The sequence below is a fragment of the Mesorhizobium sp. WSM4904 genome, assembly GCF_029674545.1.
Taxonomy (GTDB): Bacteria; Pseudomonadota; Alphaproteobacteria; order Rhizobiales; family Rhizobiaceae; genus Mesorhizobium.
On record NZ_CP121354.1, the window covers coordinates 1,635,019 to 1,746,611 of the forward strand.

The window sequence follows — 111,593 nt, forward strand, 5'->3', positions numbered from 1 at the left end:
CGCGATCCGTTCGCGCATGGATTCGTCGTCAAATAATCGCACCCCGGCCGAGGCGTCAGGCCGCTTTGCCGCCCGTCGAAACCTGATCGCGAAACCAGTCGGCAAATGTGATCTCGGCCGCCGAGGGCTGCGCCGACATGGTGAGATAGTAGCCTTTGTCCTCGTCGGTCGCGATGTCGGAGACGACAACGAGATCGCCGCGCCGCAATTCCTCGCGAAAGACTTCGATCGGGCAGAGGGCGACGCCGTGGCCGGCGATGACGGCCGTCGCCAGTATGTTGAAATCAGCAAAGACGGGCCCGTTGCCGACATCGGCACCGGCCATGCCGGCCTGCGAGAACCAATCGCGCCAGCCCTGCCGAGTTTCGTCATGCAAAAGGTCCGCCGCGGCAATGTCCGCCGGCGCTCCGAGCTGGCCTTTGCGAGCCAGGTAGTGCGGGCTGCAGGCGGGTTTGCTGATGCGGGAAAAGAGCTTGAGGCTGGTGGCCCTCGGAGACGGATCCGCGCCGAGAGTGATCAGGACGTCGTTGTCGTCATCGAGCCGATCCTCGGCCTTCGCATAGGCGACGCGGATCGCAATCTCGGGGTGACGGGCAGTAAAGTCCGACAGGCGCGGGACCAGCCAACGGCTGGCAATGGAAGGGATACAGCCCACCGATAGCGACGCTGCGACGGCGTTCCTGCGGATACGCCGGCAGGCGATCGCCAGATCGGAGAGCGCCGCGCTCGCCGACGCCTGCAAGGCCAGCCCTGCGTCGGTCAAGCGCACCTTGCGGGCATCGCGATGAAACAGCGCCACGCCGAGCCATTCCTCCAAGCGCCTTATCTGGTGGCTGATGGCAGGGTGGGTGACGTGAAGCTCCTCACCGGCGGCGGAAAAGCTGAGGTGGCGGGCGGTCGCTTCAAAAGCCCGGATTGCATTCAGCGGCAGGTAATCCATCTGTAAGAATCTCTAACAGGTAGCGCTAAAATCCATCATTTGAAGCGCGGCCCATATTGCGCCATTGATCCTGCCGCAGCTTGAACTTCTATCCGAGATGGTCAGAGAAGTCGATCAATCCTGCCGATCAGGAAGCGGCAACGCTTCCAGCCCACTGCGATTGGAAAGGCTCCCATGTTTATCCGACAACTGGCAGATGTAGAAAAAACTGACTTCTTCGTTGACTGGGGCAACGGCACCAGCCACCGGTTGCTGACGCAGCATGACGGCATGGGGTTCACGGTCTGCCACACCGTCGTGCGCGCAGGCAGTGAATCGCGCCTGCAGTACCGGCGTCACCTGGAGGCCTGCTACTGCATCTCGGGCAGCGGCGAGGTCGAGGACATGGCCGGCAGCGTCCATCGCATCGAGCCGGGCACGATCTATGTGCTTGATGCCCACGACGACCATTTCCTGCGCGCCGACAGCACCGGCGACATGGTTCTGGTCAGCGTCTTCAATCCGCCGCTCAACGGAACGGAGAGGCATGTCCTCAACGGAGACGGAGGCTCTGCTTACTGAGCGCAGAACCATGGTCTGCCGGTCAAGCATTGCCCCGCAGAGCCGGAAGACAAGAGGCCCTATTGTGGCCGGCGAAGGGCTGCGCCTGGCGATGCAGGAATTGAAGCTCGCCTGTTCGCCGAACGACGTCGAGGTGTTGACCGGCCCCATCTCCCGAATGCCGCCATTCCCTGAAGTCGTGTCCGCGCTCGGGCTACTGAAAGCGCAAGGATTCAAGCTCTGCATCATTTCCAACACCGATGACGACATCATCGCCGGCAATGTCGCGCAGCTCGGCGGCCACATCGACCGCGTCATTACCGCGCAGCAGGCCGGCGCCTACAAGCCGGCCCGGCAGATCTTCGATTTCGCCCACGATGCGCTCGGTGTCGGCGCGGCGATATCGTGCATATCTGCGCCAGCCCGCATCTCGATCTCGCTGCCGCCCGCGATCTCGGATTCCGATGCATCTGGATCGACAGGGGGACCGGCCGCAAACCGCTGCCCGACTACGCCCCGAACGCGGTTTTTCCGACGCTCGACCGCGTGCCGCCTTTTCTCGCGTCGACCATCTGAACTGAGGAGGCCGGCGGTGTCGCCTCGCTGTCGCATGACTGTCACACCTCGCGGAATCCTGACCCAGCGGAAGGGGCGGGATCGCTAAACCGACCGCGTTTGTCGACGCAAGGAATCGTCTCATCAACTTATTTTGACGGAGATTTCTTCGAAACGGCGCGCATGATACGGCTGAATCGTCAAAGACATTGCGTTGTGCCAATGATAGGGTCCGCGATAGTCCAGGGGCCGGGTGCGAAAAAACGGGCAATCGGGCGGCGTGCTTCCAAACCACGCCCGGCGATTGAAAAATCACGTTGCAATCCGGGCTCGAAACTTTACGACTAGGGGAAATACGAAAAGGGGTGCGACCGGGACACGGGCGACATTCCAGGGGAGCCGCATAAATATGCAGTACTTCGTCCAGCAGCTTATCAATGGGCTGACGCTGGGATCTATCTATGGGCTGATCGCGATCGGCTACACGATGGTCTACGGCATCATCGGCATGATCAATTTCGCCCATGGCGACATCTTCATGGTCGGCGCCTTCACGGCCCTCATCGTCTTCCTCATCCTCGGCGCGATGTTCTATTCCGTGCCTGTGGTGGTGGCGCTTCTGATCATGATGATCGTCGGCATGCTGCTCACCAGCCTCTACAACTGGACGATCGAGAAGGTGGCCTACCGGCCGCTGCGCGGATCGTTCCGGCTGGCGCCGCTGATCACTGCCATCGGCATGTCGATCGCGCTGTCCAACTTCGTGCAGGTCACGCAGGGTCCGCGCAACAAGCCGATCCCGCCGCTGGTCAGCCAGGTCTACACGGTCGACGGCATCAGCGTCTCGCTGAAGCAGATCATCATCGTTCTGGTGACGGCGGTGCTGCTGGTCATCTTCTGGTATCTCGTCAACAGGACGGCGCTGGGGCGGGCGCAGCGCGCCTGCGAGCAGGACCGCAAGATGGCGGCGCTGCTTGGCGTCGACGTCGACCGCACTATCTCCATCACCTTCATCATGGGCGCGGCGCTTGCCGCGGTCGCGGGCACGCTGTTCCTGATGTATTACGGCGTCGTGGTGTTTTCCGACGGCTTCGTGCCGGGCGTGAAGGCTTTTACCGCGGCGGTGCTCGGCGGCATCGGCTCGCTGCCGGGCGCGGTGCTCGGCGGGCTTTTGATCGGCTTCATCGAGAGCATGTGGTCGGCCTATTTCTCGATCGACTACAAGGACGTCGCAGCCTTCTCGATCCTGGCGATCGTGCTCATCTTCCTGCCCTCCGGCATCCTGGGCCGGCCTGAAGTCGAAAAGGTCTGATCCTCATGGCCGTTACCGTATCTCCGGAGCGCGACGTCGTCGTCCCTCCCATCCAACGCGCATTCCGCGAAGCGCTCTATGCCGGCGCGATTGCGCTCGGCTTGTTCGTGCTGTTCATCGGTCTCAGGACCGATCAGAACATCAACAACGAACTGATCCTGGTGCAGCGCTGGGGCCTGCTTGCCCTGGTGGTCGTCGCCGTTGCTGTCGGCCGCTTCCTCTATGTCGCCTATGCGGCTCCGGCGATCGAGCGGTCCAAGGCCGAAAAGGGCAAGGCGCCAGCGGTGGCCGCGGCGGAACCGGGTTTTGTGCGGCGCAACTTCAACAGGATCGGCGCCACGGTGCTGATCGCCTATCCAATCGTGATGGTCATGGCGTTCGGCTTTCAGGGCTCGCTGAAATGGGTCGATAATTTCGGCATCCAGATCCTGATCTATGTGATGCTGGCCTGGGGCCTCAACATCGTCGTCGGGCTGGCCGGCCTGCTCGATCTCGGTTACGTCGCCTTCTATGCCGTCGGCGCCTATGCCTATGCGCTGCTAGGCACGCATTTCGGCCTGTCGTTCTGGATCCTGCTGCCGGCCGCCGGCTGCATGGCCGCCTTCTGGGGCGTGATGCTCGGCTTCCCGGTGCTGCGACTGCGCGGCGACTATCTGGCGATCGTCACGCTCGCCTTCGGCGAGATCATCCGCCTGGTGCTCATCAACTGGCGCGAGGTGACCAACGGCTCGGCCGGCATCTCCGGCATCCCGAAGGTGTCCTTCTTCGGGCTCATGTCGTTCAACGTCTCGGACCCGAACTACATCGCCAAGGTGCTGCACATCACCCAGTCGGGCGCCTACTACAAGATATTCCTCTACTACCTGATCCTGGCGCTCTGCTTCCTAACCGCCTTCGTCACCATTAGGCTGCGCCGCCTGCCGGTCGGGCGCGCCTGGGAAGCGCTGCGCGAGGATGAGATCGCCTGCCGCTCGCTCGGCATCAACACCACCACCACCAAGCTGACGGCATTCGCCACCGGCGCCATGTTCGGCGGCTTCGCCGGCTCGTTCTTCGCCGCCCGGCAAGGCTTCGTCAGCCCCGAATCCTTCGTCTTCCTGGAATCGGCAATCGTCCTCGCCATAGTCGTGCTCGGCGGTATGGGCTCGCTGGGCGGCATCGCCGTGGCGGCTCTGGTGATGATCGGCGGCACCGAAATCCTGCGCGAGCTCGATTTCCTCAAGCGTGTGTTCGGTCCCGACTTCACGCCGGAACTCTACCGCATGCTTCTATTCGGCATGGCCATGGTCATCGTCATGCTGTGGAAGCCGCGCGGCTTCGTCGGCAGTCGTGAGCCGACCGCCTTCCTCAAGCAGCGGAGAGCCGTCTCAGGCTCCTTCACCAAGGAGGGCCACGGCTGATGAACGCGCAAGCTTCCCAGAGCGATTTCATCCTGCAGGTCGAACACCTGTCGATGAAGTTCGGCGGCCTTGTCGCCATCGGCGACCTGTCCTTCCAGGCCAGGCGCGGCGAGATCACCGCGCTGATCGGGCCGAACGGCGCCGGCAAGACGACGGTGTTCAACTGCATCACCGGCTTCTACAAACCCACCGAGGGCATGATCACGCTGAACAAACGTGACGGCTCGACCTATCTGCTCGAGCGCCTGCCCAACCACGAGATTCCGGCGCGTGCCAATGTCGCACGAACCTTCCAGAACATCCGCCTGTTCTCGGGCATGACGCTGCTCGAAAACCTTTTGGTCGCCCAGCACAACAAGCTGATGAAGGCCTCGGGCTACACCTTGCTCGGCCTGTTCGGCGTCCCGAGCTATCGCCAGGCCTCGGCCGAATCGATCGATCTCGCAAGGCACTGGCTGGAGAAGGCCGACCTCGTCGACCGCGCCGACGATCCGGCCGGCGACCTGCCCTATGGCGCGCAGCGGCGGCTGGAGATCGCGCGCGCCATGTGCACCGGCCCTGAGCTTCTGTGCCTCGACGAGCCGGCCGCCGGCCTCAATCCGAAGGAATCGGCCTCGCTCAATGAGCTCCTGATGGACATCAAGGACAACACCGGCACCTCGATCCTGCTCATCGAGCACGACATGTCGGTGGTCATGCAGATCTCCGACCATGTCGTGGTGCTCGAATATGGCCGCAAGATCTCCGACGGCAACCCGCAGTCGGTGCGCACCGATCCGCGCGTCATTGCTGCCTATCTCGGCGTCGACGACGAGGAAGTGCAAGAAGTGCTTACCGAGGTCGGCGACGAGGATGTGATCGAACAGCTCGATACCGGCCCCGACTCCGCGCATGGCCCGGGCAATTCCTCTTCGATGATGGCCGGGCCGGTTTCCGATACCGTCGAACACGGGGACGAAGGCGAGCGAGTCACGGTGTCGAAGGGCGCGTCGAAAGCGGCTCAAGTCGACGCGCGCTCCGCGTCGGTCGCCAGCAAGCCTGTCGCTCCAGCGTCGGCAAAGCGCACCGCGGCAGCCAAACCGGCCGCGAAGCGGAGCGCTGCGAAAGCAGCGCCGAAGAAAACTGCCGCCAAGGCTCCGGCCGCGAAAGCCGACAGCGCATCGAAAGACCAGAAATCAGCGGCCAAGCCCGCGGCGGGCAAGCGTGGAGGGCGTAAATAATGGCCGGCACAACGCTGCTCGATATCAAGGGCGTGCAGACTTATTACGGCAACATCCGGGCGCTGAACGGCGTCGACGTCAGCGTCAACCAGGGCGAGATCGTGGCGCTGATCGGCGCCAATGGCGCCGGCAAGTCGACGCTGATGATGACCATTTTCGGCGCGCCACGCGCTCGCGCCGGCACCATCACCTTTGCCGGCACCAACATCACCCAGATGCCGACGCACGAGATTGCCAGGCTGCGCATCGCCCAGTCGCCGGAGGGACGCCGCATCTTCCCGCGCATGACGGTGATGGAAAACCTGCAGATGGGCGCCAGCATCGATAACCTTAAGCATTTCGACGAGGATGCCGAGAAGGTGTTCGTACTGTTCCCGCGGCTCAAGGAGCGCATCAACCAGCGCGGCGGTACGCTGTCGGGCGGCGAGCAGCAGATGCTGTCGATCGGACGCGCGCTGATGGGGAGGCCGAAGCTGCTTCTGCTGGACGAGCCGTCGCTTGGGCTCGCGCCGCTGATCGTCAAGCAGATCTTCGATGCCATTCGCGAGCTCAACAGGTCACAGGGGTTGACCGTGTTCCTGGTCGAGCAGAACGCCTTCGGCGCGCTCAAGCTCGCCAATCGCGGCTACGTCATGGTCAACGGCAATGTGACGATGAGCGGCACCGGCAAGGAGCTGCTCGCCAATCCGGAAGTGCGCGCCGCCTATCTCGAAGGCGGGCATCACTAAGAGAGGTCTTCATCATCATGGGTATTCTCTACGAAGAAGCCTCGATCTGGCATTTTCTGTTCGTCACCTGGCTGCTCGGCGGCGGGGCGGCTTGGATGACCGGCAAAGCCGTGGCCCAGACCTGGGGCACCCACGTCCGCCTGTTCCTATACATGCTTGGCCTCGGCATCGGGGTAAGGTTCATCCATCATGCGCTGTTCGACGGCACGATGTTCTCGCTGCACTATTATATCGTCGATACCATCGTGCTGATGGTGTTGGGCTTCCTCGGCTATCAATACACGCGTACCAACCAGATGGTCACACAATATAACTGGCTCTACGAAAGAGCTTCCTTATTGAGCTGGAAGCCGAAGGGTTGAGGTTCATGATTAACGTCGTTCAGGGGAATGAATCGACGTGACAAGTGCCTGAAAATCGGCATTCTATGCTTTCTGCGATAAGGGTGGGCATCGCATGAAAGTATCATCCACGCCCACTCCGTAAATGGGAGCGTTTCAATGAAAAAATCACTCTTGTCCGCCGTGGCGCTGACCGCGTTCATCGCGTTCAGCGGCAGCGCGTGGGCCGACATCCTGATCGGCGTCGCCGGTCCGATCACCGGTCCGAACGCCGCCTTCGGCGCGCAGCTGCAGAAGGGCGCGGAACAGGCGGTCGCCGACATCAACGCGGCGGGCGGCATCAATGGCCAACAGCTCAAGCTCGAGATCGGCGACGACGTCTCCGACCCCAAGCAGGGCATTTCGGTCGCCAACAAGTTCGTCGCTGACGGCGTCAAGTTCGTCGACGGCCACTTCAACTCGGGCGTGACCATTCCCGCGTCGGAAGTCTATGCCGAGAACGGCATCCTCGTCATGACGCCGGCCGCGACCAATCCGAAGCTCACCGAGCGCGGCCTGTGGAACACCTTCCGTACCTGCGGTCGTGACGACCAGCAGGGCAAGGTGGCCGGCGACTACATCGCCAAGAACTTCAAGGACGCCAAGATCGCCATCATCCACGACAAGACGCCTTACGGCCAGGGCCTCGCGGACGAGACCAAGAAGAACCTGAACGCCGGCGGCATCAAGGAAGTGATGTATGAAGGCGTGAACGTCGGCGACAAGGACTTCTCGGCCCTGATCGCCAAGATGAAGGAAAACGGCGTCACCCTGATCTACTGGGGCGGCCTGCATACCGAAGCCGGCCTGATCATCCGCCAGTCGGCCGACCAGGGCCTGAAGGCGCCGCTGTTCTCGGGCGACGGCATCGTCTCCAACGAGCTGGCCTCGATCGCCGGCGACGCCGTTGCCGGTACGCTCAACACCTTCGCTCCGGATCCGCGCAAGAATCCGGCCGCCAAGGAAGTGGTGGAGAAGTTCCGCGCCGCCGGCTTCGAGCCGGAAGCCTACACGCTCTACTCCTATGCCGCGATCCAGATCATCTCTCAGGCCATCGCCAAGGTCGGCTCGGCCGACGACGCGCAGAAGGTTGCCGACGTGATCAAGTCCGGCGGTCCGTGGAAGACGGCGATCGGCGAGATCGGCTACGACTCCAAGGGCGACATCACCCGTCCGGACTATGTCATCTACGAATGGAAGAAGGGCGAGGACGGCAAGTACAGCTACTTCGAGAAATAAGCCGGCAAATAGCAGCCGACTTTTCGAGATGCCCGGCGCTCTGCGCCGGGCATTTTTTATTGGCGGCTGCGTTCTCACCGCCCGGCCGAGCCGACCCTCTGAGCGCGCCCGCAAATCGTTCGTCGAACCGCAGGACGGGAGATAAGCGGCGGTTTGGCGCAAACGAACGATTTAAATCGTTTTAGGTGTCGCGCGATTTTGTTTGCGCTGCAGCATTTTCACGCTAATCATTGCTGCCTTCATCTCACCTTCCGCTGCTGGAGCCCAGTCCTTGGCAATCACGAAGATCCTCGTCGCCAACCGGTCCGAAATCGCCATCCGCGTCTTTCGCGCGGCTAACGAGCTCGGCCTCAAAACCGTGGCGATCTGGGCGGAAGAGGACAAATATTCGCTGCACCGCTTCAAGGCCGACGAGAGCTATCAGGTCGGGCGCGGACCGCATCTCAACAAGGACATGGGGCCGATCGAAAGCTATCTTTCGATCGACGAGGTGATCCGCGTCGCCAAGCTGTCGGGCGCCGATGCCATCCATCCAGGCTACGGCCTTTTGTCGGAGAGCCCGGAATTCGCCGAGGCCTGCGCCGCCGCCGGCATCACCTTCATCGGACCGAAGCCGGAGACGATGCGCCGGCTCGGCAACAAGGTCGCCGCGCGCAACCTGGCGATCGAGGTCGACGTGCCGGTGGTGCCCGCCACCGATCCGCTGCCCGACGACATGGAAGCGGTGAAGAAGCTCGCCGCGGGAATCGGCTATCCGGTGATGCTGAAGGCCTCGTGGGGCGGCGGCGGCCGCGGCATGCGCGCCATCCGCGCGGAAGCCGACCTTGCGCGCGAGGTTATGGAGGGCAAGCGCGAGGCCAAGGCCGCCTTCGGCAAGGACGAGGTCTATCTCGAGAAACTGATCGAGCGCGCCCGCCATGTCGAGGTGCAGGTGCTTGGCGACACACACGGCAATGCCGTGCATCTGTTCGAGCGCGACTGCTCGATCCAGCGCCGCAACCAGAAGGTCGTCGAGCGCGCGCCGGCTCCCTACCTCAGCGACCAGTTGCGCCAGGAGCTCTGCGGCTACGCGTTGAAGATCGCGCGCGAGACGAACTACATCGGCGCCGGCACGGTCGAGTTCCTGCAGGACGCCGACACCGGCAAATTCTACTTCATCGAAGTCAACCCGCGCATCCAGGTCGAGCACACGGTCACCGAAATGGTGACCGGCATCGACATCGTGAAGGCGCAGATCCACATCCTCGACGGCTTCGCCATCGGCACGCCGGAATCCGGCGTCCCGGCGCAGAAGGACATCAGGCTCAACGGCCACGCGCTGCAGTGCCGCATCACCACAGAGGACCCAGAGCAGAATTTCATTCCGGACTATGGCCGCATCACCGCCTATCGCGGCGCCACCGGCTTCGGCATCCGCCTCGACGGCGGCACCGCCTATTCCGGCGCGGTCATCACTCGTTTCTACGACCCGCTGCTCGAAAAGGTGACGGCATGGGCTCCCACGCCGGCCGAGACGATCGCGCGCATGAACCGGGCGCTGCGTGAATTCCGCATCCGCGGCGTGGCGACCAACCTCACTTTCCTCGAAGCGATCATCAATCACCCGAGCTTCGCCGACAATTCCTACACCACCAAGTTCATCGACACGACGCCGGAGCTGTTCCAGCAGGTGAAGCGGCAAGACCGTGCCACCAAGCTGCTCAACTACCTCGCCGACGTCAGCGTCAACGGCCATCCGGAGACGCGCGGCCGGCCGATGCCCAAGGCCGATGCGGCGGCACCGGTCGTGCCCTATCTCAACGGCAAGGTGCCGGATGGCAGCAAGCAGCGGTTCGATGCGCTCGGGCCTGAGAAGTTCGCGGCCTGGATGCGCGAGCAGAACCAGGTACTGGTCACGGACACGACGATGCGCGACGGCCACCAGTCGCTGCTCGCCACCCGCATGCGCACCTATGACATCGCCGGCATCGCCGGCACCTATGCGCGGGCGCTGCCGCAGCTGCTGTCGCTGGAATGCTGGGGCGGCGCGACCTTCGACGTTGCCATGCGCTTCCTCACCGAGGATCCGTGGGAGCGGCTGTCACGGGTGCGCGAAGCAGCCCCCAACCTTCTGCTGCAGATGCTTTTGCGCGGCGCCAACGGTGTCGGCTACACCAACTATCCCGACAATGTCGTGCAGCACTTCGTCAAACAGGCGGCTGCCGGCGGCGTCGACCTGTTCCGCGTCTTCGACTGCCTGAACTGGGTGGAGAACATGCGCGTCGCCATGGACGCGGTGGGCGCCGAGGGCAGGCTGATCGAAGCCGCGATGTGCTATACCGGCGACATCCTCGATCCGGCGCGCGCAAAGTATGACCTCAAATACTATGTCGGGTTGGCGAAGGAACTGGAAGCGGCCGGCGCGCATATCATCGCCGTCAAGGACATGGCCGGTCTCTTGAAGCCGTCGGCGGCGCGGGTGCTGTTCAAGGCGCTGCGCGAGGAGACCGACCTGCCGATCCATTTCCACACGCATGACACGTCCGGCCTGTCGGCGGCGACGGTGCTGGCGGCGGTCGAAACCGGCGTCGACGCCATCGACGCGGCGATGGATTCCTTGTCCGGCAACACCTCGCAGCCCTGCCTCGGCTCGATCGTCGAGGCGCTCAAGGGCACCGAGCGCGACCCCGGCCTCGATCCGCAGTGGATCCGCCACATCTCCTTCTACTGGGAAGCGGTGCGCAACCAGTATGCCGCCTTCGAAAGCGACCTCAAGGGGCCGGCCTCGGAAGTCTACCTGCACGAAATGCCGGGCGGCCAGTTCACCAACCTCAAGGAGCAGGCGCGCTCTCTTGGACTGGAAACGCGCTGGCACGAAGTGGCGCAGGCCTATCACGATGTCAACCTGATGTTCGGCGACATCGTCAAGGTGACGCCGTCGTCGAAAGTGGTCGGCGACATGGCGCTGATGATGGTGAGCCAGGACCTCACCGTCGCCGATGTCGAGAACCCGGCCAAGGACATCGCCTTCCCAGACTCGGTCGTGTCGATGCTGCGCGGCGATCTCGGCCAGTCGCCCGGCGGCTGGCCGCAGGCGCTGCAGAAGAAGGCGCTGAAGGGCGAGAAGCCGATCACGGTCAGGCCGGGCTCGCTGCTCAAGCCGGCTAACCTCAAGGCCAGCCGCAAGGAAATCGAGGAAAAGCTCGAGCGCAAGCTCAACGAGTTCGAGTTCGCCTCCTGGCTGATGTATCCGAAGGTCTTCACCGACTTTGCCGCCGCGCAGGAAACCTATGGCCCGGTGAGCGTGCTGCCGACGCCGACCTATTTCTACGGCATGAAGTCGGAAGACGAGATCTTCGTCGACATCGAGAAGGGCAAGACCTTGGTGGTGCGCTGCCAGGCATTCGGCGACGTCGACGAAAAGGGCATGGTCACCGTGTTCTTCGAGCTCAACGGCCAGCCGCGCCGCGTCAAGGTGCCCGACCGCGCGCATGGCGCCTCGGCCGCCAAGGCGCGGCGCAAGGCGGAGCCGGGCAACGAGGCGCATATCGGCGCGCCGATGCCCGGGGTGGTGTCGGCGCTTGCCGTTGCCGCCGGGCAGGCCGTCAAGGCGGGCGACGTGCTCTTGTCGATCGAGGCGATGAAGATGGAGACGGCGCTGCACGCCGAGCGCGACGGCGTGGTCGCCGAGGTGCTGGTCAAGGCGGGCGACCAGATCGATGCCAAGGATCTGCTGATCGCCTTCGGATAGGTGTGTTGATATTCAGGTGAGACCGGCGTGCAAACGCCGTCTTCCTGCGCTTCCGGTGCTACGCGTTGGCTCGTCGCCATTTGCCGGGATCGAGCGTCCTCGGCTGGCAGCAACCCTTCATGCCGCAGCGATAATGTCTTGACCCGCCGCGCCTGCTCGGGCATCGAACCCGCTCCAATTTTGCCGGGGCGGGAATCGCCGTGGCGCAAAAAAACGCGGAGAGAAAAATGGCCGACGAGATCACCGAGACCAGCCAGACTGTAGCCGCCGGCCAGCTGCGTGCCATCATCGAGCGCATCGAGCGGCTCGAGGAAGAGAAGAAGACGATTTCAGACGACATCAAGGACGTCTATGCCGAGGCCAAGGGCACCGGCTTCGACACCAAGGCGATCCGCACCATCATCAGGCTGCGCAAGAAGGACCAGGCCGAGCGCCAGGAGGAGGAGTCCATCCTGGATCTCTACAAGGCCGCTCTCGGCATGGTCTGAGGTTCATGGCCGGGAGCCGGCCATGAGTGAGTTCGACTTCGGCGGCCATCGCGCTTCGGAGTTCCGCCATCGCGGCTTCTGGGCGCTGTTCGCCGAACGGCACCCCGAGGAAAGGGCCAGGATGGCGCGGCGGGGGCCTTGGTTCTGGCAACGCGGGATGCCGGAGTTCGCCCTGGTGCTTTCCATGTATGTCGCGCCCAGCGAGAACGTGGTCGGCGTCTTCTTCGGCCGCAACGAGAAGCTCGGCGCAACGGAGGTCTGGACACGGCTGAAGCCGTTCCAGCCGGCGATCGAGGCGAGGCTGAAGCTCAGGCCGGAGCAGAGCGCGCAGAATCTCGGCATCAATTCGCAGTGGCGGGTCAACTGTTTCGCCGAGGACAACTGGCCGGCCATGGCCGACTGGCTGGTGACGGAATGCTCGCGATTCGAGCAGGCTATCGTCGCGGTTCTTGGCGAAGCCCGGTCGTAGAGCCACCGCTTCGCCGAGGCTCAACCCGCTCGTGACTGGTTGCGGCCGATTTCTTCGAGATGCTGCTGCAGCGCCATGCGGTCGAGCGAGCTAATCGGCAGGTTTACGAACAGGCCGATGCGGTTGCTCATCATGCGGAAGGCATCGGCAAAGGCCAGATGCTGCTCGGCGTCCTTTCCGGCGGCCTTGGCCGGATCCGGCACCGCCCAAAGCGCCGTCATCGGATGGCCGGGCCAGACCGGACAGCTTTCGTTCGCCGCGCTGTCGCAGACGGTGAAGATGAAGTTCATCTCCGGCGCGCCCGGCCTCGAAAACTCGTCCCAGCTCTTCGAGCGGGCGAAGGACGTATCGTAGTTCAGGCTCTCCAGCAGCTGAAGCGTGTATGGGTTGATGGTGCCGCTGGGGTTCGCGCCGGCCGAATAGGCCTTGAAACGGCCGGCTCCGAGCCGGTTGAGAATGGCCTCGCCCATGATCGAGCGGGCCGAGTTGGCGTTGCAGAGAAAAAGAACGTTGTAGACTTGACCGCTCATTTCGAACCTCTCTGTGTTGCGTGTGCAAATGACAGAACACGATGTGGGTCACGGCTTCGTGATGATACGTGTTTTGGCAGTCAGTTTCTGTTTCGTCTGCGCCGGATATTGCGACATGCGGGTTCGAAACTTTCGTGTGGTTCCATGAGGCTCTATTGATGGGCAAGCCTGAGCTCGAAGGCGCCGCGCCGGCGAAGACCGACCGCGAGGCGGCGGGCTTCCTGCGCATGCGCTGGCAAGGTCAAGCACCGCTCGACCGGCTGTTCTGGCGCGACATGCTGCTTGCCGGCACGGCGATCAACATCGCCTCGTCGGGGGCGGCGCTCGTCCTGCTCGGGCTGAAGCTGCCGCTCTGGCTGGTTCTAACAGTGCATTTCCTCCCCGTTCCCTGCAACATATTCCTCAGCCTTGCCGTCTGGCGGACGGCGGAACGGACCGGCGGGTTCAAGGCCCAACTGATGATGCTGGGCTCGGCGCTCTGGCTGATCGCGACTGTCGTCGTGTAAGTAGGGATGAAAAAAGGCGGCCGAAGCCGCCCTTTTGGAGTGCTGGTCAGGCGCCGGTCAGGCCGACGGCTCGAAGCGCAGCGCCACGCCGTTGATGCAGTAGCGCAAGCCGGTCGGCGGCGGGCCGTCCTCGAAGACGTGGCCGAGATGGCTGCCGCAGCGCGAACAGTGGCATTCGGTGCGGACCATGCCGTAGCTGCGGTCGACGGTCGTCTCGATCGAACCCGGGACGGGGTCGTTGAAGCTCGGCCAGCCGGTTCCGCTCTCGAACTTCAGCTTGGATTCGAACAGCGGCTGGTCGCAGCCGACGCAGAAGAAAGTGCCGGCGCGCTTCTCGTAAAGCAGAGCGCAGCTGCCGGGGCGCTCGGTGCCGTGGTTGCGCATGACGGCGTACTGCTCCGGCGTCAGCCGGGCGCGCCACTCGGCGTCGGTGCGGGTGACGGGATAGGCGTGGGTGTCCATGGAATCTCCTCGGCCTTGGCGGCTCGTTGTTGGTTGGCAGCCTGTATTCGCACGAACATAGGCATTTGTTACAGGCGCTGCCAGCGGCAGTAGGCTAGTGCTTGCGCGACAACTGCTTCGTAGCGGCCTCGAGCCCGGCGAGCGTGAGCGGGAACATGCGGCCGCCGAAGATGTCGCTGATCATGGCGATGGAATGGGTGTAGCGCCAGTTCTTCTCGGCTTCCGGGTTCAGCCAGACGGCATTCGGCCATTGCTGCAAAAGTCGCGCGAGCCAAACGCCGCCTGCTTCCGGGTTCCAGTGCTCGACGGAGCCGCCGGGATGAGCGATTTCGTACGGGCTCATCGAGGCGTCGCCGACGACGATCACCTTGTAGTCCGGCCCGTATTTGTGGAGCAGGTCGAAGGTCGGGATCGTCTCGGCGAGCCGCCGTCGATTGTCCTTCCAGACGCGCTCGTAAAGGCAGTTGTGGAAGTAGAAATATTCGAGCTGGCGAAATTCTGCGCGGGCGGCCGAGAACAATTCCTCGACGCTTTTGATGTGATCGTCCATCGAGCCGCCGACGTCGAAGAACATCAATAGCTTCACCGCGTTGCGGCGCTCGGGTCGCGTCTTGACGTCGAGATAGCCATGCTCGGCGGTGGCATGAATCGTGCCGGGCAGATCGAACTCTTCCTCGGCGCCCTCGCGCACCCAACGACGCAGGCGCTTCAGCGCCACCTTGATGTTGCGGGTGCCGAGCTCGACCGCGTCATCGAAGTTCTTGAACTCGCGTTTGTCCCATACCTTCACCGCGCGGCGATGCCGGCTTTCGTGCTGCCCGATGCGCACGCCTTCCGGGTTGTAGCCATAGGCGCCGAAGGGCGAGGTGCCGCCGGTGCCGATCCATTTCGATCCGCCTTGATGCCGGCCCTTCTGCTCCTCCAGCCGCTGCTTCAGCGTCTCCATCAGCTTGTCGAAGCCGCCCAGCGCCTCGACCAGTTTTTTCTCCTCGTCGGTCAGATGCTTTTCCGTCAAACGGCGCAGCCACTCTTCTGGAATGTTGGCGACATCGACGGCATCCGGTCCGGCAAGCGCCTCGACGCCCTTGAAGACATGCGCGAAGACCTGGTCGAAGCGGTCGATGTGGCGCTCGTCCTTCACCAGGGCCGAGCGTGCAAGGTAGTAGAAACCCTCGACGTCATAGTCGACCAATCCCGCTTCCAGCCCTTCCAGCAGCGACAGATATTCCCTGAGCGAAACGGGAACCCGCGCAGCCTTCAGTTCGAGGAAGAAGGGAATGAACATTTGCCCTTATAGCAGATCGTATTCGACGAAGCCCGTGCGGCGCGCGACATGGTCGTAGAGCCGGCGCGCGGTGGCGTTGGTCTCGTGCGTCATCCAGTAGACGTTCCTCACGCCGATCTTGCCGGCCTCCTGTCGCACGGCTTCGATCAAGGCGGCGCCGATGCCCTTGCCGCGCACTTCGGGGTCGGCGAACAGGTCCTGCAGATAGCAGTTGTTGACCTCAGACCAGCAGGAGCGGTGATAGAGATAGTGCGTCAGGCCCACGGCCTTACTGTCGAGCGTGGCGATGAAACCCTTCGGCTCGAACTCGCCTGGCGTGAAGAGGCGTTTCCAAGTGACGTCGTAAACGGCGTCCGGCAACTTGGTCTCATAAAAGGTGAGGTATGCGGTCCACAGGCGGCGCCAGTCGGCGTGATCGGACTGGGCGAGCGGGCGGACGGTGATCTCGGACATTTCATTCTCCTCCAATGCTTTGCGTCCGAAGCTGCGTTGGCGACCGCTTGCCGGCAACGGTCCACAGCCGGAGAAAGCGCTATTGCTGCCGTCCTATCCCTGCCGCCTGGCCATGAAGGCCAGGCGCTCGAACAGATGCACGTCCTGCTCGTTCTTCAGCAGCGCGCCATGCAGTTTCGGCAGCGCGTTCTTGGGGTCGGCGCGCAGATCTTCCGGCGCGATGTCGTCGGCGACCAGCAGACGGATCCAGTCGAGCGCCTCGGAGGTCGACGGCTTCTTCTTCAGCCCCGGCACCTCGCGGATCTCGTAGAACTGGGTGAGCGCGGCCCGCACAAGGTTCTGCTTGATGCCGGGATAATGAACGTCGACGATCCGGTGCAGCGTCTCGATGTCGGGGAAGCGGATATAATGGAAGAAGCAGCGGCGCAGGAAGGCGTCCGGCAATTCCTTCTCGTTGTTCGAGGTGATGATGACGATCGGTCGAAATTCGGCACGGATGGTCTCGCCGGTCTCGTAGACGAAGAACTCCATCCGATCGAGCTCCTGCAGCAGATCGTTGGGGAACTCGATGTCGGCCTTGTCGATCTCGTCGATCAAAAGCACGACCTTCTTCTGCGCCGCGAAGGCGTCCCAGAGCTTGCCGCGCTTGATGTAGTTCCCGATGTCGCTGAAACGGTCGTCGCCGAGCTGGCTGTCGCGCAGCCGCGAGACGGCGTCATACTCATAAAGGCCCTGCTGCGCCCTGGTGGTCGACTTGACGTTCCATTCGATGAAATCGAGATCGAGCGCCGCCGCCACCTGGCGGGCGAGTTCCGTCTTGCCGGTACCCGGCTCGCCCTTGACCAGCAACGGTCGCTCCAGCGCGATCGCAGCGTTGACCGCCACCATCAGATCCTTGTCGGCGACATAGGCTGCGGTGCCTTCGAAGCGCATTTTTTCTCCTGATCGTTCGGCCGCGACCGTAAGGACGCCGCCCGGCCTGTGCAAGGCATAGCAACGCCGCAAGGTGCCTGACGCAAATTTTGCCGGCGTTCGGCCGGCTGTCCTTCTGGCGCTCGGCCAGCCGTCGGCCTATATTGGCGCCGGCGGTCTGCGCTTCCCGGCAGGAGAAACTTATCCCCGGGGCCTTATCGATCCTTAGGGAGCTGTCCCTGGGAAGACCCGTGGGTTTTCTCACACGGCGCCCACCTACTTTGTAGGCACCCGGGATCGACCTCTCCACCGGTTGTGTGGATCGTCACTCTCCCGATTTCGGCTACGCATGCGCACATTTCCAAGCGGCTGGTCTTTGATAGCGGGCATGGCGGCTTGGCGCATGCATTGTCTAATGTAGCGCTGGTCGACCCCCACTCCGTCTCGGCTTCGCCGAGCCACCTCTCCCCCGATCGACGGGGTAGAGGAAAGGCGCCAGGCTTTTTACCGTCAACGCTCTTCCAGCAACGCTCCCTTCCTTTCCCTCCGGAGGGGGGAAAGGTGGCGCTGCGAAGCAGCGACGGATTGGGGGAACCACGTGGCAATCAAGCCTCCAGCCCGATCAGTCACGCCAGTCACAGAAGATGTGCATAGTAGCCCGATCTCGGGAGACTTGCGCCTGCTCTCTGTTTTGACGCAATTCCGGTCGGAATAGCGCTGCGCACTTTCCTGGAATTACGCTAGAAAACGTCGTTCCTGCAACGCCGTCCAAGCTCGACCTTTTCTAGCGTCCGCCTATGACCTCATCCAAAGACCTGAAAAGACAGCTTCGCAAGGACGCGCTGGCGCGCCGCGATGCGCTCGATGAATTCTGGCGGGTGGAGATCGCGCTCGAAATGGCCGAGACCGCGAAGGCCGAGATCGCCGTCGAGCCGGGCCAAATCGTCTCCGGCTTCTGGCCGATGCGCTCCGAGGTCGACGTGCGGCCGCTGATGTTCGTGCTGCGCGAAAAGGGAGCCAGGCTCTGCCTGCCGGCGATCCTCGACAAGACCACGATCGTGTTCCGCGAGCTGGTGCACGGCGCGCCGATGGTCGAGATGGGCTTCGGCACGGTCGGGCCGCATGAGGAGGCCGAAGTGCTCGACCCCTCGCTGATGCTGGTGCCGCTTGCCGCCTTCGACGCGCGCGGCCACCGCGTCGGCTACGGCGCCGGCTATTACGACCGGGCGATCGCCAGGCTGGCCGACAAGGGGCTGACGCCCCGGCTGATCGGCATTGCCTTCGACTGCCAGGAAGTTGCGATGGTGCCGGAAGAGAACCACGACGTGATCATCCCGGAAATACTCACCGAGAGCGGGTTGCGCCGGTTCGCGCCTCGATTGTAGAAAAGCGTTTGAAAAACGCATGATCTTTTGCGGAAAGTCATGCAGCTTTTGCTTGTCGGACTTTCGGCGCAGGATCGTATGAGACTTCTCTTCCTCGGCGACATGGTCGGAAAAACTGGACGCACGGCGGTGTGGGAACAGCTGCCGGGCTTGATCTCCGACTTCAAGCTCGACTTCGTCATCGTCAATGGCGAGAACGCCGCCGGCGGTTTCGGCATCACCGAAGAGATATTTCGCGAGACGCTGGCGGCGGGCGCCGACGTCGTCACCACCGGCAACCATGTCTGGGACCAGCGCGACGCGCTGATCTTCGCGCCGCGCGAGGAGCGCTTCCTGCGCCCCTCCAATTTCCCCAAGGGCACGCCGGGACGCGGCTCGGGCGTCTATATCGCCAGGAACGGCGCGCGGGTGCTGGTCGCCAACATCATGGGGCGCGTCTTCATGCATCCCGAGCTCGACGATCCGTTCCAGGCCGGCGAGCGCGAGCTTTCCGCCTGTCCGCTTGGCGAGCAGGCGGATGCGGCGGTCATCGATTTCCACGCCGAGGCGACGTCGGAAAAGATGTGTTTCGCGCATTTCGTCGACGGCCGCGCCAGCCTGGTGGTCGGCACGCACACGCACCAGCCGACCGCCGATCACCAGATCCTCAATGGCGGTACCGCCTATATCTCGGATGCCGGCATGTGCGGCGACTACGATTCCTCGCTCGGCATGGACAAGGAAGAGCCGCTCAACCGCTTCCTTTCGAAAGTGCCGAAGGGCCGGTTCGAGGCGGCGAGCGGGCCGGCGACGCTCTGTGGCATCGGCGTCGAGATCTCCGATCGCACGGGTCTTGCCGAGAAGATCGCGCCGTTTCGTCGCGGTCCGCGGCTGGAGGAAACGGCGCCGTCCTTCTGGTCGTGACATTGATATGAGGACCTCAAGCACCTAACTCCCGCGGAACTCGCCGAAAACCTGCTTCAGATCGTAGAGGGGACGACCTCCATGCAGCTTGTCGAATTCCTGGCGCCGCACTTCGCCTTCGTTTCCGATCCAACCGCGTGGGTCGCGCTGCTGACGCTGGTGGTGCTGGAGGTGGTGCTCGGCATCGACAATCTGATCTTCATCTCGATCCTCACCAACAAGCTGCCGGAAGCGCAGCGCGCCCGCGCGCGCAGGCTGGGCATCTCGGCGGCGCTGGTGATGCGCCTCATCCTGCTCGCCACCATCTCGATCATCGTGCAACTGACGACGCCGGTGTTCACGGCGTTCGGGCACGGCTTTTCCTGGCGCGACCTGATCCTGATCGCCGGCGGCCTGTTCCTGGTCTGGAAGGCGACCAAGGAAATCCACCACACGGTCGACCCGCAGGATCATCAGGATACGATGGTTGGGGGTGCGCTGCAGATGAGCCTTGCCGGCGCGATCTTCCAGATCCTTTTGCTCGACCTCGTCTTCTCGATCGATTCCATCATCACCGCCGTCGGTATGACCGACGAGATCGCCATCATGTATATCGCGGTGATCGTGGCGGTGAGCGCGATGATGCTGGCGGCGACGCCGCTTGCCAATTTCATCGCCAGGAACCCCAGCATCGTCATGCTGGCACTGGGTTTCCTGTTGATGATCGGCATGACGCTGATCGCCGACGGCATGGGCTACCACGTGCCCAAGGGCTACATTTATGCCGCCATGGGATTTTCCGCCCTGGTCGAGGGCCTCAACATGCTGGCCCGGCACCGCAAGAAGCAGAGGTCGGGCAGCGGGCACTGATGCTGGCACACCTTCGTCATTCTAGGGCGGAGCGACGCGAAGCGGAGCGCAGACCCTAGAATCCATGCCGTTACCCACGCCGAATAATGCGGCGGAGCAGAATTGTGTTACGGCTGAAGGTCAGCTGTCGGATTTTTTGGCGTTTCATCTCGAGACGCGGCGAAACGTCGGCGTCACGGCATGGATGCTAGGGTCTGCGCGCGTCGCTTCGCTCCTTGCTCCGCCCTAGCATGACGAATTCATTTTAGGCCCTTGGGACGGCGGTCGCCGATCAGGCCGAACATCAGCCCCTGTTCCAGCCACGCCTTGGCGCCGGCCAGCACCAGCGAGAAGCCGCCGGTGGATTCGATCGCCTGCTGCACCTGCTGGTCGCCGGAGCCCGCGAAGCCGAAATTGCTAACTTCGAGAAAGGTCGTGTCGCCGGGCATCTGGGTGAAAGTCCAGACGACGGTGGTCGGCGGCTCGCTCCATTGCATGACGATCTTTTGGTTGGGAACGATCTCGCTGACCTCGACCTTGGTCGAAACGCCATACATGCGCCACTCCCATTGAACCGTCTTGCCCGCGTCCAGCCGGCCGCTGGAATGGGTGAACCAGAACTTCGTGGTGATCGTCGGATCGACAATCGCCGCGAAAACGTCGGCGACGGGCCGGCGGATCAGCATGCCGGCTTCGGCGATGGGGCTCTCTTTGAGTTCCATGGCGTTCTCCCAATTTCGCATCAGGGCAGGTTGATCTGCCAGGAAACGCCGAAGCGGTCGTTGAGCCAGGCGAAACGGCGGCTGAAGCCGTAATTGCCGGGCGGCATCAGGAATCCGCCGTCCTTGGCCAGCGCTTCGACGATGCGCTCCAGTTCCTCTTCGGAGGAACAGTCGACGAAGAACGAGACCGATGGCGTGAAGGTGAAGGCGTGATGCACCGGGCTATTGAAGATCATGACCTCCGTGCCGCCGATCGATGCGCGCGCCAGCTTGACGGTTCCCTCGGGCCCGTCCTCGCCTGGACCGTAGCGCGTGACGTCGACGACGCGGCTCTGCGGAATGGTCTCGCAATAGAAGGCCATGGCCTCCTCGGCCTTAGCTTCGAACATCAGGAATGGCGTTACCTTCATGGCAGTCCTCCCGTCGCTCAGTTCTTGCGGCTCAGATGTTGGTCTCGTTGGCCGGCTCGCCCTTCATCTCGGCGCGATAGTAGCCGTCGCGCAGGTTGATGCCGTATTCGAGATAGGCCTTCATGCACGCCAGCATCTGCGACCAGCCCTCGCAATTGAGGTAGGACTTCTTCAGGCCGACCTCGCCTTCGCGCCAGCCGGCTTCGGCGATGGTGACGAAGGTCCCGCCGTCATCCAATGGCTCGAAATTCATCTCGATGCGGGTCTTGTAGGCTGGCTTGCCTTCGGCGTCGGTCGCATCCCAGCGCAGCACGATGCGTTTGTCCTTGGTCACCTCGTCGACCTCGACCGGAACCGTCTTCCACCAGGTCACGGTGGTGCCGGCTACCAATGGGGCGGAGGCGCCGCCGATGGTGGTGAAATAGCCGCTGAGCTTCGTCGGATTGACGACCGCGTCGAAGACCTCGGCGACCGGTTTGCCGATTCGCCCGGAAATCCTGAATCCAAGAGACATATCCACAGCTCCTTCCTTGATCGCCCAAACGATATGTTATAGAAATATAACATGTCAAGCCAAACCGCAGACGACCATGTTTTCAAGGCCTTGGCGCATCCGCGCCGGCGCGAACTGCTGGACCGGTTGAAGGATCAGCCGCAGACCACCGGCGCGCTCTGCGAGGCTTTCCCGGACATGGACCGCTGCACGGTGATGATGCATCTCAAAGTGCTCGAAGAGGCCGATCTGGTCGTGGCGAAGCGCGAGGGGCGCGAACGCTGGAACCATCTCAACGCTTTGCCGATCAAGCAGATCCACGACCGCTGGATCAGCCAGTATGCCAGTCACGCCATCAGCATCCTCGACCGGCTCAAGTCGGACTTGGGGGGATGACACAGTCCTCACGCGACTGGCTTCATCGCCGGCTCAATGGCGCGGCTGGACGAATTGAGCCGATTTATCTATAAGCCGGCCATTCCGACAGAGAGCGCCGCGTGCCTTCGCAGGCATAGCTCAGACGTTCTGAAAATTTGAATTCGAGCATTTTGCCGATGCCGGGTGATCGCGCCCGGCCGAAAAATGCTCTAGCCGAACACGACAGGGGTGCCATGGCTGGCCATTCGCAATTTAAGAACATCATGCACCGCAAGGGCCGCCAGGACGCGGTGCGGTCGAAAATGTTTTCCAAGCTGGCGCGCGAAATCACCGTCGCGGCCAAGACCGGCACGCCGGACCCGGCGATGAACCCGCGGCTGCGCCTTGCGGTGCAGAACGCCAAGGCGGTCTCGATGCCGAAGGACAACATCCAGCGCGCCATCAACAAGGCCTCCGCCGGCGACGCCGAAAACTACGAAGCGGTGCGCTATGAGGGCTACGGCCCCGGCGGCGTGGCGCTGATCGTCGAAGTGCTGACCGACAATCGCAACCGCTCGGCGTCCAACGTGCGCGCCGCCTTCACCAAGGCCGGCGGAGCTCTCGGCGAAACCGGCTCGGTGTCCTTCATGTGGGACCGCATCGGCGAGATCTACTATCCGGCTTCGGCCGGCAGCGCCGACAAGGTCATGGAAGCGGCGATCGAGGCCGGCGCCGACGACGTCGAGTCCGACGAAGAAGGCCACACCATCTATTGCAGCTTCGAAAATCTCGGCGACGTGTCGAAGTCGCTGGAAGCCGCGCTCGGCGAGGCGGAATCGGTGAAGCCGATCTGGCGGCCGCAGAACAACGTCCCGGTCGACGAAGAGCGGGCGCAATCGCTGATGAAGCTGGTCGCCACCCTCGAGGACGATGACGACGTGCAGAGCGTCTACGCCAATTTCGAGGTCGACGACGAGACGATGGCCAAGCTCAGCGCGGCTTGAGTCGGCCACGCGATCCAATATGAGCGAGAAGCCGCTTCCGACCATCCGCATCACCTACTGCACGCAATGCCTGTGGCTGTTGCGTGCCGGCTGGATGGCGCAGGAATTGCTGTCGACCTTCGGCACGGATCTTGGCGAGGTGACGCTGGTGCCAGGCACCGGCGGCATCTTCACCATCACCTGCGACGATCAGCTTATCTGGGAACGCAAGCGCGACGGCGGCTTTCCGGATGCAGCAAAGCTGAAGCAACTGGTGCGAGACGTCATCGACCCGGACCGCGACCTCGGTCATGCGGACCGCAAAACGCACAAGAAGACAGACCCCGCCTGAGGCGGGGTCTTTGCATTGCGGAATACTGTCTTCAGATCAGCGCCAAAATGAAGCATGCCATCGCGACGATGGCAGTGACGGTGCGGACATGGTTCCACATCACCCATTGGCTCAGATGTTTCGCCCACACGGCGGCGCCGTTGGCGCTCTCCGGATCGACCGCAGCGAGCGCATCGTTGAGAGGCACGTTGAAGACCATGGTCACGATCGGGTTGCCGATAAGATAGATCACGGCGCCGGCAAGCAACCAGTACGAACCAGGCTGGCTCCAGCCCATAATGGCGGCGGCGATAAGCACCAGACAGATCAGGCCGGTGCCGAACAGCGCCGTCATGAAAGTCGGCGTGATCACCGTGACGTTGATCGAATTCATCGCCGCGATGCCGCTTGGCACGGGCAGCCGGGCAAGCGCCGCCATGACGAAATTCGAGAATGCGAAGAAGACGCCGCCGACAACGCCGGAGCCGATCGCGGCAATGAAGGTGAGGGTGGGAAGAAATTTCATCATGTCGGTTGCTCCAGATTTGTCGACGATAAAACATGAGTAACTCTCACATTTGCAAAACGTGATAAACCCTCATATCTTGCGAGTCAAGCCAGTTTCGAAAAACCGCCCCGGAGTGAGTCATGGATGACAAAGTCGCCGCGAAGACCGATCAGGATGCCATCGCTTCGCCGCGCCGGTCGCCGAGCCAGCAGCGCAGCCGCGAGCGGGTCGAGCGCATGCTTGCCGCCGCCTCGGCGCTGATCGCCGAGCAAGGCAGCGACGCCATGCGCATGGGTGAGGTGGCGGAAAGGGCAGGTGTCTCGATCGGCTCGCTCTACCAGTTCTTTCCGGACAAGCGGGCGATCGTCTGGGCGCTTGCCGAGCGCTACACCGCCGAAAGCCAGGCCTGCATTGCGGCGGCGCTGAAGGATGTCGGCGACGCCGAAGGGCTCGGCCAAGCGTTTTCGGAACTGGTCGACATCTACTACCGCCTGTTCCTGGCCGAGCCGGTGATGCGCGACATCTGGTCAGGCACGCAGGCCGACAAGGCGCTGCGCGAGCTCGAGCTCGCCGACAGCCGCGCCAATGCCGAATTTTTGGTGGCGGTGTTGAAGCGGCTCAGGCCCGATGCCGATCCGGTCGAGCTGGAGACGACCGCGTTCCTCGTCTGGCAAACGGGCGAAACCGCCATGCGGCTGGCGATCTCCGTCGATCGGGAAGAAGGCGACAGACTGGTCGCGGCCTACAAGCGCATGGCGCTGAGGGAACTGTTGGCTGAATAGGATCTTCCCACCCTCCCCCCGTGGGGAGGGTCGCTGCGAAACAGCGGGGAGGGGGCGGCGCCAGACCCCACCCGGACCTTCGGTCCGACCTCCCCACAGGGCCTAGAAGGGGAGGTAGGGGCAAGCGAATGCAACAAAAAACCCGCCTCGAGGCGGGTTTTTGATCTGCGACAAAGCGGAGATGAGCTTAGAGGCCGAAACCTTCGAAGCGCTTCTTGAACTTGGACAGGCGGCCGCCGCGGTCGAGCAGGGTCTGCTGGCCGCCGGTCCAGGCCGGATGCGTGGTCGGGTCGATGTCGAGGTTCATCGTGTCACCTTCCTTGCCCCAGGTCGAACGGGTCAGGTATTCGGTGCCATCGGTCATGACGACCTTGATGGTGTGGTAGTCGGGATGGATATCGGCCTTCATTGTCGTGTTTCCTGGCTGCTGGCGCTGGTGACGGGCCTATGGCCTGCGTCGATGCGCCCCCTTTCAAAACTCGAAGCCGCAGCTAATGAAAAGCCACGGCTTCTAAAACGGTCGGCGAGCCTATACATCAGCCGGAATTGAATCACAAGGCCGCGGCAAGCGCATATATTGAAGCGATGGCCGGCAAGCGGCCAGAGGAAACGCTCATGGCGGATATCGGTGTCAGTGGAGACGCGCGCAGGCGCTCGATCCGGCCGCTCAGAAGCCTTTTTCCCTACATCACCCGCTACCGGAAACTGGCGGTCGGCGCGATCATCTCGCTGATCGTGGCGGCGGCGACGACGCTGGCGCTGCCGATGGCCGTGCGGCGCATGATCGATCACGGCTTCCAGGCGGCCGGCTCCACCTTCATCGCCGAGTATTTCGCCGCGCTGGTTCTGATGGCGGCGCTGCTCGCGGCAGCCTCGGCCAGCCGCTACTATTTCGTCATCACGCTCGGCGAGCGCGTCGTCGCCGACATCCGCCGCGACGTCTTTTCGCATCTCACGACGCTCTCGCCGGCCTTTTTCGATCGCGCGCAGTCCGGCGAGATCGTGTCGCGGCTTGCCGCCGACACAACGCAGGTGAAATCGGCGGTCGGCGCCACCGCCTCTGTCGCGCTGCGCAACCTCATCCTCGGCCTTGGCGCCGTGGCGATGATGGTCTTCACCAGCCCAAAACTTTCCGGCCTCGTCATCGCCGCCATTCCGCTGATCGTGCTGCCGCTGGTCGCCTTCGGCCGCTCGGTGCGGCGCAAGTCGCGCCTGGCGCAGGATACGCTGGCCGAAGCCACCGCCTATGCCAGCGAGCAAATCGGCGCCGTGCGCACGCTGCAGGCCTTCACCAACGAGAAGCTGGTCACCGGGCGCTTCTCGGCCGCCGTGGAGGCTGCCTTCGAGGCGGCGCGCACCTCGGTCTTCGCGCGCTCCTTCCTAACCTTCTTCGCCATCTTCATGATCTTTTCCTCGGTGGTGGCGGTGCTCTGGTTCGGCTCGCGCGACGTGCTTGCCGGCACGATGTCGGCCGGCACGCTCGGCCAGTTCCTGCTCTATTCGGTGTTCGCCGCCGGCGCGCTCGGCGCGCTGTCGGAGGTTTGGAGCGAGCTGTCGCAGGCGGCGGGCGCCGCCGAGCGGTTGACCGAGATCCTGGCCGAGAAGCCCGCCATCCAGTCGCCCGTCGATCCGCTGCCGCTGCCGGCCAAGGCCAAGGGCGCGATCAGCTTCGACGAGGTCTCCTTCTCCTATCCGGCGCGGCCGGACCGGGCAGCGGTGCATGGCCTGAGCTTCCAAGTGAAGCCGGGCGAAACGGTTGCGATCGTCGGACCGTCGGGCGCGGGAAAAAGCACCGTCTTCTCGCTGATCCTGCGCTTCTACGATCCCGAAAGCGGCCGCATCGTCATCGACGGCGTCGACGTGCGCGAGGCCGATCCGGCAGCAATCCGCGAGCGCATCGCCATCGTGCCGCAGGACGTCACCATCTTCGCGGCAAGTGCTGGCGACAATATCGGCTTCGGCCGGCCGGGCGCCGGCGACGCCGAGATCGAAGCGGCTGCGAAGGCCGCCCTTGCCGACGAATTCATCGGCAAGCTCGAAAAGGGCTATGACAGCCAGGTCGGCGAGCGCGGCGTGACCTTGTCGGGCGGCCAGCGCCAGCGCATCGCGATCGCCCGCGCCATCCTGCGCGACGCGCCGATCCTCCTGCTCGACGAGGCGACCTCGGCGCTCGACGCCGAAAGCGAGACGCTGGTGCAGACGGCGCTCGAGCGGCTGATGCGCGGCCGCACCACCATCGTCATCGCCCATCGGCTGGCGACGGTGCTCAAGGCCGATCGGATCCTCGTCATGGAAGGCGGACGCATCGTCGAGGAAGGCACGCACCAAAGCCTCGTCGCCAAGGGTGGCACCTATGCGCGGCTCGCCAAGCTGCAGTTCGAGACCGGGGCCAGCGCCTTCCGGGGCGCGGCGGAATAAAAGAGCGTCAGCCGGCTCGCCAATCCGCCAGCAGCACAACGCTGCCAAACTGCGCGGCCTTGGCAACGTGGCGCTGGTCAGCGGTGACAAAAGTGCCGCCGCGTTCAAGTGCCATCGCGTGATAGATACTGTCAAAGAGAGTAGGATAACCGTTGCCGGGTGCGGCTGACGTCGCGATTTTTTCTGCTGTTGCCAAGTCCTGCGTGGTCGGTTCTTCGATCACCAGCCCCAGTTCCCGGAATTGATCGAAAAGCTGGCCAATCACGGTCAGCGGCAATTCGACATGCAAAGCGGCTGAAAGAGCCTCATACAACACCACCGACGGAGCGAGAAAGCCCTGTCCCTGCTCCAGCATATGATCCACCAAGCTGCGCGCCGCCTCGCTGTCGTCTTCTTGCTTAAAAAGCTTCACGAAAACCGAGGCATCGACGACGATCATTCCTTACTGCCCCGGAGAACATCGAGTGGGCGGCCATCCCATTTCATGCGCTGGGCGCGCAGAAAATCGGTGGTACTTTCGCTTTTCGGGCTGGAATTGCGCGGCAATTCATCCAGCATTCTTTTAAGACGGGTCACGGCAACTGCGCGCAATGCCTGATCGATTGCCTTTTCAACGAAGCGCGACCTTTCGCTTTTCGGCACTTCGTCTTCAAGCCGGCTCTTTATGTCCGCGGCGATGGAAAAGGTGGCGCGTTCTTTCGAAGCTGAAACTCCCACGGTCTACTCCTTGTTCATACGAAGATGTATGCTTTCGGAGTATGAAAATCAACTTCCGCTCTCGGCGTTAACCGTAGCGCCTACGCAGGTGCTCGGTGAAGTAGGCGGCGTTGAGCCGCTCGCCGGTGGCGCGCTCGAGCAGCTCCGGCGTCGACCAGCGCGAGCCATGCGACCAGATCCTGTCCCGCCGCCACTCGTTGATCGCGCTGAAGTCGCCTTTGGCGAGATCCTGGTCCGCGGACGGGTGCTGCCTGGTCAGGGTCGCCCATTGCTGCGCCGCCATCATGGCGCCAAGCGTGTAGGACGGGAAATAGCCGAAGGCTGCACCAGGCCAGTGGACGTCCTGCATCGGTCCGTCGGCCGGGTTGTCGATGGTCGACAGGCCGAGATAGTCGCGCATCTTGGCGTCCCATGCCTCGGGCAGGTCGACGGCTTCCAACCGGCCGGAAACAAGCTCCTGCTCGAGCTCGTAGCGCAGGATGACATGCAGCGGATAGGTGACCTCGTCGGCATCGACGCGGATCAGGCCGCGTTCGACATGGTGGACATGCGGCAGGATGTCGTCGAGGGACCAGGCTTCGCCGAGATGTTTTTCGACCACCGGCAAGGCCCAGCGCCAGAAGGCCGGGTTGCGGCCGATCTGCTTTTCGACGAACAGGCTCTGGCTCTCGTGCACGGCCATGCCGCGCGCCTTGCCGAGTGGCCAATGCGACCAGATCTTCGGCAGGTTCTGCTCGTAGAGGGCGTGGCCGGTCTCGTGCAGCACACCCATCAGCGCCGACAGGAAATCCGAGGTCTTGTAGCGGGTGGTGATGCGCACATCGGTCGGCACGCCGCCACAGAAGGGATGGTGCGACACCGACAGCGAGCCGTGGGTCAGGTCGAAGCCGACTGCGGCCATCATGGCAAGGCCGAGCTCGCGCTGCCGCTCGACGGCGTAGCTGCCGGAGAGCGGTTTTAGCGGATGCTTCGCCAGCCGCGCGTCCTGCACGGCCAGCGCATGCGGCAGGAAGTCCTTGAGGAAGGCCTTCAGCTCGGCAAACACCGGCGTGATGTCGGCGGCGCGATTGCCGGGGTCGTACTGCTCCATCAGCGCATCATAGGGGGCGAGGCCGAGCGCGTCGGCGCGCAGCGCCGCCTCCTCCCGCACCAGCGCCACCACCCCTTCCAGCGCCGGCAGAAAGCCCGCCCAGTCGTTCTTGGCGCGCAGGTCGCGCCAGAGCTGCTCGGAGCGCATGCGCGCCGTCGTCTGGCGCTCGACGAATTCGACCGGCAGGCAGGTGAGATTGGTGTATTGCCGGCGCAGTTCCCGGACTGCCGCCTGCTGCTCGTCGTTCAGCGGCTCGGCTTCGGCGGCGGCGATCCAGTCGCCGATCTCCGGCGCGGTCGCCTGGGCGTGCAGCATGCCGGCCAGCACCGACGTCGCCTCGGCGCGCTTCTCGCCGCCGCCGACCGCCATATGGGTCGCCTCGTCGGCGCCGAGGATGGCCAGCGCATGCTCCAGCGCTTCGAGCTTGTGGCCGAGTTGATCGAGTTTTTGGAAGGACATGATGGATTCCGGCTCAAATTGGCTGGCGCGAAAAGATACCAACGCATCGAGCTTGGCAACCCTGATCGGTCGGCGGCAGAGCCGCCGGTCTTGCCTCGGGACGGCGCTGCGTGATCAATGCCGGGAACAAACGACTGGAGAGGACAATGGCCGGCAATATACTGACCGGGCTGGTGGCGCTGATCCACTGCTATATCGTCTATCTGGAGATGATGCTGTGGGACACGCCACGCGGCCACAAGGCGTTCAAGCTGACGCCTGAATTCGCCAGCGCATCCAAGGTGCTCGCCGCCAATCAGGGGCTCTACAACGGCTTTCTCGCGGCGGGCCTGATCTGGGGGCTCTATCTCGGCGCCGACGGATTGCAGATCAAGATATTCTTCCTGCTTTGCGTCGCCATTGCCGGCCTCTACGGGGCGGCGACCGTCGGCCGGAAGATCCTGTTCATCCAGACGGTGCCGGCGGTGCTTGCCATCATGGCGCTTTGGCTCGGCCTCTGATCAACTAAGGACGTGAGCGAAAAGGGCGCCCTCGGGCTAGAGCGCGTCGCCCTGAAACGGATTCAGGCGACGCGCTTCAAATCTTGTTTTGATGCATGTCGTCCGCCCAAGACCGCTGCGCGCTTTTGGGCGGACATGCATTGCAGCATCTCTCCAAGAGATATGCGCAACGGCCCCAGGGCGCCGAAAGACGCGCGGGGCCGTTGCGACAAAGTTCCTGCAATGGACGGGTTCACCCGTTCGGATAATATCCGGCGTCTGCGCCGTTGCCGATGAGGAAGTTGCTGCCCGTGGCATTGCGCAGGCTCTGGCTCACATCATCGAGTTGTGCCACCAGCTGCTGGTACTCTGCCGCCGGTATCGAGCCATGTCCCTCGGCAGCCTCTCTTTGCGCGACCCGGCTGATGTGGACAGCCTGCCGGTGAAGGTCGCGGGCCTCGTCCGACTTGATCTTATCCGCCTGCCGCGCGGCCGTGATGCCTTGATCCACGCTCTGCGCCTGGTCGATCAGGCCTGCCGTGCGCGGGGTGTAGAAGCCGGCCGATGCGGCGTAGGCGCCGGCAAACGGAACGGCGACGAGAAGCGCGGCGAGCGCCGCGGTCCTGGGTATCTTGAAAGAGCGCATGGCTGCGTCTCCCTCTTGCTGGGGAAGGCAGCGCCGGAACGACCTGCCTTCCGACCCGGGCCGTCCGGTTCCGTCGCGTCGCGATGTGGGAGGCACCGCCGGCGGTCCCCGGCCCATGTAGATTACCTAGGCACGGCACCCCGCCAAGTGGAATTAAAAAACGGTAATGTTTCGCGGCCTTGTCACGCGTGCGTCGGGCCCTAAAACGCGGCTGCACGATCAAGCCGCACGCGCGGAAGGGCTTTCCGGCAACCGCTCAGCGTTCGGTGAGCTTCAGCTCGATACGGCGGTTCTTGCTGCGTGCCTCGTCCGTATCGGAGGGATCGAGCGGCTGGAATTCGCCGAAGCCGGCGGCGACCAGCCGGTTGGCCGGCACGCCGTTCTCGATCAGGAACTTCACCACCGAGGTCGCGCGCGCCGTCGAAAGCTCCCAGTTGTCGTGATAACGGCCGGTGCCGGACAGCGGCTTGTTGTCGGTATGGCCGTCGACGCGCAGCACCCAGCTGATCTCGGGCGGGATTTCCTTCTGCAGTTCGATGATGGCGTCGGCGAGCTTCTTCATCTCGACCTTGCCGGCATCGTTGATCACGTCGGAGCCGGTGGGAAACAGCACCTCCGACTGGAAGACGAAGCGGTCGCCGACGATGCGGATGTTCTCGCGGTCGGCGAGGATCTCGCGCAGCCGGCCGAAGAAATCGGAGCGGTAACGGTTGAGTTCCTGGACACGCTGCGCAAGCGCCACGTTCAGGCGGCGGCCGAGATCGGCGATCTTGGTGTTGGATTCGCGGTCGCGCTGCTCGGAGACGTTGAGTGCGTCCTCGAGCGCCGCGATCTGCTTGCGAAGTGCTGCGATCTGCTGGTTGAGGATCTCGACTTGGCTCAGCGCCTGCTGGCTGATCTGGCGCTGGTTGCTGAGCTCGCCGGACAATGCTTCCGCGCGCTTGTTAGCGGCGTCACCGGCACCGGCGCCTTGGTCCAGCAATTGCTGAAGCCGGCTCTTTTCGGCTTCCGCCGCCGACAGCGAGGCCTGCAGGTTGGCGAGCGTGTCTTCCTTGTCCTGGCTGTTCGAGCGCTCCAGCGCGAGCAGCTGCGTCAGCTCGTTGATCTGCGAGTTGAGGCGGTTGAGCACCGTGTCCTTGCCGGAAATCTCGCGACTGAGCAGGAACTGCGCCAGCACGAACACCGTGAGCAGGAACATGATCGCCAGCAGCAGCGTCGACAGCGCGTCGACGAAACCCGGCCAATAGTCGATGCGGCGATCGGCGCGCCGTCTTGCCAGCGCCACGTCAGTGGACCCCTTGCTTCTTCAGCGCGTCGGCGATCTTTTCCAGCGTGTTACGCATGGCCTTCTGCTCGTCGGACTGCGCCTCGACCCAGTCGCGCATGATCTGCTGCTCGGAGCGCATGTTCTTGACCAGGCCGGAAATGCCGTCGGCGAGGTTGGCCATGGCGGTGGCGACGCGCGGGTTGGAGCCGCCGCCGTTCTCCTGCAGGCTGCGCAGCCTTTCCGACAGCAGCCTGATTTCTTCCGACGGCTCGGCGCGGGCCTGATCGGAGACGACGATGTCGGACGACAGGTCGGTGACCGAGGACAGCCAGTTCTCGAGCTCGGTGTAGAAGCGGGTCTGGGCGCGGCCGGCCTGCAGGTCGAGGAAGCCGAGCACCAGCGAGCCGGAGAGGCCGAACAACGAGGACGAGAAGGCCGTGCCCATGCCCGCAAGCGGCGCCGACAAACCCTGCTTCAGCGCATCGAGAACGGCGGCGGCGTCGCCGCTGCCGGGATCGAGCGCTTCGATGGTTTCGCGGATCGAGGCAATCGTGTTGAGCAGGCCCCAGAAGGTGCCGAGCAGGCCGAGGAACACCAACAGGCCGACGAGATAGCGCGAGGTGTCGCGGCTTTCGTCGAGGCGGGTGGCGATGGAATCGAGCATCGTGCGCATCGAGCTCGTCGAGAAGGCGATCGTCGACGAACGGCCGATCATCGCTTTCATCGGCGCCAAAAGCACCGGCTCGGTGGTCTCGGAGCCGGCGCGGAAAGAATTGACCCAGCGCACTTCACGGAACAGCCGGCCGACCTGGACGAAGGCAAGCAGAATGCCGACGGCAAGCACGCCGATGATCAGGCCGTTGAGGCCGGGATTGCTGGAGAAGGCGGTCGAGATCTGGCGGGTGAGGATGGCGGCGATAAAGGCGACGATGATCAGGAAGATCACCATGGTGAGCAGGAAGACCTGCGGGCTCGATAGCTTGTGCGGATCGTAGACCAGGACATCCGAGCGCCTGCCGAAGGATCTGAGAAAAGCCATCCGTGCCCCGTTTCCGATGCCACCGCCGCGAATTTGCGCGACTCTAAACGGAATTGTGACCAAATTGAATGGCGCTTTGCAATATCGCCGTCGCCGCCTCGTTTTGGAGCAATTCCGGACGAAAGGCCACGGCGAACGCGCCGGACCTAACCGCTTCACGCTTTTCCTGGAATTGCTCTTGGTCTCAGAACCGGCTGATGACCAGGCAGTCGACCATGGCGGCCAGATGCAGCCCGGCGCCAGTGACGACGAAGCCGTGCCAGACGGCATTGTGGAAGCGCAGGCCCTTCCAGGCGAAGAAGACGACGCCCAGGGAATAGACGATGCCGCCGGCGACCAGCAGCACGATGGAGGCTGTCGGCAGCGTCGCGACCAGCGGCCCGGCGAGCACGACGCCGCTCCAGCCGATGGCGAGATAGAAGACGATCGCCAGCCGGTCGTAGCGGCCGGGCAGGAACATCTTGATCGCGATGCCCATCGCCGCCGCGGCCCAGACAACGACGATCATCGGAAGGACCAGCGACGAGGCTTTGAGCTGGGCGAGGAAGGGCGTGTAGGTGGCGGCGATCAAAAGATAGATCGCGGCGTGATCGAAGCGGCGCAATATCCATTTCGCCGGCCACGATATCGGCCACAGATTGTAGGCCAGCGATACCGAAAGCACGGTGAGCAGGGACACCACGTAGAAGATCGCGGCGACATATTCCCCAGGACCTGAGTGAAAGGCGGCTAAAGCCAGGAAGGCTGAGCCGGCGGCGATCGCCAGCACGATGCCGACGGCATGGACGATGCCGTCGGCGATCATCTCGGCGCGCGAGTAGTGCCAGCGGCCCACGAAGGGGATTTCGATCTGGGTTTGTGGCCGCGCGTCGTTCATGAATGATCCCGGAGCCCCTCATCTGGGCGATCGCGGATCAGTATTTCAACGTTCGGTGGCGGTTTTGCGACTACTGCGCCGCGCGTCGTTTCGACGCGCAAAGGACGCTGTAGCACCTGATTTCGAACGCAGGCGCTTCGCCGCGCAGCGCCTTTCGCCACCCGTCAACGGGACGGGAGCGGCTTCTTCACCGTCTTGAGCAGAGCGCGCTGGATGAGCTCGTTGCCGGCGACGATTCCGCCGGTGTCGAGCATGTCCTGTCCGCCGTCCATGTCGGAGACGAACCCGCCTGCCTCGCGCACCAGCAGCATGCCGGCGGCAATGTCCCAGGACGAGAGGCCGGTCTCCCAGAAGCCGTCCATGCGGCCGGCCGCGACATAGGCGAGGTCGAGCGCGGCCGAGCCGAGCCGGCGGACGCCGGAGACTTCGGCCATGACGTTGCGCAGCTCAATCAGGAAATTGCCGTGCTGGCCGCGCCCGAGATGCGGCACGCCGCAGCCGATCACGGCATCGGTGAGCTTGGCGCGCCCGGCGACGCGCAGCCGGCGGTCGTTCATGAAGGCGCCGCCGCCGCGCTCGGCGGTATAGAGCTCGTCCATCGCCGGATTGTAGACGACGCCGGCGACGATCTGGCCCTGGCGCTCCAGCGCGATCGACACCGAGAAAAGCGGGATGCCGTGCAGGAAATTGGTGGTGCCGTCGAGCGGGTCGACGATCCAGCGATGCTGGCCGTCCTCGCCTTCGACGGCGCCGCGCTCCTCCATCAGGAAGGCATAGCCCGGCCTTGCTTTGGACAGCTCGGCAAAGACGATCTCTTCCGCCTTGCGGTCGGCCTGGCTGACATAGTCGCCCGGTCCCTTCATCGAGACCTGCAGGTTCTGCACCTCGCCGAAATCACGCGACAGGGACCGGCCGGCCTTCATCGCGGCCTGGACCATGACATTGAGGAGAGCGGAACGCGCCATTCTTTATCTTCCTGTATTGACCGTTTTACTCTGCGCGGCGCACGTAAGTGATTTCGTTGGTGTCGACGATGATGCGCTCGCCGGCCGAGATGAAAGGCGGCACCAGCACGCGAACGCCGTTTTCCAGCACCGCCGGCTTGTAGGAGGAGGCAGCCGTCTGGCCCTTCACCACCGGGTCGGCTTCGGTGATGGTTAGCGTCACCTGGTCGGGTAGCGAGATGCCGATCGGCCGTTCCTCATAGAGCTGCACCGTCACCATCATTCCGTCCTGCAGGAAGGCGGCACGCTCGCCGACGAAATCCTTCGCCAGTTCGAGCTGCTCGTAGCTCTCGGTGTCCATGAACACCAGCGCGTCGCCCTGCTCGTAGAGGAAGGAGAAATCCTTCAGATCGAGCCGGATCTGCTCGACGGTCTCGGCCGAGCGGAAGCGCTCGTTGAGCTTGGTGCCGTTGATCAGGTTCTTCAGCTCGACCTGGTTGTAGGCGCCGCCCTTGCCCGGCTTGACGGTGTTGGTCTTGACCGCGACCCACAGGCCGCCATCGTGCTCGATGACATAGCCGGGACGGATTTCGCTGCCACTGATCTTGGCCATGATGAACTGATCCGGAATGAGATTTTTTCGCGCGGAGCGCGCTTTGGCGCCTCCAAGACCACAAATCGTCCGGAGAGGCAAGGGAGAGCGGAAAGCAGGGGCACGGAGCCGGCTGCGGCGATGAAGGCCTCAGGGGAGCCGGTTTGCCTTCTGCAGCGCCTGCTTGGTCTGATCGTCGTCGAGGCCTTGCAGGAAATCGTCCATCTCAGGGTCGATCAGCCCGGCGCGGCGGGCGACGATATACCAGGCGCCGGCCAGGATCAGATCCGGGTCGGTACCGATGCCGCCCATGTAGAGCTTGGCGAGGCGGTTCTGGGCTGCGACGTTGCCGCCCTCGGCCGCGCGCTTCATCCAGGCAAAGCCCGACTTCAGGTCGCGCTCGCCGCCGCGCCCCTGGATCATCCAGGCGGCGAGATCAAGTTGCGCGGTGTCGTAGTTCTGCCGGGCGGCCCGAGCCAAAAGGATGCGTGCCTTCGCGTCGTCGCGCGGTTTGCCGCCGGCGCCGTTGGCGTAGATTTGCGCCATCGCATATTCGGCGTCGGCAAGGCCGGTGCTGGCGGCGCGCTCATAATAGACGGCGGCCTTGGCGATGCCGGCATCGCCCGGATCCTGCTGGATGAGCAATTGCGCGAAGTTGAACTGCGCCAGGCGGTTGCCTGCTTCGGCGGCGGCCTGCATCAGCGCATAGGCTTCCTTGACGTCCTTCTTCACATAGCGGCCGTCGAGAAGCATCAGCGCATATTGGAACTGTGCCTCCGGCACGCCCTGCTCGGCGGCAAGCCCATACCATTTCGCGGCTTCGGCGTCGTTGAGCGGCACGCCCAGCCCGCGCGACAGGATTTCGGCGACCAGCGTCTGGGCGGCGGGGTCGCCGTTCTTGGCCCGGACCATGGCGAGGTTGTACGCGGTCTTGTAGAGCCCGCGCTGGAAGGCGCCGTAGGCGGCATCCGGCGGCTTGGCGCCGAAGCGATCGGGATTGACGCTGTCGGCCGACGGCGGTTGAAGCGTCGCCGGCTGCGGCAGCGGCGTTTCGATCGGCTTGCCAATATGGGTCGTATTCGGCGCGCTTGTATCGGGCACGCCTGTGTCAGGGGCGCCCGCATTGGGAGCACCTGCACTGGGAGCGCTTGTATTCGGCGCGCCCGTGTCCGGTTTGCTTGTCTGCGGCGTGCTCGTGTCCGGTCTGGGCTGCGGCACCGGCACGGTCTCGGCGCCTGCCGCCGCCTGGACCGTCAGCGCGGCAGCCAAAGCCGCGAAGGGAAGCCGGGACCAGCGCACGTCAATCCGCGAAGCGCGGCGCGGTTTCGTCGAGCAGCGCGTTGGCGGCGGCGACCGCCGCGCGCGGATCGAGCCCATCGGCAAAGACGGCGCTGGAGAGCGCCACGAACTCGGCCCCGGTGGCCGCTACCGTTTCCACCGAGGCGAGCTCGGACCCCGCCATCACGATGCAGGGGATCTGGATCATCTGCGCCCACCATTCGCCGAGCGAGAGGTTGCGCGGATGCGGCTCCGGCTTGTTGTCATAACCGAAACGGCCGAAGAACATGTAGTCGGGCCGCTCCTCGCCGAGCTCCAGCGCCTCGTCGCGGGTCTTGGCGCCGCCGGCGCCGACCATCATCTTGTCCGCCAACCGCTCGATCGTCTCGGCGAGCTCCCGGCGGTTTGTCTCGACATGGATGCCGTCGGCGTGAACGCGGCCGGCGATGCGGCTGTCGCCGGCGATGATGACGGCGATGCCGGCACCTTGCGCGACCGGCACGATCTTCTCGGCGAAGGCCTGGAAGGTGGCATCGTCCATGCCATTGTCGGGCAGGATCAGCGAGGCGATATCGCCGCCGTCGAAGGCCGCGCAGACGTGCTCGGCCGTCGCGAGCGGCGGCGCGATCAGCACGATACGGCAGCGGTTGGGCGGCGTTGCTTCATTCATCGGTCTTCGATCCCGGTTTTCGCCTATGCCGGGCGAAGATGGTTGCATTGCGGCATAGAACAAAGCGCCAGGCTTGAACAGGAGGCGCGCAAAGATAGCCGCCGAAATGCGTCAACGCGGCAAAGGCTCGCGCCAATTTTCGGGACCGGTGGACGGGCTGCCGACGATCTCGGCCCACTGCAGGCAGGACACCCACTGTTTCAGATGTAACCGAATTTCTCGGTCGCGAAATCACCCTGCAACGACGCTCTTCGACGATGTGCGTGTCATCGAACCAATTTGCAGGAGATGATCATGGAAACGACAATCCGTGAAAAGCGCGAAGCGATCGCGACGGAGCTTCCTTCCGCTGTCCCGCTGATGGCGCTTTCGACCGGCTTTTGGGCCTTCAAGACTCTGGCCGCCGCGCACGAGTTGGACCTTTTCAGCCGCCTTGCGGGCGGCGCCGGCATCACGGTCTCCGGACTGGCGGAAGCGCTCGGTCTCAACCCACGCCCGGCCGAGATGCTGTTGACCGGCTGCGCTGCACTCGGGCTTCTGGAGAAAACGGACGGCCGTTATCGCAATACGCCCTTGAGCGAAGCCTATCTCGTGCGCGGGAAGCCGTATTACTTCGGCGGCTTCGTGCAGATGGCCGACAAGCGGCTCTACGAGGGCTGGGGCAAACTTGCCGAAGCGCTGCGCACGAACCGACCAACCACGTGGGACCCGGCAGTGCAATCTTCGGCTTTCGAGGGCGAGGATCCGACGATGCTGGCGACCTTCTGGGAGGCGATGCATTCGCTTTCCACGATGACCGCGCGCAAGCTCGGCGAGGCCGTGGATCTCGGTCATTTTCGCCGCCTCCTGGACATTGGCGGAGGATCGGGCGCGTATGACATCGAGCTTTGCAAACAGTACCAGGCGCTGCGCGCAACCGTGTTCGACTTGCCGCATGTGGCCGCAATCGCGGCGGGAAAGATCGCCGAGGCCGGCTTGCCCGACCGCATCGAGACCGTAGGCGGCAGCTTCTTCGAGCAGCTTCCGAAGGATCACGACGTGCATCTCCTGTCGATGATCCTGCACGATTGGGACGAGGCGAAGAACCGCGCCTTGCTGCGCCGATCCTTCGAGGCTTTGCCGAGCGGCGGCGCAGTCGTCATCAGCGAGCTTCTCGTCAATGACGAAAAGACCGGGCCGGCTCCGGCCGCGCTCATGAGCCTCAACATGCTGATCGAGACGGAAGGGCGAAACTACACGCCGGCGGAATATTCGGCGTGGCTCGAGGAAGCCGGATTCCGGAACATCGAGACGGTCTGGTTCGACGCGCCCGCCGCGAACGGCGCCGTGATCGGCCGCAAGCCGTAAGGTGCAAATTTGACAGGCGCCCTGCAGCTCAAATGTAACACTTGGACGATGTGCGAGGTCGGACAAACCGACGAGAGACATGGAGGATGTGATGTTTCGAGTGTCAATTCGTCTTGCATTCTTGACCGCGCTGGCAGCCGACCTGTCACCGCTCACGGCCGTGGCCGACGATGCACAGGTCGAGCGCGGCAAGTATCTCGTCACAATGAGCGGGTGTAACGATTGTCATACGCCCGGGTACTTCCTTGGAAAGCCCGACATGTCGCGCTTTCTCGGCGGCTCGGATGTGGGCTTTGAGATTCCTGGTCTCGGGGTCTTTGTCGGCCCCAACATCACGCCCGATGAGGAAACCGGCATCGGCAGCTGGAAGGCGGAGGAGATCGTCGCCGCACTTCAAACCGGAGTACGCCCGGACGGCCGCAGACTGGCGCCGATCATGCCTTGGCATGCTTTTGCGCATTTGACGGAAAATGATGCCATGGCGATCAGAGCATTCCTTCAGAGCTTGAAGCCGGTCAAAAATAAGGTGCCTGGCCCGTTCGCGCCCGGGGAAAAAGTGTCGAGTTTCATGTTGCGGATCATGCCGCCAGGTGAGACCGCTGCTGGGGTGCCGAAGTAGATCCGGTCATATCAGACCGAAATTTGGTGCATAGGAGCTGAAACGGCAGATGTTCCTGCTGGTTCAGGCCCGGCGATGAGAGGTCGGCATCGCCTGTGGTGCGTCAAAGATCCAGCTTGTAGCCGATGTGGCTCGCCTTGAAGCCGAGCCGCTCGTAGAAGCGATGGGCGTCGAGCCGGCTCTTGTTGGTCGTCAGCTGGACGACCCTGCAGCCGCGTTCGCGGCATTTCTCGATCGCCCATTCCAGCAGGCGCTGCCCGAGCCTTTCGCCGCGTCGGTTCGCCGAGACGCGCACCGCCTCGATCTGGCCGCGCCAGGCGCCCTGCGACGACAACCCGGCGAGAAAGCTGATCTGCAGCGTGCCGACGACATCGGCGCCGTCCGTCATCACCGCGAGCAGCTGGTTCGGGTCGCTGTCGACCGCCGCGAAGGCGTCCAGATAGGCTTGCGCCAAGGGCATGCCGGTGTCCTCGCGGGCGCGGCCAAGCATGTCATCGGCAAGCAAGGCGACGATCGCCGGGAGATCGGCTTGCTGCGCGCGGCGGATCTGGACTTCGTTCATCGTCAAACCTCGTGCTGGGCCGGCGACCTTATGCATGGCTCGAGCTTCCCGCAAACCGGAAGGACTGGTTACGGACAGTTGATCGCGCCGATCGGCTGCCGCGGGGCGCATCGGCTATCGCGATCTCCCGCATTGTGGTCTATTGCGGTCTCCCGCCATCTTCCAGCCGCCCTCGTCTCCGGTCATCCCATGTCAGGCCTGCTCAGCGATCCCTGGTTCTATGCCGCCGCCATTCCGGCAGTCATCCTCGTCGGCCTGTCGAAGGGCGGCTTCGGCGGCGCCGTGGGTTTCGTCGGCGTGCCTTTGATGGCGTTGACCATGCCGCCGGTGCAGGCCGCGGCCATCCTATTGCCGATCCTTTGCCTGATGGACGCCGTCTCGGTATGGACATGGTGGGGCGTCTACGACCGCAAGATGCTGGTCGACATGATGCCGGGCGCCGTCATCGGCATCGGCGTCGGCTGGCTGACGGCGGCCCTGGTCACCGAGGAGATGGTGCGGCTGATCGTCGGCGCTGTCGCGCTGATCTTCGTCCTGCGCTGGCTCTATCTGCAGTTCCGCCACGGCGCCGGTCACGCGGCCGAGCCGAACCGGATCGCCGCGGCCTTCTGGGGCACCGTCGCCGGCTTCACCAGCTTCGTCGCTCATGTCGGCGGTCCGCCCTTCCAGGTCTATGCGCTGCCGATTCGGCTCGATCCGAAGGTGTTGTCGGGGACGGCGGCGATCTTCTTCGCCGCCACCAACGCGCTGAAGCTCATCCCTTATTTCGCGCTCGGCCAGTTCGACAGCACCAACCTCATCGCCTCTTTTGTGCTGATGCCGCTGGCGCCGCTCTCGACGGTCGCCGGTGCCTGGCTGGTGCGCCGCATGCGCCCCGAGGTGTTTTATCCGTTCACCTATGCGACGGTGGCCGTGGTGGCGGTCAAGCTGCTCTGGGACGGTATCGCCGGCCTGATGTGAGATGGACGGGGCGGCTGATCAGCCGCTCCGCCAAAGCCGTCTCAAGCGGCGCTCGGTACCAATTGGCGGCTGCCGCCAAGGGCGAGCGCCGCGCCGGCCGCTACCACCACCGCCATGCCGGCGAGGATGCCGATGTCGTGGAGCGTAGGCTTCAGCACCATGTCGGCGATGATCACCAGCATCACCGCATAGTCGAAACGCGCCCAGCTCATCATGCGCTGGCCGATGGCGAGAACCGCCGGCGTCACGCCTTCCCTGGCGACCATGGCGCCCATCCGCTCGCCGGTCGGCTTGAAGACCAGCATGCCGATCGAAAAGGTCGTGGCGTAGCCGGCAAGGCCGATGATGATCCACAGATCGGAAAAGCCGACCCAGAAGCCGCACATGACGAGGCCGAAGATCAAGGTGAGCATCGACATCGGCGCGAAGAAGCGGCCGCCGAGCTCGCCGCTGGCCCGCATCGCCTGCAGCTTGTCCTCGGTGTTGCCGGCGCGCTCGGCAAGCATGCCGAGCAGGAACAGGACGAAACCGCCGCCGACCCACAAAATGGCCGAGACGACGTGGAGGAATTTGACGATCGAGTACCAGTCCATGATGCGCTCCTGGATGTCTTTCTTGATTTGCGACGGCATCGGTTTTGCGCGGCCGTCGAGAGGAGCGCGGGTTTTGCGCGGGGCGTGTTTCGGAACGATGTCGCGAAAGACAGACATCTGTTTCATCCGGAACTTGGAGCGGCCGCGACATCATCCGGAAACATCGCTGGGGCATCGACGCCGAGACCGGCGCGGAATCGGCTGACGATCGATCCGGTTCAGCACCGCAACAGCCATTGGAGAGGATCAATGCAAGGGGTAGCCCGAAACTTCTTTACGCTCGCCATCATCTATTCGCTTTGCGGAATGGCGCTTGGCATCCACATGGCGATCAGCCAGGACCATGGCCAGATGCCGACCCATGCTCACACGATGGTGGCCGGCTGGCTGATGTCGGCAGTGTTCGCGTTCTTCTACCACCTGTTTCCGGCCGTCGCGCATAAGAGGCTCGCGGCGATCCATTTCTGGCTGACCGCGATCAGCGGCATCGGCCTGCTCGTCGGCCTTTACACCCTGCTTGCCGGCAATCCGGCGATCGAACCGCTGCTCGGCATATCCTCGCTCGCGTTCTACGCCGGCATGCTGCTGTTCGCCTTCATCGCGTTGCCCGCGATCTGGAGAAGCTGAGGGGCCTGGTCCCCGGGGCGTCCCGTTCCGGCACAGGAGCGTCCGTTCGGTCAAAAAATCCGTCCGGCGTTAAGGCTTCATTAAGCTTTACAGGCGTTTACTGAGACCATCCAGTTTTTCTGGATTCTTACCGAGTGGTTGGAGCCACTTTGTTTGACGCCTCCCTGTTAAACTCCTGAGAGCCGCCTTATCCGCGGCTCTTTTTTTGTCCGCCGGTGGCCGGCGGGGCGCGGTCCGGCGTTAACCGTTTGTTAAACATGCGCTTGCCTTCACGGACATCGAAGCGCATTTTCAAGCCTCAGTCGTTTAAGGGTGCAGGACGTATCGGCAAGGATGCCGAATCGGCTTGCGGCAGTGCAGGGGCGTATCGATGACCGAGCCTTCGAAGGGCAGCGCGAAAACCGTAAAGCTCGCGGAACGCCGGGTTTTCTCCCAATCCTTCAAGCCGCTTTACCAGGAGGGCATGGGCCTGGTCGAACAGGCGGCCGAATATCTCGACGGCAAGGGCAGGCTCGAAGCCAAGAAGCTGTCGCGCACGGCGGCAACGCTCTATGCGGCCGAATCGATGCGTCTCACCACAAGGCTGATGCAGGTCGCATCCTGGCTGCTTCTGCAGCGAGCGGCGAATTCGGGCGAGATGACCCGCGACCAGGTCGCCTCGGAGAAATCCAAGGTGCGGCTCGACACCGCTTCGGCGCATGACGAGGCGCTGGGCTGGAACGAGCTGCCCAAGGAATTCTTGGACCTGGTAAGCCGGTCGCTTCGTCTGCAGGCGCTGGTAAAGCGCATGGACGAGGAGATCTATGGCGGCGCCATGAACGACACGCCGGCCGCGGGCCGCCGCGCCAACCCCGTCTCCGATCAGATCAGTCTGCTCAACACGGCCTTCGCCCGCGGCTGACAAGGCAGTTCCGCGCCGACGAGCGCTTGGCACGATCGTTTCTGGTTTGTTCACAATTCGCTGGCATCGCCCTACGCCGAGGTTAGACTTGGCGCATGGGGGAAGCGATTCGCATCATCGGCATCGATCCGGGACTGAGGCGCACCGGCTGGGGCATCGTCGAAAGCCTCGGCAATTGCTTGCGCTTCGTCGCATCCGGCACCGTGCGCTCCGACGACAAGGCGCCGCTCGCGACAAGGCTCTGCCAGTTGCATGACGGGCTGGCCGAGGTGCTGCATCAGGCCATGCCGCACGAGGCCGCGGTCGAGCAGACCTTCGTCAACAAGGATGCGACGGCGACGCTGAAGCTCGGCCAGGCGCGCGGCATCGCCATGCTGGTGCCGGCGCGCGCCGGGCTGGTGGTCGCCGAATATGCCCCTAATGCGGTGAAGAAGGCGGTGATCGGCGTCGGCCACGGCGAAAAGAAGCAGATCCACATGATGGTCAAGGTGCTGATGCCGAAGGCCGTCTTCGAAACCGACGACGCAGCCGACGCGCTGGCCATAGCCATCTGCCATGCTCACCACCGCCAGAGCGCCGCCTATAGGATGGCGGCTCTCGCTGGATAGGGTGTTCTTGACTTGTTCTCGTCAGCGTAGTAAGTAATACCTAAGAGGTATTACCATGCGTGTGACCACCAAGGGACAAGTCACAATTCCGAAGCAGATCAGGGATCACCTGGGTATTGGCCCTGGCTCCGAAGTGGAATTCGTCGCCACGGACGACGGGGCCCGACTCGTCGCCGTCAATGAAAACCTGTCCGAGGAGGAAGCCTCCCGCAAATTCAGGGAGGTTCTCGATAGAATGGAAGGGACCCTGGATCTGGGCGGTATGACGACCGACGAATATATGGAATGGTTGAGGGGTCCGCGTGAAAATCTCGACGTTGGTTGACACCAATGTGCTGATCGATGTCTGGGGGCCAGGCGGACCCTCGACGGAATGGTCGGCCAAGGCCATCGCCTCCTGTCGGCGCGAGGGAGCGTTGGTGGTCAACACGATCGTCTGGTCCGAGCTTGCCCCGCTGATCACGACGGAGGCGCAGCTAAAAAGAGCGACCGACATGCTTGAGATCGACCGCGAGCCTGTATCGTGGGAAGCGGCTTTTGCGGCCGGTGTCGCGCATTTCCGTTACCGCCGCGCAGACGGTGTTCGGGAAAGGACGCTGCCCGACTTTTTCATTGGCGCTCATGCGGCTGTTGCCGGGCACCGTCTTTTGACACGCGCCCCCGCTCGTTACCGCAGCTATTTTCCTGACCTCGAAATCATCTCTCCGGAAACGCATCCATGAAAGCCAGGACATGATCGGCAAGCTGAAAGGCACGCTGGATGAGATCGACGAGGACTCCTGCCTCGTCGACGTTCATGGCGTCGGCTATGTCGCCCATTGCTCGGCGCGCACGCTGGCATCGCTACCGTCGCCCGGCGAGGCGGTGGCGCTGTTCATCGAGACCTATGTGCGCGAGGATATGATCCGGCTCTACGGCTTCCAGACCGCGCTGGAGCGCGAATGGTTCCGCCTGCTGATGAACAATGTGCAGGGCGTCGGCGCCAAGGTGGCGCTGGCGGTGCTGTCGACGCTGGCGCCGGCCGACCTCGCCAACGCGATCGCGCTGCGCGACATCGCCATGGTCTCGCGCGCGCCGGGCGTCGGCAAGAAGGTCGCCGAGCGCATCGTGACTGAGCTGAAGAACAAGGCGCCGGCCTATGCCGGCTCCGCCAACGGCACGATCGCTCTCAAGCAGGAGCTTGGCGAGGGCGTCGCGGCAGCGCCAATCACCGATGCGGTCTCGGCGCTGGTCAATCTCGGCTATTCGCGCGACATCGCTGCCAATGCCGTGGCCGCGGCGCTGAAGTCGGCCGGCGAGGGGGCGGACGCCTCGAAGCTGATCCGCTTCGGATTGAAGGAACTGGCGCGGTGAGGGAGCGCTTGTTCCGCCAGCGGCCATATGCAAGGAAGGCGGCATGAACCTTTCGCCCCGCCTCATTGCCCCGGACAAGCGCGGCGAGGATGCCGACCAGACCCTGCGGCCGCAGTCGCTCGACGAATTCGTCGGCCAGGCGGCGGTGCGCGCCAATCTCAAAGTCTTCGTCGATGCCGCCAAGAGCCGGGGCGAGGCGCTCGACCATGTGCTGTTCGTTGGCCCACCGGGGCTCGGCAAGACGACGCTGGCGCAGATCATGGCGCGCGAGCTCGGCGTCAATTTCCGCTCGACCTCGGGTCCGGTCATCGCCAAGGCCGGGGATCTCGCGGCGCTGCTCACCAATCTCGAGGAGCGCGACGTGCTCTTCATCGACGAGATCCATCGGCTCAACCCGGCGGTGGAGGAAATCCTCTATCCGGCGATGGAGGATTTCCAGCTCGACCTGATCATCGGCGAAGGGCCTGCCGCGCGCTCGGTCAAGATCGACCTCGCCCGCTTCACGCTGGTCGCCGCGACGACCCGGCTCGGCCTTTTGACCAACCCGCTGCGCGATCGTTTCGGCATCCCGGTCAGGCTCAATTTCTACACGGTCGAGGAACTCGAGCAGATCGTGCGCCGCGGTGCCCGGATCCTCTCGATGCCGCTCGGCGACGATGGCGCGCTGGAGATCGCGCGCCGCGCCCGCGGCACGCCGCGCATTGCCGGACGGCTCCTGCGCCGGGTGCGCGATTTCGCCTCCGTCGCCGGAAACGGCCATGTCGACAAACGCATCGCCGACGAGGCGCTGACCAGGCTCGAGGTCGACGGGCTCGGGCTCGACGCGCTCGATCGCCGGTATCTTTCGATGATCGCCCGCAACTTCGGCGGCGGGCCGGTCGGCATCGAGACGATCGCCGCCGGGCTCTCCGAGCCGCGCGACGCCATCGAGGACATCATCGAGCCCTATCTCATCCAGCAGGGCTTCATCCAGCGAACGCCGCGCGGCCGCGTGCTGACCGCCAATGCCTGGCGGCATCTCGGCCTCGAAGCACCCAGGGACCTCGCGCAGCAGCAGATCAGCCTGTTCCAGGAAGAGTAACGGAATTTTGTCCGGCCGCGACGCCCGAAGGGACTTGTCTGCGCGAAAACTGCTCGCCTCGGCCAAGCTGAAGGCGCAATCGCCGGCTCTAACGCCACTCCGGTTCAACGGAACGGGCACCGCCAATCGATGATCACCAGACGTGGCTTCCTGCGGCTTGTCGGCGGCTCGTTCGTGTCGATGGTGTCGCTCAGCGCCTATGCGGTCGGCATCGAGCCGATGCTGCTTACGCATGTGAAACGCTACGCCCTGACACCGCCGCACTGGCCGGCGGGGCTCAAGCTTCGCGTCGTGGCGTTGGCCGACATCCACGCCTGCCGACCCTGGATGACGCCGGAGCGGATCGCCGCGCTCGCGGCGGAGGCCAATGCGCTGCAGCCCGATCTCATCGTTCTGCTTGGCGACTATACGGCCGGAACCCGCCTGGTGACGGGGTGGGTTCGAGTTGCGGAATGGGCCGAGGCTCTGTCCGGGCTCGAGGCGCCACTCGGCGTGTTCTCAATCCTCGGCAATCATGACTGGTGGACGGATGTCCGGGCGCAACGCGCGGAGGCCGGTCCAACGCAGTCGCGCCAGGCGCTCGAACATGTCGGCATTCCCGTGCTGGAGAACGATGTCGTGCGGCTGGAGAAAGACGGGCAGGGCTTTTGGATCGCGGGGCTCGCCGATCAGCTTGCGCTGCTGCCGAACAAGGCCAAGGCCCGCCACAGCTTCCAAGGCTTCGACGATCTCGATGGCACCTTGGCCAAGGTGGGAAACAGCGAGCCGATCATACTGCTTGCGCACGAACCCGACATTTTCACCAAGGTGCCGTGGCGGGTTTCGCTGACGCTGTCGGGCCACACCCATGGCGGGCAGGTGCGGCTGTTCGGCTATTCGCCGGTCGTGCCCTCCGCCTATGGCAACCGCTTCGCCTACGGCCATGTCGTGGAAAACGATCGCAACCTAATCGTGTCGGGCGGGCTCGGCTTCAGCATCATGCCGGTCCGTTTCGGCGTGCGGCCGGAGATCCTGCAGATCGATTTGGGTTAGTGCCAGGTTTTCGCAATTCCGGGCGGAAAACCGCCGCGCATTTTTCCTGGAATTGCTCAGCGAAGCGACCTGATCGCGTCCATCACGTTGGGCTCGGCCTTGTCGCCGTCGAAGGCGTCGACGATGCCGAAGGCGCCGCCATAGCCCCATACCGACCAGGAAAAGCCATGCGCCTCGGCGCGCGCGATCATGTCCCTGACATAGGCGGCGCGATATTCGGCGGGCATCACATAGGCGTTGCCGTACTCCCGGCGGATCATGCCGAACTCGCCGAGCGTGATGTCTTGCGGCTTGACGCCGTTGGCTTTCGCCCAGTCCTCGACGATCTTGAAGGGCGCGTCCATCACGCCGATGAGCTTGTCGGGTGTGTCCATGCTGGCGACCTGCTCGTCGAGATAGGCAAGCATGCCGCTGCGGCGCGTCCATGGCGCCTCGGCTTTGATCCTGTCGCGGATCGTCTCCAGCGCCACGTCGAGCCGGGCGCGCGGCACCGCGGTCATCGGATAGGGCAGGCCGGTGACATAACGGATGAAGTCGCCGGCCCAGGTCGCGCCTTGATGCGTCAAAAGAAACGGGTCGTAGGAATGGAACGCCCAGATGATGTTGTCGTCGGGAATCGCCTTCGGATCGATCTTCGCCAGCGAAGCCGCGTTCGAGTAGCAGCCGCCGGTGAGGATGAGCGTCAGCCTGGTGGCGGAAGAGCGCGCGGCCGCGAACAATTTCTTCTGGCGGTCCGGCCACAGATTGGTGCCGTTATCGTCGCAATCGACGATCGGCTCGTTCATCGGTTCGAAGGCAAGCTGACTTGGGTCTTCTCCCGATAGCGTATGCGCCATCTTGCGCACGACCTCGACATAGGCGTCGAAGGTCGCGGGATCGTCCATCACCTCGCTCATGCCGATCTTGCGGTTGCCGCCGGCCGGGATGAGATGCAGGTCGACGATCACTTTCAGCCCGGCGCGGTTGATCATGCGCGCCGAATCCAGCACGCTGGCATAGAGGTCGTCGCGCAGCGAAAGCGTCTCGTCGGACAGGAAGGGCGAGGGGTCGACCGGCATGCGCAGGAAATCGAAACCGGCATCCTTCAGCGCCTTGAGGTCATCCGCTTTCAGGAACTTGCGCCATTCCGGATAGGGCAGGATGGCGCTCGGGTCGTTCCATTTCTCCTCGCCGGTCCAGGTCGTCCACTGGTCGAGGTTGAGGCCGCGCTTCATGGAAAACGTCGCCGCCTCGGCGGGCATCGCCAAGGTGACAAGCGCCAGCAGGACCGCCATCAAGGTCTTGATCATCGCGCCCAACAGTGCCATCCGGTTCCCGCGCCATGCGCGCCGCCCTGAGCCGCCAATCAGTCTGGGATGGGCGCGCGAACGAACAGGTGCCCGTTCGGGCCTGAAAAGGAAAGCGCGATGGACGATCATGGTGAATCGGCGGCGCTCAGCGCCGGCCTTTCAGGGGCGCTGACGGAGTCCGGCCATCGCCTGATGGCCCGGGTCTACTATGCCGACACCGACTTCTCCGGCGTCGTCTATCATGCGCGCTACCTCGAGTTCCTCGAACGGGGCCGTTCGGATTATCTCAGGCTTGCCGGCGTCCATCACACCGAGCTTTTGGATGGCAAGCATGGCGAACGCATCGTCTGGGTGGTGCGGCGCATGGAGATCGACTTCCGCTCGCCGGCCCGCATGGACGACATCCTCACCATCGATACGCGCACCGAGGACGTTTCCGGAGCCCGCATCTTCATGGCGCAGCAACTGAAGCGCGGCGGCGAGGTGCTGGTCGAGGCGAAGATCGAAGCGGCGATCATCGGCGAGAACGGCCGACCGCGCAGATTTCCGAAGGAATGGATCGCCGCCTTCATGCCGAAGGCGAGCGATTGACCTCGCCTCCGCGCCGGCTTCGCCTTGGGGCTTAGCCAGCCGCGTCCAGGCATGGCGCCGGCCGGTCAGGCGCGGCAATGCGCCGCGCTTCATATCCTAACCCATCCTTAACCATAACGGTTCATGAAGGAATTGGTGAAGTTTGGCGCAATTCGTGCGCCTTCCTTTCACCAATATTTGCCCTGAAAAGGCCGCGAAACGGTGCATTCGGGGCTTGTCCCGCAAGCTTCAAGCTTCGCGCGATCGGACCAAAGGGATGCCCATGGGCCAGCCGCCAGCGATGCCCGGAAAATTCTTAAGGACGTAGCCATGGAAAACATCGCACTCGCCGACCCGGGCGCGCATTTGTCGATATGGGCCCTGTTCATGCAGGCCAGTTGGGTGGTCAAGTTGGTCATGATCGGCTTGCTCTGCGCCTCGATCTGGACCTGGGCAATCATCATCGACAAGCTCGTCGCCTACAGCCGCATGCGGCTGGCGCTCAACCGCTTCGAACAGGTGTTCTGGTCGGGACAGTCGCTCGAAGAGCTCTATCGCACGCTCGCCGATCGCAAGACTACCGGCATGGGCGCGATCTTCGTCGCCGCCATGCGCGAATGGAAGAAGAGCTTCGAGAAGGGCGCGAAATCGCCGCTGGCGCTGCAGACCCGCATCGACAAGGCGATGGACCTGGCGCTGACCCGCGAAATGGAAAGGCTGGAGGGCCGGCTCGGCTTCCTCGCCACGACGGGCTCTGCTGCGCCCTTCATCGGCCTGTTCGGCACCGTCATCGGCATCATGACCTCGTTCCAGGCGATCGCAGCTTCGAAGAACACCAGCCTGTCGGTCGTGGCGCCCGGTATCGCCGAGGCGCTGCTGGCGACGGCCATTGGCCTGCTCGCAGCCATTCCCGCCGTCATCGCCTACAACAAGCTGTCATCGGATGCGAACAAGCTGGCGGTGCGCATGGAAGGGTTCTCGGACGAGTTCTCCGCCATACTCTCGCGCCAAATCGATGAAAAAGTCGCGCAGAAGGCCTGAGGAACGATCATGGGGATGTCTACTGCTAGCGCAGGTGGCATAGGGCGAGGCGGACGCGGCCACAGGCGGCGCGGACGCCATCATGGCCTGATGTCGGAAATCAACGTCACGCCGATGGTCGACGTGATGCTGGTGCTTTTGATCATCTTCATGGTCGCGGCGCCGCTGTTGACCGTCGGCGTTCCGATCGACCTGCCCGACACGCAGGCAAAGGCGCTGAATGTCGACACGCAGCCGATCACCGTGTCGATCAACGCGACCGGCCAGATCTACCTGCAGGAAACCGAGATCCCGATCGAGGAACTGGTGGCGAAGCTGCAGGCGATCTCGAAGACCGGCTACGACGAGCGCATCTTCATCCGCGGCGACAAGTCGACGGACTACGGCACCGCAATGAAGGTCATGGCCCGCATTTCGGCGGCCGGCTACAAGAACATCGGCCTGGTTTCGCTGCAGGAACAGGACCAATAGACACGAAGATGAGGACCGGCCTCACCACATCGGTCATCTTGCATGCCGTGGCGCTGGCCTTCGGGCTGTTCACGCTGTCCTCGCCGCCCGCCATGCCGGCCGCCGACGTGGAGTCGGTAGCGGTCGACATCGTGCCGATGGAAGCTGTCGCGCAGACGCTGCAGGGCGACAAGAAAGCGGTCATGCATGAGAAGCCGGCGCCGCTGCCGACCAAGCGCCCCGACATCGTCCCCGATGCCCAGAAGGTCGGCGAAAACACCGTCGACACCGAGAAACCGGTGACGGACGAGGCCAAGCCGAAGCCGGTCGAGAAGACGTCCGCACCGCCGCCGGCGCCGACGCCGACTGAGAAGCCGGCCGCCGAGGACGTGCCCAAGCCGCAGGAGAAGCCGAAGCCGGTGCCGGCGACCGAAGTGGCGCCGACGCCCGCGCCGAAGGAAGAGGTCAAGCCCGAGCCGGTCAAGCAGACGGATCCCAAGCCGGCACCGGCCAAGGAACCCACGCCTTCGCCGCCGAAGGACACGACCGCCGCCATCCAGAAGGAAGAGGTGAAGCCCGACGCCGTCGCCGAGGCGATCGCCAAGGAACAGCCGACCGAGGAGGCCAAGCTTCCGGATTCCGCCCCGGCGCCCGAGGCGCGGCCGAAGCCGCAGCCCGCTCCCGCCGAGAGCGCCAAGGCGCCGGAGCGCAAGGACGCGGAAAAGCCGGTCAAGGAGGCCTCCTCCAAACCGAAGTCGGATGAGAAGCAATTCAACGCCGACGAGATTTCCGCGCTGCTCGACAAGCAGAAGCCGTCCGGCGGCGGCGCCAAGCGCTCGACACAGCAGTCATCGCTCGGCGGCGAAAAGGACCAAGGGCAGAAGCTCTCCAAGTCGGAGCAGGGGGCCTTGGAATCTCAGCTCGGCGGCTGCTGGACATTGCCTGTCGGATTGGAAGGTTCGGAGAACTTCGTCGTCGTGGTCCGGTTCAATCTCGACACCAACGGCAAGCTCGACGGCCGGCCATCGGTCGAAAAGTCGAGCGGCAACCGGCAGTTCGACGAAAGCGCCGTTCGCGCGGTTCAAAAATGCGACGTGGCCGGCCTGCAGGTTCCCGCCGGCAAGCAGGACATCTGGAACGACATCCGGGTCACGTTCGATCCACGGGAGATGCTCGGCCTCTAGGCCTTGCGTCCGAACCATCAAGAAGAGAAGCGAGAAGACATGAGATCTTTCCTCAAGCCGCTCCTGACGATTGCAGCCATGGCGCTGGGCATGACGGCCGCCGCCACCTTGCCGGCCTGGGCCCTCGTCGAGCTCAACGTCAACAAGGGCAATGTCGAGCCGCTGCCGATCGCCATCACGGATTTCCAGTCCAACGATGCGCTGGGAGCCCAGATCACGGAAATCGTCACCGCCGACCTGAAGCGCTCCGGCCTGTTCGCGCCGATCGACAAGAGCGCCTTCATCGAGAAGATCTCTGGCCCGGACGCCACGCCGCGCTTCGACGACTGGAAGGTGATCAATGCGCAGGCGCTGGTCACCGGCAGCGTCGGCAAGGAGGCTGACGGCCGCATCCGTGCCCAATACCGGCTTTGGGACACTTTTGCCGGCCAGCAGATGGCCGGGGAACAGTTCTTCGCCAATGACGCCAACACTAGGCGGGTCGCCCATATCATCGCCGACGCAATCTATGAGCGGTTGACCGGCGAAAAGGGCTATTTCGACACGCGCGTCGTCTTCGTCGACGAATCCGGCGCCAAGAACGCGCGCAAGAAGCGTCTCGCCATCATGGACCAGGACGGCGCCAACGTGCGCTACCTGTCGGACGGCCGCTCCATCGTGCTGACGCCGCGCTTCTCGCCGAATCGGCAGGAAATCACCTACATGTCCTATGAGAGCGGGCAGCCGAAGGTCTATCTGCTGCAGATCGAGACCGGGCAGCGCGAGCTGGTCGGCAACTTCCCCGGCATGACGTTCGCGCCGCGCTTCTCGCCGGACGGCCAGAAGGTGATCATGAGCCTGCTGCGCGACGACGGCAACTCCAACATCTTCGCCATGGATCTGAGAAGCCGCACGACGACGCGGCTCACCAATTCGGTCGCCATCGACACCTCGCCGTCCTATTCGCCGGACGGCTCGCAGATCGTCTTCACCTCCGACCGTGGCGGCGGCAGCGGCCGGTCGCAGATCTACGTCATGGGCGCGGACGGCTCCAACCCGCACCGCATCTCGTTCGGCGACGGCGTCTATTCCACGCCGGTATGGTCGCCGCGCGGCGATCTCATCGCTTTCACCAAGCAGAGCGGCGGCGAGTTCCAGATCGGAGTCATGAAGACCGACGGTTCGGGTGAGCGCATCCTTTCCTCCGGCTTCCAGCAGGAAGGGCCGACCTGGGCGCCGAACGGCCGCGTGCTGATGTTCTTCCGTGACTCGGCCGGCGGGCCGAAGCTGGTCACGGTCGATCTCACCGGCCGCAACGAACAGCAGATCCCGACGTCGAACTTCGCCTCGGATCCGGCGTGGTCGCCGCTGCTGGAGTAGGGGAACTGAGGAATTGAGGAACTGAAGAACTGGGGAAATGGAGAAGCTGGAGCGTTACATCGAGCGCGCGAGGGACCTAGAGGTCTACAAGCGCGCCTACGCCGTTTCTCTTGAAGTGCATAGAGCGACGCTTGCGTTTCCGAAAATCGAACAGTACGCGCTAGCCGATCAATTGCGTCGGTCGAGCAAAGCGATCTGCGCGAATCTAGCTGAGGGATTTGCCAAGCAGAGTCACTCCAAGGCTGAATTTGCTCGCTTTGTTTCGATGGCGATTGGATCGTGCAGCGAAGTGGAGACGTGGATATCATACGCGTTCGACCTTCAATACATCACGCAGGTCCAGCTCGACTCGTGGCGGCAATCCTACGCCAAGGTGCACGGGATGCTTGTGAACCTCAGAGAGAAGCTGACCTAATTTCTTTTCGTCAGTTCCTCAGTTCTTCAGTTCCTCAATTCCCCGTTTTTTCATGTTTTGGCCAAATTTCCGCCTACGGTGCGCGCGCATCGTGGCGCCGCCAAAAAACGGCCGAGGACGGCGGCCGAAACCAAATATTAACCGTGTTTCTTGAATGCCGGTTAACCCAAACGTGGTTACTGGGTGATCAACGAAATCACTTGAATGCTAAGGAGAGGGCGGCATGGGCCGTATCGCAGCACTTACCAGAAATCCGGCTATGATCGCGTTGGTGGCGGCTCTCGCCATCACCGGTTGCGCCTCGAAGAAGACCCCGAACAGCGCGGCCGATCTCGGCCTGAACGGCGCCGGCGCCGCTACGCCAGGCTCCGCGCAGGACTTCACCGTCAATATCGGCGACCGCATCTTCTTCGACACCGACTCCTCATCGATCCGTGCCGACGCGCAGACGACGCTGTCGCGCCAGGCGCAGTGGCTCAATCAGTACAGGCAGTATGCCATCGTCATCGAAGGCCATGCCGACGAGCGCGGCACGCGCGAATACAATCTGGCGCTGGGCGCCCGCCGCGCCGCCGCGACCCGCGACTTCCTGGTCTCCAAGGGCGTTGCGGCCAACCGCCTGAAGACGATCTCCTACGGCAAGGAACGCCCGGTCGCCGTCTGCGACGATATCTCCTGCTGGTCGCAGAATCGCCGCGCCGTTACCACGCTCTCCGGCGCCGGTTCCTGAGGCTCAGTCGGGCGGCAAAAATACAACATCGCGGAACGAAAGGCGGCCTCAGCGCCGCCTTTTTCATATGCGACAGCCTGAAACAAAATTTGGCCGAAGTCTCGCGTCCTGCTATGAGCGCGAGGGCGCTTCCTCCCATCCCGATTTGGAAAGGCGCATCAGGCCAACAGATTTCACGGCGAGAGACATAATGCATTTCAGAACGGTCCTGAGCGGCACGCTTGCGCTGCTGCTTGTATCAAGCATTCCAGGCGTCGCCGCCCCGGCGCAATCCTCCGACAGCGGGTTCACCTTTCACCTGCCGACACTCGGCATCTTCGGCGACAAGAAAAAGCCCGAGCAAGCACAGATGGCGCAGCAGGACGGCGCCGGCATGACCGGCCTGGAAGATCAGCTGCGTCAGATGAACGGTAAGATCGAGGAGCTCAATTTCCAGATCCTGCAAATGCAGGAGCAGATGCGCAAGCAGCAGGAAGACAACGAGTTCCGCTTCCAGCAGCTCGAAGGCGGCTCTCAAGGCGCGAAGCCAACCGGCCAGAAGAAATCCGAGGCCGCACCCCAGGACGGCAACACCGGCAACGGCAACACGAATATGGGCGACGCCGGTACCGGCGACAGCGGCGTCGCCGAAGCCCCGGCGACGCAAGCTCCGGCCGATACGAGCGCGCAGGGCAGCAGCGGCAAGAGCGTCGGCGAGGTCATCGTCGAGTCGCAAACCGGCGACCCGGGCAAGGTGATCACCGGCGCGCCGCCGAAGACCTTCGGCACCATCACGGTCGACAAGAACGGCAATGTCGTCAACGCCGAATCCGACCCGCAGGCGGGCGCGCCCGCGCAGGCTCCGGCAGCCACGGCAAACGCGCCTTCCGCGGAAACCGGCACAAAGAGCGGCAAGGGCAAGTCCGGCGGCACGGTGATGGCGTCGCTGCCCTCGACCAACGATCCGGACGAGCTCTACCGCAACTCCTATCAGTTCATCCTGTCGGGCGACTATCCCACCGCCGAGCAGGGTTTCCGCGATCATATCTCCCGCTTCCCCAAGGATGCCAAGGCGGCGGATGCGCATTACTGGCTGGGCGAATCCCTGCTTGGCCAGCAGAAATACCGCGACGCGGCGGAGGTCTTCCTTGGCGCCAGCAAGGAGTATCCGAAGGCCAAGAAGGCGCCCGACATGCTGCTCAAGCTCGGCGTGTCGCTGGTCGGCCTCAAGCAGAACGACGTGGCCTGCGCCACCTTCAACGAGATCGGCAAACGCTATCCGGATGTTTCCGGCACGCTCAAGGAGCGCATCAAGCAGGAGAAGGCATTGGCGTCGTGCTAGCAGTTCTCCTGCACGTCCCAAACTCGGGACCGGTTCTGGGCGACATGCACTGATGCTCGATATCGAGCCTGACCTTTCGGACCGCCTTTTCTCAGACTTCGACTTTTCCAACGGCGCCGTTGCAGCCGTGTCCGGCGGCAGCGACTCGACCGCCCTTCTCCTTCTTCTCAAGCACCATCTCGAACGAACCCTGCCCGCGGCAAAGCTGCTGGCGGTGACGATCGATCATGCGTTGAGACCAAATTCGGCAGCGGAAGCGCAAGCCGTGGCCCGGCTCTGCGCCGAGCACGGGATCGCGCATCGCACACTCGTCTGGTCCGGCCGCAAGCCGTCGTCCGGCCTGCCCGCCGCCGCGCGCGAGGCGCGCTACCGACTGCTGGCGGAGGCGGCCCAAGCGGAAGGCATCCGCGTGGTGGTAACCGGCCACACCGCCGACGACCAGGCAGAGACCGTGCTGATGCGGCAAGTTCGCGATCGAGGGACGCACGACGACCGCGGCCTCGCCGGCATGGCGCCCGCCACGCTTTACGGCTGGCGCACATGGATCGCCCGCCCGCTGCTCGGCACGCGTCGCGCGGCATTGCGCGAGATGCTGAAGCGTCGCGGCGTCGGCTGGACCGAGGATCCGACCAATGTCGACCAGCGTTTCGAGCGGCCGCGCATGCGCGTCTCGCTTGCAGGCGGCGATGGCGAGGCGCGCTTTACGCAGGCGATCGCAAAGGCCGGGCAGGCAGCCGCCGAACGCGCGGAACTCGGCCGCCGCGCGGCCGTGCTGATCGGGACCTTTGCCAGCAGGCCGGCTTCAGGGCTCATCCGTCTCGACCGCGCTTTCGCCGATGGCGAAGACAGCGAAGCGGCCCGTTATGCGCTGCGCATCCTGCTCGCCACGGTCGGCGGCGTCTCGTTCCTCGCCGACGAGGCGCGCTGCCGGGCGCTTTTCGAGCGTCTGCGGTCCGGGATGCTTTGCGCCACATTGTCGCGGACGGTGGTCGATACGCGCCGGACCGGCATTTTCCTTCACCGTGAGGCGCGCAATCTGCCCACCACCATTCCTGCGGAAGACCAGATCCTCTGGGACGGCCGGCGCAGGATCACATTGAGCGACAGACCGGACGGGTTGGTGATCGCGCCCGTGGGGGCCGTCGCTGCCAGACGATCCGCCCCGGAAGGCGACGTTCCGGCAAGCCTGCTGCGCAGGGCGCTGGCCGCCGAACCCGCGCTCTGGCGCGACGGCGAACGCTTTGATTCCGCTGGCGGCGGTATCGCGCCGCCGCCGATGGCAATCCTCCCCATGGTGTCGCCTTTCGCCAGCTTCCTGCCGTCCTTCGATCTCAAGCCCGCCGCGGCGGTCGCCAAGCTCATCGGCGCGCCGCCGCTGCCGCCATTGCCTTTTCGCGGCCATGATCGCGACGGAGCATGGGCGAAAGCTTAACCGAGGCGTGCTGTTATGCTTGGCAAGGGGAGGCGCTCTCCCTATGTTAGGCCCAAGCTTCCTTCACCATCGTGGGTCCGCATGCGGACGCCAACAGGACAATAGATGAATCCGAATTATCGCAATCTCGCGCTCTGGGCGATCATAGCGGTCCTGCTCATCGCCCTGTTCAATCTTTTCCAGACGCCGCAGACGCGCGGCGCCTCCAGCGAGATTGCCTATTCGCAGTTCCTGCAGGATGTCTCGTCCGGCCGGGTCAAGAGCGTGACCATCGCCGGCGCCCGCATCTCGGGCAACTACACCGACAACGCCAACGGCTTCCAGACCTACTCGCCCGGCGATCCGTCGCTGGTCTCGAGGCTGCAGGACAAGAACGTCACCATCAATGCGCGGCCTGAAACCGACGGTTCCAACTCGCTGTTCGGCTACCTGATCTCGTGGCTGCCGATGATCCTGATCCTCGGCGTGTGGATTTTCTTCATGCGCCAGATGCAGTCCGGCTCCGGAAGAGCGATGGGCTTCGGCAAGTCGAAGGCGAAGCTTCTGACCGAGGCGCATGGCCGCGTCACCTTCCAGGACGTCGCTGGCGTCGACGAGGCGAAGGAGGATCTCGAGGAGATCGTCGAGTTCCTGCGCGATCCGCAGAAGTTCCAGCGGCTCGGCGGCAAGATCCCGCGCGGCGTGCTGCTGGTCGGCCCGCCCGGCACCGGCAAGACGCTGCTCGCCCGCTCGGTCGCCGGCGAAGCCAACGTGCCGTTCTTCACCATCTCCGGCTCGGATTTCGTCGAGATGTTCGTCGGCGTCGGCGCATCCCGTGTGCGCGACATGTTCGACCAGGCCAAGAAGAATGCGCCCTGCATCATCTTCATCGACGAAATCGACGCGGTCGGCCGCCATCGCGGCGCCGGCCTCGGCGGCGGCAATGACGAGCGCGAGCAGACGCTGAACCAGCTGCTGGTCGAGATGGACGGCTTCGAGTCCAACGAAAGCATCATCCTGATCGCCGCCACCAACCGGCCCGACGTGCTCGACCCGGCGTTGCTCAGGCCAGGCCGCTTCGACCGCCAGGTCGTGGTGCCGAACCCCGACATCGTCGGCCGCGAGAAGATCCTCAAGGTGCATGTGCGCAATGTTCCGCTGGCGCCCAACGTCGATCTCAAGGTCATCGCGCGCGGCACGCCGGGCTTCTCCGGCGCCGACCTGATGAACCTCGTCAACGAGTCCGCGCTGATGGCGGCACGCCGCAACAAGCGGCTCGTCACCATGGCCGAGTTCGAGGACGCCAAGGACAAGATCATGATGGGCGCCGAGCGCCGCTCGTCGGCGATGACACAGGCCGAGAAGGAGCTGACCGCCTATCACGAGGCCGGCCACGCCATCCTGGCGCTCAATGTGCCGACAGCCGATCCGCTGCACAAGGCGACCATCATCCCGCGCGGCCGCGCGCTGGGCATGGTCATGCAGCTGCCGGAAGGCGACCGCTACTCGATGAGCTACAAATACATGATCTCCAGGCTGGCGATCATGATGGGCGGCCGCGTCGCCGAGGAGTTCAAGTTCGGCAAGGAGAACATTACCTCCGGTGCCTCTTCCGACATCGAGCAGGCGACCAAGCTGGCGCGCGCCATGGTCACGCGCTGGGGCTTCTCCGACAAGCTCGGCCATGTCGCCTATGGCGACAACCAGGAAGAGGTCTTCCTCGGCCATTCGGTGGCGCGCCAGCAGAACATCTCGGAAGAGACGGCGCAGATCATCGACGCCGAGGTGCGCCGGCTGATCGACGACGCCTACTCCACCGCCAAGACCGTGCTCACCAAGAAGAAGAAGGACTGGATCGCGCTCGCCGAAGGACTGCTCGAATACGAGACGCTGACCGGCGACGAGATCAAGCAGCTGATCGCCGGCCACAAGCCCGCCCGCGACCTTGGCGACGACACCCCGCCCAGCCGCGGCTCGGCCGTGCCGAAGGCCGGCACCGGCGGCCGCCGCAAGAAAGGCCCAGAGCCCGAAGGCGGCATGGAGCCGCAGCCCTCAAGCTGAGGTGGTGCGAAAGACTGATCGAGAAACGCCGCGGCTTGGTTCGCGGCGTTTTTGTTTGGGAATTGGAGACAAGGCAAGGCTTCCCTCGTCCCGGCGCCCAGATATCGCCCGACAGCGGATCCTCGGACACCCCGAGGATGATGGCTCAACGTCTGCGGGAAAAACGGTGAACTGCTTTATCCGCCGTATTCGATTTTTATGATTCAGCTTTCAGCCGCGCATTGCACAGGCTGTAGTAGCCGCCGCCCTTCTGGATCCAGCGAAGGCCGTTCAACGTACCCGCCTCCTTGTTGTCGCGGTAACCCTGCAGGCAGGTCTTCATCCGGGCCTTCGCGGGCGTTTCCGTCTTGAACTCGGCGGCGAGGGTGGTCGGGAATGTCACGCCCGCTGGCGCTACAGTGGGGGCGACCGCCGCGCTGGTGTCCTTTTTCTGCTGCTCCGCGGTTTTGACCGAATCCGCGCTGACATTCTCCGCGGCGGACGTCGCGCATTTCTCCTTGCGGAAAGCGGCCCAGTCCATGCCGTTCAGAGTGCCGCCTTCCTTGGCTGCCCGATAGGTCTCGCCGCATTCCTTCATCGTCAGTGCGCTCGCAGGTGAGGCGCTCCAAGCGACCAGTGCCGTCACAGCCAACGCCGCCAATTTCAAACTGAACATTGAGACCCTCCTGATTGACAATAGGTTCGACGCCCTTTTGTATACTGTTTGTTCCCTATGTGTTCAACCAGAATTTTTACCAACTACGGACAAGCGCGGCGGTGGGCAGTGTGGGCGAATCGATGATGCCGACAATCCTGCGATATGCAGATGCGAGCGGGGCCGCGGGCGTCTTCGCGCCCAACAAAAAGCCCGCGCATCTTGCGATGCGCGGGCCTTTTCTCTTCGAATAATCTAGGCGATCAGCTCTTCAGCTTGGCGTTGCAGAGGCTGTAGAAGCCGCCGCCCTTCTGGATCCACTTCAGGCCGTTCAGCGTGTTGGCGTCCTTGTTGGCGTAGTATTGCTCGAGGCAGGTGTGCATGCGGCCCTTGGCCGGGGTCTCGGTGGCGAATTTCGGCGAGATGGCGGTCGGGAAGGTCACGCCCTTCGGCGCAGCGGCGGTCGGCTTCGCCGGCTCCTTGGTGAAGGTCGCCTCGGTCGGAGCGGGCACGGTATCGTCGTCGGCGGCGCCGGCGCCGCATTCGGCCTTGCGGAAGTCGTTCCACTTCATGCCGTTCAGCTTGTTGGCGGTCTTCGCTGCCTGATACTTGGTGCTGCATTCGGCCATGCTCAGGCCCTTGCCGCCGTCGGCTGCCGCCGCCGTCGAGCTCGCGGTCTTGGCAGGCTTCGTGTCGGTCGCCGCCGCAGTGGCGCCGGCCGTGCATTCGGTCTTGCGGAAGTCGTTCCACTTCATGCCGTTCAACGTGCCGGCGGCCTTCGCGGCCTGGTACTTGGCGCTGCATTCCTTGGCGGTCAGGCCCTTGGTCGAGCTGTCGGTGGCCGCGGCGGCGGTGTCCTTAGCCTTCTTGGCAGGCTTGGTCTCGGCCGCCTTGGTGTCGGTCGTCGCTTTCGCGTCGGTCGCAGCGGAAGCGTCGCTGCCGCACTGCGCCTTGCGGAACTGGTTCCAGGTCTGGCCGGCGAGCGTTCCGGCGTCCTTGGCCGCGTTGTACTTGGTGCTGCACTCGGCCATGGTCAGCGCGTTGGCCGGCGCCGCCACGAAAAAGGCTGCGACGGCGAGGCCCGTCAATGTTGCAAGTCTATGAATAAGCATGGCGTTTCTCCCTTGCTGCCGCCAGATGGTGTCCCTATACCAAATCAATAGCTCTCAACTTCAGACTGCGCCAGATGCTTCCAGCGCGGATGCCCTCACAAAGTGTGTTGCTCCCGATAAGGTGATGAATTGCTTGCGGCTGGTCGCGCAAACAAGGTTTTTCCAAGCCGCATCCGGCGGAAAAGCTCGCCTCGGCTGGTATATTGCCGCTACAGTGAGAGGTCGTGGTAGGCTGTCGAATCACTTGAACCGCCCGCGACAATCATTTTCTAAGGAATGGTAATATATAATCACGAAATGTGATGATCGGATGCGGCCCAATTGTGGCAATACGGGCGGCTGAAACCGACGGGGACATTGGCAGGCATGGCAGGGCAGTATTTCGGCACCGACGGCATCCGCGGACGCGCCAACAAGTTTCCGATGACGGCCGAGGTCGCCATGAGGGTCGGGATGGCCGCCGGGCTTTCGTTCCAGCGCGGCAATCATCGGCACCGCGTCGTGCTCGGCAAGGACACACGGCTTTCCGGCTACATGATCGAGAATGCGATGGTGTCGGGCCTGTGCGCCGCCGGCATGGACGTGTTCCTGCTCGGGCCCATTCCGACACCGGCGGTCGCCATGCTGGTGCGCTCGCTGCGCGCCGACATCGGCGTGATGATCTCGGCCTCGCACAACCCCTATTACGACAACGGCATCAAGCTGTTCGGCCCCGATGGCTACAAGCTCTCCGACGAGATCGAGGAGCGCATCGAAGGCATGCTCGACAAGGACATCGACCTGGCGCTTGCCGATTCCGACGGGCTGGGTCGCGCCAAGCGCGTCGATGGCGTGCATGACCGCTACATCGAATTCGCCAAGCGCACGCTGCCGCGCTCGATGTCGCTTTCCGGGCTTCGTATCGTCGTCGATTGCGCGAACGGCGCCTCCTACAAGGTGGCGCCGGAGGCGCTGTGGGAGCTCGGCGCCGAAGTGGTCGCCATCAATGTCGAGCCGAACGGCTTCAACATCAACAAGGAGTGCGGCTCGACCCATCCGGCCGGCCTGCAGAAGAAGGTGCACGAGGTGCGTGCCGACATCGGCATCGCGCTCGACGGCGACGCCGACCGCGTGGTCATAGTCGACGAGAACGGCGCCATCGTCGATGGCGACCAGATCATGGCGCTGATCGCCGAGTCCTGGCACCAGAGCGGGCGGCTGGCCGGCGGCGGCATCGTCTCGACCGTGATGTCCAATCTCGGCCTCGAACGGTTCCTCGGCGACATGAACCTGCAGCTGCACCGCACCAAGGTCGGCGACCGCTATGTCGTCGAGCATATGCGCGCGCACGGCCTCAATGTCGGCGGCGAGCAGTCCGGCCATATCGTGCTCTCCGATTTCTCGACCACCGGCGACGGTCTGGTTTCGGCGCTGCAGGTGCTGGCCTGCATCAAGCGGCAGAACCGGCCGGTCAGCGACCTGTCGAAGAAGTTCGAGCCGGTGCCGCAGCTTCTCAAGAACGTCCGCATCTCCGGCGGCAAACCGCTGGAGGAGGCACCGGTCAAGGCGGCCATCGAAGAGGCGCGCAACCGTCTCGGCAAGTCCGGCCGCCTCGTCATCCGGCCCTCCGGCACCGAGCCGCTCATCCGCGTCATGGCTGAAGGCGACGATCCGCAACTGGTCGAGACCGTCGTCAACGACATCGTCGGCATCATCTCGGAAACCCGCAGCGCTGCCTGACAGCCGCCGCGAACCGAGCCTGGCCGCGTCTCCAGCCCGCCTCCGGCGGGCTTTTTCGCGCCCCGCCCGCACAACGGCATTCCCTCTAAAATTGTATGGATTCGTGGTTAATCGGTACGGTTAAACGGCTTTTAACCTTTGCAATTCATTATCCACGCCGAGGTTCAACCTCGGGCGGTGTCGTCCCGAGGCTTCTTAGGGGTGACAGCATGTTGAATTCAGCAAGAATGGCATTTTTTGCCGCGCTGCTCGCGGGGGTAGCCGGACCGGCGCTCGCCGCCGATCTCGCGGAACCACCACCGGTCGAGGAGGCGCCGCCGCCAGTCGTCGAGGCTCAGCCGGTTGACGTCGGTGGCTGGTACATCCGCGGCGACATCGACTACCACAAGTCGACCTTGCGTGGCATCGACTACATTACATACGGCCCGCCGCCCGGCACCAACGATTTCGATTTCGGCAAGCTCAAGGGCGGCTTTTCGCTCGGCGGCGGCGTCGGCTACAAGGTCAACGATTACTTCCGTACCGATCTGACCGCCGACTACTGGTTCAAGTCGAACTTCAACGGCCAGACCTCGGACCTCACCACGACATCGACCGAGGTGTCGAGGATGAGCGCCCTGCTGCTGCTGGCCAATGCCTATGTCGATATCGGCACCTATCACGGCATCACGCCTTACGTCGGCGCCGGCATCGGCGGCGCGCACATCAAGTGGGACACGGTCCACGATCCGAACACCACCGAGACCAATCCGGGGTCGTCCAACTGGCGCTTCGCCTACGCGCTCATGGCCGGCGCCTCCTACTGCCTGACCGACAAGCTCATCCTCGACGCAGGCTACCGCTTCACCCATATCCAGGGCGGGCGCATGTTCGAGTTCGATGCGAGCAGCTCCGGGCCGGGGTTCGACCACGGCATCAACACGCATGAGGTGCGCGGAGGCCTGCGCTACCAGTTCGGCGGCAACAACGGCTGCGCCGCACCGGTGGTGGCCTACCAGCCGGAGCCGGAGCCGATCTACACCAAGTAATCGCTTCGAAGGTCCTGAAATTCGTCAACCGCCCGGCAAAATGCCGGGCGGTTTCGTTTTGTGCGCGGCTGGTTAAATCACATCGAAATCAATTCGGTAACCGCCTGTTATCCTTAACCGGCACTTAACCACTATGGTTAACAATACTCCTTGAAACGGCAGCTGTGCTCGCGTTCGCGACTGGCGCCAACTTCAGGAGCCGGGGACCATGACATCAAAATCGCGTATCGCACTGGCGCTCGCCGCAATCGTGCTGATGCCGGCGACACAGGCGGTGTCGGCCGACTACGACCCGCCGATCTATGTCGACCAGGCGCCGGACTATCAGCCGGTCGAGGTCGGCTCAGGCTGGTACCTGCGCGGCGATGTCGGCTACGCCTTCAGCCATCCTTACGACAACGAGGAAACTGCGGCGGGCTTCACATCCAAGAACAGCCTGTTCGATGGCAGCATTGGCATGGGCTACCATTTCAACGACTATCTGCGCGGCGATTTGAATTTCGGCATTCTGCCCTCCAACAGATTCGGCGACAACTTCGTCACCACTTGCGACGGCTCGATCACCACGACGATCTCGGACGTCAACACGGGCACCGTCGTCAATCAAACCACCGCCCCGGCTTCGGCGCCTTGCAGAGGCTCCAACCTGGCCAACAACAAAGCCTACAGCCTGATGGCGAACGGCTATGTCGATCTCGGCACATATGTCGGTCTGACGCCGTATATCGGCGCGGGCCTTGGTGTGGTCTATAGCAAATACAGCAGGGCGATCGGCAAGCGTGACTGCGTCGAGACGACATCGACCACGACCGCTGGCGGGTTCCAGACCGTCGATCAATTCAACTGCGACGATCCCGCCGGCTACGATGGCGCGGTGACTTCAAAGGCCAGCTACGATTTCGCCTATTCGCTCGCCGCCGGTTTGTCCTACCAGGTCACCAAGAATGTCTCCGTCGACCTCGGTTACGAGTATTTCGCGGTGCCCAGTGCGAAGTATGTCGCCTATGACGGCGGAGCCTTCAATATCCACAAGGGCGTCGACTATCAGAGCGTCAAACTCGGGCTGCGCTACGATCTCTGGTAAAACCGCGTCTTCTCATATGCGGACGGCGGATCCTGCGCTCCGCCGTTTTCGTTTTCGCCTTGTGATGAAAAACCTGACATATGTCCCGCCAGCGACAAAAACTTTGCTCTTGACGCCGGAAGGCTGAAAGCATATCGCCGTCCGTGGGCCACCCCTCCCCAACGAGGGGCCACTATCTGGAAGGATAGACCACAATGACGACGCTTACCAAGCCCGGACTCCGTCCGGCAAATCCCAATTTCTCCTCAGGTCCCTGCGCAAAACGCCCCGGCTGGTCGGCCGAGGCGCTGAAAGCCGCTGCGCTCGGACGTTCCCATCGCGCCAAGATCGGCAAGGCGAAGCTCGAACAGGCGATCGAGCTGACGCGCGAGATCCTCAAGGTTCCCGCCAACTATCGCATCGGCATCGTGCCGGCGTCCGATACCGGCGCGGTGGAGATGGCGCTGTGGTCGCTGCTCGGCGAGCAAGGCGTCGACATGGTCGCCTGGGAAAGTTTCGGTTCCGGCTGGGTGACCGATGTCGTCAAGCAGCTCAGGCTCGCCGACGTGCGCAAGTTCGAGGCCGGCTACGGTGTGTTGCCGGACCTGACGCAGATCGATTTCGACCGCGACGTGGTCTTCACCTGGAACGGCACGACTTCCGGCGTGCGCGTGCCGAACGGCGATTTCATTCCGGCCGCGCGCCGCGGCCTGACCATTTGCGACGCGACTTCGGCCGCCTTCGCCCAGAGGCTCGACTTCGAAAAACTCGATGTCGTGACCTTCTCCTGGCAGAAGGTGCTGGGCGGCGAGGGCGCGCACGGCATGCTGATCCTCAGCCCACGCGCCGTCGAGCGGCTGGAAACCTACAAGCCGGCCTGGCCGCTGCCGAAGATCTTCCGCCTGACCTCGGGCGGCAAGCTGATCGAGGGCATCTTCAAGGGCGAGACCATCAACACGCCGTCGATGCTGTGCGTCGAGGACTATCTCGATGCCCTTCAATGGGCGAAGTCGATCGGCGGCCTGGAAACGCTCATTGCCCGCGCCGACGCCAATGCCGCGGTGCTCGACCGGTTCGTGGACAAGTCATCGTGGCTCGGCCATCTGGCCGTCGATCCGGCGACGCGCTCGAACACCTCGGTCTGCCTCTCCTTCACCGACGTGCAAGTGGCGGGGCTCGACGCCGACGGTCAGGCGGCGTTCGCCAAGGGCATCGTCTCGGCGCTCGACAAGGAAGGTGTCGCCTATGACATCGGCTCCTATCGCGACGCGCCGCCCGGCTTGCGCATCTGGTGCGGCGCGACCGTCGAGACCTCCGATCTCGAAGCGCTGCTGCCATGGCTCGACTGGGCCTTTGCCTCGCAGAAGGCGTCGCTCAAAGCAGCGGCCTGAAATTCGTGGCGGCCTGTGGGCCGCCACCATTTCCCAACACGCTCAATTCCCTTCAAGGAGGCCGTTATGGCGCCCCGCGTTCTCGTATCGGATAAACTTTCAACGACCGCCGTGCAGATTTTCAAGGATCGCGGCATCGAGGTCGACTACTTGCCCGATCTCGGCAAGGACAAGGAAAAGCTGCTCGAAGTGATCGGCCAGTATGACGGCCTCGCCATCCGCTCGGCGACCAAGGTCACCGAGAAGCTGATCAATGCCGCCACCAGGCTGAAGGTCGTCGGCCGTGCCGGCATCGGCGTCGATAATGTCGACATCCCCGCGGCGAGCCGCAGGGGCATCATCGTGATGAACACGCCCTTCGGCAACTCGATCACCACGGCAGAGCACGCCGTGGCGATGATCTTCGCGCTGGCGCGCCAGATCCCGGAGGCCAACGCCTCGACCCATGCCGGCAAGTGGGAGAAGAACCGCTTCATGGGTATCGAGATCACCGGCAAGACGCTGGGCGTGATCGGCTGCGGCAATATCGGCTCGATCGTCGCGACGCGCGGTGTCGGCCTGAAGATGCATGTGATTGCCTTCGATCCGTTCCTGTCGGACAGCCGCGCCGAAGAGCTCGGTGTCGAGAAGGTCGAGCTCGACGATCTCTTCGCCCGCGCCGACTTCATCACCTTGCACACGCCGCTGACCGACAAGACGCGCAACATCATCGACGCGGCCGCGATCGCCAAGATGAAGGACGGCGTGCGCATCATCAATTGCGCGCGCGGCGGGCTGGTCGTCGAGGCCGACCTGGTCGCGGCGCTGAAGAGCGGCAAGGTTGCCGGCGCCGGCGTCGACGTCTTCGAGGTGGAGCCGGCCGAGCAGAACGCACTGTTCGGCCTGGAGAATGTCGTAGCCACCCCGCATCTCGGCGCCTCGACCACCGAGGCGCAGGAGAACGTCGCCCTTCAGGTCGCCGAGCAGATGTCCGACTACCTGATCAAGGGCGCCGTCTCCAATGCCATCAACATGCCCTCGATCACCGCCGAGGAAGCGCCGAGGCTGAAACCCTTCGTCAAGCTCGCCGAGGTGCTCGGCGCCTTTGTCGGCCAGGTCACCGAGGATCCGATCAAGGAGGTCGAGATCCTGTTCGACGGCTCGACCGCGACGATGAACACGCGAGCGCTGGTGAGTGCCGCTCTTGCCGGCCTGATCCGGCCGCAGGTCTCGGACGTCAACATGGTGTCGGCGCCGATCATGGTGAAGGAGCGCGGCATCATCGTTGCCGAGGTCAAGCGCGACAAATCGGGCGTCTTCGACGGCTATATCAAGCTCACCGTCACCACCGAGCACATGACGCGTTCGATCGCCGGCACCTGTTTCTCCGACCACAAGCCGCGCTTCATCCAGATCAAGGGCATCAACCTCGACGCCGAGGTCGGCCAGCACATGCTCTACACGACCAATGCGGACGCGCCCGGCATCATCGGCCTGCTCGGCACCGTCTGCGGCGAGAACGGCGTCAACATCGCCAACTTCCAGCTCGGCCGCAACCGGCCGGGCGGCGATGCGATCGCGCTGCTCTATCTCGACGCGCCTTTCCCGGAAAGCGTGCTGGACCAGCTGCGGGCGCACAAATCGATCGACTCGGCCAAGCGGCTGCACTTCGACGTCGGCAGCGATTGACAAGTCATCAAAAAAGGGCCCCGCATGCCGCGGCATAAGGGGCCCTACTCTTAAAGCGCGTCGCGCCGAAACGGATTCAGGCGGCGCGCTTTAAGCCCTTGTTTTGATGCATGTCGTTGTCCCAGAGCCGCGCACACTCCGGGCGACATGCATTAAGGCAACACCTGACCGGCAAGGGGAGCCGGGGTGCGTTCTCGCATCGCCATCGTCAATCACTGCCTTGCGTATCCAGCAGCGGCTGCCGCGATGCCTGCAGAATTGCCCTTCTGCCGCTGTATTCGGCGAGCGCGATGCCTCCGAGCACGAGCGCGAGTGCAAGTCCCTGATAGAGCTCGAACTGTTCGCCGACGATCAGCACCGAAAGCAGCGTGCCGAAGATCGGCACCAGATTGATGAACAGCCCAGCGCGATTGGCGCCGATCAGTTCATTGCCCCGGATGTAGAAGATCTGCGAGACGACGGACGCGCCGAGCGCGGTGTAGAACGCGACCGCCCATCCTCGCGCGTCCGGGACGATGACGCGGCCGGCCGCCACTTCCCAGACAAAGAAGGGCAACGAGGTCAAAAGCGCGGCGAACGACAAAGCCAGCATGAAGCCTTGCCAGCGAATGGCCGGCTTCAGACGCAGCCCCACCGAATAGAGGCTGTAGCAGAGCACCGCGACCAGCATGATCGCATCGCCGAAATTGAGATCGAGCTTCAGCAACTGGCTGAGATCGCCATGGCTAGCGGTGAGGGCGACGCCGACGATGGTCAGCGCCACGCCGACGATTTGCAGGCGCTGCACATGCAGGCGGAACAGCACGAAGTTGGCAAGGATGATGACGATCGGTATGGCGGCCTGCTCGATCGAGACATTGATGGCGGTCGTGTAGTTGAGCGCCGTGTAGAAGATGACGTTGAAGATCGTGAAGCCGCAGGCGCCGAGTCCGGCGAGCAGCAGCCAATGCCGGCGCAGCTCGGGCCAGTCCTCGCGAAACGCCCGCCAGCCGACGGGCAGCATGATCAGAACCGCCAACACCCAGCGCAGGAAAACCAATGTCATCGGCGACACATGGCCGACGGCAAGCTTGCCGGCCACGGAATTGCCGCCCCATAGCAGCATGGTGGAGAGAAGGAACAGATAGGCAGCTCGATGCATCGCTCAATCCGGCGCGGAGTCTGTTCGAAGATCAAAGCCGACCTATTGCGATGACCGCGGCAAGTAAATGCTGCGAAAGCCAGAATTTGTTGTGCCTGGACCAGGATGGCGATTTCTTTGAATCATCATCCTGGTCCCGCACTTGATTGCAGCATGATCTCTTTCGAAACCTGTTCCCACTTTTCGCTTACGCGGTCCTTCGGTTCGGGACCATGGGGTTTCGGCGGCAAAGAAAGGGTCGCATCGGCCTGAACATGAGTCTATAGAGGCCTGTCGTTTCAAGCCGCCAAGGCGGCATCTCAAGGGAAAAGAACATGGCCAATGTGGTGGTCGTCGGCTCGCAGTGGGGCGACGAAGGCAAGGGCAAGATCGTCGACTGGCTGTCGGAACGTGCCGACGTGGTCGTGCGCTTCCAGGGCGGCCACAATGCAGGTCATACGCTGGTCGTCGACGGCAAGGTCTACAAGCTGTCGCTCCTGCCGTCCGGCGTGGTCAGGCAAGGCAAGCTGTCGATCATCGGCAACGGCGTGGTCTTCGATCCGCATGCCTTCGTCGCGGAAGTGGCGAAGCTCAGGGAGCAGGGCGTGGACGTTACGCCGGAGCGCCTGAAAATAGCCGAAAACACCGCGCTTATCCTGTCGTTGCACCGGGAACTGGACGGATTCCGCGAAGACGCCGCCTCCAATTCCGGAACCAAGATTGGCACGACCCGCCGCGGCATCGGCCCCGCCTACGAGGACAAGGTAGGCCGGCGCGCGGTGCGGGTGATGGATTTGGCGGATTTGGAGACACTCCCCCTGAAGGTCGACCGGCTGCTCACGCACCACAATGCGCTGCGCCGAGGGCTCGGCCATGCCGAGGCGACGCATGAGGCGATCATGCAGGAGCTGACCTCTGTTGCCGGCGAGATCCTGCCTTACATGGACCGCGTCTGGAAAGTGCTCGACGACAAGCGGCGCGCGGGCGAGCGCATCCTGTTCGAGGGCGCGCAAGGCACGCTGCTCGACATCGACCACGGCACCTACCCTTTCGTGACCTCGTCCAACACGGTGGCGGGACAGGCGGCCGCAGGCTCCGGCACCGGCCCCGGCGCTATCGGCTATGTGCTCGGCATCACCAAGGCCTATACGACGCGTGTCGGCGAAGGTCCGTTCCCGACCGAACAGAAGAACGAGATCGGCGAGTTCCTCGGTACGCGCGGCCACGAGTTCGGCGTCGTCACCGGCCGCAAGCGCCGCTGCGGCTGGTTCGACGCCGTGCTGGTGCGCCAGGCCGTCGCCGTCAACGGCATCAAGGGCATCGCTCTCACCAAGCTCGACGTGCTCGACGGGCTGGACGAGATCAAGGTCTGCACCGGCTATCGCCTCGATGGCGAGCCGATCGACTACCTGCCGGCCAGCCAGGGCGCCCAGGCGCGCGTCGAGCCGGTCTATGAGACGCTCGAAGGCTGGAAGGGAACGACGGCCGGCGCCAGGAGCTGGAACGATCTGCCGGCGCAAGCGGTCAAATATGTCCGCTATATCGAAGAGCTGATCGGCGCCCCGGTTGCGCTGCTTTCCACCAGCCCGGAGCGGGACGACACGATACTTGTGACCGACCCGTTTCAAGACTAGTTTCACAGCCCTTCCCGGCGCTACGACTGATTTGCAGGCCGGGGAAAGAATGCAGGTCCGACTGACGCATGGCAGATTTCGTTGGTGTTCTGAAAAAGCAGCTTGAGAAGCACGGCGAGCCCTCGTCCGAGCTGCGCAAGCGGATTTACGAGAATGCGCGTGCGGCACTGGCGAAGAAGCTCGCCGACTATTCTCCGCCTTTGTCCGCCGAGGTCGTCAGCAAGCAGAAGCGCTCGCTGGAAGATGCCATTTCCAGTGTCGAGCGGGAGTACGCCAAGCCTGCTCCGGCGCCCAAGCCGGCTCCAGCAGAAGATCCGCTGGCGGAACTCGAACACATCTTCTCATCGATCGACCGCAACAAGAACCAAACGAGCCACGTCCGGCAACCGGCGGTGACGAAGCTCGAGCCTGCTAGGCCCGAGCCTGCCAAACCCGAGCCCTTCAAGCCGGCGCCGGCGCCCGTCAAGACGGAACCAAGCTGGCAGAGCGCCCCAAAGATGGAGCCAAGCTGGCAAGGCGCGACGAAGACCGAGCCCGCAGGCTGGCACAAAGTGCCTGCGGCACCGCCGCCAATGCCCTCGCCGCGCGAGGACGATGTCAACCTGCCCGGCATGGATGCCGCCGAGCCGGACGACGGCAGCGATGTCTTCGCCAATGACGAACAGCCGGCGGCGGACACGTTTCAGCGGCTGCGGCCGCCGCGCAAGCGCAGCTATGGCGGGTTGATCGCGACGGTCATTGCGCTTCTGGTGCTGGCCGGCGGCGGTTACGGGGTCTGGCTGAACAAGGATGCGTTCAGCACGATGCTCGGCCTGAAAGGCGGCGGCAGCAAGACGGTCTCGACCGAGCCTCTGGTCAAGCCTGCCCCGGCAAAGCCGGCGCCCGAGACGGCGGCCGCGCCTGCCGCCGGGGGCGCCAACGCAGCCGCTCCCAGCGAGCCGGCCGAAGCAAAGTTCACCCAGCGCCTGACCCCTGAGGGCAAGGAGACCGATCCCGGCCCGGCCGGCGGGCAGAGCACCATCGGCGAGGGCGAATCCGTCGCAGCGCTGACCACGCCGCCGCCGGCAGCGCCTGCGACGACGACCCCGCCTGCCGCCGCCGGCACGCCGCCGGCTGCGCAAACGCCGGGCGCGACCCCGCCTGCCGCCGGAGCGACGCCGCCGTCGCCTGCCGGCGCTGCCGCCAATCCGCCTGCGCCGGTTACCGGGACCCCGTCCGCGGCGATCACTCCGCCTGCGGCTGGCGCGACGCCACCCGCGTCGGGAACCACGCCCGCGCCGGCGACGGCCGAGGCGACCGTGCCGGTCGGCCAGAAGGCGATCTTCTATGAGGAGCGCACCAGCACGCAGCAAGGCACCGCCGAGCCCGGCAGCATCGTATGGTCGCTGGTGCAGGAATCGCCAGGCGGCGACCTGCCGCCCGAGCCGGCGATTCGCGCCGAGGCGACAATTCCCGGCAAGGACATCCAGCTGCGCATGACCATCCGGCGCAACACCGACCAGACCCTGCCGGCCAGCCATATCATCGAGATGATCTTCCTGACGCCGGAAGGGTTCGACGGCGGCGGCGTCGACAACATCCTGCGCATAGCCATGAAGAGCTCGGAACAGGATGCCGGCAGCCCGCTGATCGGCATCCCGGCCAAGATCGCCGACGGCTTCTTCCTCGTCGCGCTCAACGACACCAAGGCCGACGAGGACGCCAATTTGACACTGCTCAGGGGACAGGACTGGATCGACGTGCCGGTGGTCTACAAGACCGGACGGCGTGCGCTGCTCACCATGGAAAAGGGCATCCCCGGCGAGAAGGTCTTCGACGAGGCGCTGAAGGCCTGGGCCACCAAGACTTCGGGGTGAGGAACAGCGGCGGTGTCGCTCAGAAGCCTTCAAACAGCATGTCGAGCGCGGCGACGATCTCGTCGTGATGGTTCGTGAGATTGGTTCTGTTCTCAGTGAGCTCCGTGACGGCCACGGTGGCGATCAGATGGGTGGCCATGATCAGTTTCCGCCCATTGATTTCGAAGACCGGGTGTAGCTTTCGCATTGGCGGAGGCGCCGACGAGAGTGGCAGAAGCGGAACGACCGCTCTTGTCTTGAAGTTATCGAGCAGATCGGACTGAACATCAAGAAGGTAGCCGCCTTCTATGCCACTGGCGGCGAAGACGTCATAACGCGCCATCAGAACTGCCGATGTTCTTTGAGCGGAATGCCATGCTTCTCGACATAGTCATTCCAGGAATCCATCGTGGCGCGGTTTTCAAGCTTCCAAAGTCGCGTTTTCTCGGCAGCTACCGCTTCGGCAATGCCGGCCTCAGCGGCTCGCGAGACATTCACGTTGAGTCCCTTTGCTTCCGTCATGAGCTGTGAATCGATCGACAGATTTGCCGGCTGACGGACCGCGTTTGCAGCTATCTTGCGCATAACGGCCTCCGCAACATGCGTATACTATATGCGCATTTCCTTGTTGCGACAACGAGCAGGTGCTGGTCGGGGCTCAACCCTCCACCTCCTCGCGCAGCATCTCCAGCTCCAGCCATTCTTCCTCGAGTGCCGCCAGCGTCGTGCGCTCCTTGTCGAGCGCTGCAATGGTCTTCTGGAACGAGACCGGGTCACGCTCGTAGAAGGACGGATCGGCGATGTTGTTCTCCAGCCGCGAGATCGAGGCGGCGACCGCCTCGATCTTCTTCGGCAGGGATTCCAGCGCGAATTTCTGCTTGAACGAGAGTTTCTTCGCCGGGCCCTTCGGAGCGGCTTGCTCGGCCTTTGTCCCAGCGCCTGCGTCAGCGGCTTCGGCCTTCGGCCTCGCCTTGCCATCCTCGAGCTTCGAGCCGCCGCGCTGCGCCAGCATGTCGGAATAGCCGCCGGCATATTCGATCCAACGCCCGCCGCCGTCCGGCGCGATCACGCTGGTGATGGTGCGGTCGAGGAAATCGCGGTCGTGGCTTACCAGGATCACCGTCCCGGCAAAGCCGGCGACCAGTTCCTGCAGCAGCTCAAGCGTCTCCATGTCGAGGTCGTTGGTCGGCTCGTCGAGCACCAGAAGATTCGCCGGCCGCGCCAGCACCCGGGCCAGCAGCAGGCGCGCGCGCTCACCGCCCGAAAGCTCCCGCACCGGCGTGCGAGCCTGCTCCGGCTTGAACAGAAAATCCTTCATGTAGGAGACGACGTGGCGCTGCTCGCCGTTGACCACAAGGTTCTCGCCGCGTCCGTCGGTCAGGTAGTGCGCCAGCGTCTCCTGCGGGTCGACGGCCTCGCGCTTCTGGTCGAGCGTCGCGATCTCCAGATTGACGCCGCGCCGCACCGAGCCATCGTCCGGCGTCAGCTCGCCGGTCAGCATTTTCAGAAGAGTCGTCTTGCCGGCGCCGTTCGGTCCGACCAGGCCGACACGATCGCCGCGCTGGATGCGGGTCGAGAACCCCTTGACCACGGTCAAGTCGCCAAAGCTCTTGTCGATCCCCTTGGCCTCGATCACCAGCTTGCCGGATTCGGCGGCGTCGCTCGCCACCATGGTCGCCGTGCCCTCGGCGCCGCGATGGCTGCGAAAGCGCTGGCGCATGGCCTGCAGCTCGCCGAGGCGGCGCATATTGCGCTTGCGCCTGGCGGTCACGCCATAGCGCAGCCAGTGCTCCTCGCGCACGATCTGGCGGCCGAGCTTGTGCTGCTCGCGCTCCTCCTCTTCCAGCACCTGGTCGCGCCATTCCTCGAAATGCGCGAAGCCTTTGTCCAGCCGCCGGGTCTGGCCGCGGTCGAGCCAGACCGTGGCGCGCGAGACGCGCTCGAGAAAGCGGCGATCGTGCGAGATCAGGATCACGGCCGAAGAGGTGCGGGCAAGCTCCTCTTCCAGCCATTCGATGACCGACAGGTCGAGGTGGTTGGTCGGCTCGTCGAGCAGCAGGATGTCGGGTTCGGGCGCCATGACGCGGGCAAGCGCGGCCCGGCGCGCTTCGCCGCCGGAAAGGTCGCTCGGCCGTTCCTCGCCGGTGAGGCCGAGATGGTCCATCAAATAGGTGGCGCGATGCGGGTCGTCGGCCGGCCCGAGACCAGCCTCGACATAGGCGCGCACGCTGGCGAAGCCATCCATATCGGGCATCTGCGGCAAATAGCGGACCGTCGCCGATGGCTGGCGGAACACCTCGCCGTCCTGCGGCTCGACCAGCCCGGCGGCGATCTTGAGCAGCGTCGACTTGCCCGAACCGTTGCGGCCGACAAGCGCGATCTTCTCGCCGGCGGAAGCGCTCAGCGACGCGCCGTCGAGCAGCGGCGTGCCGCCAAAGGTCAATTTTATGCCGTCGAGATTGAGAAGAGGCGGAGCCATGTCAGCTTTCGGCAAGAGGATAGGGGTGGGCGAGCAGCAGCGCCCGGCCACTCTCGAGCGCGATCTCGAGCCGGCCCTTGACCTCGTTCGATATAGTGAGCGAGGAACCAAACGCCACCTCGACACGGTCGAGCGGCCATTTGGCGCCGGAGACCGTCAGGCCGGCGAGTTCGGAGAAGCCGAGCACCGAGAACAGCGTTCCGTCGGCGTAATCGAAGGCGGCTTTGCCCGGCAGGATGGGGACGCCCTCCTGCGCGCCGCTGGTCAGCAGTACCGTCGTGCCCGCCTCGGCCAGCCGATGCCCAAGCGCCTGATGCAGGAAGGCATGGTCGGCGCGCTTGCCGCCGAAGGCGCCGGCCAGCACCAGGCTGGTGGCGCCGCGCGCGAGCGCCTCGGCGATGGCGAGCTCGCCGTCGGTCATGTCCTTTTCGGCCGGAAAGATCTTGCGCGGCACGGCGGCGAGATCCTCCGGCAGGTTCGGCGGCACCGAATCGAAGTCGCCGACCCATAGCTCCGGTACGAGGCCCAGCATGCGGGCATGACCGATGCCGGCGTCGGCGGCGATGACGCGGGAGCCTTCGATCTGGCGATCGAGCCGAGGCGTGCGGACGAGCTCGCCGCCAAGCAGGATGGTGAATGTTCCCATGGGCGTCGCCCTTACCAGCCCCGCCCGCGAAACGGAAGCCAGGCGCATCCAAACGGATAGCGCTGCGTTCCGAAGTCATCGGATGCCCGGCAAACTTCCGCTTGCGCGCCGCATCGGCCGGGCCTATGTCTCGAAGCGCTCTAACGGGGTGCCGGACGCTGACTTCGCGAACCGGCTGAGAGGCGACAATGCCAACCCGCCGAACCTGATCCGGTTTGTACCGGCGGAGGGATTAGACGTTTCGGACCATCCGACGCCTCAATTCCTTGTCACGCGAACGAAGGAGGCGCCGATGCGCTCACTATTGTCCCAGCTTATCCTCGCAACAGGCCTCGTTTCGCTTTTGGCAGCCGCCGGGCCTGCCGAGGCGAAGGACAAGCTCACCGTCTATACCTATGAAAGCTTCACCGCCGACTGGGGTCCGGGACCCGCGGTGAAGAAGGAATTCGAGGCCGAATGCGGCTGCGATCTCGAATTCGTCTCGGTCGCCGACGGCGTGGCGCTGCTCAACCGCGTCAAGCTGGAGGGCGCCGGCACCAAGGCTGACGTCGTGCTCGGCCTCGACACCAACCTGACCGCGGACGCCAAGGCAAGCGGCCTTTTCGCGCCGCATGGCGCCGTTGCAGATTTGAATGTGCCCGGAGGCTGGAAGGACGACACGTTCGTGCCCTTCGACTACGGCTATTTCGCCGTCGTCTACGACACCGAGAAGCTGAAGACCCCGCCGAAAAGCCTGAAGGAGCTGGTCGAGGGTGGTGCCGCCGACAAGATCGTCATCCAGGATCCGCGCACCTCGACGCCGGGCCTCGGCCTGCTGCTCTGGGTGAAGTCGGTCTATGGCGACAAGGCACCGGAGGCCTGGGCCAAGCTCAAATCCAAGGTGCTCACGGTGACGCCGGGCTGGAGCGAGGCCTACGGCCTGTTCACCAAGGGTGAGGCGCCGATGGTGCTGTCCTACACCACCTCGCCAGCCTACCACATGGTGGCGGAGAACACCGAACGCTACCAGGCCGCGTCCTTCGAGGAGGGCGAGTATCTGCAGATCGAGGTCGCCGGCGTCACGACGACCGGCGCGAAGAACCCGCTGGCGGAAAAGTTCATCGCCTTCATGACCGGACCGAAATTCCAGGACGTCATCCCGGAGACCAACTGGATGTTCCCGGCCGGCAAGACCGACAAGCCGCTCAACCCGGCCTTCGACAAACTGGTGAAGCCGACCAAGACCCTGCTGTTCAGCCCGGAAGAGGTCGCGGCAAACCGCAAGGCCTGGGTGGACGAATGGCTGGCGGCGATGAGCAAGTAGGCGGCTTTGGCTATCTATCGAAGATGATCGCTCTACGGCGCCCCCCTCTGTCCTGCCGGACATCTCCCCCACTTGGGGGGAGATTGGCTGTCATCGGCGATTTCGCCAATTGGCAACGTTGCAGGAATGAGCAGGGCGCCGACGCTGCTGATCTCCCCCCTTGTGGGGGAGATGTCCGGCAGGACAGAGGGGGGCGCGAAGGAACACGGCGTTCGTTAGCTCGAATCCCAATGGTGCAGCGTGCAATCTTCGCCGCGCCCTGACTCCCGCGTCACCGCCGGCATCATCGCCCTTGCGGCAATCGCCATGCTCATCGGCGGCGCCTTCGTCGGGCTCATCCTCGAAGGCGCGCGCGACCCGTCCGGCGCTCTCGTCGCCTTTGACGGCTATCTCCTCCGTGTCGCCCGCTTCACGCTTTGGCAGGCGTTGCTTTCGACATTGCTGTCGGTCGCGCCGGCGCTGCTGGTGGCGCGTGCCCTGTCCCGGCACCCGGAGTTTCCCGGCCGTCGGCTGATCCTGCAGCTCTTCGCCGTGCCGCTGGCGCTGCCGGCCATCGTTGCCGCGCTCGGCGTGTTGGCACTCTACGGCCATGCCGGCTATTTTGCCGGCGCTCTCGGCAGCCTTGGCGGCGGCGAGTGGCCCGGCATCTACGGCCTGTCCGGCATTCTGATCGCGCATGTCTTCTTCAATTTGCCTCTGGCCACGCGTCTGTTCCTGGAGGCGCTCGGCACGGTGCCCGCCGACCAGTGGCGGCTGGCGAGCCAGCTCGGCATGGGGGCCTGGCCGGCGTTGCGGCTGATCGAATGGCCGGCGCTGCGCGCCGCACTGCCGGGCGTCGCCGGACTGGTGTTCATGCTCTGCATCACCTCCTTCACCATCGTGCTGACGCTGGGCGGCGGGCCCGCCGCCACGACGCTGGAGGTCGCGATCTACCAGGCGCTGCGTTTCGATTTCGATCCGGCTAGGGCCGTGGTTCTGACGCTGCTGCAGATCGGTCTGACCTTCGTAGTGGTCACGGCACTGATGCGGCTTGGCGCCAATACGGTCGGCGACGCCAATCTGCCGGTGGCGCCACGCCGCTATCTTTCGGCGGGCAAGGCTGAAACGATGGTGAACGCCGGTCTGATCGCACTTACCTTGCTGTTCGTCGCCGGGCCGATGGCGGCGACCGTGCTGGCCGGCCTGGAGGCCGATCTCGGACGGCTGGCCGGCGAGGAGGCCGTGCGCCGTGCGACGCTCACCAGCGCCGCGCTCTCTTTCCTCTCGGCGCTGCTTTCGGTGGCGCTGTCGCTCTCGCTCATCGCGGCCCGGCGTGCGCTGGCCTTGCGGCGGCGCGCGGGCGGCGCCATGTCGCTGCTCGAACATGCCACCGATACCGGCGCCGGTTTCGTGCTCGTCGTGCCGCCGATCGTGGTCGGCGCCGGCTGGTTCCTGGCCTTGCGCGGCGTCACGGATGTCTTCGCCGTCGCGCCCGTCATGGTCGTCGCCGTCAACGCGGTGATGGCGATGCCCTTCGCCATCCGCGCCGTTCGCCCGGCCTATGACGCGGCGAGCGAGCGTCACGAGCGGCTCTGCCTGGCGCTCGGCATTTACGGCTGGAACCGGCTGCGCCTGGTCGACTGGCCGTCGCTCCGGCGGCCTTTGGCCACCGGCTTCGCCTTCGCCATGGCGCTGTCGCTTGGCGATCTCGGCGTGATCGCGCTGTTCGGCAGCGATTCGGTGCAGACCTTGCCCTATCTCCTGCTCGCGCGCATGGGCAGCTACCGGACCGCCGACGCCGCGGGGCTTGCCTTGCTGCTCGGCCTCGTTTGCCTGATGCTGGTTGTCGCCGCCGACTGGCTCGGGCGGGAAGCAAAGGCATGACGACGAGCAATGGCATAGCGACGGAGACGGCACTGGCCGTCACGCTGGACGATGTTTCGTTCAGCTATGGCGAGGCTTCGTTCCGCTTCGATGCCGAATTCGCCGCCGGCAAGATCACCGCCATCATGGGGCCGAGCGGTTCAGGCAAGTCGACGCTGCTCAATCTGGTCGCCGGCTTCGAGCTGCCCGGCGCCGGCAAGGTGCTGATCGGCGGGATCGATGTCGACGATGCGCCGCCTTCGGCGCGACCGGTATCGATGGTGTTCCAGGAAAACAATCTGTTTGCCCATCTTTCGGTCGAGGGCAATGTCGGGCTCGGCCGCTCGCCGTCGCTCAAGCTCACTGCCGCCGACCGCCACGCGGTCGCGGAGGCGCTGGCGCGGGTTGGCCTTGCCGGCAAGGAGAAGCGGCTGCCGCGCGAGCTTTCCGGCGGCGAGCGGCAGCGCGTCGCACTGGCAAGGGTGCTCCTACGCGATCGTCCGGTGCTTCTGCTCGACGAGCCTTTCGCTTCGCTCGGTCCGGCGCTGCGCGACGACATGCTCGATCTCGTGGCCGGCATCCACGCCGAGCGGCAGATGACCGTGCTTTTCGTCACGCACCAGCCGGAAGATGCCCGCCGCATCGGCGAGAACATGGCGTTTCTGGACGAAGGCATGATCGCCGCGACCGGGCCGGCCGCGGATTTCTTCGACCGCTCTGGTCCGGACGCCTTCCGGCGCTATATCGGCGATCAAGGCGGCAGCGTTGCCGTATCACAACATATTGCCCGGAAGCGGACATAATTTACGCCCAAACCGGCAACGGGTGATCCGGCGTTTGCTTGCCTTGTCCGGGGGAGTGTGGCTAGGTCCGGCCATGCTGGTCCGGGTGGGCCGTGATTTGCCGAAAGATTTCGAAAGGAAGCCGATCTGACGACCGGCGCGGAGAAAGTATGGATGAAGCCGCTGACGCGATTCTTTGCGTTGGCGGGCTTTGCCGTGGCGCTGGCGAGCTGCCAGATGTTCACGCCGCCCGACGTCCAGGAATCCGGCTTCCAGCCCTCGGACAAGCCGATCACGGTCGACAACGTCGTCGCCAACGCCAAGCTCGCCGACATGGCGAAGGCGCAGCATCCGCGGATTCTCGCCACCTATGGCGGCGAATATTCCGATCCGAAGCTCGAGCGCATGGTGGCCAAGGTCGTCGGCAACCTGACCGTGGTGTCGGCCAACCCGACCCAGACCTATCGCATCACCATCCTCAATTCGCCCAACGTCAACGCTTTCGCGCTGCCCGGCGGCTACCTCTACGTGACGCGCGGACTGCTGGCTCTGGCCAACGACTCCTCCGAGCTTGCCGCCGTCATCGCGCATGAGATGGGCCACGTCACCGCGAATCACGGGTTGCAGCGGCAGCAGCTCGAGGCCGAGGAAGGGCTGGCGACCAAGGTCGTTTCCGATGTGCTCGGCGACAGCCCGACCGCCAAGGCAGCACTCATCCGCGGCAAGCTGAGGCTGGCGCAGTTCTCGCGCAACCAGGAACTGCAGGCCGACGCCATCGGCATCAAGTCGATCGGCGAGGCGGGCTACGATCCGTATGCGGCCGGCCGCTTCCTGCAGTCGATGTCGGCCTATACCGATTTCCGCTCGGTCAGCGGCGCCACCGATGCCAGCCTCGACTTCTTGGCCACGCACCCCAACACGCCGCAGCGCATCGAGCTGGCGCAGCGCCTTGCCCGCAACTTCGGCCCGCCCGGCGTCGGCACGCGCGATCGCGATGCCTTCCTCGCCGGCATAGACGGCCTGCTCTACGGCGACACGCCGGAAGAGGGCTACGTGCGCGGCCAGACCTTCATGCATCCCGGCCTCGGCGTGTCGTTCGCGGTGCCGGACGGTTTCGTCATCGACAATTCGGCGGCCGCCGTCACCGCGACCGGACCCGGCGACATCGCCATCCGCTTCGATGGCGTGGCGATCGACAAATCGGTGTCGCTGACGGATTACATCCGCAGCGGCTGGGTCGCCGGGCTGGACGACGCCAGCGTGCGCCAGGAGACGGTCAACGGCAACGAAGCGGCGATGGCGCATGCCAGCGCGCAAGGATGGCAGTTCGATATCGCGGTGATCCGCGCCGGCGGGCAGGTCTACCGGCTGCTGACCGCAGCACCCTCGGCCAGCGCCGCGCTGGAGCCGGTCGCACGTTCGGTCAGCGGTTCCTTCCGCACGCTGAGCGCGGCCGAGAAGGCGGCGCTGAAGCCGCTGCATATCCGGGTGGTCACCGTGCAGCCGGGCCAGAACATGGGCACGCTCGCGGCGCAAATGGTCGGCGTCGACCGCAAGCTCGACCTGTTCCGCGTGCTGAACGCGATGTCGCCGGGCGCGACGGTGTCGGCCGGCGACAAGGTCAAGATCGTCACCGACAAATAGCTTCCGCCAGGAAACGGCTCGGTCTGTCTATTCGGTTGCCCGCGCACGCCGTTGTTGCTGCATCCGTCAGAACAACCCAGTGCTGTCGGAACCGACGGTGCTGCCGGTATCAGAGACGCTGCCGGTGCTGCCCGTGTCGGTGGGGCCGGTGGTGTCTGTGTCGGCGGAGCCTGTGTCGGTAGTGCCAGTGCTGCCCTCAGTGGTGCTGCCTTCAGAGCTGCCACTGCCGCCGCCTTTGGGCTCGGGATGATCGCCGCTACTGCCGCGCCAGGGCGCCGGCCCGGTGTCGTTCTGTATTGGCTTGAGCGGTGTCTCGAAGACCTCCGGCGGCGTCGTTGGCGTCGGTGTGGGGACCAGCTTTATCTTCGTGACTATTTTTCGCACGACCTTGGGCTTGCACACCGCGACCGGCAAGGCGCTGCGGGCGGGAAGACCGAGAATGCTCATGGAATACACGCCTTGCCGATCGATGCCGGCTTTGAGGAAAGCCAAGGCGCGGGCCGGATCGGCGGGCACCCCGTTGCGGCCTTCCTGGAAGATCACCGCGAGATCGTTCATGGCGTTGATGTGCCCCATAGCCGCCGCCTTGAGCAGCAGGTCCAATCCCTTGCCGGTATCGGGCTGGACACCGATACCGTTGAACAGGGCGCGTCCCCACGCGGCCATGGCGTAGGGGTCGCCCTTGTCTGACGCTTGCGAATAGAGGCTGCTGGCCTTCGTCGGATCGACGGCGGTCCCTGTTCCGGACGCCGCGATGTCGCCGAGCTCGAAAACGGCCCGGACATGCCCTTTGTCGGCAGCCTCCTGGATGGCTTTCCTGGCCTCGTCGACCTTGCCGGACGCCAGCAGCGCCCGCCCGAGTTCGTAGCGGAAACGGGTGACACCGGGATAGGTCTTCACCGCTGTCTCGCAGGCTTCGACGGCCCCGCCGCCGATCTCATTCGGCTGCCGGCCGGGGGCGACGCCTTGCAGGTCGAGCGGCGCGCCCGCCGCCTGATCGCAGGGGTCGACACTTGGCGACAGCTTCATCGTCGCCCGCTTGGACGCCTTGCCAGCACTGATCTGAAAGCCGACCTCGACGGGAGCCGCCGAGCCGATCTGGGGCTCGTAGCGCAAATGGTCGATATCATCGGCCATCAGGCTTGATTCGGGAGACAAGGTCCGGTCCGGCAGCGACAGCGTGCCCGTTGCCGGATAGCTTGCGAGCTTCAGGCTGACCGCCGGGTCCTTGGTTGGGAAATCCAGCTTCAGAGGCACCGGGCCGACACCGACCGGGATGCTGACGCCGTGGTTGTCGATGGCTTCGGCGGCACCGGTGATATGGAGCCCGCGCTCCGACGCCGGCTGCGGCTGCTCGACCATGACCTGCTGACCCTCGGGCTCATCGTGGCGCATCAGCACCACCTCGTCGACCAGCGAGGAATTCTCCCACGGAACCTGCTTGCCATTGGTCGCTTTCACGACGTCCCGGCGAACGGCCGCCATGACCGTGCGTATCTCCTGGTTGGGCGCCAGCGCGCGGCGGGAGAAGGCGGACGAGAATGGGCTGAGGGCACCAGTGCCGTCATAGGCGACGGCGCCCGGCTCGGTGGCGAAGGCAATCAGCGTGTTCAGCGAGCTTTTCACCTGCGCAAGGCCGGTATCACCGGAGACGATCAATTGGTCGCGCAGCCAGTAATCCTTGCGCGGGAACGGATTGTTGCGGCAGGCATCGAGGATGATTACCTGGATCTTCGACTTCGAGCGCAGTTGCTGCAGCACGTCGTCGAGCTTGATCGCCTGGACTTCGATGTCGGCCGCATCCTTCAGCGAGGCATCTACGGGTATGAGAAAATTCTCGCCGCCGATCTGAAAGCCGTGGCCGGAATAATAGACGACCGCCAAATCCGCGCCGTCAACCGCGGCGAGATAGTTGCGGAACTTCTCCTCGAACTGAAGCTTGGTGAGATCCTTGGCAACGAACACATTGAAGCCAGCCAGCCGCAATGTCTTGGAGACATTCTCGGCGTCCGTGTCCGGATTCTTGAGGGCCGGAATAGTGCGATATTCGGAATTGCCGATCACAAGGGCAACCCTGCGATCGGCATGAGCCTCGAGCGTCGTGAAGCCCACGAGGATCAAGGCTGCAAGGAAGACGCAGCATCGCAGCATGGCAAGTCCCCCATCCGCTATGGTCTGTCGGATTCACAAAAGACCAGTTGCGGCGCGCGGGTCTGTTAAAGAATTCACAATACGCTGATATGGAAAAGAAGAAAGGCTGTTGTGATATGACCTATTTTTATTAGATATCTATTTTACACCAGCAACTTAAAGTTGCCCTCAGGCTGCTTCCGCCAGGAATTCGGGGTTCTGTTTGACCAGTGCAGCCCGCAGTTTCTCCATGGCGCGCGCTTCGATCTGGCGGACGCGTTCCTTGGAGATGCCGAGCGCCTCGCCGAGCGATTCCAGGGTGGCGCCGTCGTCGCTCAGCCGGCGTTCCTCGATGATCCGGAGCTCGCGCGCATTGAGTGCGCCGAGCGCGCTCTTCAGCCAGATCGCGCGGCGCTCGACATCGATCGTTTCGCCCACCACCTCGTCGGGAAGCGGGTCCTCCGAGACCAGGAAATCCATGCGTTCGGCGGCGCCGTTCTCGTCGGCTAATGGCGTGTTGAGGGAACTGTCGGGGGCTGAAAGGCGCGAATCCATCATCGCCACATCGGCTTCGGGCACGCCGAGCGCCGCCGAGACCTCGCGATAGAGCGAGGCATTGGAGATCGGCTCGGCGCCATTGGCGAGCCGGGCGCGCAACCGTCTCAGATTGAAGAACAGCGCCTTCTGCGCCGAGCTGGTGCCGCCGCGCACGATCGACCAGTTGCGCAGGATATAGTCCTGCATCGAAGCGCGGATCCACCAGGTGGCGTAGGTCGAGAAGCGCACCTCGCGGGCGGGCTCGAAGCGGGCCGCGGCTTCCAGGAGGCCGACATGGCCTTCCTGGATCAGGTCGCCGAGCGGCAGGCCGTAGTGGCGGAATTTCGACGCCATGGAAATCACCAGGCGCATATGGGCGACGGTGATCAGATGCAGCGCGTCCTGATCGTTCTTTTCCTTCCAGCGTATGGCCAGGAGGTGTTCCTCGTCGCGCTCGAGATAGGGAGCCTTCATTGCCGCCCGGACCAATGTCCGTCCTGCCACGTCCTCGATCATGCCGGCTCCTTTTGGCGGTCGTTACGCTGATGACGGTTGAAAAGACGCTGCCGCGCCCTACAACAGCCTGCAACGTGTCAGGCGCATGGAAGGTTCCGTGGCGGCAGAGGCGCACATGCAGTGCGCCGGGTGCCGTTTTGTTGTCGACCCGGGACGCTTGCTTGCCGTGATTTGCATTGATTTTGAGGATCAGATTTCTGGCTGGGCCAATTTTTGAAATCTGGTTCCTTATTCCGCGGACATCTATCTGTCAGTTTGCGGCTCTCACAATGCGCCGGGGCACCGGTCAAAACGGGATCACAGAAAAATGAAATGGCTCAAATCGCTCCTCGTCGCCGGAACGCTGCAGATTCTGGCGGTCACAGCCGGTCACGCCGGCGCCAATCTCGACCAGATCAAGCAGGCGGGGGTCATCAAGGTCGGCACGGAAGGCACCTACGCGCCGTTCACCTATCATGACGAATCCGGAGCGCTGGTCGGCTTCGATGTCGAGATCGCCAAGGCGATCGCCGAGAAGCTCGGCGTCAAGGCCCAGTTCCTCGAAGGCAAGTGGGACGGCCTGATCGCCGGCCTCGACGCCAACCGCTACGACGCCGTCATCAACGAGGTCGGCATCACCGATGCACGCAAGGCCAAGTATGATTTCTCCGATCCCTACATCGCGTCCAAGGCGGTTTTGATCGTTCGCGGCGACGACAGCGAGATCAAGACCTTCGCCGATCTCAAGGGTAAGAAGGCCGCGCAGTCGCTGACCTCGAATTTCGGCAAGCTCGCCGAGAAGAACGGCGCCGAGCTGGTCGGCACCGACGGCTTCGACCAGTCGATCCAGTTGCTGCTCACCGGCCGCGCCGACGCCACCATCAACGACAGCCTGTCCTTCCTCGACTTCAAGAAGCACAAGCCTGACGCCAATGTGAAGATCGCCGCGCAGGAAGAGAACGCCGACTATTCCGGCGTCATCGTGCGCAAGGGCGATCCGGAACTGGTCGCGGCGATCAACAAGGCGCTGGCAGACATCAAAGCCGACGGCACCTACAAGAAGATCGCCGACACCTATTTTGGCCAGGACGTCTCGCAGTAAGCTTAGCCCTCCTTTTGCCTGAGTTCCGGCGGGCCGTCTTTGACGGCCCGCCGGCTTTTGCATGATAGTCGTTCGGCAATGCCGGCCAGAGGTGGTCGCGGCATCCGGAAAGGAGAAGGCTCCGTGCCGCACTGGTTGCAACTGATGCTGGAATCGCTGCCGACGCTGCTGTGGGCGGCGCTGATCTTCACCGTGCCGCTGACATTGCTGTCCTTCGCCTTCGGGCTCCTCGCCGGGCTGGTCACGGCACTGGTCCGGCTGTTCGGCCCGAAGCCGCTGGTCGCGCTCGTTCGTTTCTATGTGTGGATATTTCGCGGCACGCCGCTGCTCGTGCAGCTCTTCCTGATCTTCTACGGCCTGCCGTCGGTCGGCATCCTGCTCGATGCCTTTCCCGCCGCGCTGATCGGCTTCACGCTCAACATCGGCGCCTACACGTCGGAGATCATCCGCGCCGTCATCGGTTCGGTACCGAAGGGGCAGTGGGAGGCCTCCTATTCGATAGGCATGACCTGGAGCCAGGCGATGCGGCGCACGATCCTTCCGCAGGCGGGCCGTGTCGCCGTGCCGCCGCTTTCCAACACCTTCATCTCCCTGGTCAAGGATACCTCGCTCGCGGCGGCGATAACGGTGCCCGAGATGTTCCAGGCAGCGCAGCGCATCGTCGCCACCACCTACGAGCCGCTGATCCTCTATGTCGAGGCGGCGGCACTGTACCTGGCAATGAGCTCGGTGCTGTCGGCGCTGCAGGCGCGGCTGGAGGTGCGGCTCAACCGTTATGGCGGCTTCCTGGAGGCCAATGCATGATCGGCCTCACCAATATCGACAAGCGCTTCGGCGACAATCTTGTGCTCAAGGGCGTCACCGTCAATCTGGACGAAGGCAGCGTCACGGCACTGGTCGGCCCTTCGGGCGGGGGAAAAAGCACGCTTTTGCGCTGCATCAACCTGTTGGAGGTGCCGACCTCCGGCATCTTGCGCATCGGCGACGAGACGCTGGAATTCCGGCCTGGCGGCAAGGTGCCGGCGGCGGATGTGCAGCGCGTTCGCCTGCAGACGGGCATGGTGTTCCAGAATTTCCAGCTCTTTCCGCACCGCACCGCGATCGAGAATGTCATGGAAGGGTTGGTGACGGTGCTGAAATGGCCGGCCGACCGGGCTCGCGAGCGAGCGATGGCGCTGCTCGAGAAGGTCGGCATGGCGCACAAGGCCGATGCCTGGCCGGCAACATTGTCAGGCGGCCAGCAGCAGCGTGTGGCGATCGCCCGGGCCTTGGCGCCGTCGCCGCGCGTGCTGCTTTGCGACGAGCCAACGTCGGCGCTCGATCCGGAACTGGCGCAGGAGGTGGTCGACGTGCTGGGTCAGCTCGCCCGCGAGGGCACGACCATGGTGATGGCCACGCACGACCTCAGGCTCGCCTCCAAGATCGCGCAAGAGGTGGTGTTCCTCGATGCCGGCTCAATTGTGGAGAAGGGCCCGGCCGCGGTCGTCTTCGACAATCCCGAGCGCGAGCGGACCAAGCGCTTCATCGCCTCGCTGCGGCAGGAGGAAGCGCAGAGGGAAGCTGAGGGCGAGGGATCAGGTACGATTTCTTCGTAGGTCTGCGCCGCCCCTCATTGCCCTGCCGGGCATTTCTCCCCGTATAGTGACGGGGAGAAAGACGCTTTCATTAGTGATTTCGCCAATCTTCACCGTTGCAAGATGAGCACCAGCGTTGCGCCATCTCCCTTCTCCCCGTCACTATACGGGGAGAAGGTGCCGGCAGGCGGATGAGGGGCGGCGCCGACTTTGCCAGCATTGCCCGCAACAAAAAACCCGGCGCGGGGCCGGGTTCTTCGTAACTTAAAGGCGAAAAAGCTCAGGCAGCTTCTTCCTGCTCGGCTTCCTCGTTGTCGGCCTTGGCGCCGCGCTTCGGACCCTTGTTGAGGTTGACCTCGATGAGGCGGACAGCCTCGGTCTCCGACATGCGGTTGACGGCCGCGATCTCGCGAGCCATGCGGTCGAGCGCGGCTTCATAGAGCTGGCGCTCGGAATAGGACTGCTCCGGCTGGTTGTCGGCGCGGTAGAGATCGCGCACCACTTCCGAGATCGAGATCAGGTCGCCGGAATTGATCTTGGCGTCATATTCCTGCGCGCGGCGCGACCACATGGTGCGCTTGATGCGGGCGCGGCCCTGCACGACCTTCAGCGCGCGATCGACATAATCCTCTTCCGACAGCTTGCGCATGCCGATCGAGGTCGCCTTCGCGACCGGCACCTTGAGCCGCATCTTGTCCTTCTGGAAATCGATGACAAACAGTTCCAGCTTGTGACCCGCGACTTCCTGCTCGTCTATCGCCACGATCTGGCCGACGCCATGCGCCGGATAGACGATGAACTCGCCGGTCTTGAACCCGTGGCGGGCTGCGGTGGACTTCTTCTGCGGGGTTATCGTTGCCATTACGCCCTGAACTCCTTAGTTGTGTCACCGGCATCATGCCGGCCAAACCCGTGCAATCGGCGAAAGCCGACCGTTAGCCGCGCAACATGATGACCCACCGGATAAAGCCGAGGCCGGCTAACCGCACGAATGCGACCGCCTGCCCCAGATCACTCTGGTCCGGATTGAGAAGCTCACCTTTCAGTGATTTGGGGCGTTAGCGCCATAAATCGACGTTGTGTCACCGGCATGTTCCGCTCATGTAACACAAAAAGTCGGAAGAATCAAGGTTTTGCTGCGTCCGCTAACGCCAAGCACCATCGCTGCCTGTCAAGACAGCAATTGTATCGGCCCCGTTACGTCGCGTCATGCCGGCTTGGCCGATCCGGCTGTCAGTCGCCTTCGCCAGGCTCCGGCGAGAAATATTTCTCGAACTTTCCGGCCTCGCCGTCGAAGGCTTTAGCATCCGCCGGCGGCTCTTTCTTGGCGGTGATGTTGGGCCATTTCTCGGCATATTCGGAATTGATCTGCAACCATTTGTCGAGCCCCGGCTCGGTATCCGGCTTGATCGCGTCGGCCGGGCACTCCGGCTCGCAGACGCCGCAGTCGATGCACTCATCCGGGTGGATGACCAGCATGTTCTCGCCTTCGTAGAAACAGTCGACCGGACAGACCTCGATGCAGTCCATGTATTTGCATTTTATGCAATTGTCGGTCACGACATAGGTCATTGCAGGCTCCGGGACGTCCCTTTTTTGCTGGGCTTTTCAAGGTGAGGTAACGCCTTTGCCCGCCGCTGGCAAGGGTAGGGCTTGCTGCCTGAGCCGGCGCTGCGGAATGGAATTCCATACGGGTGCCGCGACGAAGTCGGGTTGTATCTTCAGTCGTCGCCGAGCAGCCGGTCGGTCTGCCGCCGCTCCCGCTTGGTCGGGCGGCCGCTGCCGGCCTCGCGCAACCCCGGAATGGCGTCGGGAACGGCCCCGCCCCTTGGCGTCGGCGCCGGCGACATGTCCTCGTAGAGCAGGCGCGCCTCATCGGCAGGACCACGCCGAATTCCGCAGTCGAGCACTTTCCAGACCAGGATCCGGCCCTCGAGCGTGATGGTCAGCACATCGCCGGCCTTGACCAGATCGGAGGCCTGCGCTGCTTTGTCGCGATTTATGCGAACGCGCCCGGCAACAACGAGCTTTGCCGCCAGCGACCGTGATTTGACCGCGCGTGAGAAGAACAGCCATTTGTCGATGCGCTGGCGGCCTTCTCCAACCATCGCTGCTAGCTTTGTTGGAGCATGATCTTATCCGAAAACCGGTTCCCACTTTTCGCTGACGCGGTCCTTCGGTTCGGGATCATGCTCTAGCCTATTTCTTCAGCTGGTCGCGCAGGGCGGCGAGCTTGGCGAAGGGCGAATCCGGATCGAAGCGCTGCGGGCGCTCCTCGCGCGGCTTGCCTTGGAAGGCCGGCTTGCCGGCGGAAGCATTGTCCTTGCCGTCCTGCCTGTTGCCCTTCCAGTCCTGCCTACCCTCACGGCGATCGGGACGCTCGCCCTGCGGCCGGCCTTCGCGCCGTTCGCCGCCCTCGCGTTCCGGCCTCGGCTTGAACTTCGAGCGGTCGAAGCGCGGTTTGCCGGCACCATCGCGCTGATCGCGGCGGCCCTCATGGGCCGGCCGATCTCCGGGCTCGCCACTCGCGGCGCCCGCCTGACCCTCACGCGGGGCCTGCCCGCCGCGCTGGCGGTTGTCGCGACGGCCGTCATGGCGATGACGCGGCCGCTGATGATCGAAACGTGCCTGCCGCCACAGAAGGATAGGTTTCGGCTGTTCCTGCTCGGCCGCCGCTTCGGCAGGGGCGTTACCCTCCCCTCGATGGGGGCGCGGCGCGCAGCGCCGGGGCGGGGAGCGCCGGCGCTGTTGGCACTGCCTGCATCGTCGGCGCCGTCACCCCCACCCGCGTCGCTTGGCGCTGCGCCCCCCATCGAGGGGGAGGTGGGCGCCTCGGCGCCTGCTTCAGCTGCTTGGGCAGAGGTTTCCGCTTGTTCTTCCACAGCGACTGGTTCTTTAGCGGCCGCGCCAGCGTCCGGTTCAGCGGCAATTTCGGCGGAAGCCGGCGCGCCAGTCTCCAGACCTTCGTCGAGCGGCGCGGCCGCGCCGTCGTCGGCCGGCGCCTCAGCCGCCTGCGCGGCGCGCGCGGCCTCTTCTGCCGCAAGCTTAGCCGCAGCGGCCTCGCGGGCGGCGGTGTCCAGCGCGTCCAGCTTCGCCTTCACCTCGGCGGCCGGCTTCGGTTCGGAACGATAGCCGAGGCCCTTGAGGATTTCTTCCATGTCGTCGGCGGTGGCGCCGAGGATCGACATCATCGGCGGCGTCACCATGAAGGCGTGGCCGTCATAGGCGCCGTCGGGCCGCTGGCCGAGGCCGGGCTTCCAGTTGGTCGCCGGGCGGATGAGGTCGGCCAGCCGCTCGAGAATATCGACGCGCACGGCGCGGCGGCCGAGATTGCGATAGCCGGCGAGCTTGTAGAAGGTCTTGTCGAAGGCCGGGTCGATGACCACCGAGGTGCGGCCCGACGCCAGCGCGTGGACGACATCGCCGAAGCCCGGCTTGTCCTTGCCGTCGTTCTGCAGCGCCCAGAGCAGCGTGACCAGCCCGGCCGGCGCCGGCTTGATCAGCGCCGGCACGAAGACGTGATAGGCGCCGAAGCGCACGCCGAGGCGACGCAGCGCCGCGCGGCCTTCCTGGTCGAGCGACTTCATTTCCTCGGCGATGTCGCGGCGGTTGATAAGGCCGAAATGCTCGACGAGCTGGAAGGCGATGCCGCGCGCGATGCCGGTGATCTGCTCGGCATTCTTCAGATCGACGAGGGGCTTCAGCAGCGTTTCGATCTGGAAATTGACGAAACGCTCGGCGCGCGCCGCGACCTTGTCGCGGGCAGGCCCGGTGAGCTGCTCGTCGGCAAGCAGCACAAGCCGTGGCTTCAGCGCCTCGTCGCCGGCGACCAGCGTGCCGATCGGCGCGCCGATCCAGCGCAATATACCGTCCGAGCCCAATGCCAGATCGCCGTTGGCGCAGGCGGCAAAACGCTCGGCGCGCGCCTCGAATTCGGCCGCGAGCGCCTTCTGGGCAGCGGTGCGCACCGCCTTGGCATCCTCGCCGCCGGCGCTCTGGTCGGCGGTGAAGCGGAATCCCTGCAGCTCGCCGACGTGATGGCCTTCGACGAGGACGGTTCCGGTTGGGCTGATTTCAGCTTCAGGCATGGTATTTTCTCTAAGGCGCCGCATGAGGACGGAAGTCCTGCGGTCTACGAAGCGTTTCGTCAACCGCTCATGCAGCGCATCCGACAATCTGTCTTCGATTTCGCGCGTCTTTTCCTGCCAGTGTAGCTGATCGGCCAGCCAGCCCGGTCGGTTGGAGACGAAGGTCCAGGTGCGGATCTGGGCGATCCGGTGCGACAGCGTGTCGATATCGCCGTCAGTCGTGTCGGCTCGCCGCACCTGCTCGGCCATGTAATTCTCGTCGACATGGCCATGGCGCGCAAGATCCATATAGATCGAGGCGATGAGGTCGGCGTGCTGGGCGGGCGCGATCTTGCGGTAATCCGGCAGCGCGCAAGCCTCCCAGAGCAGCGCCACGCGATTCCTGCCGGTGGCGAGCGCCCTGATGTCGGCGTCGCGCGACAGATGGTCGAGCGCCTGGGCATCCACCGCCGGCAGCGCACGCGTCAATCCTTCGACCGGCGCGTTGGTCTCGGTCGAGCGCTTCAAGGCATCGAGGCTGGTAAAATCGAAATCGGCCGTGCGCCACTGCAGCACCTTCACCGGGTCGAAATCGTGTCCTTCGATCTTCTTGACCAGATCCTCGTCGAACGGATCGACCTGGCCGGTGACGCCGAAGGTGCCGTCGCGCACATGCCGTCCGGCGCGGCCGGCGATCTGGCCGAGCTCGGCGGCGGTGAGGTTGCGGTACTGGTAGCCGTCGAACTTGCGGTTCTGGGCGAAGGCGACGTGCTCGAGGTCGAGGTTCAGCCCCATGCCGATGGCGTCGGTGGCGACGAGATAGTCGACGTCGCCGGACTGGAATATCTCCACCTGGGCATTTCGGGTGCGGGGGCTGAGCGCGCCGAGCACGACGGCGGCACCGCCCTGCTGGCGACGGATCAGCTCGGCGATGGCGTAGACCTCGTCCGCCGAGAAGGCGACGATCGCCGTGCGGCGCGGCAGGCGGGTGAGCTTCTTGGAGCCGGCATAGGCAAGGTGCGACAGCCGCGGCCGCGTCACCACCGAGACGCCCTTCAGCAGGCGCTGCAGGATGCCGTGCATGGTGGCGGCGCCCAGAAGCAGCGTCTCCTGGCGGCCGCGCAGATGCAGGATGCGGTCGGTGAAGATGTGGCCGCGCTCGAGGTCGCCGGCGAGCTGCACCTCGTCGATGGCGACGAAGGCGGCATCGGTCTCGCGCGGCATCGCTTCGACCGTGCAGACCGAATATTTCGCGCCCACCGGAACGATCTTCTCCTCGCCCGTGATCAGCGCCACCTTATTGGCGCCGACCTTTTCGCAGACGCGGGCATAGACCTCGCGGGCAAGAAGTCTCAGCGGCAGGCCGATGATGCCGGTCTCGTGCGCCACCATGCGCTCGATGGCGAGATGGGTCTTGCCGGTGTTGGTGGGACCCAGCACGGCCGTCACGTCACGGCCCGAAAGGATCAGCGGCTGGGTGTGTGTCGGCTGGATATTCATCGGCTCGGAAATTTGAGTCTTTTCTGCCGCTCGTCGTCGGATACGCAGCGGTGCCGCCGCATGTGACAGGCGACACATAGGGATTTCAGATGCGAAGCGAAAGCAGAATGTTCCTCAAAAGAGATGGCGCGCCCGCCGGCAAGGTCAAAATCCGCCGTCGATTAACCGGTGGAACGAGTCTGGAACGAATCGGCGACGAATCACTGACTCATTCTGATTCAGGTTTTGTTCACGGCTATATGTGGATTTTTTGACGACGAGTCTCACCACATGCTGAATCCGGAAACTGGCCCGTTTCATGCTTGGCCAGGGTAGGCTCCGGAGGGCCGTTAACTTTTGCCGGTGAACGATCACGGCCGGCTCGAGCGCAGCCGCCAAGATTATGAAATGGTTGATCTTTCCTAATCGCTGTTAATCTTTTCGGCGTCGTTTCGGGCTCCGTGCGTTAACTTTCCGGCCAAAGCCGGAACGAATCGGCGACGAATCAGCGATCTACAAATATTCCTGGTTTGTTCACCCCAAGATATGGTGTCGTCCACAGCTTGCGCACCGAAAATTCACAGCTTGCGAACAGGGTTTCGCACAAGGGACGCCGACGCCGTTAACTTTTGTGTGCCGTATTGAGGCATGCGCGGTGGAGGCGCCGACAAAAACAGGCGGTCCGGCTGTTCCGGACCGCCTGCCGCCGCTGTCAAAAGACCTCAGGCGAAATACTGGCCGCCATTGGCGGTGATCGTCGAGCCGGTGATGAAGCCGGCCTCGTCGGACGCCAGGAAGACGACGCAGCGCGCGATCTCTTGCGGCTCGCCGAGACGGCCGACCGGAATCTGGGCGATGATCGATTCCCGCACTTTTTCCGGCACTGCCATGACCATGTCGGTGGCGATGTAGCCGGGGCAGACGACGTTGACGGTGATGCCCGCGCGGGCCCCTTCTTGAGCCAGCGCCTTGGTGAAGCCGATGTCGCCGGCTTTCGAGGCCGAGTAGTTGACCTGGCCCATCTGGCCCTTCTGGCCGTTGATCGAGGAAATGGTGATGACGCGGCCGAACTTGCGGTCGCGCATGCCGCCCCACAGCGGATGCGTCATGTTGAAGACGCCGGAGAGGTTGGTGTCGATGACCTCCTTCCACTGCTCGCGCGTCATCTTGTGGAACATGGTGTCGCGGGTGATGCCGGCATTGTTGACCAGCACCGAGACCGGGCCGAGATCGGCCTCGACCTGGGCGATGCCTGCGGCGCAGGCGTCGTAGTCGGCGACCGACCATTTGTAGACGGGGATGCCCGTCTCGGCCTTGAATTTCTGGGCCGCCTCGTCGTTGCCGGCATAGTTCGCGGCGACCGAATAGCCGGCATTCTTCAAGGCCACCGATATCGCCGCACCGATGCCGCGCGATCCGCCCGTGACGATTGCTACTTTGCTCATGTGGTCCTCCCTTTAAAATCGTCTGAGCGAATAGGGAGTAGCGAATAGCGAGTAGGGATTTATGTCCCGCCGCGCCGACGCCCGTTCTTCCCTATTCGCTACTCCCTATTCGCTATTGGCTATTGGCTTTCTCAGAGCGCTTCCACGCACATGGCGACGCCCATGCCGCCGCCGATGCAAAGCGTCGCGAGACCCTTCTTGGCACTTCTGCGGCGCATCTCATGGACCAGCGTGTTGAAGATGCGGGCACCCGAAGCGCCGATCGGATGGCCGATGGCGATGGCGCCGCCATTGACGTTGACGATCGAGGGATCCCAGCCCAAGCCCTTGTTGACGGCGCAGGCCTGCGCGGCGAAGGCCTCGTTGGCCTCCACGAGGTCGAGGTCCTTGACCGACCAGCCGGCCTTCTCCAGCGCCCGCTTCGAGGCCGGGATCGGGCCGGTTCCCATGATTGCCGGATCGACGCCGGCGGTCGCCCAGGAGGCGATGCGGACCAGCGGGGTGATGCCGCGCCGGGCAGCCTCGGCCTCCGTCATCAGCAGCGCGCCGGCGGCGCCGTCATTGATGCCGGAAGCGTTGGCGGCGGTGACGGTGCCTTCCTTGTCGAAGGCCGGCTTCAGCTTGGTCATGGCATCCAGCGTCGCGCCGTGGCGGATATATTCGTCCTGGTCGACGACGGTGTCGCCCTTCTTGCCCTTGACGGTGAAGGCGACGATCTCGTCCTTGAACTTGCCGGCCTTCTGCGCGGCTTCGGCCTTGTTCTGCGAGGCGAGCGCGAACTCATCCTGGTCCTCGCGGGTGATCTGGAACTGACGGGCGACGTTCTCGGCGGTGTTGCCCATGTGGTAGCCGTTGAAGGCATCCCACAGACCGTCCTTGATCATCGTGTCGATCATCTTGTAGTCGCCCATCTTGACGCCGGCGCGCAGGTGCTGGGCGTGGGGCGAGAGCGACATCGATTCCTGGCCGCCGGCTACGATCACCTTGGCGTCGCCGGTGGCGATCTGCTGCATGCCGAGCGCGATCGCCCTGAGGCCCGAACCGCAAACCTGGTTGAGGCCCCAGGCCGTGGTCTCCTTGGGCAGGCCGGCGATGATCGAGGCCTGGCGAGCCGGGTTCTGGCCTTGAGCGGCGGTCAGCACCTGGCCCAGGATGACCTCGTCGACTTCCGCTGCCTCGACGCCGGCCCGCGCCAGCAATTCCTTGATGACCACGGCGCCGAGCTCATGCGCCGGCGTTGCGGCGAAACTGCCGTTGAAGGAGCCGACCGCCGTGCGGGCGGCGCTGGCGACGACGATTGAATTGGAAGCGGCCATTTTCTTCTCCAGACTTCGAGGTGTCGTGTTTTGGGCTATCTTTGAAGACTTTTCTTGCCCGTTCAATGACCTGAGTCAAACCGGAAATGGGCATGGCCGCCATGCGCGGCAAGCAAGTCGGGCGCTTATCGTGACGGCGCAGCCGTCGCCGCGCGGCACAATTTCATCCGTCCATTCCGCACTAAATGATGCCGCACTGCACAAAGCACTTGGAATTGTGACGCTTTTGCGCATATCCTCGACAAATGGCGCAATCGTTACCGGCCGCTTACTCTGAACGCGCCGGTATCCTGGGGAGGATACGGATGGCCGCAAAAGACGACCCGATCGTCATCAAGAAATATGCCAACCGCCGGCTCTACAACACCGGCACCAGCACCTATGTGACGCTCGAGGATCTGGCCGAGATGGTCAAGAAGGGCGAGGAGTTCACCGTGCAGGACGCCAAGACCGGCGACGACATCACGCATCCGGTGCTGACCCAGATCATCTTCGAGCTGGAGAACAAGGATGGGCAGAACATGCTGCCGATCCCGTTCCTGCGCCAGCTGATCTCGTTCTATGGCGACCAGATGCAGATGATCGTGCCGAGCTTCCTCGAACAGTCGATGATCGCTTTCTCCAAGGAGCAGGAGCGCTTCCGCGAGCAGATGAAGGGCGCCTTCGGCAAGACGCCGATCGACATGATGAAGACGCCGATGAAGGCGCTGGAGGAGCAGACGCGCCGGAACGTCGAGATGTTCCAGAACGCAATGCGCATGTTCACGCCGTTCCCGTCGGCGGGGACCAGTTCCTCCGCACCGGCCGAGCCGCCGAAGAAGGAAGAAAAGTCCGACGATCTGCAGGAATTGAAGGCGCAGATCGCCGCCATGCAGCGCAAGCTCGACACGATGTCCTGACGGGTTGTGCGCTTGGTGGCGATAGCCAACGTCTGAGATAGGCGGAAACACCCATCCCTTCGTCATCCTCGGGCTTGACCCCATAGGCGCTAACTTAGCAATCGATGTGCGATGGCGCGTCGTCGTCGGGGTGGTTCGCGCAAGCGGTGGAGCAGCATGTCGAGGGAGATCAACCTGGTAGGCCCCAGTAATACAGCCATCGAGATGTTGGAGATTGCCAAGGCCACGAGACGCCAGATCGGCAGGGCGGATCGGTTCAGGCGGCCAGGGGGAGAGAGTCCGGCGCCTCGGGATCGAGGGCCGGCAGGTCATCTTCGGCCAGCAGGGCGGCCAGCAGAGCGGTGTTGATCCACAGGCGAGCCAGGTCGGGATCCTTTGCGCGGAGATCTTCCAGACCCACCAGCGACTTCATGCGTTTGAACGCCAGCTCGATCTGCCATCGCAGACGATAGGTCGAGGCGAGCCGCTCAGGCGGCCAGTCATCCGGCGGCAGCGATGTCAACAGCACCAGATAGCCGGCCATCTCGATGCCGGCCTGGCTGGGTTTGTATCTCGCCTTGGCCGCCAAACGGCGCGCCGCTCGTCTGGCCTTCTCAGCCGCCTCGGGCGGCATGGGCAGGATCACCACCCGAGCGGGTATCGCGACCCTGGACTTGCCGTCCTGGACGCCCACCGAAAGATCGAGCACGCCCTTCTTGCTCGCTTCACGGCACAGCGCCAAGCGATCCAATAGCCGGCCTTGGCCATCCAGCAGGCGTGGATAGTTTGAAGGGGCACGAACCAGAAAATCAGCCCCTGCCTCGATTACCCGAGCCAGATCGTCGGCCTTGGCGTGGGCACGGTCGGCGATCCGAAGCTCTCCGGCCCTGGCGCCGCGCGACAGCCGCTCGGCTTCATGGCGATCCGTGACCTCCACCGAACAGAGCTTCAGCGTTGCAAGATCAAACACCGTGTGCACCATCCAATAGACCCGCTTGGGACCAGGCGGCGCAACTACCGTGGCGTCCACCGCCATCATCCGCAGGCCTCCGTACAAGCCGGCGAAGGCTTCGGGGCAGCGCTCGGCAAGCAATTCCGAAACCAGGCCGCCCACCCAATCAGCACTGGCCTTCAGACGCTTCAGCATCGCCACGTCCGACATCGACGCCACTCCCCGCTGCTCGGCCCAACCAGCCAGCATCCGAAGCGAGAAGCGACCCAGCACATAGGCAAAACACAGCCGCAGCAGGTCAGCAGCGCTAGCCACCTGCCGTTTGCGCAGCAGCGCCCCAGCCTCCCGCGCGCTGGTCTCCAACTCTTCTGCCGAGCCCAATCGTCCGACCAGCTCGTCCCAATCCAACGCTTGCAGCGAATCGCTCATAACCACGGTGAATCACTCACCACGATCACCGTCAAGCCTAAGTTAGCGCCTATGGGGCTTGACCCGAGGATCCATGCCGTGACCGACGCCGTGGGGCGCACCAGTGCAGAATTCTGTAACCGTTGCAACGTCTTAGCGTCACGGCATGGATCCTAGGGTCTGCGCGCGTCGCTTCGCTCCTTGCTCCGCCCTAGGATGACGGGGTGAGAGCCGCTTCGGCTAATCTCAAACGGTTGCTCCAAGCCGTCGGTCCCTCTCGACCGGCCCGTCGTAACGCGCTCGCGGCCTGATCGGCCTGTTGCTCGTCGCCTGCTCGATTGCGTGCGCCGTCCAGCCGACGCTGCGGCCGAGCGCGAACAGGCGGAAGGGCGCATCGGCAGGCAGATGCAGACTCCTGGTCAGCGCGGCAAGCGCGAAATCGACGTTCGGATGCAGGCCGGTCGCGGCAAGCACCGCGTCGCGCAAGCGCAGCAAGCCGTCGTCGATCGTGACATCAGGGAGCAGGGCCTCCGCGCGCGGATCGCCTTCGGGATAAAGCTGGTGGCCGAAGCCGGGCAGCGGCCGGTCATGAGCCAGCCAGCGCGCGACCGCTTCGTTCGTCCCCAACCGTTCGGCATCCTCGGCGAGGTTCAGGGCGGCCGCGCCGGCCCCGCCATGGCGCGGACCGGTGAGCGTTGCGAGGCCGGCAAGCAGGCAGGCCGCGATCGGCGCTCCGGTGGAGGCGGCGACGCGCGCGGCGAAGGTCGAGGCGTTGAGCTCGTGATCGGCGAGCAGAACCAGCGCCTTGCGGATGAGATCGGCGCCGGCGGCGTCGACCGACCAGCCGCGCGCCAGCCTTTCATGCACCGGCTCCGCCCCCGGACTTGCGCCGAGGGATGCCGCAAGCACGCTCGTGGCGCTGGCGCCGTCCTGCTGCAGCATGGCTGGCCTGCGACCAAGCGAAGGCCAGCCGGCGGCTGCAAGCGCCGAGAGCCTCGCAAAAGCCGTCGGAGTGCCGCTCTCGCGAACCGTCGAAGGGGTCAGCGACGCGAAAGACACTGGGGCGCCGGACGCCCAAAGCAGCCCTGCCGTCTCCTCCAGCGTCGCCATCGCCGCAAGCGCTGCGGCATCCTTGCCGCGATAGACGAGGCGGCCATGCAGCACAGTCGAGATGGCGGTGGCGATCGCCGGCTCGCCCCAGGCGATGGCGCTTTCGGCGATCGCCTGCGGGCTGCGTCCGCGTGCCCGGCGGGTGGCAATCGCCGCGATGTCGTCGGCGCGATACTGGCTGCGGCGCGGGTCGGCCCCATCCGGCCGCATGCCGATGCGGCCGCGGCTGACATAGGCATAGAGCGTCTGCGGCCGGACGTTGAGCCGCGCCAGCGCTTCCTCCCGCGTCAGCCACTCGGACATGCCCAGACCTTACATTGATTCAGTTGATCAAGATTGATGCGTTGATTGAGCAGCATTAATTGCGTTGCACGAAAGGTCAAGGAGACAGTCATGGCGAACGGGCTCGATGATGTGGTTGCGGCGGACACGGTGCTTTCCGATGTCGACGGCGCGGGCGGCCATCTCACCATCCGAGGCCACTCGTTGACGGAACTCGCCGGCCGTTGGCGCTTCGGCCAGGTGGTCCATCTGCTGTTCGACGGCTTTTTCGATGAGCTTCCCGGCGATAGCGAACTGGAGCAGGCGATCGGCAAAGCGCGCGTCGAGGTGTTCGAACGGCTGCAGCCGATACTTGGCCAGCTCGCGCCGCTCGATATCTACAGCGCCGTGCGTGCCGGCATAGCGCTTTTGCCGGACGGCGAGGCGCTTGCCGACGCGCTCAGGCTGATCGCGGCGCCGGCGGTGCTGACGCCAGCCTTGCTGCGGCTCGGTCGCGGCGAGAAGCCTCTTCCTCCGGATGCAAGCGCCGATCATGCCTCCGATATGCTGAGAATGCTCGGCGGCACCGCATCGCCGGCGCTTGCCAAGGCGCTCGACACCTATCTGGCGACGGTCTGCGATCACGGGCTCAATGCCTCGACCTTCGCGACGCGCGTCGTGGCGTCGACGCAGGCAGGCTTGACCTCGGCGATCCTGGCCGGGCTCGGCGCGCTCAAGGGACCGCTGCATGGCGGCGCGCCGGGACCGGTGATCGAGATGCTCGATGCGATCGAGGCGAGCGGCGACGCCGCAGCCTGGCTGCGCGACGAGATCGCGCGCGGCGGACGGATCATGGGCTTCGGACATCGCATCTACCGCGTACGCGATCCGCGCGCCGACGTGCTGAAGGCGGTCGTGCGTCAACTCGGTTCCAGCAATCAGACCGGCAGCAGGCTGGCCTTCGCCGAAAGGGTGGAACAGGCGGCGCTCGACGTGCTGAGGGTCGCCAAGCCGCAGCGTTCGATCCAGACCAATGTCGAATTCTACACGGCATTGCTGCTCGAAGCGGCGGGCTTCCCCAAGGAAGCGTTCTCCAACGTCTTTGCCGCCGGCCGCGTCGCCGGCTGGATCGCGCACACACGCGAGCAGCAGGCGACCGGACGGCTGATCCGGCCGCAGTCGCGCTATGTCGGGCCGGTACCCAATCTGGTGGCTTGAGATAGCAGTTCCTCACCCCCATTTTCGTCTACGGCATGCACACATTTCCAAGCGGCTGGTCTTTGGCGATAGCGTGCATGGCTTGGCGCATGCATTGTCTAATGTAGCGCTGGTCGACCCCCACTCCGTCTCGGCTACGCCGAGCCACCTCTCCCCCGATCGACGGGGGAGAGGAAAGGCGCCAGGCTTTTTGCCGTCAATGCTTGTCCAGCAGCGCTCCCTTCCTTTCCCTCCGGAGGGGGGAAAGGTGGCGCTGCGAAGCAGCGACGGATTGGGGGAACCACGTGGCAATCAAGCCTCAGCCCGATCAGTCACGCCAGCACGGAAGAACGTGTGCATCCCCTAGCCACTTTCGTGGAGCGAGGAAAGAACCCACACATGACCGAAATTTTAACCGATCACGCTTGTGTTTTCGTGTTCTTGCCTTGGTTCATCCTTATATGCTGCACTGCAACATAAGCTGACGGCAGCTGCTCCGCGCGATGACGCTGGGGCACGCCGGGGTATCGAGACAAGGAACGCCATGGCGAAGAACGGCAAGGCGGAGGAAAAGAAAAAGATCAACATCGCGCTCCAGGGCGGCGGTTCGCACGGCGCCTTCTCCTGGGGCGTGCTCGATCGCCTGCTCGAGGACGGGCGGCTGGAGATCGCGGCGGTGTCCGGCACCAGCGCCGGTGCCATGAACGCGGTGGCGCTGGCCGACGGGTTCGTCCGCGGCGGCGTCGAGGGCGCGCGCAGGAAGCTCGACGATTTCTGGCGCGCCGTGGCCTCGAAGGGCCGCTTCAGCCCGGTGCAGCGCATGCCGTGGGACGTGGTGTGGGGCAACTGGTCGATCGAGAACACGCCCGGCTATTTCTTCTTCGACACCATGTCGCGGGTCTTCTCGCCCTACGTCGCCAACCCGCTCGGCCTCAACCCGCTGCGCGACGTGGTCGAGAAACAAATCGACTTCGGCAATGTGCGCGCCTGCAAGTCGATGGAGCTGTTCATCTCGGCGACCAATGTCGAGACCGGACAACTGCGCGTCTTCTCGGATGGCGAGATCGACCTCGACACGGTGATGGCCTCCGCCTGCCTGCCGCAACTGTTCCGTGCCGTCGAGATCAAGGGCGTGCCCTATTGGGATGGCGGCTATGGCGGCAATCCGGCGCTCTATCCCTTCTTCAAGACGGCGGCGACCGAGGACGTGCTGCTCGTGCAGATCAATCCGGTGGTGCGCGAGGGCACGCCGAAGAGCGCCAACGAGATCCAGAACCGCATCGACGAGATCACCTTCAACGCCGGACTCCTGCGCGAATTCCGCTCGATCGCTTTCGTCAAGGAACTGATCGCGGCAGGCCGGCTGCCGCATGGCGAGTACCGCGACATCCGCATGCACCGGATCGATGCCGACGAGGCCTTCAAAGACCTCTCGGCATCGTCCAAGGTCAATGCCGAATGGGCCTTCCTCGCCTACCTGCGCGACCTCGGCCGAAGCGCGGCCAGCGACTGGCTGGAGGAGAACTACGACGCCGTCGGCAAGCGCGCGACGCTCGACCTGTCGGGCGAGCTCGACGACGGCTTCAAGCCGATGCGCGGCCCGGCGCCTGGTCGAAGGGTCAAGGAATTCCTCGCCGCGCATATGAAGCCGGAGGCGACGCGCCGCCGGGCGTAGATCGCTTCCAAACTCCTCCTGAACGTTCGTTCGTGCCGAAGCATTCCCCTGCGGAAGCGGCGACGCGCTGGATTCACCCGCGACGGGCGAGTAGTTTACCTCGACGTAAACGGAGGTGGCGATGCTGCAGACCAGACAGATCGGGGTCAGGTTTGAAGCGCAGTGCAGGGCTTTCGAGAAGGAGCCCTTCCCGAGCCTCGATATGCGCAAGGACCGGCTGAAGCGCCTGCTGGCGCTGACCGACAAGCACGAGGCCGAGATCTGCGCGGCTATCGACAGCGATTTTTCCGGACGGTCAGCTCAGGAAACGCGGCTCGCGGAGCTGTTCGTCGTTCGCGCCGGCATCAGGCACGCCATCCGGCATCTGCGCGGCTGGATGCGCGAGCGGCGCGTCGCCACCAGCCTGCCGTTCCTGCCCGGCCGCAACCGCCTTCTACCGCAACCTTTGGGCGTCGTCGGTATCGTCTCGCCGTGGAATTATCCGTTCCAGCTCGCCATCGCGCCGGCGACCGCCGCTCTGGCCGCCGGCAACCGCGTGCTGCTCAAGCCGTCCGAGCTGACGCCGAAGTTTTCCGACCTGCTTGCCCGATTGGTCGAAGAGCATTTTTCTCCCGACGAGATGAGCGTGGTGGTCGGCGATGCCGACGTCGGCAAGACATTCGTGTCGATGCCTTTCGACCATCTCCTGTTCACCGGCTCCACCGCCGTCGGCCGCCAGGTGGCGCTGGCCGCGGCCGCCAATCTGACGCCGGTGACGCTCGAGCTCGGCGGCAAGTCGCCGGCGATCTTCGACGCGTCCTGCGACCTCGACGCGGCCGTCGCGAGCGTCGCCTATGGCAAGCTCTTGAATGCCGGCCAGACTTGCATCGCGCCCGACTATCTGATGGTCCCGCAAGGGCAAGGTGCAGCGATTGCCGCGAAACTCGCCGCCGCGATGGCGCGGCTCTATCCGCGCCTTCGCGACAATCCCGATTACACGGCGATCGTCAGCGAGCGGCACCACCGGCGCCTGAGCGAGATGATCGCGGAGGCGTGCGAAGCTGGCGCCGATGTCACCGAGGTCAACCCGGCCAATGAAAAGCTTGGCGTGGGCGACCGCAAGATGGCGCCCGTCCTGGTCAGGAATGCCGCCGAGAACCTGCGGCTGATGCGCGAGGAAATCTTCGGGCCGGTGCTGCCGATCCTCGAATACGGTACGGTCGATGACGCCATCGAGCATGTGAACCGCGGCGAGCGTCCGCTTGCGCTTTATTGGTTCGGCAAGAACAGCGCCAATCGCCAAAGGATGATGCGGGAAACCGTCGCCGGCGGCGTGACAGTCAACGACTGCATGATGCACCTGGTGCAGGAGCGGCAGCCATTCGGCGGCGTCGGCGAGAGCGGCATGGGAGCCTATCACGGCGAATGGGGTTTTCGGACCTTCAGCAAGGAAAAGCCGATCTTCGTCCAGTCCAGGCTCAGCGCCGGCGGCCTGCTCAGGCCACCCTATGGCAGGACGTTCGAGCGGCTGTTCCGGTTGCTGAACCTGATCGGCTGACAGCATTTATTTTCGGAGTGGGCGCGTCCTTTGCGCGTCTCGTGCCAATGCAGCAAGTCATGGCGCGAAAAAATTCCGCATCATGCTGACGCCTACTGCCATTAGGTGTTCGAGCACGCGAAAAATCTGCCTGGACTGGGAAAAGCCGGCCAGTCGAGTGTCGAAAACTGGAAAAAAGCCTATCCGCCACGGCTGGGGGCGCAATGATGCTGCAATTTTTGTCACTATATTGCGCCGCAACTTTGAGGTAGAAGCGCGCTTCGCCGATCACGGCAAATTGAAGACGGCTTTGCGCGCACCCATATCGGCCGCGTGCCCGGGAGTCGAAGGCGCCGACCTCGCCAAGCCTGCAACGGAAAAATGACGATGCCGAAAATCAGGTTTCACAAGCTTGCAGCCATTGCTGTGCTCATCGGATTCGCTGCCTGGATGGCAACGGGCGAGTTCTCGTCCGTGGGCAGTGCCGCCGACCACCAGAAGGCGGGAGAAGCAGGCAAGGCCGCCCAACCCGGGGCCGACAAGCCGAAGATGGCGGAGGCCGAGCCGAAGGCCGCGCCACGCACCGTCGCGGTGGTGACGCCGCCGCGCAAGACCTATGCGCGCGCCATCCGCATTTCCGGGCTGACCGAGGCCGACAAGCGGGCGGTGCTCGCCACGCGCGTCGGCGGCGTCATCGACAAGCTGCCGGTCAAGCAGGGCGATCACGTCAAGACGGGCGACCTGGTGCTGATGCTCGCTGCCGAGGAGAAGATCTCGAACGTCGACAACGCCAGGCAGCTCCTGGCGCAACGCAAGGCCGAGCTCGATGCCGCCGAGCGGCTGGCCAAGACCGGCAATTTGCCCAAGCTGCAGCTCGACACCGCTCGCTCGAACCTGACGGCGGCGCAGTCGATGCTGGAGACGGCGCAGGCCGAACTCGACCGCAACGAAGTGAAGGCGCCGTTCGACGGCGTCATCGACCGCGTGCCGGTCGAGCTCGGCAGCTCGGTCATGCAGGGCGGCGAGGTGGCCACGATCCTCAAGCTCGACCCGGTGATCGCGCGCGGCGAGATCAGCGAGCGCGACCTGCGCTACATCAAGATCGGCGACGAGGCCAATGTGCGCCTGGTCAACGACCAGAAGGTCACCGGCACGGTGCGCTATATCAGCCGCGATGCCTCATCGCAGACCCGCACCTTCCGTGTCGAGGTGGCGATCCCCAACGGGGATGGCTCCATCCCCGCCGGCATGACGGCCGAGATCACGCTCAGCGCAGAGCCGACCGATGCGGTGCTCTTGCCGCGTTCGGTGGTCACCCTGGGCGACAAGGGCGATCTCGGCATCCGCGCCGTCGGCAAGGACAACAAGGTGGCGTTCTTCCCGATCGACCTCGTCGACGACACCCCGACCGGACTGGTGCTCGGCGGCATCCCGCAGGATGCGCGCATCATCGTCGCCGGCCAGGAGCTGGTGAAGGAGGGCGATCCGGTGAAGCCCGTCGAGGCCGACCAGGCGACCATCAACAAGCTGATCAGCGAAGCCGCCGCCGGCACGCAGTAGCGCGTCCGCGCGGCGCCGGCTCGACGGCACCGCGCTGGCCCATGCCGCAGCTCCCCAAGAAACAGCAGGCATAAGTCATGGACATCGTCAGACTCGCCATCCACAACGCCCGGCTCACAATATCCGCGTTGATGTTCCTGCTCGTCGCGGGTTGGGTCGCCTATCAGTCGACGCCGAAGGAAGCGGAGCCGGATGTTCCGATTCCGATGATGTATGTCAGCCTGGTCTACCAGGGCATCTCGCCGGAGGATTCGGAGCGGCTCTTGCTGCGGCCGATGGAAACCAAGCTGAAGAGCCTCAAGGGACTCAAGGAAATGCGTTCCGCCGCTTTCCAGGGCGGCGGCTACGTGCTGGTCGAATTCCAGCCGCAGACCAATCTGGCCACGGCGCTGCAGGATACGCGCAGCAAAGTGCAGGACGCCAAGGCCGACCTGCCGCAGGCGGCCGAGGAGCCGACCGTCACCGAGGTCAATGTCTCCGAATTCCCGGTTCTGGTCGTGACGCTCTCGGGCGATGTGCCCGAGCGCGTGCTGACTGCCGCGGCGCGCGAATTGCGTGACCGCATCGAGGAGGTGCCCGGCGTGCTCGAAGGCTCGCTGCAGGGCTCCCGCGACGATCTCGTGGAGGTCGTCGTGGACCCGGTGAAACTTTCCTCCTACGGGCTGCAGCTCGACCAGGTGATGCAAGGCGTCGGCGCCTCCAACAGCCTTGTCGCCGCCGGCAATCTCGAAGGCTCCGAAGGCAAATACGCGGTCAAGGTGCCGTCGCTGATCGAGACGCCGGAGGATGTCGCCAATCTGCCGGTCGTCGCCACACCGAATGCCGTGGTCCAGGCCAAGGACATCGCCACCATCCGCTCGACCTTCAAGGATGCGGAGACGGTCACCCGGCTCGACGGCAAACCGGCCATCGCCATCGAGGTGAAGAAGCGCATCGGCGCCAACCTGATCGACACGCTGAACCATGTCAGGGAGGTGTCGGACAATTTCATCAAGACGATGCCGGAAGGCATGCATGTCACCTACACGCAGGACAAGTCCGTCTTCGTCAACCAGCTGCTCGGCGACCTGCAGAACCACGTGATGATCGCGGTGATCCTGGTGTTCATCGTCATCCTCTACGCGCTGTCGGGACGCGCCTCGCTGCTGATCGGGCTTGCCATTCCCTCATCCTTCCTGATCGGCATCCTGCTGCTCGCGATGATGGGCTACACGATCAACATGATCGTGCTGTTCAGCCTCATCCTGGCGGTCGGCATGCTGGTGGACGATGCCATCATCGTCACCGAATTCGCGGAACGGCGCATGAGCGAAGGCATGCCGAAGGCGGAGGCGTTCGCCTTAGCCGCCAAGCGCATGGCCGGTCCGGTGATCGCGGCGACGATGACGCGCATCGCCGCCTTCTCGCCACTGCTCTTCTGGCCCGGCATCATCGGCGACTTCATGAAATACATGCCGATCACGCTGATCGTGACACTGTCGGCCTCGATGCTCTATGCGCTGGTCTTCGCGCCGACGCTGGGCGCCATCTTCGCCAAGGCGCCGGCGCATCACGAGGACGATCATCGCGACGGCTGGTACATGGCCGTGGTCAAGCAGGCGGTGCGCTTCCCGATCACCGTCATCCTGCTCACCGTCGGCCTGCTGGTGGGAGTCGGTTTCGCCTATTCGAAATACGGCGCCGGCGTCGAGTTCTTCCCAAGCGTCGAGCCGGATTACGGCCTGCTCTACGTGCATGCCCGCGGCAATCTCTCGCTGGCCGAAATGGATGCCGCGACCAAGACGGCGGAAAACCGGCTGCTCGGCTGGCCCGGCGTGAAGTCGGTCTATACGCGCGTCGGCAAGACGCAAGGCGGCGGCCAGGACATACCGGAAGACGTCGTCGGCGTGATCCAGTACGAGTTCGTCGACTGGCGCGAGCGCAAGTCCGCCAACCAGATCCTCGACGACCTGCGTGCGGTGATGGCCGGCATTCCCGGCGTCGACGTCGAGGTGCGCGTTCCGGAAGCCGGACCGCCGACCGGCAAGCCGATCCAGATCAGGCTCTCGGCCGCCGACCCGGCCGGGCTCGACGACAAGGCGCGCGCGGTGGCGGCGCGGATCGCCAAGATACCCAACGTCATCGATATTTCGGACGGCCTGCCGCCGCCCGGCGTCGACTGGGCGCTCGAGGTCGACCGCGCCAAGGCGGCGCAATACGGCATCAGCCCGACCTCGGTGGGCACGGTGGTGCAGCTGGTGACGAACGGTCTCAAGCTGTCGGAATACCGGCCGGCCGGCGCCGACGACGCGGTCGACATCCGGCTGCGCCTGCCCGAAGACCGGCGCACGCTGTCGACGCTCGACGAGCTCAGGGTTCAGACCTCGCAGGGGTCGGTGCCGATCTCGAACTTCGTGGTGCGGAAACCCGAGCCGACCGTCGGCATCCTCAACCGCATCGACGGCGCGCGCACCGTGGTGGTGCAAGCCAATGTCAGCGCCGGCGCGCAGGTGGCGGCCGTACAGCAGGAAGTCACCAAGGCCGTCGCCGACATGAACCTGGGCAGCGGCATCCGCTGGAAGCTCGCCGGATCCAACGAGGACAGCGCGGAAGCCAGCGCCTTCCTCGGCAAGGCCTTCGGCGCCGCGATCTTCCTGATCTTCCTGGTGCTCTTGGCGCAGTTCAACAAGTTCACCAGCGTGTGGCTCGTCTTGTCCTGCGTAGTCATGGCGACGATCGGCGTGTTCCTCGGATTGCTGCTGACGGGCGAGGCCTTCGGCATCGTCATGTCGGGCATCGGCGTCATCGCGCTGGCCGGCGTGGTGGTGAACAACAACATCGTTCTCATCGACACCTACGACCGGTTGCGCGAGGAAGGCTGGGACAAGATGGACGCGGTGCTGCAGACCTGCCGCGAGCGCGCGCGGCCGGTGGTGCTCACGGCGGTTTCGGCCATCCTCGGCGTGCTGCCGATCGCCTTCGGCCTCGGCCTCGAAATCTTCCATCACGAGACGACGATCAACGCGCCGTCGACGCAATGGTGGATTTCGCTGTCCTCGGCGATCGTCTTCGGCCTGTCCTTCGCCACCATTCTGACGCTGGTGGTGACGCCCTCGATGCTGATGGTGTTCACCCGCGCCAAGGTGAAGCCCGGCGCACGGCGCAGCTTGTTCAGCCGGCTGTTCCGCCGCGGCAAGGGCGAGGTGCCGGCCGAAGAGCCGGTCGCGGAGGCCGGCGCCGAGCCGGCGATCGCCTTCCCCAAAGCCGCGGAATAGCGCGCTTTTCGGAGCCCGATGACAAAAGCCGCCCGGGAACAACCGGGCGGCTTTTTCATTGTCCTCTTATATTCAACCATACGGCGAGGGCTTTTCATGACGATCAGCACGCTTCTCATCATCATCCTGATTCTGATCTTGATCGGCGCGGTCCCGGCTTGGCCATATTCGCGCGCCTGGGGCTATGGCCCGTCGGGAATCGTCGGCGTTCTTTTGATCGTTCTGCTGATCCTGCTGCTAATGGGTCGGATTTGATCGATTTGCGGCTGGGCTTCCCGCAGCCCGGCCGCTTCGTTTGCAGGATGTTCCTCGCTTTGATCAGGCGGCCTGACGCGAGGATGCGACGGCGATGCCGATATCCTGCATGGCTTGCGCCACCGCCTGGTCGAGCGGGGTGTGTGGAATCTCGCCGATGACCTCTTCGAGCCGCGCCGAGGTCAGCCGGTGCGCCTCGAAGCGCAGATAGGACATCGACACGATCTCGCGCCACATGGCCACGAACGGGCTGCCGGCGCGCAGCACCCACCAGGGCATGAAGGTGAGCTTCAGCTTGCGGCCGAGCGCCCTCTCGGCCGCAGCCTTGATCTCGAGGTCGGTGACGGCGTGGCCCGGGAAGTTCAGCGCCTCGTAGAAACCGAGCTTGTCGAGATTGCGCGCCAGCCCGACAAAGGCGACCGCAAAGTCCGGCAGATAGGCCCATTCGTGCACGAGGTCGGCCGGACCTGGAGCGGTGTAGACGCCCTTCGCCATCTTGGCGGCGACGACGAGATCGAACCAGGAACCGCTGCCCGTGCCGCCGAAGAAGTCGCCGGCCCTCAGAAGAATGGTGCGCACGCGGCCGGCATCGGCCTCGCGGCGGAACAACTCTTCCATGGCGCAGCGAATGCGGCCCTTCTCGGTGGTCGGATGGAACGGCGTTTCCTCGGTGATCACCCGCGGCATCGGCGAGCCGTAATTGTAGACGGTGCCAGGGAAAAGATGCAGCGCGTTGTTCGCATGACAGGCTGCCATGACGTTCTCGGCCATCGGCAGGCACTTGCCCCAGTCGGTGTAGATCGGGTTCAGGCCGTTGAAGATGATGTCGACGCCTTGCGTTGCGCGGATCAGCGACTGGCGGTCGAGCGCGTCGCCGGCGACTGCGGTTGCGCCCTTGAGTTCGGCCGGCACCTTGCCGGTGCGGGTGACGGTGCGGACGTCGAAACCGGCGTCGATGAAGGCCTTGGCGACGACGCGGCCGAGCCGGCCATTGGCGCCGAGAATTGCGATCTTGGTCATTGTTCGTCTCCGTTGCTTGCGTTTGCCCCGCTAATTTGATGCCTTCATCATTGAATGAAAATTGACTGAGATCGGCGATCTGTTATTCAGGAATGAATGGCGGAATTCGACTGGAACCTGATCAAGAGCTTCGTCGCGGTTGCCGAGACCGGGAGCCTTTCGGCCGCCGCCCGCAGGCTGGAGGCCAGCCAGCCGACGCTCGGCCGTCACATCGCCGAGCTGGAGCAGGCGCTGGGCGTGACGCTGTTCCGGCGCGGACGGCGCGGCTACGAGCTGACGGAAGCCGGCAGCACGCTCTATGAGCGCGGACGGGCGGTCAGCGAGCAGGCCAACGCCTTCTCGCTGCTGGCGCTGGGATCGGTCGAGGCGATCGAGGGCACGGTGCGCATCGCCGCCTCGGAGGTGGTCGCGGCCTGCGTGCTGCCTCAGATGATGGCGCGCCTTGGCGAGGAGGAGCCGGGCATCGAGGTCGAGGTCGTCGCCTCGAACCAGGTCGAGAACCTGCTGCGGCGCGATGCCGACATCGCCATCCGCATGGTCAGACCGGCGCAGAACGAATTGGTGGCGCGCAAGGTCACCGACATTCCGCTCTGCCTGTGCGCGGCGAAATCCTATCTCGACCGGCGCGGCCGCCCGGCAAAGCCTGGGGACCTCGCCGACCATTCACTGATCGGCTTCGACCGCAGTGACGAGATCATCCGCGGCTTTACCGCCTACGGCATTCCGGTCGGCCGCAGCCATTTCCGCTTCAGGACCGACAATCAGATCGTCCTTTGGGAGGCTGTGCGGGCAGGAAACGGCATCGGCATCGGCCAGGAGCCGCTGGCGAATCGCAATCCGGACCTGGAAAAGCTGCTGCCGGACGTGCCCTTGCCGACGCTGCCGGTGTGGCTTGCCATGCATCGCGACGTGCGCACCAGCATGCGCATCCGCCGGGTGGCGGATTTCCTGCACGAGGAGCTGAAGCGCTACTCGGCCGGCGCCGGCTAGAGCATGATGCCGAAAAGCGTGAAGCGGTTTTCGGACGACATCATGCTCTACTTCTCTGATCCTAGAGCCTGATGATTTCAGGTCGATCCGACCTGAAATCATCAGGCTCGGGCGCGAATTCGGCGCGGTGAGCGAGGCTCGCCATCAGCAGCACGATGACCAGCAGGCCGGAGAGCGCGATGAAGATCGGGCCGAAGCTCGCCCGCTCGGCGACGAAGCCAATCGCCGAGGGCGCCACCAGGATGCCTGAATAGCCCATCGTGGTGACCACGCTCATGCCGGTGCCCGACGACATGCCTTCCTGGTTGCCGCCGGCCGAAAACAGGATCGGCACCATGTTGGCGATGCCGAAGCCGCAGAAGGCGAAAGCGGCAACGGCAAGATAAGGCGAGGGCGAGAGGCCGGCCACGAACATGCCGGTGGCGGCGACAAGCGCCGAGCCGCGCAGCGTCGCCACCGCGCCGAAGCGGTTGCGCACGCCGTCGCCCAGGAAGCGCATGAGCGCCATGACGCCGGAGAAGGCGGCGTAGGCGAGGCCGGCAACGGCAAGGTCGGCGCCGAGTTCCTGATGGAGGTAGAGGGCCGCCCAGTCGAGCACCGCGCCCTCGGAAACCATGGTGAGCAGCGCCATCAGCCCGACCAGATAGACGATTGTGTGCCTCGGCAGGGTGAATTTCCGGTGTTCGGCGACCTGCGGTCTGTCCTCGGCGACGAGATAGCGAATGGCGAAGGCGACGAGCGCCAAGGCAATCGCCGTCACGGCGATCGCGTGCGCGAGATGACCGTAACTCTGGATGGTGTAGCCGCCAAGCGCGCCGCCGGCGAAGCCGCCGAGACTCCAGAAGCCATGCGAGGACGACATGATGGCGCGGGACAGTCTTCTTTCCACCACCACGGCGTTGGAGTTCATGGCGACATCCATGCCGCCGATCGAGCCGCCGAAGATGAGCATGGCGATGGCCGCTAGCGACACGTTGGGGGCAAGCGCGACGACCAGCAGGCCGAAGCTGCCGCAGAGGGCGAACCAGCGCAGCACGGCGCGCGAACCGTGCCTGGAAATGAGGTGGCCGCACCAGGTCATGGCCATCACCGCGCCGACGCCGAACAGCAGGATCAGCAGGCCGAGCGTGAATTTCGAGATGTCCAGCCGGGTGAGGAAAACCGGGATCTGCGGCGCCCAACTGCCAGTCAAGAAACCGTTGGCCAGGAATATGCCGGCAACGGCCCAGCGGCCGCGCGTCGCGGCTAGCATCGTGGTCTGCAGGCTCATGCTTTGAAATCCGCCATGCAAAGGGTTCGCGTGGCAAATTAGATCGATTCAATTTGCAATCAAGGACCGCGGTGGGGAAGTGCTTGGACCAAGGAGCGACCGGGGGCCGGCGTTGTTCATGGCGGGCTGCTGCTTTGGCGATTAGCCGAGACGCCTCTCCCGTCGTCATCCACGGGCGGAGCAAGGAGCGAAGCGACGCGGCGCAGAGCCGAGGATCCATTGCGTGACTTAGGAGCGCTGCTGCGATGCAGAAAAGTCCTCCGGGGTCGCGCCGTTACGATTGTTCTGGACCGAAGCATTCTTCGGCAGGCGTCACGGAATGGATTCTAGGGTCTGCGCCGCGTCGCTTCGCTCCTTGCTT

111 protein-coding genes, 1 other RNA gene, 1 pseudogene and 1 riboswitch (1 of these 114 running past the window's edge) are annotated in these 111,593 nt (G+C 64.1%); of the genes and pseudogenes, 69 read left to right on the plus strand and 44 right to left on the minus strand.

All coding sequences use genetic code 11. The features are described 5' to 3' along the window. Positions 1-36, plus strand: partial view of a 4-hydroxyproline epimerase gene (locus QAZ47_RS07620; protein ID WP_278206077.1) — the end only. 966 nt of this gene lie to the left of the window's left edge; the window shows 36 of its 1,002 coding nt (coding positions 967-1,002); the start codon falls outside the window, past its left edge; its stop codon occupies positions 34-36. A 19-nt stretch (positions 37-55) separates the two neighbouring features. Here QAZ47_RS07620 and QAZ47_RS07625 read toward each other — a convergent pair whose 3' ends face one another. Further along, positions 56-940 carry a LysR substrate-binding domain-containing protein gene (locus QAZ47_RS07625; RefSeq protein WP_278206078.1) on the minus strand — a complete coding sequence of 295 codons (885 nt, stop codon included), beginning with the start codon at positions 938-940 and terminating at the stop codon, positions 56-58. Between the two features lie 174 nt (positions 941-1,114). On the opposite strand from QAZ47_RS07625, the gene QAZ47_RS07630 reads away from it, so the two are divergent. The 11 genes and pseudogenes from QAZ47_RS07630 (at position 1,115) to QAZ47_RS07680 (ending at position 13,001) form a co-directional block, all read left to right on the plus strand. Next, positions 1,115-1,501 (plus strand): ectoine synthase, encoded by a 387-nt coding sequence (locus QAZ47_RS07630; RefSeq protein ID WP_278232821.1) that lies wholly within the window; start codon positions 1,115-1,117, stop codon positions 1,499-1,501. A 79-nt stretch (positions 1,502-1,580) separates the two neighbouring features. After that, positions 1,581-2,056 (plus strand): annotated as a pseudogene (locus QAZ47_RS07635) (HAD family hydrolase); the annotation flags it as partial. A 388-nt stretch (positions 2,057-2,444) separates the two neighbouring features. Next, positions 2,445-3,347: a branched-chain amino acid ABC transporter permease LivH gene (locus QAZ47_RS07640; protein WP_278077770.1), complete on the plus strand. Its 903-nt coding sequence runs from the start codon at positions 2,445-2,447 to the stop codon at positions 3,345-3,347. 5 nt (positions 3,348-3,352) lie between these two features. Further along, a complete protein-coding gene (gene livM / locus QAZ47_RS07645) occupies positions 3,353-4,747 on the plus strand; it encodes a high-affinity branched-chain amino acid ABC transporter permease LivM (protein WP_278232822.1) in 1,395 nt (464 codons plus the stop codon). Further along, positions 4,747-5,967 carry an ABC transporter ATP-binding protein gene (locus QAZ47_RS07650; RefSeq protein ID WP_278232823.1) on the plus strand — a complete coding sequence of 407 codons (1,221 nt, stop codon included), beginning with the start codon at positions 4,747-4,749 and terminating at the stop codon, positions 5,965-5,967. The genes livM and QAZ47_RS07650 overlap by 1 nt, the downstream gene beginning before the upstream one ends. Next, positions 5,967-6,695 (plus strand): ABC transporter ATP-binding protein, encoded by a 729-nt coding sequence (locus QAZ47_RS07655; RefSeq protein ID WP_278232824.1) that lies wholly within the window; start codon positions 5,967-5,969, stop codon positions 6,693-6,695. Before QAZ47_RS07650 ends, QAZ47_RS07655 begins: the two co-directional genes overlap by 1 nt. Before the next feature lie 14 nt (positions 6,696-6,709). Then, on the plus strand, positions 6,710-7,057 hold the full coding sequence (locus QAZ47_RS07660; RefSeq protein WP_278077797.1) for a DUF6867 family protein: 348 nt from the start codon (positions 6,710-6,712) through the stop codon (positions 7,055-7,057). Between the two features lie 138 nt (positions 7,058-7,195). Further along, the gene (locus tag QAZ47_RS07665; protein WP_278206083.1) at positions 7,196-8,314 is read left to right on the plus strand and encodes a branched-chain amino acid ABC transporter substrate-binding protein; all 1,119 of its coding nucleotides are present in this window, start codon (positions 7,196-7,198) and stop codon (positions 8,312-8,314) included. Between the two features lie 271 nt (positions 8,315-8,585). Next, positions 8,586-12,044, plus strand: a complete 3,459-nt coding sequence (gene pyc / locus QAZ47_RS07670; protein WP_278232825.1) for a pyruvate carboxylase — start codon at positions 8,586-8,588, stop codon at positions 12,042-12,044. Between the two features lie 227 nt (positions 12,045-12,271). After that, positions 12,272-12,532, plus strand: coding sequence for a DUF2312 domain-containing protein (locus QAZ47_RS07675; RefSeq protein ID WP_278077776.1), 261 nt, complete (start codon positions 12,272-12,274; stop codon positions 12,530-12,532). 22 nt (positions 12,533-12,554) lie between these two features. Continuing rightward, entirely contained in the window at positions 12,555-13,001 is a 447-nt protein-coding gene (locus QAZ47_RS07680) for a hypothetical protein (protein WP_278232826.1), read from the plus strand. A 20-nt stretch (positions 13,002-13,021) separates the two neighbouring features. Here the strand turns inward: QAZ47_RS07680 and QAZ47_RS07685 are convergent, their stop codons facing one another. Beyond that, entirely contained in the window at positions 13,022-13,531 is a 510-nt protein-coding gene (locus QAZ47_RS07685; protein ID WP_278232827.1) for an arsenate reductase ArsC, read from the minus strand. Between the two features lie 158 nt (positions 13,532-13,689). Between QAZ47_RS07685 and QAZ47_RS07690 the strand changes: the two genes are divergently transcribed. Next, on the plus strand, positions 13,690-14,037 hold the full coding sequence (locus QAZ47_RS07690; RefSeq protein ID WP_278232828.1) for a hypothetical protein: 348 nt from the start codon (positions 13,690-13,692) through the stop codon (positions 14,035-14,037). A gap of 57 nt (positions 14,038-14,094) precedes the next feature. On the opposite strand, the gene msrB is transcribed toward QAZ47_RS07690, so the two are convergent. From msrB to QAZ47_RS07710, 4 genes are all read right to left on the minus strand, one after another. Next, a complete protein-coding gene (msrB, locus tag QAZ47_RS07695; RefSeq protein WP_126080718.1) occupies positions 14,095-14,499 on the minus strand; it encodes a peptide-methionine (R)-S-oxide reductase MsrB in 405 nt (134 codons plus the stop codon). Positions 14,500-14,593: 94 nt separating this feature from the next. Next, entirely contained in the window at positions 14,594-15,784 is a 1,191-nt protein-coding gene (locus tag QAZ47_RS07700) for a VWA domain-containing protein (RefSeq protein WP_278232829.1), read from the minus strand. A gap of 6 nt (positions 15,785-15,790) precedes the next feature. Further along, positions 15,791-16,237, minus strand: coding sequence for a GNAT family N-acetyltransferase (locus QAZ47_RS07705; protein ID WP_278232830.1), 447 nt, complete (start codon positions 16,235-16,237; stop codon positions 15,791-15,793). Between the two features lie 93 nt (positions 16,238-16,330). Next, positions 16,331-17,170 carry a MoxR family ATPase gene (locus QAZ47_RS07710; RefSeq protein ID WP_278232831.1) on the minus strand — a complete coding sequence of 280 codons (840 nt, stop codon included), beginning with the start codon at positions 17,168-17,170 and terminating at the stop codon, positions 16,331-16,333. 151 nt (positions 17,171-17,321) lie between these two features. On the opposite strand from QAZ47_RS07710, the gene ssrS reads away from it, so the two are divergent. The 4 genes from ssrS to QAZ47_RS07730 all read left to right on the plus strand — a co-directional run bounded on the left by ssrS (position 17,322) and on the right by QAZ47_RS07730 (position 20,286). Then, positions 17,322-17,477, plus strand: a non-coding RNA gene (gene ssrS / locus QAZ47_RS07715) — 6S RNA. 469 nt (positions 17,478-17,946) lie between these two features. Further along, positions 17,947-18,534, plus strand: a complete 588-nt coding sequence (locus QAZ47_RS07720; protein ID WP_278232832.1) for a 5-formyltetrahydrofolate cyclo-ligase — start codon at positions 17,947-17,949, stop codon at positions 18,532-18,534. 78 nt (positions 18,535-18,612) lie between these two features. Further along, positions 18,613-19,437 (plus strand): YmdB family metallophosphoesterase, encoded by an 825-nt coding sequence (locus QAZ47_RS07725; RefSeq protein ID WP_278206096.1) that lies wholly within the window; start codon positions 18,613-18,615, stop codon positions 19,435-19,437. Positions 19,438-19,518: 81 nt separating this feature from the next. Further along, the gene (locus QAZ47_RS07730; RefSeq protein ID WP_278232833.1) at positions 19,519-20,286 is read left to right on the plus strand and encodes a TerC family protein; all 768 of its coding nucleotides are present in this window, start codon (positions 19,519-19,521) and stop codon (positions 20,284-20,286) included. A gap of 239 nt (positions 20,287-20,525) precedes the next feature. Here QAZ47_RS07730 and QAZ47_RS07735 read toward each other — a convergent pair whose 3' ends face one another. Genes QAZ47_RS07735 through QAZ47_RS07745 form a run of 3 tightly spaced genes read right to left on the minus strand, consistent with a single transcriptional unit; the run spans position 20,526 to position 21,911 of the window. Further along, entirely contained in the window at positions 20,526-20,987 is a 462-nt protein-coding gene (locus QAZ47_RS07735; protein WP_278232834.1) for an SRPBCC family protein, read from the minus strand. A 20-nt stretch (positions 20,988-21,007) separates the two neighbouring features. Next, the gene (locus QAZ47_RS07740) at positions 21,008-21,397 is read right to left on the minus strand and encodes a VOC family protein (protein ID WP_278232835.1); all 390 of its coding nucleotides are present in this window, start codon (positions 21,395-21,397) and stop codon (positions 21,008-21,010) included. 31 nt (positions 21,398-21,428) lie between these two features. Next, a complete protein-coding gene (locus QAZ47_RS07745; RefSeq protein WP_278077793.1) occupies positions 21,429-21,911 on the minus strand; it encodes an SRPBCC domain-containing protein in 483 nt (160 codons plus the stop codon). Positions 21,912-21,962: 51 nt separating this feature from the next. Between QAZ47_RS07745 and QAZ47_RS07750 the strand changes: the two genes are divergently transcribed. The 3 genes from QAZ47_RS07750 (at position 21,963) to QAZ47_RS07760 (ending at position 23,582) form a co-directional block, all read left to right on the plus strand. Further along, positions 21,963-22,286, plus strand: coding sequence for a helix-turn-helix domain-containing protein (locus tag QAZ47_RS07750; RefSeq protein ID WP_278232836.1), 324 nt, complete (start codon positions 21,963-21,965; stop codon positions 22,284-22,286). A 215-nt stretch (positions 22,287-22,501) separates the two neighbouring features. Further along, the gene (locus QAZ47_RS07755; protein ID WP_278077795.1) at positions 22,502-23,251 is read left to right on the plus strand and encodes a YebC/PmpR family DNA-binding transcriptional regulator; all 750 of its coding nucleotides are present in this window, start codon (positions 22,502-22,504) and stop codon (positions 23,249-23,251) included. A 19-nt stretch (positions 23,252-23,270) separates the two neighbouring features. Further along, complete coding sequence (locus QAZ47_RS07760; protein WP_278206100.1) at positions 23,271-23,582, plus strand: SelT/SelW/SelH family protein; 312 nt, start codon at positions 23,271-23,273, stop codon at positions 23,580-23,582. Positions 23,583-23,613: 31 nt separating this feature from the next. Here the strand turns inward: QAZ47_RS07760 and QAZ47_RS07765 are convergent, their stop codons facing one another. After that, positions 23,614-24,090 carry a DUF1772 domain-containing protein gene (locus QAZ47_RS07765; protein WP_278232837.1) on the minus strand — a complete coding sequence of 159 codons (477 nt, stop codon included), beginning with the start codon at positions 24,088-24,090 and terminating at the stop codon, positions 23,614-23,616. A 119-nt stretch (positions 24,091-24,209) separates the two neighbouring features. Here QAZ47_RS07765 and QAZ47_RS07770 point away from each other — a divergent pair, with 119 nt between their 5' ends. Further along, on the plus strand, positions 24,210-24,851 hold the full coding sequence (locus QAZ47_RS07770) for a TetR/AcrR family transcriptional regulator (RefSeq protein WP_278232838.1): 642 nt from the start codon (positions 24,210-24,212) through the stop codon (positions 24,849-24,851). 187 nt (positions 24,852-25,038) lie between these two features. Here QAZ47_RS07770 and rpmE read toward each other — a convergent pair whose 3' ends face one another. Then, positions 25,039-25,260, minus strand: coding sequence for a 50S ribosomal protein L31 (rpmE, locus tag QAZ47_RS07775; protein WP_040974396.1), 222 nt, complete (start codon positions 25,258-25,260; stop codon positions 25,039-25,041). 206 nt (positions 25,261-25,466) lie between these two features. On the opposite strand from rpmE, the gene QAZ47_RS07780 reads away from it, so the two are divergent. Then, positions 25,467-27,269: an ABC transporter transmembrane domain-containing protein gene (locus QAZ47_RS07780; protein WP_278232839.1), complete on the plus strand. Its 1,803-nt coding sequence runs from the start codon at positions 25,467-25,469 to the stop codon at positions 27,267-27,269. Positions 27,270-27,276: 7 nt separating this feature from the next. On the opposite strand, the gene QAZ47_RS07785 is transcribed toward QAZ47_RS07780, so the two are convergent. From QAZ47_RS07785 to QAZ47_RS07795, 3 genes are all read right to left on the minus strand, one after another. Beyond that, on the minus strand, positions 27,277-27,708 hold the full coding sequence (locus QAZ47_RS07785) for a type II toxin-antitoxin system VapC family toxin (RefSeq protein ID WP_278232840.1): 432 nt from the start codon (positions 27,706-27,708) through the stop codon (positions 27,277-27,279). Continuing rightward, positions 27,705-27,986, minus strand: coding sequence for a hypothetical protein (locus QAZ47_RS07790; RefSeq protein WP_278232841.1), 282 nt, complete (start codon positions 27,984-27,986; stop codon positions 27,705-27,707). Before QAZ47_RS07790 ends, QAZ47_RS07785 begins: the two co-directional genes overlap by 4 nt. A 67-nt stretch (positions 27,987-28,053) precedes the next feature. Then, the gene (locus tag QAZ47_RS07795; protein WP_278232842.1) at positions 28,054-29,535 is read right to left on the minus strand and encodes a carboxypeptidase M32; all 1,482 of its coding nucleotides are present in this window, start codon (positions 29,533-29,535) and stop codon (positions 28,054-28,056) included. Positions 29,536-29,681: 146 nt separating this feature from the next. Between QAZ47_RS07795 and QAZ47_RS07800 the strand changes: the two genes are divergently transcribed. After that, positions 29,682-30,035 (plus strand): DUF1304 domain-containing protein, encoded by a 354-nt coding sequence (locus tag QAZ47_RS07800; RefSeq protein WP_278206105.1) that lies wholly within the window; start codon positions 29,682-29,684, stop codon positions 30,033-30,035. Between the two features lie 232 nt (positions 30,036-30,267). Here the strand turns inward: QAZ47_RS07800 and QAZ47_RS07805 are convergent, their stop codons facing one another. The 8 genes from QAZ47_RS07805 to QAZ47_RS07840 form a co-directional block, all read right to left on the minus strand. Then, positions 30,268-30,660: a hypothetical protein gene (locus QAZ47_RS07805; RefSeq protein ID WP_278232843.1), complete on the minus strand. Its 393-nt coding sequence runs from the start codon at positions 30,658-30,660 to the stop codon at positions 30,268-30,270. 256 nt (positions 30,661-30,916) lie between these two features. Then, a complete protein-coding gene (locus QAZ47_RS07810) occupies positions 30,917-31,945 on the minus strand; it encodes a peptidoglycan -binding protein (RefSeq protein WP_278076211.1) in 1,029 nt (342 codons plus the stop codon). A gap of 1 nt (position 31,946) precedes the next feature. Continuing rightward, complete coding sequence (locus QAZ47_RS07815) at positions 31,947-32,966, minus strand: MotA/TolQ/ExbB proton channel family protein (protein WP_278076212.1); 1,020 nt, start codon at positions 32,964-32,966, stop codon at positions 31,947-31,949. Between the two features lie 184 nt (positions 32,967-33,150). Then, positions 33,151-33,843 (minus strand): hemolysin III family protein, encoded by a 693-nt coding sequence (locus QAZ47_RS07820; protein ID WP_278232844.1) that lies wholly within the window; start codon positions 33,841-33,843, stop codon positions 33,151-33,153. 164 nt (positions 33,844-34,007) lie between these two features. Further along, positions 34,008-34,808, minus strand: coding sequence for an inositol monophosphatase family protein (locus tag QAZ47_RS07825; protein WP_278232845.1), 801 nt, complete (start codon positions 34,806-34,808; stop codon positions 34,008-34,010). A gap of 25 nt (positions 34,809-34,833) precedes the next feature. Further along, positions 34,834-35,400 (minus strand): elongation factor P, encoded by a 567-nt coding sequence (gene efp, locus QAZ47_RS07830; RefSeq protein ID WP_278076216.1) that lies wholly within the window; start codon positions 35,398-35,400, stop codon positions 34,834-34,836. A 129-nt stretch (positions 35,401-35,529) separates the two neighbouring features. After that, complete coding sequence (locus QAZ47_RS07835; protein ID WP_278232846.1) at positions 35,530-36,678, minus strand: sel1 repeat family protein; 1,149 nt, start codon at positions 36,676-36,678, stop codon at positions 35,530-35,532. Position 36,679: 1 nt separating this feature from the next. Next, complete coding sequence (locus QAZ47_RS07840) at positions 36,680-37,327, minus strand: thiamine phosphate synthase (protein ID WP_278232847.1); 648 nt, start codon at positions 37,325-37,327, stop codon at positions 36,680-36,682. Between the two features lie 294 nt (positions 37,328-37,621). Here QAZ47_RS07840 and QAZ47_RS07845 point away from each other — a divergent pair, with 294 nt between their 5' ends. Then, positions 37,622-38,674, plus strand: coding sequence for a methyltransferase (locus QAZ47_RS07845; protein ID WP_278232848.1), 1,053 nt, complete (start codon positions 37,622-37,624; stop codon positions 38,672-38,674). A 91-nt stretch (positions 38,675-38,765) separates the two neighbouring features. After that, on the plus strand, positions 38,766-39,293 hold the full coding sequence (locus tag QAZ47_RS07850) for a cytochrome c (RefSeq protein WP_278207795.1): 528 nt from the start codon (positions 38,766-38,768) through the stop codon (positions 39,291-39,293). Positions 39,294-39,396: 103 nt separating this feature from the next. Here QAZ47_RS07850 and QAZ47_RS07855 read toward each other — a convergent pair whose 3' ends face one another. Beyond that, on the minus strand, positions 39,397-39,855 hold the full coding sequence (locus QAZ47_RS07855) for a GNAT family N-acetyltransferase (protein ID WP_278232849.1): 459 nt from the start codon (positions 39,853-39,855) through the stop codon (positions 39,397-39,399). A 189-nt stretch (positions 39,856-40,044) separates the two neighbouring features. On the opposite strand from QAZ47_RS07855, the gene QAZ47_RS07860 reads away from it, so the two are divergent. Continuing rightward, positions 40,045-40,815 carry a sulfite exporter TauE/SafE family protein gene (locus tag QAZ47_RS07860; RefSeq protein ID WP_278232850.1) on the plus strand — a complete coding sequence of 257 codons (771 nt, stop codon included), beginning with the start codon at positions 40,045-40,047 and terminating at the stop codon, positions 40,813-40,815. A gap of 41 nt (positions 40,816-40,856) precedes the next feature. On the opposite strand, the gene QAZ47_RS07865 is transcribed toward QAZ47_RS07860, so the two are convergent. Beyond that, positions 40,857-41,408 (minus strand): DUF2269 family protein, encoded by a 552-nt coding sequence (locus QAZ47_RS07865; protein WP_347567202.1) that lies wholly within the window; start codon positions 41,406-41,408, stop codon positions 40,857-40,859. 249 nt (positions 41,409-41,657) lie between these two features. On the opposite strand from QAZ47_RS07865, the gene QAZ47_RS07870 reads away from it, so the two are divergent. From QAZ47_RS07870 to QAZ47_RS07905, 8 genes are all read left to right on the plus strand, one after another. Next, positions 41,658-42,035 (plus strand): hypothetical protein, encoded by a 378-nt coding sequence (locus tag QAZ47_RS07870; RefSeq protein ID WP_278076222.1) that lies wholly within the window; start codon positions 41,658-41,660, stop codon positions 42,033-42,035. A gap of 370 nt (positions 42,036-42,405) precedes the next feature. Next, entirely contained in the window at positions 42,406-42,936 is a 531-nt protein-coding gene (locus tag QAZ47_RS07875; protein ID WP_278232852.1) for a DUF1465 family protein, read from the plus strand. Positions 42,937-43,031: 95 nt separating this feature from the next. Then, positions 43,032-43,544: a crossover junction endodeoxyribonuclease RuvC gene (ruvC, locus tag QAZ47_RS07880; protein WP_278232853.1), complete on the plus strand. Its 513-nt coding sequence runs from the start codon at positions 43,032-43,034 to the stop codon at positions 43,542-43,544. 55 nt (positions 43,545-43,599) lie between these two features. Beyond that, positions 43,600-43,869: an AbrB/MazE/SpoVT family DNA-binding domain-containing protein gene (locus QAZ47_RS07885; RefSeq protein WP_278232854.1), complete on the plus strand. Its 270-nt coding sequence runs from the start codon at positions 43,600-43,602 to the stop codon at positions 43,867-43,869. Then, on the plus strand, positions 43,847-44,266 hold the full coding sequence (locus tag QAZ47_RS07890) for a type II toxin-antitoxin system VapC family toxin (RefSeq protein ID WP_278232855.1): 420 nt from the start codon (positions 43,847-43,849) through the stop codon (positions 44,264-44,266). Before QAZ47_RS07885 ends, QAZ47_RS07890 begins: the two co-directional genes overlap by 23 nt. A gap of 10 nt (positions 44,267-44,276) precedes the next feature. Continuing rightward, positions 44,277-44,897, plus strand: a complete 621-nt coding sequence (ruvA, locus tag QAZ47_RS07895) for a Holliday junction branch migration protein RuvA (RefSeq protein ID WP_278232856.1) — start codon at positions 44,277-44,279, stop codon at positions 44,895-44,897. Positions 44,898-44,940: 43 nt separating this feature from the next. Beyond that, positions 44,941-45,978: a Holliday junction branch migration DNA helicase RuvB gene (ruvB, locus tag QAZ47_RS07900; protein WP_278232857.1), complete on the plus strand. Its 1,038-nt coding sequence runs from the start codon at positions 44,941-44,943 to the stop codon at positions 45,976-45,978. Between the two features lie 129 nt (positions 45,979-46,107). Then, positions 46,108-47,010, plus strand: a complete 903-nt coding sequence (locus tag QAZ47_RS07905) for a metallophosphoesterase (RefSeq protein WP_278232858.1) — start codon at positions 46,108-46,110, stop codon at positions 47,008-47,010. A 56-nt stretch (positions 47,011-47,066) separates the two neighbouring features. Here QAZ47_RS07905 and QAZ47_RS07910 read toward each other — a convergent pair whose 3' ends face one another. After that, complete coding sequence (locus QAZ47_RS07910; RefSeq protein WP_278232859.1) at positions 47,067-48,317, minus strand: cellulase family glycosylhydrolase; 1,251 nt, start codon at positions 48,315-48,317, stop codon at positions 47,067-47,069. A 99-nt stretch (positions 48,318-48,416) separates the two neighbouring features. Between QAZ47_RS07910 and ybgC the strand changes: the two genes are divergently transcribed. The 10 genes from ybgC (at position 48,417) to ftsH (ending at position 58,841) form a co-directional block, all read left to right on the plus strand. Further along, entirely contained in the window at positions 48,417-48,890 is a 474-nt protein-coding gene (ybgC, locus tag QAZ47_RS07915) for a tol-pal system-associated acyl-CoA thioesterase (protein WP_278232860.1), read from the plus strand. A gap of 309 nt (positions 48,891-49,199) precedes the next feature. Further along, the gene (gene tolQ, locus QAZ47_RS07920) at positions 49,200-49,910 is read left to right on the plus strand and encodes a protein TolQ (RefSeq protein WP_278076233.1); all 711 of its coding nucleotides are present in this window, start codon (positions 49,200-49,202) and stop codon (positions 49,908-49,910) included. Between the two features lie 9 nt (positions 49,911-49,919). After that, on the plus strand, positions 49,920-50,381 hold the full coding sequence (tolR, locus tag QAZ47_RS07925) for a protein TolR (RefSeq protein WP_278076234.1): 462 nt from the start codon (positions 49,920-49,922) through the stop codon (positions 50,379-50,381). 8 nt (positions 50,382-50,389) lie between these two features. Then, positions 50,390-51,544, plus strand: a complete 1,155-nt coding sequence (locus tag QAZ47_RS07930) for a cell envelope integrity protein TolA (protein WP_278206124.1) — start codon at positions 50,390-50,392, stop codon at positions 51,542-51,544. 78 nt (positions 51,545-51,622) lie between these two features. Next, positions 51,623-52,903, plus strand: a complete 1,281-nt coding sequence (gene tolB, locus QAZ47_RS07935) for a Tol-Pal system beta propeller repeat protein TolB (RefSeq protein ID WP_278076395.1) — start codon at positions 51,623-51,625, stop codon at positions 52,901-52,903. 37 nt (positions 52,904-52,940) lie between these two features. After that, positions 52,941-53,318, plus strand: coding sequence for a four helix bundle protein (locus tag QAZ47_RS07940; protein WP_278232861.1), 378 nt, complete (start codon positions 52,941-52,943; stop codon positions 53,316-53,318). 223 nt (positions 53,319-53,541) lie between these two features. Then, positions 53,542-54,048, plus strand: a complete 507-nt coding sequence (gene pal, locus QAZ47_RS07945) for a peptidoglycan-associated lipoprotein Pal (RefSeq protein WP_095804685.1) — start codon at positions 53,542-53,544, stop codon at positions 54,046-54,048. 190 nt (positions 54,049-54,238) lie between these two features. After that, positions 54,239-55,369, plus strand: a complete 1,131-nt coding sequence (gene ybgF / locus QAZ47_RS07950) for a tol-pal system protein YbgF (RefSeq protein ID WP_278232862.1) — start codon at positions 54,239-54,241, stop codon at positions 55,367-55,369. A gap of 52 nt (positions 55,370-55,421) precedes the next feature. After that, positions 55,422-56,801: a tRNA lysidine(34) synthetase TilS gene (gene tilS, locus QAZ47_RS07955; protein WP_278232863.1), complete on the plus strand. Its 1,380-nt coding sequence runs from the start codon at positions 55,422-55,424 to the stop codon at positions 56,799-56,801. Between the two features lie 105 nt (positions 56,802-56,906). Then, the gene (gene ftsH / locus QAZ47_RS07960) at positions 56,907-58,841 is read left to right on the plus strand and encodes an ATP-dependent zinc metalloprotease FtsH (protein ID WP_278206128.1); all 1,935 of its coding nucleotides are present in this window, start codon (positions 56,907-56,909) and stop codon (positions 58,839-58,841) included. 196 nt (positions 58,842-59,037) lie between these two features. On the opposite strand, the gene QAZ47_RS07965 is transcribed toward ftsH, so the two are convergent. After that, entirely contained in the window at positions 59,038-59,496 is a 459-nt protein-coding gene (locus tag QAZ47_RS07965) for a hypothetical protein (RefSeq protein WP_278232864.1), read from the minus strand. A 242-nt stretch (positions 59,497-59,738) separates the two neighbouring features. Further along, entirely contained in the window at positions 59,739-60,587 is an 849-nt protein-coding gene (locus tag QAZ47_RS07970) for a hypothetical protein (RefSeq protein WP_278206130.1), read from the minus strand. Between the two features lie 366 nt (positions 60,588-60,953). Here QAZ47_RS07970 and glmM point away from each other — a divergent pair, with 366 nt between their 5' ends. The 5 genes from glmM to serA all read left to right on the plus strand — a co-directional run bounded on the left by glmM (position 60,954) and on the right by serA (position 67,456). Then, positions 60,954-62,306, plus strand: a complete 1,353-nt coding sequence (gene glmM / locus QAZ47_RS07975) for a phosphoglucosamine mutase (protein ID WP_278232865.1) — start codon at positions 60,954-60,956, stop codon at positions 62,304-62,306. 209 nt (positions 62,307-62,515) lie between these two features. Next, on the plus strand, positions 62,516-63,334 hold the full coding sequence (locus QAZ47_RS07980) for an outer membrane protein (protein WP_278206132.1): 819 nt from the start codon (positions 62,516-62,518) through the stop codon (positions 63,332-63,334). A 208-nt stretch (positions 63,335-63,542) separates the two neighbouring features. Beyond that, the gene (locus QAZ47_RS07985; RefSeq protein WP_278206133.1) at positions 63,543-64,418 is read left to right on the plus strand and encodes an outer membrane beta-barrel protein; all 876 of its coding nucleotides are present in this window, start codon (positions 63,543-63,545) and stop codon (positions 64,416-64,418) included. A gap of 194 nt (positions 64,419-64,612) precedes the next feature. Further along, positions 64,613-65,788: a phosphoserine transaminase gene (locus QAZ47_RS07990; RefSeq protein ID WP_278232866.1), complete on the plus strand. Its 1,176-nt coding sequence runs from the start codon at positions 64,613-64,615 to the stop codon at positions 65,786-65,788. 66 nt (positions 65,789-65,854) lie between these two features. Further along, positions 65,855-67,456: a phosphoglycerate dehydrogenase gene (gene serA / locus QAZ47_RS07995; RefSeq protein ID WP_278206135.1), complete on the plus strand. Its 1,602-nt coding sequence runs from the start codon at positions 65,855-65,857 to the stop codon at positions 67,454-67,456. A 208-nt stretch (positions 67,457-67,664) separates the two neighbouring features. Here the strand turns inward: serA and QAZ47_RS08000 are convergent, their stop codons facing one another. Further along, positions 67,665-68,597, minus strand: a complete 933-nt coding sequence (locus QAZ47_RS08000; RefSeq protein WP_278206136.1) for a DMT family transporter — start codon at positions 68,595-68,597, stop codon at positions 67,665-67,667. Positions 68,598-68,911: 314 nt separating this feature from the next. Here QAZ47_RS08000 and QAZ47_RS08005 point away from each other — a divergent pair, with 314 nt between their 5' ends. Together QAZ47_RS08005 and QAZ47_RS08010 are read left to right on the plus strand one after the other, a co-directional pair. After that, positions 68,912-70,210, plus strand: coding sequence for an adenylosuccinate synthase (locus tag QAZ47_RS08005; RefSeq protein WP_278206137.1), 1,299 nt, complete (start codon positions 68,912-68,914; stop codon positions 70,208-70,210). Positions 70,211-70,278: 68 nt separating this feature from the next. After that, entirely contained in the window at positions 70,279-72,066 is a 1,788-nt protein-coding gene (locus tag QAZ47_RS08010) for a hypothetical protein (protein ID WP_278232867.1), read from the plus strand. 19 nt (positions 72,067-72,085) lie between these two features. On the opposite strand, the gene QAZ47_RS08015 is transcribed toward QAZ47_RS08010, so the two are convergent. From QAZ47_RS08015 to QAZ47_RS08030, 4 genes are all read right to left on the minus strand, one after another. Further along, entirely contained in the window at positions 72,086-72,388 is a 303-nt protein-coding gene (locus QAZ47_RS08015) for a CcdB family protein (protein WP_278232868.1), read from the minus strand. After that, positions 72,388-72,630: a type II toxin-antitoxin system CcdA family antitoxin gene (locus QAZ47_RS08020; RefSeq protein WP_278076251.1), complete on the minus strand. Its 243-nt coding sequence runs from the start codon at positions 72,628-72,630 to the stop codon at positions 72,388-72,390. Before QAZ47_RS08020 ends, QAZ47_RS08015 begins: the two co-directional genes overlap by 1 nt. Positions 72,631-72,703: 73 nt before the next feature. Continuing rightward, positions 72,704-74,524 carry an ABC-F family ATP-binding cassette domain-containing protein gene (locus tag QAZ47_RS08025; protein ID WP_278232869.1) on the minus strand — a complete coding sequence of 607 codons (1,821 nt, stop codon included), beginning with the start codon at positions 74,522-74,524 and terminating at the stop codon, positions 72,704-72,706. Between the two features lies 1 nt (position 74,525). After that, complete coding sequence (locus tag QAZ47_RS08030; RefSeq protein WP_278076253.1) at positions 74,526-75,170, minus strand: thiamine diphosphokinase; 645 nt, start codon at positions 75,168-75,170, stop codon at positions 74,526-74,528. Positions 75,171-75,304: 134 nt separating this feature from the next. After that, positions 75,305-75,419, plus strand: a riboswitch (TPP riboswitch). A gap of 43 nt (positions 75,420-75,462) precedes the next feature. Here QAZ47_RS08030 and thiB point away from each other — a divergent pair. The 4 genes from thiB to QAZ47_RS08050 all read left to right on the plus strand — a co-directional run bounded on the left by thiB (position 75,463) and on the right by QAZ47_RS08050 (position 80,741). Further along, on the plus strand, positions 75,463-76,473 hold the full coding sequence (thiB, locus tag QAZ47_RS08035; protein WP_278232870.1) for a thiamine ABC transporter substrate binding subunit: 1,011 nt from the start codon (positions 75,463-75,465) through the stop codon (positions 76,471-76,473). Positions 76,474-76,713: 240 nt separating this feature from the next. After that, positions 76,714-78,336 carry a thiamine/thiamine pyrophosphate ABC transporter permease gene (gene thiP, locus QAZ47_RS08040; protein WP_278232871.1) on the plus strand — a complete coding sequence of 541 codons (1,623 nt, stop codon included), beginning with the start codon at positions 76,714-76,716 and terminating at the stop codon, positions 78,334-78,336. Further along, entirely contained in the window at positions 78,333-79,118 is a 786-nt protein-coding gene (thiQ, locus tag QAZ47_RS08045; RefSeq protein WP_278232872.1) for a thiamine ABC transporter ATP-binding protein, read from the plus strand. Before thiP ends, thiQ begins: the two co-directional genes overlap by 4 nt. A gap of 153 nt (positions 79,119-79,271) precedes the next feature. Continuing rightward, positions 79,272-80,741: a M48 family metalloprotease gene (locus QAZ47_RS08050; protein WP_278206146.1), complete on the plus strand. Its 1,470-nt coding sequence runs from the start codon at positions 79,272-79,274 to the stop codon at positions 80,739-80,741. Between the two features lie 66 nt (positions 80,742-80,807). Here the strand turns inward: QAZ47_RS08050 and QAZ47_RS08055 are convergent, their stop codons facing one another. Both QAZ47_RS08055 and QAZ47_RS08060 read right to left on the minus strand, forming a co-directional pair. After that, positions 80,808-82,892, minus strand: coding sequence for a caspase family protein (locus QAZ47_RS08055; protein WP_278232873.1), 2,085 nt, complete (start codon positions 82,890-82,892; stop codon positions 80,808-80,810). Positions 82,893-83,060: 168 nt separating this feature from the next. Further along, positions 83,061-83,924: an RNA polymerase factor sigma-32 gene (locus QAZ47_RS08060; protein ID WP_278206148.1), complete on the minus strand. Its 864-nt coding sequence runs from the start codon at positions 83,922-83,924 to the stop codon at positions 83,061-83,063. A 307-nt stretch (positions 83,925-84,231) separates the two neighbouring features. On the opposite strand from QAZ47_RS08060, the gene QAZ47_RS08065 reads away from it, so the two are divergent. From QAZ47_RS08065 to QAZ47_RS08075, 3 genes are all read left to right on the plus strand, one after another. Next, a complete protein-coding gene (locus QAZ47_RS08065; protein WP_278232874.1) occupies positions 84,232-85,005 on the plus strand; it encodes an amino acid ABC transporter substrate-binding protein in 774 nt (257 codons plus the stop codon). Positions 85,006-85,128: 123 nt separating this feature from the next. Further along, on the plus strand, positions 85,129-85,809 hold the full coding sequence (locus tag QAZ47_RS08070) for an ABC transporter permease subunit (protein ID WP_278232875.1): 681 nt from the start codon (positions 85,129-85,131) through the stop codon (positions 85,807-85,809). Next, positions 85,806-86,600, plus strand: a complete 795-nt coding sequence (locus tag QAZ47_RS08075) for an amino acid ABC transporter ATP-binding protein (protein ID WP_278206150.1) — start codon at positions 85,806-85,808, stop codon at positions 86,598-86,600. The genes QAZ47_RS08070 and QAZ47_RS08075 overlap by 4 nt, the downstream gene beginning before the upstream one ends. 259 nt (positions 86,601-86,859) lie before the next feature. On the opposite strand, the gene QAZ47_RS08080 is transcribed toward QAZ47_RS08075, so the two are convergent. From QAZ47_RS08080 to QAZ47_RS08095, 4 genes are all read right to left on the minus strand, one after another. Beyond that, on the minus strand, positions 86,860-87,441 hold the full coding sequence (locus QAZ47_RS08080) for a CarD family transcriptional regulator (RefSeq protein ID WP_040974338.1): 582 nt from the start codon (positions 87,439-87,441) through the stop codon (positions 86,860-86,862). A gap of 371 nt (positions 87,442-87,812) precedes the next feature. Further along, entirely contained in the window at positions 87,813-88,151 is a 339-nt protein-coding gene (gene fdxA, locus QAZ47_RS08085; protein WP_278076262.1) for a ferredoxin FdxA, read from the minus strand. 149 nt (positions 88,152-88,300) lie between these two features. Next, positions 88,301-88,687, minus strand: a complete 387-nt coding sequence (locus QAZ47_RS08090) for an RNA-binding S4 domain-containing protein (protein WP_278206151.1) — start codon at positions 88,685-88,687, stop codon at positions 88,301-88,303. Positions 88,688-88,786: 99 nt separating this feature from the next. Beyond that, positions 88,787-92,146 carry a helicase-related protein gene (locus tag QAZ47_RS08095; protein ID WP_278232876.1) on the minus strand — a complete coding sequence of 1,120 codons (3,360 nt, stop codon included), beginning with the start codon at positions 92,144-92,146 and terminating at the stop codon, positions 88,787-88,789. Between the two features lie 107 nt (positions 92,147-92,253). Between QAZ47_RS08095 and QAZ47_RS08100 the strand changes: the two genes are divergently transcribed. Further along, complete coding sequence (locus QAZ47_RS08100) at positions 92,254-92,400, plus strand: hypothetical protein (RefSeq protein WP_278232877.1); 147 nt, start codon at positions 92,254-92,256, stop codon at positions 92,398-92,400. Positions 92,401-92,847: 447 nt separating this feature from the next. Here the strand turns inward: QAZ47_RS08100 and QAZ47_RS08105 are convergent, their stop codons facing one another. Both QAZ47_RS08105 and QAZ47_RS08110 read right to left on the minus strand, forming a co-directional pair. Next, complete coding sequence (locus tag QAZ47_RS08105; protein WP_278232878.1) at positions 92,848-93,570, minus strand: beta-ketoacyl-ACP reductase; 723 nt, start codon at positions 93,568-93,570, stop codon at positions 92,848-92,850. A 131-nt stretch (positions 93,571-93,701) separates the two neighbouring features. After that, on the minus strand, positions 93,702-94,886 hold the full coding sequence (locus QAZ47_RS08110) for an acetyl-CoA C-acetyltransferase (RefSeq protein WP_278206154.1): 1,185 nt from the start codon (positions 94,884-94,886) through the stop codon (positions 93,702-93,704). Between QAZ47_RS08110 and QAZ47_RS08115 the strand changes: the two genes are divergently transcribed. Further along, on the plus strand, positions 94,843-95,163 hold the full coding sequence (locus QAZ47_RS08115) for a hypothetical protein (protein WP_278232879.1): 321 nt from the start codon (positions 94,843-94,845) through the stop codon (positions 95,161-95,163). The genes QAZ47_RS08110 and QAZ47_RS08115 overlap by 44 nt on opposite strands. Positions 95,164-95,191: 28 nt before the next feature. Then, positions 95,192-95,785: a polyhydroxyalkanoate synthesis repressor PhaR gene (phaR, locus tag QAZ47_RS08120; RefSeq protein ID WP_278076267.1), complete on the plus strand. Its 594-nt coding sequence runs from the start codon at positions 95,192-95,194 to the stop codon at positions 95,783-95,785. A 256-nt stretch (positions 95,786-96,041) separates the two neighbouring features. On the opposite strand, the gene QAZ47_RS08125 is transcribed toward phaR, so the two are convergent. Then, positions 96,042-97,145, minus strand: a complete 1,104-nt coding sequence (locus QAZ47_RS08125; RefSeq protein ID WP_278204343.1) for an IS4 family transposase — start codon at positions 97,143-97,145, stop codon at positions 96,042-96,044. Positions 97,146-97,370: 225 nt separating this feature from the next. Next, positions 97,371-98,537, minus strand: a complete 1,167-nt coding sequence (locus tag QAZ47_RS08130; RefSeq protein WP_278232880.1) for a citrate synthase — start codon at positions 98,535-98,537, stop codon at positions 97,371-97,373. Between the two features lie 90 nt (positions 98,538-98,627). Between QAZ47_RS08130 and QAZ47_RS08135 the strand changes: the two genes are divergently transcribed. From QAZ47_RS08135 to QAZ47_RS08165, 7 genes are all read left to right on the plus strand, one after another. Beyond that, complete coding sequence (locus QAZ47_RS08135) at positions 98,628-99,713, plus strand: citrate synthase/methylcitrate synthase (protein ID WP_278232881.1); 1,086 nt, start codon at positions 98,628-98,630, stop codon at positions 99,711-99,713. Positions 99,714-100,236: 523 nt separating this feature from the next. Further along, a complete protein-coding gene (locus QAZ47_RS08140; RefSeq protein ID WP_278232882.1) occupies positions 100,237-101,367 on the plus strand; it encodes a patatin-like phospholipase family protein in 1,131 nt (376 codons plus the stop codon). 121 nt (positions 101,368-101,488) lie between these two features. Further along, complete coding sequence (locus QAZ47_RS08145) at positions 101,489-102,904, plus strand: coniferyl aldehyde dehydrogenase (protein WP_278232883.1); 1,416 nt, start codon at positions 101,489-101,491, stop codon at positions 102,902-102,904. Positions 102,905-102,986: 82 nt separating this feature from the next. Continuing rightward, positions 102,987-103,268, plus strand: a complete 282-nt coding sequence (locus QAZ47_RS08150) for a hypothetical protein (RefSeq protein WP_278232884.1) — start codon at positions 102,987-102,989, stop codon at positions 103,266-103,268. Positions 103,269-103,270: 2 nt separating this feature from the next. Further along, positions 103,271-104,443 (plus strand): efflux RND transporter periplasmic adaptor subunit, encoded by a 1,173-nt coding sequence (locus QAZ47_RS08155; RefSeq protein ID WP_278232885.1) that lies wholly within the window; start codon positions 103,271-103,273, stop codon positions 104,441-104,443. Between the two features lie 77 nt (positions 104,444-104,520). Next, positions 104,521-107,697: an efflux RND transporter permease subunit gene (locus tag QAZ47_RS08160; protein ID WP_278232886.1), complete on the plus strand. Its 3,177-nt coding sequence runs from the start codon at positions 104,521-104,523 to the stop codon at positions 107,695-107,697. A gap of 96 nt (positions 107,698-107,793) precedes the next feature. Beyond that, a complete protein-coding gene (locus QAZ47_RS08165; protein ID WP_071094864.1) occupies positions 107,794-107,952 on the plus strand; it encodes a DUF3309 family protein in 159 nt (52 codons plus the stop codon). 63 nt (positions 107,953-108,015) lie between these two features. Here the strand turns inward: QAZ47_RS08165 and QAZ47_RS08170 are convergent, their stop codons facing one another. Further along, a complete protein-coding gene (locus QAZ47_RS08170; protein WP_278232887.1) occupies positions 108,016-108,972 on the minus strand; it encodes an SDR family oxidoreductase in 957 nt (318 codons plus the stop codon). 96 nt (positions 108,973-109,068) lie between these two features. Here QAZ47_RS08170 and QAZ47_RS08175 point away from each other — a divergent pair, with 96 nt between their 5' ends. After that, a complete protein-coding gene (locus QAZ47_RS08175; protein ID WP_278232888.1) occupies positions 109,069-109,962 on the plus strand; it encodes a LysR family transcriptional regulator in 894 nt (297 codons plus the stop codon). A 61-nt stretch (positions 109,963-110,023) separates the two neighbouring features. Here QAZ47_RS08175 and QAZ47_RS08180 read toward each other — a convergent pair whose 3' ends face one another. Next, the gene (locus QAZ47_RS08180; RefSeq protein ID WP_278232889.1) at positions 110,024-111,232 is read right to left on the minus strand and encodes an MFS transporter; all 1,209 of its coding nucleotides are present in this window, start codon (positions 111,230-111,232) and stop codon (positions 110,024-110,026) included. Positions 111,233-111,593 lie beyond the last annotated feature (361 nt).

Coding starts and splice junctions, on each gene's coding strand:
- tolR (WP_278076234.1), top strand. CDS start 49,920: ATGGGGATGTCTACTGCTAGCGCAGGTGGCATAGGGCGAGGCGGACGC.
- thiB (WP_278232870.1), top strand. CDS start 75,463: ATGCGCTCACTATTGTCCCAGCTTATCCTCGCAACAGGCCTCGTTTCG.
- QAZ47_RS07820 (WP_278232844.1), bottom strand. CDS start 33,843: ATGAACGACGCGCGGCCACAAACCCAGATCGAAATCCCCTTCGTGGGC.
- QAZ47_RS07690 (WP_278232828.1), top strand. CDS start 13,690: ATGGGCAAGCCTGAGCTCGAAGGCGCCGCGCCGGCGAAGACCGACCGC.
- QAZ47_RS08140 (WP_278232882.1), top strand. CDS start 100,237: ATGGCGAAGAACGGCAAGGCGGAGGAAAAGAAAAAGATCAACATCGCG.
- QAZ47_RS07845 (WP_278232848.1), top strand. CDS start 37,622: ATGGAAACGACAATCCGTGAAAAGCGCGAAGCGATCGCGACGGAGCTT.
- QAZ47_RS07765 (WP_278232837.1), bottom strand. CDS start 24,090: ATGATGAAATTTCTTCCCACCCTCACCTTCATTGCCGCGATCGGCTCC.
- QAZ47_RS08095 (WP_278232876.1), bottom strand. CDS start 92,146: ATGAATATCCAGCCGACACACACCCAGCCGCTGATCCTTTCGGGCCGT.
- QAZ47_RS08065 (WP_278232874.1), top strand. CDS start 84,232: ATGAAATGGCTCAAATCGCTCCTCGTCGCCGGAACGCTGCAGATTCTG.
- msrB (WP_126080718.1), bottom strand. CDS start 14,499: ATGGACACCCACGCCTATCCCGTCACCCGCACCGACGCCGAGTGGCGC.
- ftsH (WP_278206128.1), top strand. CDS start 56,907: ATGAATCCGAATTATCGCAATCTCGCGCTCTGGGCGATCATAGCGGTC.
- pal (WP_095804685.1), top strand. CDS start 53,542: ATGGGCCGTATCGCAGCACTTACCAGAAATCCGGCTATGATCGCGTTG.
- QAZ47_RS07780 (WP_278232839.1), top strand. CDS start 25,467: ATGGCGGATATCGGTGTCAGTGGAGACGCGCGCAGGCGCTCGATCCGG.
- QAZ47_RS07735 (WP_278232834.1), bottom strand. CDS start 20,987: ATGGAACTCAAAGAGAGCCCCATCGCCGAAGCCGGCATGCTGATCCGC.
- QAZ47_RS07655 (WP_278232824.1), top strand. CDS start 5,967: ATGGCCGGCACAACGCTGCTCGATATCAAGGGCGTGCAGACTTATTAC.
- QAZ47_RS07990 (WP_278232866.1), top strand. CDS start 64,613: ATGACGACGCTTACCAAGCCCGGACTCCGTCCGGCAAATCCCAATTTC.
- rpmE (WP_040974396.1), bottom strand. CDS start 25,260: ATGAAGGCCGATATCCATCCCGACTACCACACCATCAAGGTCGTCATG.
- QAZ47_RS07930 (WP_278206124.1), top strand. CDS start 50,390: ATGAGGACCGGCCTCACCACATCGGTCATCTTGCATGCCGTGGCGCTG.
- QAZ47_RS07700 (WP_278232829.1), bottom strand. CDS start 15,784: ATGTTCATTCCCTTCTTCCTCGAACTGAAGGCTGCGCGGGTTCCCGTT.
- QAZ47_RS08050 (WP_278206146.1), top strand. CDS start 79,272: ATGAAGCCGCTGACGCGATTCTTTGCGTTGGCGGGCTTTGCCGTGGCG.
- QAZ47_RS08105 (WP_278232878.1), bottom strand. CDS start 93,570: ATGAGCAAAGTAGCAATCGTCACGGGCGGATCGCGCGGCATCGGTGCG.
- QAZ47_RS08080 (WP_040974338.1), bottom strand. CDS start 87,441: ATGGCAACGATAACCCCGCAGAAGAAGTCCACCGCAGCCCGCCACGGG.
- QAZ47_RS07875 (WP_278232852.1), top strand. CDS start 42,406: ATGACCGAGCCTTCGAAGGGCAGCGCGAAAACCGTAAAGCTCGCGGAA.
- QAZ47_RS07770 (WP_278232838.1), top strand. CDS start 24,210: ATGGATGACAAAGTCGCCGCGAAGACCGATCAGGATGCCATCGCTTCG.
- QAZ47_RS07865 (WP_347567202.1), bottom strand. CDS start 41,408: ATGGACTGGTACTCGATCGTCAAATTCCTCCACGTCGTCTCGGCCATT.
- tolB (WP_278076395.1), top strand. CDS start 51,623: ATGGCGCTGGGCATGACGGCCGCCGCCACCTTGCCGGCCTGGGCCCTC.
- QAZ47_RS07650 (WP_278232823.1), top strand. CDS start 4,747: ATGAACGCGCAAGCTTCCCAGAGCGATTTCATCCTGCAGGTCGAACAC.
- QAZ47_RS07720 (WP_278232832.1), top strand. CDS start 17,947: ATGACCTCATCCAAAGACCTGAAAAGACAGCTTCGCAAGGACGCGCTG.
- QAZ47_RS07980 (WP_278206132.1), top strand. CDS start 62,516: ATGTTGAATTCAGCAAGAATGGCATTTTTTGCCGCGCTGCTCGCGGGG.
- QAZ47_RS07905 (WP_278232858.1), top strand. CDS start 46,108: ATGATCACCAGACGTGGCTTCCTGCGGCTTGTCGGCGGCTCGTTCGTG.
- QAZ47_RS08030 (WP_278076253.1), bottom strand. CDS start 75,170: ATGGGAACATTCACCATCCTGCTTGGCGGCGAGCTCGTCCGCACGCCT.
- QAZ47_RS08125 (WP_278204343.1), bottom strand. CDS start 97,145: ATGAGCGATTCGCTGCAAGCGTTGGATTGGGACGAGCTGGTCGGACGA.
- QAZ47_RS08130 (WP_278232880.1), bottom strand. CDS start 98,537: ATGTCCGAGTGGCTGACGCGGGAGGAAGCGCTGGCGCGGCTCAACGTC.
- QAZ47_RS08110 (WP_278206154.1), bottom strand. CDS start 94,886: ATGGCCGCTTCCAATTCAATCGTCGTCGCCAGCGCCGCCCGCACGGCG.
- QAZ47_RS07745 (WP_278077793.1), bottom strand. CDS start 21,911: ATGTCTCTTGGATTCAGGATTTCCGGGCGAATCGGCAAACCGGTCGCC.
- QAZ47_RS07985 (WP_278206133.1), top strand. CDS start 63,543: ATGACATCAAAATCGCGTATCGCACTGGCGCTCGCCGCAATCGTGCTG.
- QAZ47_RS07685 (WP_278232827.1), bottom strand. CDS start 13,531: ATGAGCGGTCAAGTCTACAACGTTCTTTTTCTCTGCAACGCCAACTCG.
- QAZ47_RS08015 (WP_278232868.1), bottom strand. CDS start 72,388: ATGGCGCGTTATGACGTCTTCGCCGCCAGTGGCATAGAAGGCGGCTAC.
- QAZ47_RS07630 (WP_278232821.1), top strand. CDS start 1,115: ATGTTTATCCGACAACTGGCAGATGTAGAAAAAACTGACTTCTTCGTT.
- QAZ47_RS08055 (WP_278232873.1), bottom strand. CDS start 82,892: ATGCTGCGATGCTGCGTCTTCCTTGCAGCCTTGATCCTCGTGGGCTTC.
- ybgC (WP_278232860.1), top strand. CDS start 48,417: ATGGACGATCATGGTGAATCGGCGGCGCTCAGCGCCGGCCTTTCAGGG.
- QAZ47_RS08020 (WP_278076251.1), bottom strand. CDS start 72,630: ATGCGCAAGATAGCTGCAAACGCGGTCCGTCAGCCGGCAAATCTGTCG.
- QAZ47_RS08165 (WP_071094864.1), top strand. CDS start 107,794: ATGACGATCAGCACGCTTCTCATCATCATCCTGATTCTGATCTTGATC.
- QAZ47_RS08100 (WP_278232877.1), top strand. CDS start 92,254: ATGTTCCTCAAAAGAGATGGCGCGCCCGCCGGCAAGGTCAAAATCCGC.
- QAZ47_RS07665 (WP_278206083.1), top strand. CDS start 7,196: ATGAAAAAATCACTCTTGTCCGCCGTGGCGCTGACCGCGTTCATCGCG.
- QAZ47_RS07705 (WP_278232830.1), bottom strand. CDS start 16,237: ATGTCCGAGATCACCGTCCGCCCGCTCGCCCAGTCCGATCACGCCGAC.
- QAZ47_RS08170 (WP_278232887.1), bottom strand. CDS start 108,972: ATGACCAAGATCGCAATTCTCGGCGCCAATGGCCGGCTCGGCCGCGTC.
- QAZ47_RS07710 (WP_278232831.1), bottom strand. CDS start 17,170: ATGCGCTTCGAAGGCACCGCAGCCTATGTCGCCGACAAGGATCTGATG.
- thiQ (WP_278232872.1), top strand. CDS start 78,333: ATGACGACGAGCAATGGCATAGCGACGGAGACGGCACTGGCCGTCACG.
- livM (WP_278232822.1), top strand. CDS start 3,353: ATGGCCGTTACCGTATCTCCGGAGCGCGACGTCGTCGTCCCTCCCATC.
- QAZ47_RS07910 (WP_278232859.1), bottom strand. CDS start 48,317: ATGGCACTGTTGGGCGCGATGATCAAGACCTTGATGGCGGTCCTGCTG.
- QAZ47_RS07965 (WP_278232864.1), bottom strand. CDS start 59,496: ATGTTCAGTTTGAAATTGGCGGCGTTGGCTGTGACGGCACTGGTCGCT.
- glmM (WP_278232865.1), top strand. CDS start 60,954: ATGGCAGGGCAGTATTTCGGCACCGACGGCATCCGCGGACGCGCCAAC.
- QAZ47_RS08060 (WP_278206148.1), bottom strand. CDS start 83,924: ATGATCGAGGACGTGGCAGGACGGACATTGGTCCGGGCGGCAATGAAG.
- QAZ47_RS08000 (WP_278206136.1), bottom strand. CDS start 68,597: ATGCATCGAGCTGCCTATCTGTTCCTTCTCTCCACCATGCTGCTATGG.
- tolQ (WP_278076233.1), top strand. CDS start 49,200: ATGGAAAACATCGCACTCGCCGACCCGGGCGCGCATTTGTCGATATGG.
- QAZ47_RS07795 (WP_278232842.1), bottom strand. CDS start 29,535: ATGTCCTTCCAAAAACTCGATCAACTCGGCCACAAGCTCGAAGCGCTG.
- ybgF (WP_278232862.1), top strand. CDS start 54,239: ATGCATTTCAGAACGGTCCTGAGCGGCACGCTTGCGCTGCTGCTTGTA.
- QAZ47_RS07860 (WP_278232850.1), top strand. CDS start 40,045: ATGTCAGGCCTGCTCAGCGATCCCTGGTTCTATGCCGCCGCCATTCCG.
- QAZ47_RS07805 (WP_278232843.1), bottom strand. CDS start 30,660: ATGCGCTCTTTCAAGATACCCAGGACCGCGGCGCTCGCCGCGCTTCTC.
- QAZ47_RS08135 (WP_278232881.1), top strand. CDS start 98,628: ATGGCGAACGGGCTCGATGATGTGGTTGCGGCGGACACGGTGCTTTCC.
- QAZ47_RS07850 (WP_278207795.1), top strand. CDS start 38,766: ATGTTTCGAGTGTCAATTCGTCTTGCATTCTTGACCGCGCTGGCAGCC.
- QAZ47_RS07840 (WP_278232847.1), bottom strand. CDS start 37,327: ATGAATGAAGCAACGCCGCCCAACCGCTGCCGTATCGTGCTGATCGCG.
- QAZ47_RS07940 (WP_278232861.1), top strand. CDS start 52,941: ATGGAGAAGCTGGAGCGTTACATCGAGCGCGCGAGGGACCTAGAGGTC.
- QAZ47_RS07825 (WP_278232845.1), bottom strand. CDS start 34,808: ATGGCGCGTTCCGCTCTCCTCAATGTCATGGTCCAGGCCGCGATGAAG.
- QAZ47_RS07760 (WP_278206100.1), top strand. CDS start 23,271: ATGAGCGAGAAGCCGCTTCCGACCATCCGCATCACCTACTGCACGCAA.
- QAZ47_RS08175 (WP_278232888.1), top strand. CDS start 109,069: ATGGCGGAATTCGACTGGAACCTGATCAAGAGCTTCGTCGCGGTTGCC.
- QAZ47_RS07970 (WP_278206130.1), bottom strand. CDS start 60,587: ATGCTTATTCATAGACTTGCAACATTGACGGGCCTCGCCGTCGCAGCC.
- QAZ47_RS08180 (WP_278232889.1), bottom strand. CDS start 111,232: ATGAGCCTGCAGACCACGATGCTAGCCGCGACGCGCGGCCGCTGGGCC.
- serA (WP_278206135.1), top strand. CDS start 65,855: ATGGCGCCCCGCGTTCTCGTATCGGATAAACTTTCAACGACCGCCGTG.
- QAZ47_RS08145 (WP_278232883.1), top strand. CDS start 101,489: ATGCTGCAGACCAGACAGATCGGGGTCAGGTTTGAAGCGCAGTGCAGG.
- QAZ47_RS07625 (WP_278206078.1), bottom strand. CDS start 940: ATGGATTACCTGCCGCTGAATGCAATCCGGGCTTTTGAAGCGACCGCC.
- QAZ47_RS08090 (WP_278206151.1), bottom strand. CDS start 88,687: ATGGTTGGAGAAGGCCGCCAGCGCATCGACAAATGGCTGTTCTTCTCA.
- QAZ47_RS07750 (WP_278232836.1), top strand. CDS start 21,963: ATGTCAAGCCAAACCGCAGACGACCATGTTTTCAAGGCCTTGGCGCAT.
- QAZ47_RS07730 (WP_278232833.1), top strand. CDS start 19,519: ATGCAGCTTGTCGAATTCCTGGCGCCGCACTTCGCCTTCGTTTCCGAT.
- QAZ47_RS08010 (WP_278232867.1), top strand. CDS start 70,279: ATGGCAGATTTCGTTGGTGTTCTGAAAAAGCAGCTTGAGAAGCACGGC.
- ruvC (WP_278232853.1), top strand. CDS start 43,032: ATGGGGGAAGCGATTCGCATCATCGGCATCGATCCGGGACTGAGGCGC.
- fdxA (WP_278076262.1), bottom strand. CDS start 88,151: ATGACCTATGTCGTGACCGACAATTGCATAAAATGCAAATACATGGAC.
- efp (WP_278076216.1), bottom strand. CDS start 35,400: ATGGCCAAGATCAGTGGCAGCGAAATCCGTCCCGGCTATGTCATCGAG.
- QAZ47_RS08005 (WP_278206137.1), top strand. CDS start 68,912: ATGGCCAATGTGGTGGTCGTCGGCTCGCAGTGGGGCGACGAAGGCAAG.
- QAZ47_RS08160 (WP_278232886.1), top strand. CDS start 104,521: ATGGACATCGTCAGACTCGCCATCCACAACGCCCGGCTCACAATATCC.
- phaR (WP_278076267.1), top strand. CDS start 95,192: ATGGCCGCAAAAGACGACCCGATCGTCATCAAGAAATATGCCAACCGC.
- QAZ47_RS07640 (WP_278077770.1), top strand. CDS start 2,445: ATGCAGTACTTCGTCCAGCAGCTTATCAATGGGCTGACGCTGGGATCT.
- tilS (WP_278232863.1), top strand. CDS start 55,422: ATGCTCGATATCGAGCCTGACCTTTCGGACCGCCTTTTCTCAGACTTC.
- QAZ47_RS08150 (WP_278232884.1), top strand. CDS start 102,987: ATGCTGACGCCTACTGCCATTAGGTGTTCGAGCACGCGAAAAATCTGC.
- ruvB (WP_278232857.1), top strand. CDS start 44,941: ATGAACCTTTCGCCCCGCCTCATTGCCCCGGACAAGCGCGGCGAGGAT.
- QAZ47_RS07870 (WP_278076222.1), top strand. CDS start 41,658: ATGCAAGGGGTAGCCCGAAACTTCTTTACGCTCGCCATCATCTATTCG.
- QAZ47_RS07785 (WP_278232840.1), bottom strand. CDS start 27,708: ATGATCGTCGTCGATGCCTCGGTTTTCGTGAAGCTTTTTAAGCAAGAA.
- QAZ47_RS08155 (WP_278232885.1), top strand. CDS start 103,271: ATGCCGAAAATCAGGTTTCACAAGCTTGCAGCCATTGCTGTGCTCATC.
- QAZ47_RS07740 (WP_278232835.1), bottom strand. CDS start 21,397: ATGAAGGTAACGCCATTCCTGATGTTCGAAGCTAAGGCCGAGGAGGCC.
- ruvA (WP_278232856.1), top strand. CDS start 44,277: ATGATCGGCAAGCTGAAAGGCACGCTGGATGAGATCGACGAGGACTCC.
- QAZ47_RS07725 (WP_278206096.1), top strand. CDS start 18,613: ATGAGACTTCTCTTCCTCGGCGACATGGTCGGAAAAACTGGACGCACG.
- QAZ47_RS07675 (WP_278077776.1), top strand. CDS start 12,272: ATGGCCGACGAGATCACCGAGACCAGCCAGACTGTAGCCGCCGGCCAG.
- QAZ47_RS08075 (WP_278206150.1), top strand. CDS start 85,806: ATGATCGGCCTCACCAATATCGACAAGCGCTTCGGCGACAATCTTGTG.
- QAZ47_RS07855 (WP_278232849.1), bottom strand. CDS start 39,855: ATGAACGAAGTCCAGATCCGCCGCGCGCAGCAAGCCGATCTCCCGGCG.
- QAZ47_RS07800 (WP_278206105.1), top strand. CDS start 29,682: ATGGCCGGCAATATACTGACCGGGCTGGTGGCGCTGATCCACTGCTAT.
- QAZ47_RS07885 (WP_278232854.1), top strand. CDS start 43,600: ATGCGTGTGACCACCAAGGGACAAGTCACAATTCCGAAGCAGATCAGG.
- QAZ47_RS07680 (WP_278232826.1), top strand. CDS start 12,555: ATGAGTGAGTTCGACTTCGGCGGCCATCGCGCTTCGGAGTTCCGCCAT.
- QAZ47_RS07755 (WP_278077795.1), top strand. CDS start 22,502: ATGGCTGGCCATTCGCAATTTAAGAACATCATGCACCGCAAGGGCCGC.
- QAZ47_RS07815 (WP_278076212.1), bottom strand. CDS start 32,966: ATGGCTTTTCTCAGATCCTTCGGCAGGCGCTCGGATGTCCTGGTCTAC.
- QAZ47_RS08025 (WP_278232869.1), bottom strand. CDS start 74,524: ATGGCTCCGCCTCTTCTCAATCTCGACGGCATAAAATTGACCTTTGGC.